The organism is Streptosporangium sp. DT93, from assembly GCF_049844535.1.
Taxonomy (GTDB): Bacteria; Actinomycetota; Actinomycetes; order Streptosporangiales; family Streptosporangiaceae; genus Streptosporangium.
Map to the genome: position 1 here is coordinate 216345 of NZ_JBNCLF010000003.1, position 114153 is coordinate 330497.

The following is a 114153-nucleotide window of genomic DNA, read 5'->3' on the forward strand; positions in this document are numbered from 1 at the left end:
TGGCCATCGGCCGCTGGCTGGCCGCCCGCGGCAACCGCGACCGGATGGTGCTGAGCACCAAGTGCGGCGCCCGGCCGACCGTTCCCGGCGACCGTACCCTCGACTTCGCCGAGGGCCTGTCCGCCCCGGTGATCGCCGCGGCCGCCGAGGGCAGCCTCCGGCGACTGGGCACCGACCACGTCGACGTGTACTGGGCGCACATCGAGGACCGCTCCGTCCCGCTGGAGGAGACCCTGGGCGCCTTCGGCGAGCTGACACGGGCGGGCAAGGTGGGCGAGATCGGCGCGAGCAACGTGCCGGCCTGGCGCCTGGAGCGCGCCCGGAACCTCTCCCGGACCGCGGGCCTGCCGCCCTACACCCACGTGCAGCTCCGCCACACCTATCTGCGGCCCCGGCCCGGGACGAGACTCCCCGAGGGGGGCCACGTCCTGGTCCAGGACGACATGCTCGACTACCTGCGCTCGGAGCGGGACCTGACGCTGTGGGCGTACAACACGCTCATGTTCGGCGCCTACACCCGCGAGGACCGCCCGATCCCGGACGCCTACGACCACCCGGGCACCACCCGCGGGCTCGCCGTGCTGCGGGAGATCGCCGGTGAGCTGGGGGTGAGCGTCAACCAGGTGGTGCTGGCCTGGCTGATCGGCGGCGACGTCCGCACGGTCCCGATCGTCGGCGTGAGCTCCCTGGCCCAGCTGGAGGAGGCCCTGGGCGCCCTGGACGTCACGCTCGACGACGAGCACCGCGCCCGACTGGAGGCCGCCCGCTGACCGGGGCGGGGCCACTCACCGGCCGAGACGAAACCGCCCAAGAAGCAGCCGCCCGAGAAGCAGCCGGCCGAGGCGGAACCGGCCGAGGTGAAGCGGCCCGAGGCGAAACCGGCCGAAGCGAAGCCGACAGGCCGCGCGCCGGCGGCGGGCCCGTCCGTCAGCCGGTGGGCAGGTGCGCCGCGAGGTAGCGCCGTACCAGGTGCTTGCACTCGGCGATCAGCTCGGGATCGCCGTCCGGGTGGGCGCGGAAGGCGAGCTTGAGCACCGCGTCGGCGGCCTCGACCGCGACGAAGAGCACCCGGTCCAGGTCGGGGCCGATCGGGGCGCCCAGCAGCTCGACGGTGATCCGGCGGAGCCGGTCGGCCACGACGACGTTGTTCTCCAGCGCGGCGTCGAGCATCCGTTCGGTGCCCTCGACCACCGAGCCGCCCGGCCGGGCGAGCACCTGCCCGAAGTCGACGACCGCGAAGCCCGGCGTGGAGCGCTTCATCGCGACGAACTCGTCGATCGCGAGGTCGACCATCTCCGTCCAGTCCGACAGGCGCACCCGCGCGAGCCTGGCCGTGATCCGACCCAGGAACGCCTCCAGGTTGCGCATCGCCAGCGCGCGGACCAGCCCCTGCTTGTCCGTGAAGAACTGGTAGAAGGTGCCGATCGGCACCTCGGCGCGCCGGGCCACCTCCTTGGTGGTCAGCACCTCGTAGCCGACCTCGTCCAGCAGTCGCGCGCACTCGTCCAGCATGCGCTCCACCCTCTCCAGGCTGCGACGCTGGGCGGGGCGGCGGCGAAGCGTTCCCCCGGAGACGTTCGTCATCTGTTCATCATGCCTCACGGGAGGGGCCTTCCCTCATGAGCGGGCATGAGGTTAGCGTGATCCGGAATCAGGCGGGCTGGAGGCCGAAATGTTCCTGTGGGGTACGGCGACCGCGTCCTACCAGATCGAGGGTGCCGTCACCGAGGACGGGCGCGGCGCCTCGATCTGGGACACCTTCTCCCACGAGCCCGGCAGGGTCCGGGACGGCGACACCGGTGACGTGGCGTGCGACCACTACCACCGGTGGCGGGAGGACGTCGCGCTGATGTCCGCGCTGGGGGTGAACTCCTACCGCTTCTCCGTCGCCTGGCCGCGCGTCCAGCCGGACGGCAGGGGCGCGATCAACCAGGCGGGGCTGGACTTCTACGACCGGCTGACCGACGCGCTCGTCGAGCGGGGCATCGTCCCGGCGGCCACGCTCTTCCACTGGGACCTGCCCCAGGCGCTGGAGGACGAGGGCGGCTGGCTGAACCGCGACACCGCCTACCGCTTCGCGGAGTACGCCGCGGCCGTGGCCGACCGGCTCGCCGACCGGATCCCCATGTGGATCACCCTGAACGAGCCCTTCGTCCACATGGTCTACGGGTACGCGCTGGGCGTCCACGCCCCCGGCAGGACCCTGGTCGTGGACGCGCTGCCCGTGGCCCACCACCAGCTGCTCGGGCACGGCCTGGCCGTGGGCGAGCTGCGGGCGCGCGGCGCGGAGAAGGTGCTGATCACCAACAACTGCACCCCGGTCCGGCCCGCCTCCGGCGACCCGGCCGACGTGGCCGCCGCCGACGCCTACGACACGCTGCACAACCGCCTGTTCAACGACCCGGTGCTGCTGGGCTCCTACCCGGACCTGTCCGCGTACGGGACGGGCATGGGCGGGGTGCGTGACGGCGACCTGGAGCTGATCTCCGCCCCCCTCGACGGCATCGGCATCAACTACTACAACCCCACCCGGATCGCCGCCCCCGTCGGTGAGGGGCTGCCGTTCCACGACGCGGGCGTCACCGGTCACCCCGTCACCGCCTTCGGCTGGCCCGTCGTCCCCGACGGGCTGCGCGAACTCCTCGTCGGCCTCAGGGCCCGCTACGGCGACGCCCTCCCCCCGGTGTACGTCACCGAGAACGGCTGCTCCCAGCCCGACGAGCCCGGCCCGGACGGGACGGTCGACGACCGGGCCAGGATCGACTTCCTCGACGGCCACATCGACGCCATGGAGCGGGCGCGGGCCGAGGGGGTGGACGTGCGCGGCTACTACGTCTGGTCCCTGCTGGACAACTTCGAGTGGGCCGAGGGCTACAGCCAGCGGTTCGGGCTCGTCCACGTCGACTTCCCCACCGGCGCCCGCACGCCGAAGGCCTCCTACCACTGGCTGCGCGAGCGCATCGCCCGGCGGTGAGCCCCGGCGCCGGGCGGTGAGCCCCCGGCGGCCCCGCCGGACGGCGCGCCGCCGGGAGGCGACTCGGCCGACGAGGCGACTCGGCCGACGAGAGGCTCGGCCCGTCGAGGAGCTCAGCCGTCGAGGGACTCGGCCCGTCGTGGAGGCTCAGCCGTTGAAGGCGTCGGGGTCGGGGCCGGTGCGGGTGCCCGTGTCCAGCTCGGCGATCCGCGCCATGTCCTCGTCGGTGAGGGCGAAGCCGGAGACGTCGAGGTTCTCCCTGATCCTCGACGGGGTGACCGACTTGGGGATCACCACGTTCCCCAGCTCCAGGTGCCAGCGCAGCACGACCTGGGCCGGGGTCCTGCCGTACGTCCCGGCGATGTCGACGATCACCGGGTCGTCCAGCACGCCTCCCTGCGCCAGCGGGCTCCACGCCTCGGTGACGATGCCGTGCCGGGCGTGGAAGGCGCGCAGCTCGGCCTGCTGCAGGGCCGGGTGGAGCTCGACCTGGTTGACCGCCGGGACGAGGCCGGTCTCCTCGATGACGCGCGTCAGGTGGGGCGGCTGGAAGTTGGACACGCCGACGGCGCGGACCCGGCCGTCGGCGTACAGCTTCGCCAATGCCTTCCAGGTCTCCAGGTAGAGGTCCCTGGCCGGGGTGGGCCAGTGGATGAGGTAGAGGTCGAGCCGGTCCAGGCCCAGCCGCTCCATGCTCGCGTCGAAGGCCGCCAGGGCGGAGTCGTGGCCCTGGTCGTCGTTCCACAGCTTGGTGGTGACGAACACCTCGTCGCGCGGCAGGTCCGAGGCGGCCAGCGCCTCGCCCACCTCCCGCTCGTTGCGGTACACCTTCGCGGTGTCGATGCTCCGGTACCCCGTCTCCAGCGCGGTGGTCACCGCCCGCGCGGTCTCGTCCCGGGGGATCTGGAACACGCCGAAGCCGATCCGGGGCATGGACACCCCGTTGTTCAAAGTGATCATCTCTGGTTCTCTCCTCACGAGGTCGCGAACGACCCGGGACCGCCGATGCGACGATCCGTCACGGGTGGGCGCGCGCCGCGGGCGGGCCCCGTCATCGGACCGCGCCACCACGACGGACGCCGCGACAGGTCCATACCCACCCTCACGCCCGTACGCCCCGGCGGGCCGTAGTCCCAAAGGTGTACGGGCGTTCTCGACGTCACGCAGGAGGTCCCGCCCCCCTCCGGGGCGGAGGATCGAACAGGACGATGGCCGCGTCCCTGCCGGGCCCCTCCCGGACATCAACGGACATCGACCGACATCAACGGACACCGACGGAGAAACGACGTTGACCACCACCCTGCTGCTCACCCTGGGCGCCCTGGCCCTCCTCGACAGCATGAGCTTCGGGACGCTGGGCGTCCCCCTGTACCTGCTGCTGTCCACGGACCGGCCGCCCGCGAGCCGCCTGACGGTCTACCTGGCCACGGTCACGGTCTTCTACTTCGGGGTCGGCGTCGCCCTGATGCTCGGGCTGACCGCCGCCCTGGCCACCTTCGACGAGGCCCTGCACAGCCGCACCGCCTACTGGGTGCAGCTCGTCATCGGTGCAGGACTGTTCCTGCTCAGCTTCCGGTTCGACCCCAAGAGGCGGAAGGAGCGCCCGGAGCGCTGGGAGCCCCGCCTGGGCGGCCCCGGGTCGATGATCCTCCTGGGGCTGACCGCCGCCCTGCTGGAGGTCGCGACGATGCTGCCCTACCTGGGCGCGATCGGCTTCATGACCGCCGCGGACCTGCCCGCCGCGCAGTGGGTGCCGCTGCTGGCGGGCTACGTGATCGTCATGATCCTGCCCGCGCTCGCGCTGTTCGGCCTCTGGTCCGTCGCCCGGCGGAGGCTGGAGGCCCCGCTGCGACGGCTGCGCGACTGGATGCGCAGGCACTCGGCCTCCACGATCGGCTGGACGCTGGGCATCGTCGGGTTCCTCCTCGCCCGCGACGCCGCGGCCCACCTGTTCGTCTCCTGACCTCGGCCCACCTCGCGCGAAAGACCCGTCGGGCATCGGCGAGAGGACCCGTACCGCCTCTCGGCCCGCTCCACCGAGCTCTCCCGCTCCACCGAGCTCTCCCGCTCCACCGAGTCCCGCCGCTCCACCGAGTCCTGGTCCACCGCTCCCGCGTCCTCAGCCGAAGGCCGGGATGGCCCGGATGATCCGGGCCACCTCGGCGGGCGCGCTGTAGTTCAGCGTGTGCGCCGCCCCGGGCACCTCCACCAGCCTCCCCTGGGGCAGCAGGCCCGCGAACCGCCGCGACCACTCCCGCGACACGATGAGGTCCCGCTCCCCGCGCACCACCGTGGCCGGGACCCGCACGTCGCCCAGCTTGTCCTCCACCCGGTCGTCGAGGGCGGCGCGAAGCGTGGCGAAGTAGCGGCGCGGGCCGCAGACCAGGTAGTCGCGTCCCAGCAGCGGCACGATCCCGGGCCGCTCGAACGCGGTGTTCCCCGCCAGCCGCGCCGCCAGCCGCCACGCGGACCGCGCGGCGGGGTCCATGGTGGGACCGATGAGGACCATCGGCCCCACCAGCTCGGGGGCGTGCGCCGCCAGGTCGACGACGACCTGGCAGCCGACGGAGTTGGCCACCAGCGGCACGCCGCCGCGCCCGGTGGCGCGCAGCCATCCGGCCAGCGCCAGCGACAGGCCGCAGATGTCAAGCGGCTCGCGCGGGCCGGGTGTGCGGCCGAACCCGGGCAGGTCGACGGCGACCGTCCGCGTCTCCGGCGCGAGGCACCGCGCCAGCGGGAGGAAGTAGCGGTGCGAGCAGCCCAGGCCGTGCACGCACACCGTCTCCGGCGCGGAGGCGGGTCCCAGCACCGCGGCGTGCACGGGCGTGCCCGCCACGGCGGTGACCTCGTGCTCGCTCCAGTGCGTCAACGCGTCAGCAGACGGCGCGCGCCCACGACGGCCCCGGCCAGGGTCGCCGCCAGGGCGATCCCGCGCACCGCGGTCCTGCGACCGCCGTGCCACCCCCCGGTCACCGCGCCCGGCCCGGGCGTCGGCTCGTACAGGTTGCCGGGCGTGTCGGGGATCCCCGCGGCCCGCTTCCTGCGGGACAGGTGGGTGCGGTCGACCTGGGTGGCCATCGCCCGCTCGGTACGCCCCGGGGCCCTCCTGGCCTGCCGCACCATGGCGCGTCCGGCGGGGCCGACGACGACCTCCGCGCGCGGGGACCGCACCACCTTGACGATCGCCTTCGCGACCCGCCGCGGCGTGTACACCGGCGGCATCGCCACCGGCCTGCGCCCGGTGTAGTTGGCCGCGTGGTCGAACAGCGGCGTGTCGACGGTCGCCGGCATCACCGTGCACACGTGGATCTTCCGGGAACGTTCCAGCGCGAGTTCCTGCCGCAGGCTCGTCCCCAGCGCGCGGACCGCGAACTTCGACATGCCGTACGCGTGCGTGTAGGGCTGGGCGACCACGCCGGCGACCGACGCCACGTTCACCAGCACCCCGGCCCCCTGCTCCCGCAGGTAGGGCAGGGCCGCCCTCGCCCCGTGCACGTAGCCCATCACGTTGACGTCCAGCACCCGCCGGAAGTCCTCCAGCGGCACGTCGCCGAACGGCCCGAAGAGCGTCACCGCGGCGCAGTTCACCCAGACGTCGATGCGCCCGAACCGCTCGGCCGCCAGCCGTGCCAGCTCCCGTACGGCGTGCTCGTCGGTCACGTCGGTCGCCACCACGAGGGCCCGCCCGCCGGCGGCCTCGCACTCCCCGGCGACCTCCTTGAGCACCTCCTCGCGCCGCGCGGCCAGCACGACCGACGCCCCCTCGGCCGCGAACGCCAGCGCGGTCGCCCGCCCGATACCGCTCGACGCGCCGGTGACGACGACGACCTTGTCCTTCACCTTCATTCCGACGATTCCCCCTAGAGATCCACGGACCGGTACGGCCCGTGCTCCCCCTCCCCTGTGGTCACCTGCCGAAACAAGCCCGCGAGCCCCGCGGCGCGCCTCGGGCCGCGGGGCTCGGACCGGGCCCGGGGACGAGGGCGGCGCGGGCCAGGAGGGGAAGGAGGGGAGACGCGTGGCGGTCAGGTGTCCGACGTCTGGTTGCCCAGGCCCTGGAACCGGTTCGCGATGAAGTCGCCCCACGTCGCGTCCAGCGTCGTCAGCTCGCCGTCCACCATCTTCCACTGCCGCGCCTTGTGCGGCGGGTAGGCGAACAGCACCGACGACAGGCGCCGGTAGCCCGCCGGCATGGGCTTGACGTGCACGCGGTGCGTCGACGGCCGGAAGCGCTCGTTGGAGGCGCTCCACAGCATCCGGCCGATGTTGCACAGCACCACGTCGGTCTTGGCGATCACCGGCTCGACCCAGGTGCCGTCGTGCAGGATGTACTGCAGGCCCTGGTCGGAGGAGGGAAGCTGGAGGCCGAGCATCTGGATCCCCGAGTGCTCGTGCGCCAGCACCTGGCGGTCGCCCACGTCCCTGTAGTTGATCACCCGCAGGTTGGTCGCGTCACGCGAGAGGTCCAGCTCCGGCGTCCCCTCCGGCATCATGCCGCGGACGACCTCGCCGAAGAGCGAGATCAGGGTGAAGGCGATGTCGAACACCTCGGTGGCGGCGGCGCCGAAATCGGGGAAGGCGCGCAGGACGTCCGCGGAGCCGGGCGGCTGATCGGAGATCATCGCTCCGCTGACGTGAATGAACTCCTTGGGATCGGCCACGCCGTTGGCCAGCCGGGGAATCTCCGAGTTGTACGGGAAGAATCCGTGCGTCCCGCCGTTGGACAACTGCGGGACGGAGGTGTACGGGTAATCGGACAGGCTCGGCTCGGTGGACTCACAGGCCTCCGAGAATTTCCTCATCATGTCCTCGACGCGCTGGCCGAGGCCGGGGACCTCCGCGGCCATGAAGCCCCATCCGGTCAGCTGGGACCGAATGTCCTCGGCGGCGGATCCCATGTCCGCCTGGAGTTCCTGGAGCCTTACGGAGGGAACACGACCACTGAGTTCCATCAGGGGGACTTCCAATGTCGCTCCTTTTATCGTCGGCCGACCTTGTTCGAAGGCTAGCTCTTCGTCCGGCTCAGTCAAGGCATTCACACCGGATTTCGGAGAAATAATCCGACACTTATCTCCGCCGACGCCGGGAAAACACAAATCGAATATTGACGTCGCCGGACGACCGCGCCGACAATGGTCACGCGGTGAATTTCCATTGAAACGAAACGTCACCGCCGGCGCTACCGGCGGGCCGTCACGTCACCTTTCCGCAGCCCCTGTCACGCCTTGTTTGATTCCTGGAACGATTCCATTCCCAGCCGTTCCGCGATCAGGGCCACCTCTGTCCGGTTGGAGCAGTTGAACTTCACCAGCAGGTTCGAGACGTGGCGTTTGACCCCGTGGATGGATATCTCCATGGACCGGGCGATCTGGTGGTTGCTCATTCCCCGCAGCAGCAGGCCGAGCACGGCGCGCTCGCGTCCGGTCAGCCTCCCGACCGGATGCGGGCCCGCGCCGGGCACGCCGTGCTCAACGCCGGCCACCGGCTCGCGCGCCGCCGCGGGCGGGACGGGAACGTCGCCGCGGAGCACCCGCTCGAAGGTGTCGAACAGCCCGGCGACGTCGATCTCGTCGCGCACGAGGTATCCGGCCACGTCGTACCCGCCGACGAGGGCCGGGACGAGTCCGGCCTCCTCCCGTCTGGTCAGGACCACGATCCTCGGGCGCGCCCGCGGCGGGACGCCGTCCAGGACCTGCGGCAACGCGGCGAGCGGTATCACCGCCACGTCGAAGTCCTCGTCCCTCAGCAGCGCCCCGGCCTCGGCCGCGTCACGCCCGACCGCGACCCTGGCCACGTCCGGCACCTTCATGAGCAGCGGCGGGAGCCCGTGGTGGGAGATGTCGTCCTCGGCGAGCCAGAAGACGGACAACCCAGGGCGGGGCAACTCCAGATCCCCCATCCGTAGAACGGAAGGGACGGCCGGAGGCGGATCGGCGATCTCCGCCACGCTGGAGCTCATCACATGACCCTCTCTCCTGGATTTCCGGACGGCGTCCTCCCCGGCCGGGCCGGGAAGAAACTGTCGGGCGTCATCGGGCACGGGACATCTGCCGGCCCGCGTGGCGGCGCTCCGCGTATCGGCCACGAGCGGCGGTCGCGCACCTTTCGCGTTTCCGATTCCCCATCGGATTCCCCGCCGGAGGCCGATACGTAAACCCGGTTACACCCCGTCATAAACAATGCGGATTAACGTGATATATATATACCATTCATCTTTAATCACGCTAGCCAACGGTCGGGGCTCCGTCAACCCGCCGATTTACGGTCTTCCTCGTGATTTCGGTTGTGAATTCCAGCGGGACCTTATCCGGGAGATCGGCGGACCGCCGTTCCCCCGCGGGCGCCGGGACGGCCGGACGCGGGATGTCCGCGCACGGGATGCCCCGGCGTATGACTTCCCGAACCGGAACTTCCCGGTCCGGAACTCCTCGGTCCGAAACTCCCCGGCCCGGGACGGCCGGGCCCCGGGACGGCCGGACCTCAGGACCGCCGGGCCCGGGGACGGGCGGCCCCGGGACGGCCGGGCGCGGCACACCCGCGCACCCCCGGTCACGGCTCCCGGCCGCGCACCGCGTCCAGCGCCTCCCCCAGGGTGAACCTCTCCGCGTACAGCGCCTTGCCCACGACGGCCCCCTCGACGCCCAGCGGCACCAGCGAGGCGAGGGCGCGCAGGTCGTCCAGGCCGGACACTCCCCCGGAGGCCACGACGGGATTCCCGGTGGCGGCGCAGACGTTCCTGAGCAGTTCCAGGTTGGGCCCCTCCAGGGTGCCGTCCCTGGCGATGTCGGTGACGACGTAGCGCGCGCACCCGGCCGCGTCCAGCCTGGCCAGGGTCTCGTAGAGCTCGCCGGCGTCGCGGGTCCAGCCGCGGCTCCGCACGGTGGTGCCCCAGACATCCAGCTCGACGGCGATCCGGTCGCCGTAGCGGGCGATGACGTCCGCGACCCACTCCGGGTTCTCCAGGGCGCCCGTGCCCAGAACCACCCGGACGCAGCCGGTGGCCAGCGCCGCGGCCACGGCGGCGTCGTCGCGGATGCCACCGCACAGCTCGACCTTGACGTCGAGGGTCCCGATCACCTCCGCGATCCGGTCCCGGTTGGTCCCGGTGCCGAAAGCCGCGTCGAGGTCGACCAGGTGCACCCACTCGGCGCCCGCCCGCTGCCAGGCGAGCGCCGCGTCGAGCGGATCGCCGTACCAGGTCTCGGATCCGGACTCGCCGCGCACCAGGCGGACGGCGCGGCCGTCCCTGACGTCGACGGCCGGCAGGAGGGTGAGCGACTGGTCGGGCATTGGGCACCTCGGAAGGCTCGGAAGGCTCGGCGGCGGACTCGGCGGGACTCGTCGGAGGGGACGGCCGCGGCCACCGGGGGAGTCGCGGCTCCCCACGGGCGGCGTCTCCGCGGGGTACGCGGGACCACGGCGCGCACGACGCACGCGGCGTACTCTGCGTACTCTGCGTACACGGCGCACGCGGCGTACTCGGGGCTTCCTTTCCGCGTTTCCGCTGACGAGGGCGGCGCCAATTCGCCGATCACCGGACGAACCATCTCATTATGCGACCGCAGGCGATGATGCGAAGTGAACCATCGGCCACCTCCATGGTTCACTTGCCGCCGCCCGCGCGGCGCGGGGACGCTTACCCAAGCACCGGCCGGGTCACGGTGGACGGGGTGGTTCGCGGTCGTTGCCGGCCGCGCCGGGACCCGGTCCTCCGAGGACGGCGCGGCGCGCACGACGGCCGCCACGGGGCCGTCACGGGGCCGTCGCGAGCGCGTGGTGGAGACCCTTCCGACCGAGAGCGGGCCGGCCGATCCCCCGGCCCGTCACCGACGCCGATCGCCGCCGCACGCCCAGGAGGACCGCATGGTTTCGCTCGCGCTGCCCAAGGGTTCCCCGCTGGAGCGGTGGACCCTGGACCTCTTCGCGGCGGCCGGCCTCGGCGTGCGCAGACCCTCCGACCGCAGCTACCGGGCGGTCGTCGAGTACGACGGCCCGATCCAGGTCGCCTTCTACAAGGCGCGCGAGATACCGCTCGTCGTCGAGAGCGGGGCCTTCGACTTCGGGCTGACCGGCGCCGAGTGGATCGAGGAGACCGGCGCGAAGGTCGAGCCCGTGAAGACGTTCCCCTACCTCACCGCGAACGACCGGCCCTGGCGGGTGGTGCTGGCCGTCCCGCTCGGCCACCCGGCCGAGCGCGCCGGCGACCTGCCCCCCGGGGTGCGCGTCGCGACCGAGTACCCCAACATCGGCCGGCGGTTCTTCCAGAGCCTGGGACTGCCCGCCGAGATGGTCCGCTCCTACGGCGCCACCGAGGCCAAGATCCCCGAGCTCGCCGACGTCGTCATCGACGCCGGCGAGAGCGGCTCCACGCTCTGGGACAACGACCTGAGGATCATCGAGACGCTGAGGACGTGCACGCCGCACCTGGTCGCCGGCCCGCGCGCCTGGCGCGACGCGGAGAAGAGGGCACGGATCCAGCGGGTCGCGCGGCTGCTGGACTCCGTCCACGCGGGGGCGGCACGCGCGCTGCTGACGGTACGCGCCCCCTCGCGCGACCTCGCCCGCGTGACGTCGTCGATGCCGGAACGGTCCTGGCGGGCCGGTACCGGCCTGGCCGGCGACGGCCTGGTCGTCGTCCAGGGGCTCGTGGCACGGCGGGACCTGGCCGAGACCGTGGACGCGATCCTGGCCGCCGGCGCCGTCGACGTCATGGAGTCGTCCCTGGGGAAGATGGCGACGGTCTGGCCGAAGGACCCGCCGTGAGGATCACCGGACGCGCGCCGTCCCCGCGTGACGACTGTGATGACTGTGACGACATGGCGGGGCGAGAGCAGGGAGACGGCACGCCGTGAAACGCCGGATGATCGTGTGCGACCTCGACGGGACGCTGCTGAACTCCTCGGGCCTGGTGTCGGAACGCACCCGCGTCGCGGTACGCCGCGTGCAGGAGGCGGGACACGTGTTCGTCGTCGCGACGGCACGGCCGGTCCGGGACACCCGGCACGTGGCCGTGGCGCTCGGCGGCACGCCCGTCGCGGTGTGCGGGAACGGCTCCATCACCTTCGACTTCGAGCTGGACGAGGTGGTCGACTACCACCCGCTGGCCGAGGAGCACGTCGCCGAGGCCCTGAAGGTCCTGCGTGACCGCTTCCCCGGGGCCCGGCTGGGCGCGGAGTGCCGGCTGGAGCTGCTGCTGGAGGACTCCTTCGGCCTGCCCGAGGCACTGTCGCGGAGCGCGCGGCGGGTGCCGCGCCTGGAGGAGGCGCTCGACCGGCGCAACGTCGGCAAGCTCATGGTGCAGCTGGAGGGCAACGCGCGCCACTACTACGAGAGCGTGCGCCACCTCCTGACCGGATGCGAGGTCACCATCTCGGCGGACGTGTTCTGCGAGGTGATGCGCGCCGGCGTGACCAAGGCGGCCGCCCTGGAGGCGATGGCCGACCGGCTCGGGTTCGATGCCGGCGACGTGATCGCGTTCGGCGACATGCCCAACGACCTGCCCATGCTGACCTGGGCGGGAACGGCGGTGGCCGTCGCGAACGCCCATCCGGCGGTGCTCACCTCGGCCGACGAGGTGACCGCGTCCAACGACGACGACGGGGTCGCCGCGTGGCTGGAGCGCCTGCCCGCCCTGCCCTGAGCGGCCCCGGACGCGGATACGTCTCACTTGTCTGAGAAGTGTTGACGCTTGTCTGACCAGTATCCATCATGAGGTCTCCAGAGCCGAGATCCGACCGGCGATGACTCGGCCCCAGGAGGCAGGCCCCGCGCCGTACAGGCAGGGGTGTTCGATCCGAAAGGTGCACCATGCTCCGACCGTCCGCCGCCCGACTCCTCACCGCCTGCCTTGTGATCTGCTCTCTCGCGGCCTGCTCGACCGCGGGGAACGGCACCGCAGCGAGCCCCGCCGCCGCGAAGGACGGGGCCGCCGCCTCCTCCTCCGCCACGGTCGGGGTGGCCTACAGCCGTGGCGGACGCGGCGACAAGTCCTTCAACGACTCGGTCGGGGCCGGGCTGGACCGGGCCAAGGCCGAACTGGGCGTGAAGGTCAAGGAGCTCAGCCCCAACGCGGCCGGGTCGGACCTGGAGGAGATCCTGCGCCTGCTGGCGGAGACGGGCCACAACCCCGTCCTGGCCGTCGGCTTCTTCTACGCCCAGCCCCTGACGAAGGTCGCCCCCTCCTTCCCCGGCACCCAGTTCGTCATCGTCGACGACACGTCGGTGAAGCTGCCCAACGTCACCAACGTGTCGTTCCGGGAGGAGGAGGCGAGCTACCTGGTCGGGGCGGCCGCGGCCCTGAAGTCGACCACCGGGCGGCTCGGCTTCGTCGGGGGCGTGCAGACACCGCCCCAGGAGAGCTTCATCGCCGGGTACGCGGCCGGCGCCAGGAAGATCAACCCGAAGATCGACATCTCCAGCGTCTTCCTCAGCCAGCCGCCCGACTTCAGCGGCTTCTCCTCCCCCGACAAGGCGCAGGAGGCGGCCCGCGGCATGTACGACGCCGGCGCCGACATCGTCTACCACGCCGCCGGCGCCTCCGGGCTCGGCGTCTTCCAGGCGGCCAAGGCGGCGGGCAAGAAGGCCATCGGGGTCGACGTGGACCAGCGCGAGACGGTGGGCGCGGAACTGGCCGACGTGATCCTCACCAGCGCCACCAAGGAGCTCGACGTCGCGGTGTTCAACACCATCCAGGAGGCCGCGGCGGGCAAGCCCGTCTACGGGGTGCGCGAGTTCGGGCTCAAGGAGAAGGGCGTGTCCTACGCCACCAGCGGCGGCGGCCTCGGCGACATCGAGCCGCGCCTGGAGAAGCTCCGCGAGGAGATCGTCGCGGGCCGGATCGACGTGCCCTCCACCCTCCAGTAGCCGTTCCCCCGCACCCGCGCCATGATCACCGACGCGATCCCCGGAGGCGCGTTGTCCCCCCACACCACGCCCGGCCCCGAGCTGCCCCCGCTCGTCGAGCTCCGCCACATCAGCAAGCACTATCCGGGGGTCGTCGCCAACCGCGACGTGAGCCTCGTCGTCCGTCCCGGCCAGGTCCACGCCGTGGTGGGCGAGAACGGGGCCGGCAAGTCCACCCTCATGAGGATCCTGTACGGGGAGGAGCAGCCCGACGGCGGCGAGCTGCTCCTCGACGGCGAGCCGGCCCGGCTGCGCTCCCCCGCCGACGCCATCGCGGCCGGCATCGGGATGGTCCACCAGCACTTCATGCTCGCCGAGAACCTCACCGTCCTGGAGAACGTGATCCTCGGGGCCGAGACCTCGCGGTGGGGCCTGCTCGACCGCCGTTCGAGCCGGCGGGCCCTGCGGGAGGTGAGCGAGCGCTACGGCCTCGACGTCGACCCCGACACCACCGTCGAGCACCTAGGCGTGGGAGAGCGGCAGCGCGTCGAGATCCTCAAGGTCCTCTACCGGGGCGCCCGCGTCCTGATCTTCGACGAGCCCACCGCGGTGCTCGTGCCCGACGAGGTGCGGGCCCTGTTCGACAGCCTCGCCGGGCTACGGGCGCAGGGCCTGGCCGTCATCTTCATCTCCCACAAGCTCGACGAGGTGCTCGCCGTCTCCGACCACGTCACGGTCATCCGCGCCGGCACCTCGGTGGGGGACTTCGCCACCGCCGACGCCGACCCCCGCCGCCTGTCCAGGCTCATCATCGGAGGCGAGCTGCCCGCGCCCGCGACGCGCGACCGGGCCGGCGGCGGGGCCGTGGCCCTGCGGTTGCGCGGCCTGCGGGCCGGCGCCGTCACCGAGGCGACCCTCGACCTGTCCAGGGGGGAGATCCTGGGCATCGCCGGGGTCCAGGGCAACGGGCAGTCCGAGCTCATCGACGCGATCACCGGGGTCCGGGAGGTCACCGCGGGCTCGGTGCAGATCGCGGGGCAGGACGCGACCGGCCTCGGCACGCGGCAGCGCCGCCGGCTGGGGCTGGCGTGCATCCCCGAGGACCGTCAACGCCAGGCGCTGGCGCTGCCGGCCACGCTGTGGGAGAACGTCATGCTCGGCAGCGAGGACCTCAGGCGCCGCGGCCGGTGGCGGGTCGACCGGAAGGCGGCCAGGGACCTCACCCGCGAGCTCATCTCCCGGCTCGACATCAAGGCGCCCTCGGTCGACGTGCCCGCGGCCGCGCTGTCGGGAGGCAACCAGCAGAAGCTGGTCGTCGGCAGGGAGCTCAGCGGGCGGCCCACGGTGCTGCTGGCCGCCCATCCCACCCGGGGCGTGGACGTCGGCGCCCAGGCCGTCATCTGGGAGTTGCTGCGCGACGCCAGGGACGAGGGCCTGGCGATCCTGCTGGTCAGCGCCGATCTCGACGAGGTGATCGGCCTGTGCGACCGCGTGCAGGTCATGCTGCGCGGACGGCTGAGCGCCGCCGTGCCCACCGGGGAGCTGACCCCGCAGCGTCTCGGCCGGCTGATGACGGGGACCGAACCCGAGCCCGAGCCCGAGCCCGCCGGCCCGGCGGGGACCCGATGAGGCCGGCCTGGGCGCCCGGGCGGGTGCTGGGCACGCTCGCCGCGCCCGCGCTCGCCCTGCTGATCGCGCTCACCGTCACCACGGCGCTGCTCGTCACGGTGGGCGCCTCACCCGGGGCGACCTACCTGACGATGCTGGAGTTCGGGATCCGGCCGGACTCGCTGGTCTCCGCGGTCAACCGGTCGACGATCTACTTCTTCGCCGGTCTCGCCGTGGCCGTCACCTTCCGCATGAACCTGTTCAACATCGGCGTCGAGGGCCAGTGCCGGATCGCGGCGCTGCTCGCCGCGGCGACCGGCGCGTCCCTCGACCTGCCGGGACCGCTGCACCTGGCCGTCATGTGCCTGGTCGCCATGCTCACCGGCGCGGTCTGGGCCGGCATCGCCGCGGTGCTCAAGGTGTGGCGCGGGGTCTCGGAGGTGCTGTCCACGCTCCTGCTGAACTACGTCTCCATCGCCGTCATCGCCTACCTGCTGACCGAGGTCTTCGCCGCCGACGACGTCAACGGGTCGACCGCCGAACTGCCGCCGTCGGCGCGCCTGCCCGTGCTCGACGGCCTGCTGGCCTCGTTCGGGATCTCGCTGCCCCCGGGCGCGCATCTCGGCGGGGCCGTGCTGGGCGCGGTCCTGTTCGGGGTGGCCGTGCACTGGACGCTCACCCGCACGCTGTACGGCCACGACCTGCGGATCAGCGGGCTGAACCCGGCGGCGGCCCGCGCCCACGGCATCGACCCGCGCCGCATGATCCTCGTCACCATGCTCGTCTCGGGCGCGCTCGCCGGGCTGGCCGGGCTGCCCGACCTGCTGGGCAACACCTACCGCTACGGCCTGGACTTCCCCTCGGGGGCGGGCTACACCGGGATCGCCGTGGCCCTGCTCGGCCGCAACACCCCCGTCGGCATCGCGCTGTCCGCCCTGCTCTTCGGCTTCCTGGAGCGATCAGCGCTGATCCTGGACATCCAGGGCATTCCCAAGGAGATCGTCACGATCATGCAGGGTGTCATCGTGATCAGCGTCGTGGTCGCCTACGAGGTGGTGCGCCGCGCGGAACGCAGGCGCACCGCCCGGCTGGTGCGTGAGAGGACCGCCTCGGCAGCCGCCTCCGAGCCGCTGGGCCGGACCTCGTGAGCCTTCAGAGCCTCCTGGGCCGCAAAAACCTCGGAGACCCCGGACGCGTGACGGCCCCGCGGCCCTGGTGGCGCCGGGGCTGGGTGCTCGCCGTGGTCGCCGTCCTGCTGGCGATGTCGCTGGTGCGCACCCTCACCGGGACCGACGCCCTCACCGGGTCGGGCGTCGTGAACGCCGCGCTCCGCCTGGCGGTCCCCATCGGGCTCGCCGCCCTGAGCGGCCTGTGGAGCGAGCGCGGGGGCGTCGCCAACCTCGGCATCGAGGGCATGATGATCATCGGGACCGTGTGCGGGGCCTGGGCGGGCCACGTCCACGGTGTCTGGGCCGGGGTGCTGGCCGGTGCGCTGGGCGGTGTCGCCGCGGGCCTGCTGCACGCCGTCGCCACCGTGACGTTCGGGGTGGACCAGGCGGTCTGCGGCATCGCGATCAACATCCTGGCGCTGGGGGTGGCGCGCTTCCTGTCCGTGATCGCCTTCAGCGGCATGCCCGGGGCGGGGGCCACCCAGTCGCCCCCGGTCAGGGGGGTGATCGGCACCGTCAGCATGCCGTTCCTGGCGGGCGGCGCGGGCACGCCCGATCTCCTGGGCGCCCTCGAACGGACCCGCTGGTTCCTGGTGTCCGACACCGCCGGCGTCCTGCGCGGGCTCCTGTTCGAGGTCTCCTGGTTCACGGTGATCGCCGTCGCGCTGGTCGGGCTCAGCGTCGTGGTGCTCTGGCACACCGCCTTCGGGCTGCGGCTGCGCTCGGCCGGTGAGCATCCCGCCGCCGCGGACTCGCTCGGGGTCCCGGTCCACCTGATGAGGTACTGCGGGGTGCTGGTGTCCGGGGCGCTGGCCGGGCTCGCCGGGTCGTACCTGGTCACCGTCGCCTCCAACGTCTACCGGGAGGGCCAGACCGGCGGCCGGGGCTTCATCGGGCTGGCCGCCATGATCTTCGGCAACTGGCGCCCGGGCGGCGCGGCCGGCGGGGCCCTGCTGTTCGGGTACGCCGACGCCCTGCAGTTGCGCCAGTCCACCGCCGTGCACGTGCTGTTCCTGCTGGCCGCCGTGCTGGCGTGGACGGCCGCCCTCGTCGTGCTGCGCCGGCGCCGCCGGCTGGCCCTGGTCCTGGCGCTGGTCGGCGTGGCCGCCTTCGCGGTCTTCCAGACCACCGACTCGATCCCCACCCAGCTCATCTACGCCACGCCGTACCTGGTCACCCTCCTGGTGCTGGTCACGGTCGCCCAACGACTGCGGATGCCGACCTACGCCGGCCTCCCCTACCGACGAGGAGAGACCTGAACGCATGGCAACGGAGCAGCAACCCCGCCTGATGGCGTACGCCGACAGCTGGTCCGTCCCGCCGGGCCGGCGGGTGGGCGTGCACGCCGGCGGCCCGCGGGGAGTCGCGACCGTCGAGCTGGTGGACCTGGTGGACGAGCGCGTCCTCGTCCCGGCGCGGGAGGTCGGCGTCGAGCCGCGTCCGGTGCGGCCCGGCTCCCACCTTCAGGTGCCGTCCGTGCCGGTGCCGGCCGGCGGGAGCCTCGCGCTGTGGGTCCGTCCCCACCACCTCGACGTCCGCCAGGTCGTGGCGGACCTGGGCGGTGAGGGCTGGCGGCTGCTCCTGGGCCTGGACGGGGAGGGGCGTGCCGAGGCGAGCGTGGACACCCCCGCCGGGCGCGTCCACGGCCACCTGCCCTCCGCGCTCCGGCGGGGGGCGTGGTCCCTGCTCGTGGCGACCTGGGAGACCACGCCGTCCGAGACGATCCTCGACCTGACCGCCGGTGACGGCCCGGCGCGGGAGGGCGGCGTGAGGGGGGTCGGCTCGCGGGGGCGGGACCTGCCCGCGCCGCCCTCCGCGGGGGCCCTGCGGATCGGGGCCGGCCGGGACGGCGAGCATCCCTGGCTGGGGCGCGTCGCCCTGCCCCTGCTGACGCGGAGCCCGCTCGACCCCGCCGGTCGCGCCGCCCTGTTCGGCCTGACCACGGGATCGGGCCTGCTCGAACGCGCCGGCGCGGACGTCGTGGCGCTGTGGGACGTCTCCGCCGACCCCGGCGCCCCCCTCGTCCGCGACATCAGCGGGAACGGCCGTCACGCGCACGCCGTCAACCGGCCGCTCACGGGGCTGGTCGGCCCGGGGGCCGGCGCCGGGGAGACCACCGCCCGCACCGCCGTGCAGTTCTCCCCCGAGGATCTCGACGACGCGGGCTGGCCCCGGACGTGCACGGTGACCGTTCCCGAGGACATCGGCTCCACCGTGCTCGGCATCCGCCTGCGCGCCTCCGGCCAGTCCTTCGTCGTCCCGCTCGTCGTCCGCCCGCCCCACGGGACGGAGCACGAGCAGGAGCGCGATATGGCGCGGGAGCAGGGGCACGGGACGGCGCGGGGGGCCGCGCGACCGGCGGCCCCGCCGCTCGCGGTGATCCTCCCCACCTTCACCTACCTCGCCTACGCCAACCACCGCCAGTCCAGCGAGGCCGAGTACTTCGGGGACTACTCGCGGGTGACCGCCCGCCCGATCACGCTCTCGGAGACCGACGTCTACCTCAACGCCCACCGGGAGCTGGGGCTGTCCCTGTACGACAGCAGGCGCGAGGGCGGCGCGGTCCACCACTCCTCCAGGCTGCGGCCGGTGCTGAACTACACCGCCGACTACGTCTGGTGGATGACCGGGGCGCCCCGGCACTTCTCCGCCGACATCCTGCTCCTGCGCTGGCTGCGCTCGGAGGGGTTCGCCTTCGACGTCCTGGCCGACGAGGACGTGCACGCGGGCGGGGCCGGCCTGCTGGCGGACTACCGCGTCGTCATGACCGGCAGCCACCCCGAGTACGTCAGCGCGCCGGAGCGCGACGCCGTCAGCGGGTACGTCTCCGGCGGCGGGCGGCTGATGTACCTCGGCGGGAACGGGTTCTACTGGGTGACCGGCGTCGACCCCCGCTACCCGCACGCCGTCGAGGTCCGCCGCAAGGGCACCGGCGACTGGTGGGACAACGAGCCGGGCGAGGACGTCCTGACCTCCACCGGCGAGCTCGGCGGGCTCTGGCGCCGCCGGGGCCTCCCCCCGCAGGAGCTGCTCGGCGTCGGCTTCGCCGCCCAGGGGTGGGGCCCGGCCCCCGGGTACACCCGCCTGCCCGACAGTTACCGCGACGAGGCGTCCTGGGTCTTCGCCGGTGTCGGGACCGACACCGTGGGCCGCTACGGGCTCGCGCTCGGCGGCGCCGCCGGGGACGAGATCGACCGGGCCTCGACCGAGCTGGGCACCCCGCCCGGCACCCTGGTGCTGGCGACGTCCGCGGGCGGGCACAGCCACCACTACCAGGCCGCCGCCGAGGACTCCTCCCCGGACGGGACGACCGTCCGCGCCGACATGACGCTGCGGCGGCTCGGCGACGGCGGCGCGGTGTTCTCCACCGGATCCATCAACTGGATCGCCAGCCTCGCCTGCCGGGAGGGCGACGTCAGGGACGTCACCCGCACCGTCCTGTCCCGTTTCCTTCTGCCCGATCCCCTGTGACGCGCCCTGTTGACGCCCCCGTCACGAACCCCCGCGACACGCCCTTCCGACGAGCCCCGCGACGAGGAGTGACATGACCACCGCCGGCGCGCCACGCGACGACTACCCCTATCCCCGTACCTCCGGCGATCTCACCGACGAGCAGTTGTCCATGCCGGTGGAGGACCTGGTGGCGATCGCCCGCCACCCCCTGACGGTGCACCCGGACACCGCCACGCTCTACCACCGTCTGGCCAGGGAGATGGCCGACGAGCTGCGGGAGAACAACCGGCGCGGGGAGCCCACCCGCTGGATCCTCCCCGTCGGCCCCAAGGCGCAGTACCCGATCCTCGCGCGCATCTGCAACGAGGAGCGCATCGGCTGGGGCGACGTGTTCGCCTTCCACATGGACGAGTTCCTCGACTGGCAGGGCCGGCCCGTGGACCCGTCCCATCCCTTCAGCTTCCGCGGCTACTGCGACCGCAACCTCTACCGGCTGCTCGACCCCGAGCTGAGGCCCCGTCCCGAGAACGTCGTCTACCCCGACGTGTTCGACCCCGACGCCTACGCCGAACGCCTGCGGGCGGTGGGAGGGGCCGACACCTGCTTCGCGGGGTTCGGCTACCGGGGGCACCTGGCCTTCAACGAGCCGCCGACGACCCGCTGGCACGAGTACGGCGTCGAGGAGTTCGCCGCCTCCACCACGAGGATCGTCCCGCTGCTCGACGACACGATCGTGGCCCACTCCCACCGGGTCACCGGCGGCTACACCCGGGCCATCCCGCGCATGGCCGTCACCCTGGGGATGGCGGAGATCCTCTCGGCCCGCAGGCTGCACCTCATCACCGACGGGGGCGCCTGGAAGCGCTACATCGTGCGGGTCCTGCTGCTCACCACCGAACCCGAGGTGCTGCTCCCGGTCACCCTGGCCTACCGCCATCCCGACGTGCGCGTCACCGTGGACGCCGACAGCATCGCGCCCTGCGCGCTGGGACTCGACGGATGACCGTGCTCGCCATCGGCGCCTACACCCTGGACCTGTACATGTTCGGGGACCACCTGCCGGCGACCGGGGAGAGCGTCGAGGCCTTCGAGTACGCCACCGCGCACGGCGGCAAGGCGGCGAACGTGGCCGTCGCGTCCGCCCGGCTGGGAGCCCCCACCCGCTTCGTCGGATGCCTGGGGGACGACGCCGACGGGCCGGCGGCGCTGGCCGCGCTGCGGGCCGACGGCGTCGAGGTCGGCGACTGCGCCACGGCCGGCGGCACCGCGACCGGGCGCAGCTTCGTCTACGTCGACGGGGAGGGCCGGCAGATCGTCATGACGTGGCCGGGGGCCGCGAACCTGCTCCCCGCGTCCCGGGCGGCCGCCACGGCCGCCCGCCTGCCGCCCGGTTCCGTGCTCGTGCTCCAGGGCGAGATCCCGGTGGAGACGTCGGCCGCGGCGGCGGCCGCGGCCCCGCCCGGCGTGCGCCTCATGCTCAATCCCAGCCCGGCCGGGCCGTTCCTCGGCCGCGACGGTGAGGAGCTGCTCGGCCGGGCCGACGTGCTGGTGCTCAACGAGGTCGAGCTGTCCGCGCTGGCCGGGGACGGGCGCGACACGGGCACCGGGCGGGACGGCGCCGGGCGCGACGGGCGGGGTACGGGGGGCGGGCGGGCGGGGGCCGCGCGGGAGGCCGCCGGCGACGTCCGGCCCGTGGAGGCGCTGCGCGCCAGGACCAGGGGACGCGCCGTGATCGTCACCCGCGGGGAGAACGGCGCCGAGATGATCGACGATCACGGCACTATGCTGATCGGCGTACCCCACGTGGACGCCGTGGACACGACCGGTGCCGGTGACGCCTTCACCGGTGCCCTGGCGGCCGCCCTGCGCGGCGGCGCGAGCCTGGCGCAGGGGGCCAGGATCGCCTGCCGGGTGGCGGCCGTGTCGGTCACGCGGCGCTTCTGCGCTCCCAGCTACCCGTCCGCCTCGGAGCTCGGCATCGCCCCGTTCCACGGTCCGCCCGGACAGGAGAGACCCACGTGACACGACGGCAGCCCACCCTGGCGATCCAGGTGCGCGACCGGCTCCGCGCCCTGATCGTCGAGCAGGCGTTGCGCCCCGGGGACAGGCTCCCCTCCGAGAACGAGCTCATCGCCCTGTTCGACGTGGGCCGCACCAGCGTCAGGGAGGCGCTCAAGCTCCTGGAGCAGGAGGGGGTCATCCAGGCGCGCCACGGCGACGGCCGCTACCTCACCTCCCAGCCCAGCCTGGACCGTCCGCTGACCCGCCTCGAAGGCGTCACGGAGATGCTGGCGAGCCGGGGGCACGCCGTCGACAACACCGTGCTGGACGTCTTCGCCACGGAGCCGAACCGCCACCAGCGGGAGCTGCTGCAGCTCCCGGCCGGTGAGACCGTCGTGCGGCTGGAGCGGCTGCGCCGGCACCAGGACGACGCGCTGCTGTACTCGGTCGACCTGTTCCCCCGCTCCCTCGTCGGCCGCCCCCTGGACGAGGTGGACTGGACCGGATCCCTGTTCGAGCTGCTCACCGAGTACGGGCACGACGTCGCCTACGCGGTCGCCCAGGTCCGCGCCGTCACCCTCGGCCCGGCGCAGGCGGAGCGCATCGGCGCCACCGAGGCCGGCGGCGCCTGGCTGCTGCTGATCCAGACCCACCACGACGGCGCGGGACGCCCGCTGCTGTACTCGGAGGACTACCACCGGGGGACCGACTTCTCCTTCCATCTGGTGAGGCGCCGTGACTGATCCCTCCCCGCGCCGCCGTCAGGTCGTGTTCGACCACGACGGCGCGCCGGACGACCTGCTCTCCCTGCTTCTGCTGACCCGCTACGACGCCGTCGAGCTGCGCGGGGTCGCCGTGACCCCGGCCGACTGCCTGGCCGAGCCCGCCCTGTCGGTCACCCGTAAGATCCTCGGCCTGGCCGGCCTGGACGTGCCCACGGCCGTGGGCACGCTGCCCGGGCGCAACCCGTTCCCCCTCGCGTGGCGGATCGACGCCCTGCGGGCGGACGCGCTGCCCGTGCTGAACCGCGAGGATCCCGGGGTCGCCGGGGTCGCCGGCGCGGACGCGCTTCCGGCGCACGAGCAGCTCGCCGTCTGGCTCACGCGGGCCCCGGAGCCGGTCACCGTGCTCGCCACCGGCCCGCTGACCAACCTCGCCTGGTGCCTCGACCGTCACCCGTCGATCGCGTCGCGCATCGAGGAGGTGGTGTTCATGGGCGGGGCCCTCGACGTCACCGGCAACGTCCGGCAACCGGGCCACGACGGCAGCGCGGAGTGGAACGTCTTCTGGGACCCCGACGCCGTCAGGCGCGTCTTCGACGCGGACGTGCCGATCACGATGTTCCCCCTGGACGTGACCGACCGGGTGCCGGTGACCCCCGATCTCGCCCGTGCCTTCGGCCGCACCTACGGCGACCCCGTCGGCGACCTCGCCGGGTCGCTGCTCGCGCTGACGTTCGGCACCCTGGAGACCACGGGCCTGCCCTACTGCTGCTGGGACAGCCTCACGACGTCCTACCTGGCCGAGCCCGGCATCTGCACGTTCGAGACCGTGCGCTGCGACGTGATCACCCGGGGGGAGAGCCAGGGACGCGTCGTGCGGCACGCCGGCGGGCGCCCCGTCAGATGCGCCGCCACGGTCGACACCGGACGGTTCTACCGGCACCTCCTCGGGACGCTCGCCCCCGGGGCCGGCTGAACCGGGGCGTGCCACCGGGTGCGCGAAAGGCCCGGAGGCATAGAAAGCACGAAAAACACGAAAAACACGGTCACCGTGGCCGGTCATGACGACCGGCCACGGCCGCCGGTCACGACCCGGGGGCGGGGTCCTCGGGGTCCGGTGTCGCGGAGCCGTCGCGGGAGCGCCCGGCGAGGGCCCGCAGGGCCAGGTCGATCATGCCGGACTCGGCGGAGGACGCGGCCAGGTCCCGCAGCGCGGCCTCGTCCAGCCAGCGCGCCTCGACGAACTTGTCCCGCTCGATCCGGGGCCGGGTCAGGTCCCCCTCGACCGTGGCGAGCACGTCGATCTCACGCTTGCGCTCGCCGTCGCCGCCGTTCCAGTCGAAGACGTCCACCATGCCGTCCACCCGGACCAGGCGCCACCCCGTCTCCTCCTCGATCTCCCTGGCCAGCGCCGCGCACAGCGTCTCGCCCTCCTCGACGTGCCCGCCGACGATGTCCCAGCAGCCGGGGAAGAGCCGCACGTGGGGAGCCCGCCGCTGCAGGAACACCTCGCCGAGCGGGTTGACGAGGACGGCGCCCACCACGCACCGCACGCCCGCCTCCGACGCCTCACTCAGGATCCGCTCGAACTCCGGCGGGTGCGGGACGCAGCCGCCGCCGGGCCCGTTCACGCCGGCTTCTGGTGGGCGTAGTAGGTCGCGTACAGCTCGGCGAACGGGCCGTCGCGGCGCAGCAGCTCGTCGAAGCCGCCGTCCTCGGCGACCTTGCCGTCACGCAGGACCAGCACGCGGTCGGCCCGCTGGATCGTGGCGAGCCGGTGGGCGATCACCAGCACGGTCCTGCCGGTGAACAGCCGGGAGAGCGCGTTCTGGATACCGCGTTCGGTCAGCGGGTCGACGCTGGCCGTCGGCTCGTCCAGGATCACGATGTCGGGCTCCCGCAGGAACATCCTGGCGAGGGCGATGAGCTGCCGCTGCCCGACCGAGACCCCCTGGCCCCCGGCGGCCAGCCGGTCGTGCAGGGACATCGGCATGCTGCGCGACCACACCTGGCGCCCGATCCTGTCGATGGCGCGTTCGACGTCCGCGTGGCCGGCGTCCGGCCTGCCGTAGGCGATGTTCTCCGCGAGCGTGCCCGCGAAGATGAACGGGTGCTGCGGGACGACCCCGACGCGCTCGCGGTACGCCCGCAGGTCGAGCGAGCGGATGTCGCGGCCGTCGATGAGCAGCTCGCCCTCCTGGAAGTCGTAGGCACGGGCGATCAGCTTGGCCAGCGTGGACTTGCCGCCACCGGTGTGCCCGACGATCGCCACGGTCTGCCGCGCCTCGATGCGCAGGTCCAGGCCCTGGAACACGGCCGCCCCCGGCCCGTACCCGAAGCTCAGGCCGCGGGCCTCGATGTCGCCCTCCAGCCTGGTCACCGGCTCGTTCCCGGTCTGGACGACGGCGTGCTCGCTGTCGATCAGCGCGAACACCCGCTCCGCCGCGGCGAGCCCCTGCTGGAAGAGGCTCCAGAAGGACGCCGCCTGGGTGATCGGCTGCCAGAGCATGCCGAACGCCTGCAGGGCGAAGTACCACTCGCCGGGGGAGAGCCTGCCGAGCACCGCGAAGCGCCCGCCCTGGTACAGCACGACGGCCGTCGCCAGGCCGGCCAGCATCGTCAGCACCGGCAGGATGAGCGTGTAGATCAGGCCCTGCCGGACGTAGACCGCGTACGACAGCCGGTTGACCTCGTCGAAGTCGCGGTAGACCGTCTTCTCCCGGCCGAAGCTCTTGGCGACCGAGATGCCCATCATCGACTCGTGCACGTTGGCGTTGACCCTGGCCATCACCCGCCGGGTGGCGGACGCCGCCGCCCTGGCGATCCTGCGGAAGGCCAGGGCGGTGCCGAGCAGCAGCGGCAGCGCCGCCAGGATGATCAGGCCGAGGTCGACGTCGATCCAGAACACGACGCCGCCGAGCAGCACCACCAGGAACAGCTGGCTGAGCAGGTTCAGCGTGAGGGTCATGACCGAGCTGAAGCCCTCGGTGTCGCCGGTGACCCGGCTGAGCACCGTCCCGACCGAGTTCCTGTCGTAGAACGCGATGTCCTTGGCGAGCGCGGCGTCGGCGGCGTCGCGTTGCAGCCGGTACACCACGCCGCCCACCAGCCGGGCGGTGATGGCCTGGCGTGCCCAGTTCATCCCCCAGGCCAGCACCGCGGCGACGACCACGAACACGCTCAGCTGGAGACCCAGCCCCTCCCCGGCCCCGACCTGGTCGATCACCTGGGAGATGACGATCGGCACCGCGGCGGTCAGCAGGGCCGCCCCCACCACGAGGGCCGCGGTGCCGATCATGGCTCCGCGCCGTTCCCGCAGGTAGCGCAGGATGCGGCCGAGAAGCCTGCCGTTGCCGTAGACGCGGTCGTAGTCGTCGGCGTGCAGGCCCGCGAACAGGTCGCTCACGAGGGCCGCCGATCCGCCGCGGCCGGGTCCGCCCGGACGTCATCCACTGTAGATCTCCTGGTACAGCGCGCAGCGCGCGATCAGTTCTTCGTGCGTTCCCTGGTCGACGACCCGCCCGGCGTCCAGCAGCAGGATGATGTCGGCGCGCCGGATCTGGCCGGGCCGGTGCGAGACGAGCACGGTGGTACGGCCCGCGGCCGCGCGCTCGATCGCCTCGGTGATGGCCGTCTCGGTCTGCGCGTCGATCGCGCTGGTCGCGTCGTCGAGGGTGAGGATACGGGGGTCGGTGAGCAGTGCCCTGGCGATGGCCAGCCGCTGCCGCTGCCCGCCCGACAGCGTCGTCCCGCCCTCGTTGAGGATCGTGTCGTAGCCGTTGTCCATCGCCCGTACGAAGTCGTCCGCGCACGCCTGCTTGGCGACGCGCAGGACGTCCTCGTCGTCGGCCCCGCCGGGTGAGCCGAACGCGATGTTGTCCAGCACGCTCTTGGAGAACAGGAAGATCTCCTGGTCCACCTGGCCGATCTGGCGGCGGAGCGCGCCCGGTTCCCACTCGCGCACGTCGCGGCCGTCGATCAGCACCCGGCCCTCGGTGGCGTCGTACATCCGGTTGACCAGCTTGATGAGCATGCTCTTGCCGCTGCCGGTGGGGCCGACGACGGCGAGGGTACGGCCGGCGGGCACGTGGAAGGAGACGTCGCGCAGGATGTCGGTGCCCTCGTGGCGCAGGGACACGCCCTCGAAGGTGATCGCGCCCTGGAGGTCCGCCGTCGTGCCCCGGGTGTCCTCCCGCTCGCTCGCGTCGCCCTCGGTGATCTGCCGCATGCGGGCGGCGGCGACGAACCCCTCCTGGATGACCGGTACGGCCTGCTCGGACAGGGTGACCGGCTGCGAGAACAGCACCAGCCAGCCGAGGTAGGTCACGACCTGGGCGAGGTTCAGCTCGCCCTGCGCGTACAGGTGCAGGGAGTGCAGTGAGCCGATCGCCATCGCGAGCGCGAAGCTCAGCGCGGGCAGGTAGACGGCCTGTGCCCTGCCCCGCCTGACGAACGCGTCCCGGTAGGCGGCCGCGGCCTCGGCGAACGCGCGCCGCTCGTGGTCCTCCTGGGTGAACGCCTTCACCGTGGTGATGCCGCCGAGGGTGGTGGAGAAACGCTCGTTGAGATCGGCGAAGGTCTCCCTGGTCCGCAGCGTCAGCGGGTTCAGCCGCCGTACGTGACGGTAGAGCGCGTACCCGAAGACCACGATCATCACGCCGGGGGCCAGCAGCAACTGGGCGTGCAGCGAGGCGATGAACAGGATCGGGACCAGCAGGGCCAGGACGCCGTTGAAGGCGGTGGCGATCCCCGGGCTGAGCATGTAGTCGACGAGCCTGGCGTCGTTGATGGCACGGGCCAGGATGTCGCCGATGCGCTGCTGGTCGTGGAAGGACAGGCGTTTGGCCAGCAGGCTGCGGTACAGCTCGTCCCGCGCGTCCCGCTTGACGCGCTGGGCGACGATCTCCATCGAGCCGTTGAACAGCAGGTCCGCCACGAAGCGGCCCCCCGCGAGCGCCGCGATCGCGAACGCCGCGGCGGTGACCACGCCGAGGTCCGGACGCGAGCCGGTGGCCTCGGCGAACGCCGTGCCGATCTGGACCGGGACGAGGGTGGAGCAGAGGTTCGCCAGCACCGCGGTGACGCAGAACACCGCCAGCAGTCCCCGGTGCCGCAGGAGGTGGCCGAGGATCCATCCCCGCACGCTGGAGGACGCGGCCGGCCGGTCGCCCTCGGGCTCCCCGGCCGGTCGCGTTCCCTCAGTCACGGGCCCCTCCGCTCACGGCGGTGATTCCCGTGATCACTTATCCGACCCGCGCCCCGGCCTTGAGCGGATCGGTCACGAAGCCGAAGCCGTTCCCGCCGGGGGCGTACAGCTCGTCCATCGTCAGGTCGCACAACGCCGACGCCGCGAGCGCGTCGGCGACCGACGGCACCTCCTGCGCGCCGGACAGGGTGTGCCCCTGGCCGGCCCGCTTGGCGCGGCAGCCGACGACGAAGGCCTCCAGCTCGGGACCGAACCCGCTGCGCCCCCAGCCGTGGTCGAGGTTGCGGGTGCTGTGCAGCTCCTGGCCGAACGGCACGCCGTCGGACAGCTCCAGCGTCACCCGCTCCAGGGACGGCGCGCTGTAGCGGCTGCCGTCCATGCCCTGCACGGTGACGCCCACGATGAAACGCTTGACGTGGTTGCCCATCCGCAACGTCGTCAGGGAGCCGTCGTGGTGACGCAGCACCAGGTTCACCTGGAAGCGGTCGGAGTCGCCGGGGATGACGTGCGCGTTCACCCCGACGACGGGAGAGGGGGTGAACCAGCGGGCCAGGTCCAGGGCGTGCACCCCGTTGTGCCTGATCCACGCCTCGAGGGTCGTGTCCACGCCCCACTGGGGGACCGAGGGATGGCGGCTGTAGAAGTCGATCGTCACCGAGCAGGGCGTCCTGCGGGCGTCCGCGCTCAGCTCGTGCAGCCGCTGGAGGGTCTCGGCGTAGCGGAAGTTGAAGCCCACCTGGACGTGGCGGTCACTGCGGCGCACCACGGCGTCCAGGTCCTGCAGGGTCGTGGTGGAGGGGCCGGCCGGCTTCTCCACGAAGCAGTCGACGCCGCGTTCCACCAGCTGGCGGGTGAGCCGGTAGGAGGGCTCCGGCGGGACGGCGAGCAGTGCCCCGTCCACGGTGTCGAGGTCGAGGGAGTCGACGGAGTCGACGCAGGCCACGTCGCCGATCAGGGAGCGCAGCTCCGCGGCCATGGACAGGTCGGGGTCGACGCAGGCGACGATCCGGTGCCCGCGGATGCGCTGGAGGAAGGGGAAGATGTTCTGCTGCATCTGACGGCCGCAGCCGATCAGGGCCAGGCGCAGGGGCTCGGTCACGACGCGCTCCACTCGTCGAAGGCACGGCGGGCCCTGTCGTGGAGGTCGGTCCAGTCGATGCCCCGGTGCGCGAGGCTCACGAAGGAGGGGTGTCCTTCGAGCAGCAGGATGCCGGATCCGGTGAGCGCGCCGAGCAGCGCCTCGCGCCGGTCCTTGTCCCCCAGGAGGGCGTCGTCGTGGTAGACCAGCTCGAACATCCCCCCGCCGAGCACCGGGCGGGCGCCGACCAGGGAGCCCACCCCGGCCTCGCCGGCGGCGGCGGTGAGCACGGAGGCCACCTCCGTGCCGATCCTGCCGATCTCGGCCCAGCCGTCCGGCGCGTCCCCCGTCGGTTTCTCGAGGATGTCCCGGGTGGCGAGCGCGGCGTACACCGCGATCATCTCCTTGGAGAACGTGCCGCTGAGCCGGGCCCTCTCTGCGTGGGCGAGCAGTTCGGCGTTGCCCACCAGGATGCTCAGCGGCGCCCCGTTGGCCAGCGCCTTGCCGATCACGACCAGGTCGGAGCCGATGGCGTTGTCGTGGTCGTAGCCGAGCGGGGAGATGCGGCCACCGGTCTTGGTCTCGTCGAAGACGGTGAGCATGCCGGCGTCGCGGCACATCGTGACGGCCTCGCGCAGCACCTCGGGTGTGGTGAACGACGCCAGGTAGGCGTCGAAGACGAAGCAGCCCAATTGGCCCCGGTGCCGTTCCAGTAATTCCGCGAGTGATTCCAGGCGCAGGTCGACCCAGTTCAGGGCGACCTCGGATTCGCCGATGCCGCGCATCGCGTCGGTGTACTTGAGCCTTTCCCGAAGGGGGGAGTGCAGCGGCTCGTGCCATTTCAGGGAATTGGCGATCTGCGCGTCGTGCCAGCCCACGTAACCGCTGCGGATGACGCCGAGGCGGCCGGTCTGCATGGCGGCGAGCCGGAAAGCGGCGGTGACGGCCTCGGAGGCGGTCTTGAAGAACGCGCCGCGGTCTCCGGGGCGGGCACCGAGAAGCCGCTCGAGATACTCCTGATGGAAGGTGGTGTAGCCCGGCATCATGACGCCGTTGTCGAGGTAACCGCGGAGGAGCTCGTTGAAAAGGTCATCGGCATGGCCGATTATCACTGGTCCGTAACCCATGACGAAGTCGATGTACGTCATGCCGTTCGCGTCCGAGACCTCGCCTCCCCTGCCCTGTGAGAAGAGGAGTTGACGACCTGAGGACTTGAACTTTTTAGTGATCTTCGAGTGAGCTATCCGCTCGTTCTGCGACAACGATCTGCTCCCGCCCGGTCTTACCAGTTTGATCTAGTGCTTAATCTCAAGGACCGTACAGGCACGTTGTGAGGGCGTCAACTATCCTTATTTCCAGGGCATATGTCGCCTTGACAGGCTCGCGGATCGCATATGAAGGTGTGGGAGGCATTGGTGACAGACCGGCCGACATAGGACATGAACGCCGATATGGAGGCGATGTGGATTACGGATCGCAAGAGGGAATTCCGGTCCTCGATATCGCTGCCACGACAGAGCCGAATATCGTGGGGCGCAGCAAGCGCCTGTGGATCCTGCCCGACGGGCGATGCCTCGTACAGATAATCCCCAGCCTGCGCAGTTTCACGTACCAGCGCGACGAGATCGTCGAGCGCACCGGTCCCCTGCGCCTGGATTTCTACGAGAGGGCCGCGGCCAGGATCACGGCCGCCGGGGTCGCGTGCGCCTTCAGGGAGCGCGTCTCCCCCGACCACTACATCGCCGACTACTGCCCGGCCCCGCCCTTCGAGGTCATCGTGAAGAACAGGGCCACCGGATCGACCACCCGCAAGTACCCGGGCCTGTTCGAGGACGGCGCGCCCCTGCCCCGGCCGGTCGTGAAGTTCGACTACCGGTGCGACCCCGAGGACCAGCCGATCGGCGAGGACTACCTGCGGGCCCTCGGGCTGCCGGTCGAGGAGATGCGCGAGCGCTCCCTCGCCGTCAACGACGTGCTGCGGTCGTGGCTGCACCCGCTCGACGTGTGGGACTTCTGCCTGATCTTCGGCATGACCGAGAGCGGCGAGCTGACCGTCATCTCCGAGATCTCCCAGGACTGCATGCGCGTACGGCACCAGGACGGGTCCCCGCTGGACAAGGACCTGTTCCGGGACGGCGTCGGAGGGGACGAGATCGTGAGCCAGTGGAGCCGCATCCTCGATGTCATCGCCTGACGCCCGGGTCGCCCTGATCACCGGCACCAACCGCGGCAGCGGCCGGGCCATCGCCGAGGAGATGCGCGAACGCGGCTACCGCGTCTTCTCCCTGAACCGCACGCCCTCGGGCGAGGACCTCCCCGGGGAGTACCGGTGCGACCTGGCCGACCCCGCGCAGATCAGGGAGGCCACGGGCCGGGTGCTCGAGGAGGCGGGACGTCTCGACGTCTGCGTGTCCAACGCGGTCGACCGGGTCCTCGACCCGATAGCGGAACTGGACGAGGCCGACTGGGACCGGCTGGTCTCGATCAACCTCAGCGCCGGCTTCCACCTCCTCAAGGCCGTCCTGCCGGCGCTGAGGGCGAGCGGCGGCGTCTTCGTCGCGATGGGCAGCCACGCCGCCACCCGGTACTTCGAGGGCGGCGCCGCCTACAGCGCCACCAAGGCCGGGCTGAAGGCGCTGATCGAGACGTTGCTGCTGGAGGAACGGCGCAACGGGGTCCGCGCCTGCCTCGTCTCGCCCGGCGCCATCGCCAACCTGGACGGCGACGAGTCGCCGAACAAGATGAGCATCCGGTCGATCGCCCGCTGCGTGGGCACCATCGTGGACACCTGGCCGAGCGACCTCGTGGTGGGAGAGATCGAGATACGCCCCTCCGGCCTGCCCGAGCCTCCCATCATCGGCATCGACCGGTTGCTGCACGTGTAGTCGCCGGCCAAGGAGGAATCACATGATCTCCCTCGCCCTGCCGAAGGGCTCGCTGGAGCGGCGGGCCCTGCGCCTCTTCGAGGCCGCGGGACTCGACGTACGACGCTCCTCGGAGCGCTCCTACCGCGGCACGATCGACTACGCCGACACGATCCGGGTGGCGTTCTACAAGCCGCGCGAGATCCCGTCGGTGGTCGGGAACGGGTTGTTCGACCTGGGACTGACCGGCGCCGACTGGGTGGAGGAGAGCGGTGCCCTGGTCGAGGTGGTGACGTCCTTCGACTACTCCAGGCACAGCGAGAGGCCGTGGCGGCTGGTGCTCGCGGTCCCGGCCGACCATCCCGCCACCGCGGTGGGGGACCTCGACGACGGGGTGCGCGTGGCCACCGAGTACCCCAACATCGGCCGCCGGTTCTTCCAGGCCGCGGGAAGGCGGGCCGAGGTGGTCGTCTCCTACGGCGCGACCGAGGCCAAGATCCCGGAGCTGGCCGACGTGATGGTGGACGTCGTGGAGACGGGCGCCTCGCTCCGGCAGAACAACCTGCGCATCATCGAGACCGTCCGGACGTGCGGCGCGCAACTGATCGCCAACCCGGCCGCCCACGCCGACGAGGGCAGGCGCGGCGTGATCCGGAACATCGCCCGGCTGCTGCAGGCCGCCTGGGCCGGTCCCGCCCACGTCCTGCTGACGGTCCGCGCCCCGGCCGAGCACCTCCCCGAGGTGACCCGCGCCATGCCGGGACGGTCGTGGCGCACCGGTCCCGGCCTGACGGACGAGAGCATGGTCGTCCTGCAGGGCGTGCTGCGCAGGGGGGACGTCCCCGGGACGATCGACGTCCTGATGTCGGCGGGAGCCGTCGACGTCACCGAGTCCGACATCGGCATCCTCGCCTCCAACACCTCGCCGGCCTGACCCCGGCCCGCCCGCGCCGACACCTCACCTCGAACGCCTCGCCCGCCTGACCCCGGCCCGCCCGCACCGGCGTCCTCTCCTTGAACACCTCACGGGCCTCCGACCCCGGCTGCCCCGCGCCGGGGTCCTCGTCTGGGACACCTCGCCGACCCGGCCCCGGCCCACCCCGCGAACGCCCCGCCGCTTCCCCGAGCGACCGACCTTTCATGACTAGTTCATTCAAATACGGTTGAAGCGTCATGTCAGGGAAGTGATGATCGAGCCAGGAAAGTGCCCGGAAAAGCGGGCCGGCGTCCGATCGAGTGGACGACGGGCCGGTACCCGGCGTTCCGAGGTCCTGATCGCCTCCCCGACGCCGTGACCGGTGTCCGGCCCGGCCCGCCGTCGCGCGAAGGAGGGTCATGGGATCGCGGTCAATGTCAGACACCTCGGAGCAGGACGAGAGGTCACGGCGACGCTCGCCATGGGGGACGATCGTCGTCGTCTACCTCGGCGGGGTCGTCGCGGCGATGGGTCTCGGCAAGTTCGCCTCGATCGGGCCCGCGGTGGCGGCCGAGCTGTCGCTGTCGCTGTCGCAACTGGGCTGGGTGATGTCGGCGGTCGTCGGTGTGGGGGCGGTCGCCGGCCTGCCCGCCGGATACCTGATCCGCCGCTACGGCGCGAAGAGGTCGCTGGTCACCGGCCTGGGCCTGATCGCGGCCGCGAGCGTGGCCGGCGTGATGACGGGCGACTTCACCTCGTTGCTGGTCACCCGCGGCGTCGAGGGCGTCGGATACCTGCTGGTCAGCATCTCGTGCCCGGCGCTGATCATCCGCCTCGCCGCCGGGCGCGACCTCGGCGCGGCCCTGTCGCTGTGGGCCACGTTCGTCCCGGTGGGCCTCGGGGCGAGCACGCTGGCCGGAGGCGCGCTCGGCTCGGCCCTGGGCTGGCGCGGCTGGATCGCGCTGATCGCGGGCCTGACGTTCGCGATGGCGCTGGTCGTCCGCGCGCGGCTGCCGCACGGGCCCACCGGGCAGGCGGCCACTGGGCCGGTCCCCCGGGCACGGGCGCTGACGTGGCCCGCGGTTCTCGCCTCGTCCTTCTGCCTGAGCGCGCTGACGACCATTCCGGTGATCGTGCTCCTGCCCACGCTCCTCGTCGAGCAGTACGGGCGCTCGGCCGCCGCCGCGGGCGCCCTGACCTCGGCGGTCTCACTGCTCGGCGTACTCGGCGGGCTGGCCGTGGGCGTGCTGCTGCGCCGGGGCGCGCCGGTCGGCGTCCTGGCCCTGTTCGGGCTGCTCGTCGTGCCGGCCGCCTGGCTCGTGTACGGCGGCGGCGCCTCGCAGGCCACCGTGCTGGCCGGCGCCGGGATCATCTCCATCGAGAACGGGTTCCTGGCGGCCCTCGTCTTCGCCGCCCTCCCCCTGGTGCTGGAGCGCCTCGACCACGCCGACGTCGGCAACGGCGTGGTCGCCCAGGCGGGCAGCGCCGGGTCGCTGCTCGGCCCCCCGCTGTTCGGCGCGGTGGCCGCCGGGGCCGGTTTCCCGGCCCTCGTACCGGTCATCGCCGCGGGGATCGTCGTCTCCGTCGGCGCGCTGCTGCTGGCCGGCCGCCGGTGCCGATCCACCGGCGGACCGGCCGGCCGCACGGAGGACGGGGTCTCGGCGGGGCACCGGTAGCGAACGCCCGGCGACGGCGAACGTCCCGGCCGGCCGGTCCGCCGGTGGATCCTCACCCTCGCGACAGTTGCGCGTCCCCCCTCGCCCCGTATCGTCGCCATCGGTGATCCCGTCCGTGCGAGAAAGGATCGGTATGACCGACGACGCGGCACGACGCGTTTTCCAGGTGGTCGACTCGTTCGACCCCGACGAGTTCGTACGGTTGCTGGCCGAGGACGCCACGCTGGTGTTCGGCAACGCCGCGCCGATGGCGGGACGCGAGGCCGTCGCCGCGGGGCTGCGGGAGTTCTACGCCACCATCGGCGGCCTGCGGCACCGGATCGTCCGGAGCTGGCAGGTGGGCGCCGACGTCATCGCCGAGACCGAGGTGACCTACCGCCGGCTCGACGGCGGGGAGTCCGCCGTCGTGGCCGTGTCGATCTGGCGCACCCGCGACGACGGCCTCATCACGGACTACCGCATCTTCGTCGACCTCGCTCCCCTCTACGGCGCCTGACGGGAGGCGCGCACCGCCCCCGATCGGCTACGGGGTCGACGGTGAGGAGGTTCGCGTCCGGGATCAGCCGGATGATCGCCCGGTCGGGAACGGCGAGGGCCACGGGATCACAGGGGGGCGCCGCCGAACCCGATCTCGTTCCCGTCCGGGTCCCGATAGACGGCCTTGCGCACGCCGTTGGAGTAGGTCTCCCGCTCCGCGGGTTCGAGACCCCTCTCGGCGATCCGCGCCACGAGCGCGTCGAAGTCGTCGACGAAGACGGTGTGCATGGCGTGACCGGCGCGCTCGGGCCGCTGCTCGACGAACACGGACCGATGCTCCGCGAGCTCCCACACCGCCTCCGTGTCCCCTGCGACGAACGTCGGCGGGGAGCCCAGCAGCCGCTCGTACCACTTCAGGGCCGCCGCGTACTCGGTGACCGGAATCCCGGCGTACAGGTCGAGAGCCATGCCGCGATCCTAGGGAATCCCCGTTTCCCGTGCGAAACGGCCGTCCCCGCGTCGCGTATGCCCGGCTCGTCCGGCACCCGGGTGACCGGGCGCCCGACACCGTCAGGGGATGCGCCGGAGGCACGAGTGCCGCGCCAGGAACCAGTCGGTGGCGATGTCGCTCTCCGTGAAACGTCCGATCAGCGCCAGTGTCGAGCTGATGCTCTCCACCTCCTCCACGCGAGCGGGTCAGAGGGCCAGCTGGATCACCGCCGAGCCGACCGTCGATCCGATGGAGGCGAGGAGCAGCCAGAAACCCCACCGGATGAGCAGGTACTTCCTGGTGACGAGCACGCTGACCGCCCGGATCTGTTCGGCCAGAACGGTCAGGTCCTCGTCGTCGTGCCTGCGCAGCGCCTTGGCGATCTCCGCGGCGGAGCCGTACCGGCCGATGTCGCCGAAGTAGGTGAAACCGAGCGCGCGCTTCGTGATGCGCGGGTAGACCGCGCCCGCCAGGCAGACCAGTGCGGCGAGCGCGCACACCGCGCCCGTCCACCACAGCCACTGCAGACCCGCGTGCAGCTTCAGCGGTGACCAGTTGCCCGCGATCAGGCCACCGGCGACCGCGCCGATGCCCAGCCCCGCGACACCGAGAAGGACCTGCGCCTTCGTGTCCGCCCGGCTGAGCTCCTCGCGGGCCTCGGTGAACAGCCGGACACCGTGGGCACGCGCCTGCGCGTCACGGTCCTTAGGCGGCGGTACGGACACGGCCGCCCTGGTCATCCACCGGAACACCCGTGCCCCCTGGTGAGCGAACCTTGAATCATCCGGCTGCGAAGATGGCGAAGGGTGTCGGGGACCGATTCATGACCAACGCTCCCGACAGCCTTTGAACGGCACTCTATGTGATCAACGGCCGGTAACGAACAGGTCTGCCGCCGTTCCGGGGAGACGCCGTCCCGATTCCGCGGGGCGGGGCGGGCTGACCGCCGGACGCGTCCCCCGTGCCCGGGGAGGTCTTCTCGCTCCGCCCTGCCCGGGCGGGTCGAGCGGGCGATGTCCCGCCTCGTGCCGTCGCGGCTCGCGCCGAAGGAATCGGCGCTGGAGGGACGAACCCACCGGCCGGTAGGATCGCCCGCGTGGATCTGGACGCCGTCGCCGCCCGGCTCGGGGTGCCCGTCGAGGACGTCGACCGCGTGCACCGGCTCGCCGGGGACCTGCCGTCGGCCCCGCTGCCCGCCAGGGCCGACGCGCCCGCGATCCTCGACCGGCTCGCGGTGCCGCCGGACGACGCCGCCGAGATCATGGCGGGCTGGCCCGACCCCGGCTCCCCCCTGTGGACTCCGGAGCTGCGCTGGCTGCTCGACCGCTCGATCGCCCTGGTCCGCGCCGATCTCGGGGGAAGCGACTGGCTGCCGCCCGGTCCGGAGCTGCCCCGCGAACGGAGCCCCGCCTGGCGGCACCTCTACGTGTACGCGTACCTGGCCCTGGTCGACGTCGTCACGCAGTACCACCGCGACCACGGCATCGCCGACGCCGTGTCGTGGGCGACCCTCGCGGACCTGGGCCGCAACCTCGCCGTCGACCGGCGGATGCGCGGCGAGGGCTGGCCGGTCATGCAGAGCTGGCTGACGCTGCACGCGCGCGGCGCCGTCTACGAGCTGGGCCGGTTGCAGCACCACCGGGGCGGCACCACCGTCGACCTGCACATCCCCGAGTCGGGGCCGATGACCCCGGAGGCGGTCACGGCGTCACTCGACGAGGCCCGCGCGTTCTTCCCGCGCCACTTCCCCGGCGAGCGCCACACGGCGTTCGCCTGTGGCTCGTGGCTGCTGGACCCGCAACTGCTGGAGTACCTGCCCGAGGACTCCAACATCGTCCGGTTCCAGCGAAGGTTCGAGCTGGAGCCGTACGAGGAGCCGGAAGGGCTGGACGCCGACGTCGAGGTGCTGCGGTTCGTGTTCCGTACCCTGACCACGCCGCTCGACCGGCTGCCGCGCCGCACCGTGCTCCAGCGCGCGATCGCCGACCACCTGAAGGCCGGCCGCCACTGGCGGATCCGCCGCGGCCACTTCCCGATGTAGTCCCCGGGTCCCCAGCCAGGTATGAGGTGAATACGTGGATTCGGCGGAGAACGAGGCGTTCGGGGGCCGTTCAGCCGTGTTCGGCGTGCCGGCCGTGGTCGGCGACCTGGGCGTCGAACCACGCGTGCAACGCCGTGACCAGGGACGTGTCGGAGGTGGTGTAGGTGATCTGGGCACCCGCGGGCAGTTCGGCGTAGCGGACGGCGATGCGGTCGTGGCCCTCCTCCAGCTCGCGCAGGCCCGGCATGCCGGCGCCGTGGATGGAGGCGGGGTCGCCGTAGTCGCCCTTGCCGAACCTCGCCGCCTCGGCGGCCAGGTGCTCGCGGATCAGCGTGACCTGCTCGGTGTCGGCCGGATCCTCGGAGGTGACCGTCTGCACGCCGCCGGTGGCCGACCCGGCGAAGCGGTGTGTGGTGCGCTCCAGGTCGAACGGCATCACCGCCCGGCCCCTGGCCGCGATCTCGGCCTGCCGGGCGGCCGGCGTCCGTTGTTCGTCGCGGCCGGTGAGCACGTACGCCGTCGCGGCCACGACGACGAGCGCAACCGCCGCGACGAACGCCTGGACGCGCCGATTTTCACGTTTCATCGACAGCCTCCGTGAGGATGGTCAGGGCGCGCAGCACGTCGGCACGCTCGCCTTGGGGGACACGCTCCAGAACGGCGGAGAACCGCTTCGCCCTGGCCTCGGCCAGCCGGGCCGCGGCCTGCACCCCGTCCGGGGTGAGCCGGACCAGCACGCCGCGCCCGTCGTCGGGCGCGGGGGTCCGTTCGGCCCAGCCACGGTTGATGAGCTGGGTGACCAGCCGGCTGGTGGAGCTCTTCTCCAGCCGGAGCCGGTGCGCCAGCTCGCTCTGCCGCAACGCGCCCTCTCTGCCCAGCTCGCCCAGCGCGTGGGCCTCCGAGGCCGGGAGGGGCTGCCCGCAGGGCGTCCGGTCCGGCCGGTGAAGGCCGAAGGCCCGCACGAAGCGAACTACGGCCTCCTGAAGTTCGCGATCATCCGCCATGGTTCGACCATACAACCAGATGGTTGCATGGAACAACCAGATGACCGCCGGGGATCATCACCACCCGACTCTCCTCCCTGGCCCCTCACCGTCACGTCGAGCCTCAGGATCACCGCTGAGCACCCGGGCCGGTGGAGTGGCAGGTCCGGATCTCGCCCCCGCCTCGCCGGGTGCGAACCTTTCCCCCGAGAGGCGCGTCTTCCTCTTATGGGGATGTTGTTTCGCGGCACGGCTGCGGCCGTCGCCTTCTTCGTCACCGCAGGATCCGCCGACGCGCACGCCGTGGCACCGGCCGGTCGGTGGGGCGTCGTCCACGACCAGTCCCGTGACTCCTACGACGCGGTGACGGTGACGCCGGGCGGGGCGGTCTGGGTCGCCGGGACGAGGCGCCCGGATCGCGGATCGGGTCGCGCCCGGCCGCTCCTGCTCAAGGGCGGCCGGTCCGCCTTCAGGCAGGTCACCGGGCCGGGCTTCCGGGTGAAGCGGCTGACGTCGGCGTCCGACACCAGGGTCTGGGCGTTCGGCGCGTCGCGCTACGCCCGGTGGGACGGCAGGCGCTGGCAGGTGAAGCGATGGCGCCACGGCCGGGTGGATCGGGCGTACGCCATCGGTGAGAACCTGTGGGTCGTCGAGAACGCGAACACGTTCTCCGCGGCCGGTGGCGCCGGGTGGAAGGCGCGGTCCACGCTGCGGCGCCTGACCGGGTCGGTGTGGCGCAAGGTCGACACGCCGATCGTGGTCAAAGGGATCGACGGCAAGTGGGCGTCGGGCTCGGCGCGGGGCAGGGCGGCTCTGGCCCGCTGGAGCGGCACGGCCTGGCGTATGGTCGCGCTTCCCGCGATTCCGTCCGCGCGCCCGGACCAGATCTCGGAGTTGACGGATGTCGCGGTCGACGGCGAGACCGGCCGGGTGACGGCCGTCGGCTGGATCGCCTGGCCGTGCGGCGGTGCGAGGCGCTCCTTCTGCGGCGAGACCCTGCTGCTGTCGGGCTACCTGGGCGGCTTCGGTTTCGAGGTCCGCGGCGAACCGGGCATCCAGCCCCGTGCCCAGGCGGAGCCCGACGGCGGGGGCGGGGCCTGGGTCGTCCACCCCGCCGGGGGCGGCGGCAGCGGGTTCCTGCACATCGGCGCCGACGGCGTCGAGTCCGGCGCCTTTCCGGCTCCGCCGAACCGGCACGCGTCCGTCCGTGACCTCGCCGCTCAGCCGGGGACCCGTTCCGTCTGGGCGGTCGGTGCGACATCTTCCGGCGACAGCGGGGTGATCTGGGCCCACCGCCGCTGAGCCGCCTGCGGCGATCCAGACCATGCCGCGGGTACGCGGATCCGCCGGTGAGCGTCCACCCCGGCCTCCGGGGCGACGTCACGTGACGAGCACGGCGGTGAGCATCGGGAGATACGACTCGTGGGCGAGACGCAGGCCGTCAAGGTCGGGTGTCCCGAACCACGCCACGGCGTCGTGCTCGTCAGGCGCGGCGTTGACGGGTGTTCCGGTCCACCTGTCGACCAACCAGATCCGCATGTCGAACGTCGCGGCCCGGATCTCGCACATCGGCGGGCCGGACGGCTCCGATGCCATGATTCCCAGCTCCTCCCGAAGCTCGCGGACAAGGCCCTCTTTCGGATCCTCCCCCTCCTCGACATGACCGCCCGGCAGGTCCCACACGTCGGGATACCAACGGCGTCCGGCGCTTCGATGACACAGCAACACCCGATCGCCGTCGCGAAGAACGGCCGTCACGATCCGGGCCGGACCGGAGTCGTCAGCGGACATCGTCATCGGCACATTCTGACCCATGGGGATCTGAGGAGTGCGCCGCGTCGCAGCGGGGCCGGCATCCCAGCGAGACGGACAGGACCCTCGGACAACCACCGTGTCTGGGGCCATCGAACTTGGCAGTGGGGTGCCGCTCCCACCTGCGCACTGTCAATTAGATAGCTGTCTAACCAAGGCGACCGAACGTCATTCAAGGTGACAGTACGAGCCGAACTCGGTTCGGTCGCCCCTTCGACTGTTTCTCCGGCATCTCTGCTGAGAGAGGGGAATCGCGGTTGGTGTGTTGCCGCGCGTAGTCGGACGTTTTCGATAGCGGAGAACCAGGGAAGCCCCCTTCGTTATAAGCGCGCCCGGGAGCGGTGGGCGATGAGTTTGCGGGTGAGGTAGCGGGCGTCGCGGCCCGCTCCGCGCAGCCGCCACCTTCCGGGGGCCGAGGCGCGGTCTCACTCCTGGCTGCGCCGGCTGAATCCGGACAGGCGGCGATGCGAGCTGATGATTTCGCACACCTGGTCAGGATCCAGGCCGTTGACGGGCTCGTCCAAGATGAGCAGGTCGGGCCGGCCGATGAGGGCCTTGGCCAGGGTCAGGCGCTGCGGATTGCCCATGGACAGGGTGCGGGCGCGGCGGTCGGCGTAAGGGGTCAGAGCCAGACGGTCGATGACGTCGACAACGTCGCCGACATGGCCGGGCATGCGGCGCAGCCGGGCAACGACCTCCAGGTTCTCCCGGACGGTCAGTTCGGGATAGGCGGCGGGCGCTTCCACCAGGTAGCGGTTCGAGCCCAGGCCGAGCGCTCACCGAGCCCGACCGCGGCGCCCAGGACGCTAACCGTCCCGCCGGTGGGGGTGATCATGCCGAGCAGCATGCGGATCAGGGTCGTCTTGCCCGCGCCGTTGAGCCCCAGCAGGGCGTAGATATCTGCCGGCTCGACCCGCGAGGAGACCTCGCCGACCGCGAGTACCCGGCCGTAGCGTTTGGTCAGGCCGCTCGCCTCGATGCTGGACACCGGCCCACCCTCTCTCGGATCGGCGATCGTTGATAGGGTCCGTCGAAGGTGAGCCGGGAAGTCTGGTCGGCAGTTCTGCCGTCGACCCCGGAAGGGCCCTCATGCGTGCTCGCGACCTGCTCGCCGACTTCCCCACCGTCACCCTCGACACCTCCGTCCTGGACGCCGCCCGGCTGCTGGCCGACCAAGACCTGCCGGGCCTGATCGTGGTGGACCCCGGCGGGCTGCCGCTCAGCATCCTGGCGGGCACCCAGGTGCTGGCCCTGGCGGTGCCCGGCTACTGCCAGGACGACCCCGCGCTGGCCCGGGTGATCGACGAGGCCCACGCCGACGCCTTCCTGCGCGACGTGGCCGACCAGACCGTGCGCCAGGCGCTGCCGCCCACGCCGCGCGAGTTACCGGTCACCGACCCGGACGCCACCGTGCTGGAGATCGCCGCGCTGATGGCCCGTACCCACAGCCCGCTGGTGGCCGTGGTGGACCAGGGCCGCCTGCTCGGCGCGGTGACGCTGCAGGCGCTCATGGACGGGGTGCTGGAGTCGTGACGGCTCTGGCCTGGCTGTCGGTGGCGGTCTTCCTCGGCGCTTATGCGCTGATCGCGACCGAGCGGATCCACCGGGTCGCCTCCGCCCTCGGCGGAGCCGGGATCATGCTGGCCGTCCACGCCAGCGACGCGCAGGCGGCGTTCTTCTCCCCCGAGAGCGGCATCGACTGGAACGTCATCTTCCTGCTGCTGGGCATGATGGTCATCGTCGGGGTGCTGAAGCAGACCGGGGTCTTCGAGTACCTGGCCATCTGGGCGGCCAAGCGGGCCAGGGGACGCCCGTTCCGGCTGATGGTGCTGCTGGTGCTCATCACCGCGCTCGCCTCGGCGCTGCTGGACAACGTCACCACGGTGCTGCTGATCGCGCCGGTGACGTTCCTGGTGTGCCAGCGCCTGGCGCTGCCGGTGGTGCCGTTCCTCATCGCCGAGGCGATGGCCTCCAACATCGGCGGGGCCGCCACCCTGGTCGGCGACCCGCCCAACATCATCATCGCCAGCCGGGGCGGGCTGAGTTTCAACGACTTCCTCGTGCACATGGCACCGATGGTCGTCGTCCTGGTCGTGGTGTTCGTCGGCCTGTGCCGGATCCTGTTCCGCAAGGCGTTCGTCTACGATCCCGAACGCGCCGCCGGCATCATGGCCCTGGACGAGCGCGAGGCCATCGCCGACCGCACCCTGCTGTGGCAGAGCCTGATCGTGCTCGCCGTGGTGATGGCCGCCTTCGTGCTGCACCCGGTGCTGCACTACGAGCCCTCGGTGGTGGCGATCCTCGGCGCCGGGGTCCTGGTGGCGGCCACCAAGGTCACCACCGAGCAGGCCATCGCCGAGGTCGAGTGGCCCACCCTGGTGTTCTTCATGGGACTGTTCGTCATGGTCGGCGGCCTGGTCGAGACCGGTGTCATCGGCCAGATCTCCCAGGCCGCGGTCGGCGCGACCGAGGGCCGGCTGGGGCTGACCGCGATCGGCCTGCTGTGGGCCTCGGGCGGCATCTCGGCGATCGTGGACAACATCCCGTACGTGGCGACGATGAGCCCGATCGTCGCCGACCTGGTGCAGGCCAACGGCGGCAACGACCAGGCGCAGGTGCTGTGGTGGGCGCTGGCCTTCGGCGCCGACCTGGGCGGCAACGCCACCGCCGTCGGCGCCGCCGCCAACGTCGTCATCATCGGCATCGCCGCCCGCAACCGCACCCCGATCAGCTTCTGGGAGTTCACCAGGTACGGCCTCGTCGTCGCCTTCGTCACGGTGGCGCTGGTGACGCCCTACCTGTGGCTGCGCTACCTGATGTGAACCCCCCGGCCGGCCTGGTGTGGGCCGCAGCCGCAGGCCGGGGGCTGGGTGAACGCTCACCTGGTGGCGAGGAGGTCTTTCCGGGAAATGATCGCGGCTGAAAAGGCGGTCTTTGGTACGGGCTCGGGGTGGATGCGCAGGTCGAGGTGATGGGGAACTGCGGGGTGGGCGGTTCAGCCGACGATGATCTTCTCCTCGGGCAGTTCGTAGCGGCGGGTGCGATCGCGTAGCGCCAGCGCGGAGAACAAGGTGGCCGGGCCGACCCGGCCGGCGAACATGAGCGCGGTGATGATGAGTTGCCCGGCTGAGGTGAGGTCGGCGGTGATGCCCGTGGACAGGCCCACCGTGGCGACCGCCGAGACCACTTCGAACAACACCTTGTCCAGACCGTGCGGGGTCAGGGCCAGCAGCGCGTAGGTGGCGATGATGACCAGGCCCAGGCCCAGCAGGGCGATGGCCAGTGCCTGGCGCTGCACGGTGGCGGCCAGGCGGCGGTGGCCGGCGTTGACGTGGGTCTCGCCGCGCAGCTCGGCCCACAATATGTAGGCCAGCACGGCGAAGGTGGTGACCTTGATGCCGCCGGCGGTGCCGGCGCTGCCGCCGCCGATGAACATCAAAACGTCGGTGGCCAGCCAGCTGGTCGGGTACATGGCGGCGATGTCGAGGCTGTTGAATCCGGCGGTGCGCGGCATCGCGCCGGTGAAGAAGCCGGCCAGCAGCTTGGCGCCCACGCCCATCGGGCCGAGGGTCTTGGGGTTGGCCCACTCGGTGATGGTGAAGACCGCAAAGCCCGCGACCAGCAGGACCAAGGTGGTGGTGACGGTGATGCGGGTCAGCACCGACCACCGTTTGGGCCGGCGCCAGGAGCGGCGCAGCTCGAAGATCACCGGATAGCCCAGGCCTCCGACGACGACGGCCGCGGCGATCGGCAGGCAGATCCACGCGTCGGTGGCAAACCGCATCAGGTTGTCGGGCCACAGTCCAAAACCGGCGTTGTTGAACGCCGAGATGGCATGGAAGAGGCCCAGGTAGGCGGCGCGGCCGGGCGGCTCGCCGTAGCCGATGGCAAACCGGGCGGCGAGCGCGATGGCGATCAGTGCCTCGCAAGCCAGGGTGAACAGCACCACATTGCCGATCACCCGGCGCAGATCGCGCGGCTGCGGGGTTTTGGTCTCGGCCTGGGCCCATATCCGGGCGCGCAGGCCGATCCGCCCGGAGATCATCATCGCGAACAAGGTGGCCAGCGTCATGATGCCCAGGCCACCGGCCTGGATCAGCACCATGATGACGACCTCGCCGAAGGCCGACCAGTGGCTGGCGGTGTCCACGGTCACCAACCCGGTCACGCACACCGCCGAGACCGCGGTGAACAACGCGTCGATCAGCCGGGGCTCGACGCCGGACTCGGCCGCCCACGGGGTGGCCAGCAGACCGGTGCCGGCCGCCGCGGCGGCGGCGAACGCAGTCACGATGACCTGGGCCGGGTGCTGGAACCGGTCCAGCAGGGCCTGGGAGGCAAAGCGATGCATCACCCGGTCATCTTGCCGCGCAGGCCATACCCGCTCCTCGCTGGGGTCACCACGTTCGCCTTACTGGGCCTTCGGAGGATCCAGGAGGAACGGAACGGTGAGCCTGGGGTGGTGTCTCATCCGTTGCCATTCGGTTGCGGGGTAGAAGAGTCGCCGCAGATGTTCAGGCCGTGGCGAGGAAATCCTTGATCCTGCGCGCGATCGTCGGGTAGTCGGGGGCGAACCAGATCATGTGACCGTCAGCGCGGCTTTCGGCCAGCTCGGCCCGCGGGATGGTCGCGGCCAGGGACTCGGCGTGGGCGAAGGGGACCGAGCGGTCGGTGCGGCTGGCGATGATCAGGGTCGGCTGGGTGACCTGCCCGGCGCAGTCGGGCACGGGCAGCATGTCGTTGACGAAGCCCTCCCCTGAGCGCATGAGCGTGAACAACGCGACCAGCTCGGCCCGGTCGTGCTCGCTCAGGCCGGCCATGACCTGCCCGACCGGCCGGGTGGACAGATCACGCAGCAACAACCGCAACCCCGCCCGCGGCGCCGCGCGCATCAGCAGCCGTACCGCCGCCCAAGTGGCGGCTTCGGCGCGGGCGCCGAACGCCAGGCGGCCGGCCAGGCGGGTGCGCCGGTCGGGCCAGGGGCCAAAACCGACCGCGCTTTGTAAGATCACCCGGCACACCAGGTCCGGGTGGCGGGCGGCCATGGTCAGGGCGGTGCGCCCGCCCGCCGAGATGCCCACCACCGCGGCGATGCGCTCGATGCCCAGTTCGTCGCACAGGCGCGCGGTGAGGTCGGCGAAGGCGGCGGGCGTGGTGGCGGTGACCAGAGGGGTGCGCCCATATCCCGGGCGGGAGGGGACGAGCACCTGATGGCCCGAGGGGCCCGAGGTGGTGAAGACCTCCTCGCCCAGGGCCAGGGCGGCCCGCATGTGACCACCGTGGAAGATCACGACCGTCTCGGGGCTCTCACCCTTCAGGCGATACTCCACCAGCCCTTCCGCCAGGTAGGCGGTGGCCGTCTCGCGCTCCACGATCGTCATGGATCGCCATGTTCGCATGCCCGTCATCGGCGACATAACCGTCTATCGATGACCCTGATCAGGCGGAGCGGTGGATCGGGTCAGCCGCTCTGCCGATGCCAGCGGTCCAGCAGAGCGGGCAGTTCACCGAGCAGGAACTCGTGGAAGGCGCGCATCTGGGTCAGACGCTGATGGGCGGGGTCGCCCTCCTTGGTGGCGGTGATCCCGGCTGCCGTAGCCTGGAGCATGGTCTGGATGACGGTGTTCTGGCTGGTGAACAGGGTGGCCCAGGCGTCGTCGCGCAGCCGGTAGTGCTCCCGGCGGCTGCCGGGTGAGGGCAGACGTTCGATCAGGCCGACCGTCAGCAGGGATTTGATCGAGCCCGAGACCGAGCCCGCGCTGGCCTTCAGCCGCTCGGCGATCTCGCCGGCGGTGACGCTGTCCTGGTCGGTGAACAGGAAGATCGCCAGGGTGCGTGCGGACATGCGCTGGAGCCCGCCTTCGATCAGGGTCAGCGCCAGCCGTTCGGCCGCCTGCCACTGCTCATGCCTGTCGTTCACATAGCCTCCTCGCAGAAGCAGAATATCGAATATCCGGAGTGTTCAGAAATTTCTGAAAATTCGGTATAGTCCTTTGCGTCGGCCTCTCCCGAGAGGCTCGATGGTGTGCCGGGAAGCCTGGTCGGCGATGTGACAGCTCATCTACGTCGCCAGGAAGGTGACCGGCCATGACTTTGCTCAGCCGCTTGTACGGCGTGCCCCCCTCCCCCCGCGTCACCGGATGCGGGGGCGGCGCGATGGGGAGATCCCGGCCGCCGACGATGTACGGCTGCCGGCCACGCACTACCACCCGGCCGGGCAGCATCGTCCGCCTCTGGTGCTGCTGCGCAGACCGTACGGCCGCGGCAACGCGTTGGACCGGCTCCCTGCGCTGCCGGCCGAGCACGGCTACCAGGTGCTGCACCGGAGCCTGCGCGGCACGGCCGGTTCCGGTGGCCGCTTCGACGGGTTCGTCATCGACCCGGCCGACGCCGACGGCACGCTGAGCTGGCCGCGCGCCCAGCTGTGGCTCGGCGGCGAACTGGCCACCTGAGGCGCCGGCACCGGCAGCCCCTCGCGAGCGGGACAGACCTGAACGCGTCCGACCGCGAGATCTTCCACGACCGCCAGCACCCGCCAGTCCTCTGGCTGCCCCTCACCCCTGGAGCATCATGAAACTGCTCGTCCTCGGCGGCACTCACCATGTGGGCCGCGCCATCGTCGAGGCCGCGCTCGAGCACGGCGACGAGGTGAGCACGCTGAATCGCGGTCTCGGCCGCGACCCCGCACCCGGCGTGCGGGCGCTGCTCGCCGACCGCACCGACCCCGAGGCCGTACGGCAGGCCCTCGCGGGCCAGGAGTGGGACGCGGTCATCGACACCCGGGCCTGGGCACCGCGCGTGGTGCGCGACACCGCCCGACTGCTGGCCGATCGCGCAGGCCACTACGGGTATGTCTCCAGCCGCGGCGTGCACCGCTGGCCCTGGCCCGCGCACGCAGACGAGCACGCCGCGCTCGTCGACGGCGACCCCGCCAGCACCGACGACGCCGACTACGCCGTCGCCAAGCGCGGCGGCGAACTCGCCGTCCTCGAATCCTTCAGCGGACGCGCGTTGCTGGCCAGAGCCGGGATGATCCTCGGCCCATACGAGGACGTCGGCCGCATCCCCTGGTGGCTGCGCCGCCTGGAGAAGGGCGGGCGCGTCCTGGCACCCGCCCCCGCCGGCACACCCCTGCAGTACCTCGACGTCCGGGATCTGGCCACCTGGATGCTCCGATCGGCCGAACGAGGCCTGAGCGGCACCTTCACCGTGACCGGCCCACCTGGCGCGATCACCCTCGGCGACCTGCTCACCACCGCGCTGCAGGTCACCGGTTTCGACACCGAACTGGTGTGGGCCGAGCCGGACCTGCTCGGCGAGTACGGCCTGCCGCTCGGCATGGAGTTCGGGCTGCGCATGCCGGACGGCAGCGTGCCGAGCGGCATGCACGACGCCGACGTCAGCGCCGCCCTGGCCCAAGGACTCACCACGCGCCCGCTCCGGCAGACCCTCGCCGACACCTGGGCCTGGCTGCAGGCCGAAGGCGACCCGGCCCCCCGCGCCGACGCGCCCTCCCCCGACACCTGGCTGGATGCCGCCGCTGAACAGCGGCTGCTCGACCAGCTCTCCCACTAAGGAGGACACGACTTTCATGCGCGCCGTCATCATCGGAGCCGGCATCGCCGGCCTGGCCACCGCCCTGCGCCTGCACCAGACCGGCTGGGAAACCCTCATCGTCGAACGCGCCCCCGCCCGTCGCGGCGGCGGCTACGCCGTCACTTTCGGCGGCATCGGCTACGACGCCGCCGAACACATGGGCATTGTGGAAGACCTGCTCGCCAAGGGCTTCGTCACCGACGAACTCGTCTACCACAAACCCAACGGCGAACGCCGCTTCTCTCTGGATCGCGCCACGATCGCCGCCGTCACCGGCCCCCGCTCCATCACCATCCTGCGCGGCGACCTCGAAGCCGTCCTGTACGAGAGGGTCGAGAGCCACACCGAGATCCGCTTCGGCACCACCCTCACCACCGTCGACCAAGACGAGCGCGCCGTACGCGTGAGCCTGACCGACGGCACCATCGAGGAAGCCGACCTCCTGATCGGCGCCGACGGCCTGCACTCGGCCACCCGCGCCCTGCTGTTCGGCCCGCAGGAGGACTTCCTGCTCGACCTGGAGCACAAGGTGGCCGTCTACATGCTCGACCGGCGCCCTGCCACCATCGCGCCCGGCGCCACCGGCACCCTGTCCTGCGGTGGCCGCACGGTCGCGGTCATCAGCATTCCCGACGGGCGCAACGTCGCCTTCTTCGGCTACCGTACCGCCCACGCCCGGCCAGGCGAGGACGTGGCCACCGAACTGCGGCGCGTCTACGGCGACCTCGGCTGGGTCATCCCCGACGTCCTGACCGGGCTGGCGCGGGCCGATTCGGTCTACTTCGACACCATCAGCCAGGTCGTCGCACCGTCGTGGAGCAAAGGCCGGGTGGTGCTGCTCGGCGACGCCGCCTGGTGCGTCACTCTGTTCGCCGGGTACGGCTCCGCCCTGGCCGTCGGCGGCGCCGATCGCCTCGGCACCGAACTGGCCGCCCGCCCCGGCGACATTCCCGCGGCGCTGGCAGCTTGGGAGGCGGCCCTCCGGCCCGAGGCCGAACGCAAGCAGAAACTCGGCCGCCGCGTCAAAGGCGTCTACGCCCCCACCAACCCGGTGTTGCTGTGGCTGAGCCAGTTGCCGCTGCGGCTGGCCGCCCTGCCCCCTGTCCGCCGGTACATGATCCGCCGCTTCATCAAGGGCTAAGGGTTGGGGGCACCTGGCCGGGCGGGCGGCCAGGTGTTACATTCCAGGCAACAAAGATCGCGCCCTTCCTGTGGGGCGCGGGTGTCGGAGAGCCGGGAAGTCTGGTCGGCCCGCGATCAATGATCGCGGAGCTAGGAGGCCACTGCCCGATGCGCCCGACCACCATCCTGCTCACCTGCGGCATCGCCGTCGGCGTGCTCGTCCCAGCCCTGATCCTTACCGCCGGTGCCACCCGGCCCGGCTACAGCCTGCTGCGCCACGACGCCAGCCAACTCGGCACCGGTGAGCGCGGCTGGCTTCAGACGGTCAACTTCGTGATCGGCGGGCTGCTCGAACACGCCGCCCTGCTGGTCGGCTTCGCCTGGATCATCGCCGCCGGTGCCCGCCTGCGCAGCCCGAACACCGTCGTGGAGGCGTGAGCGATGGAGATCACGTTGAAGATCCTGCTCGGCCTGTACATCCTGCAGGCGCTGATCAAGTTCGCCACCCTGCTCGCCGTGCCGTACGCCACCCGCATCAAGCGCATCGCCGCCGTGCACGACGGCGGCGGCTTCCTGCGCTGGTTCGACGACATCCTGCTGCTGCTCATGATCACCCTGGTCGCACTGCTGGCCGCCGTCGGGCTGGAGCACCTCAGCTTCATCACCGGCCTGCTGGTCGGCCTCACCCTGACCCAGGTGCTCTTCCACCGCTTCACCCGGCCGCTCGCGCCGGACCGGGCGCCAGCGCCGCCCATCACGCCGATCAAGACCATGTCCTACGCCATCCAGGCCGAACCCCGGCTGGCCTGGCGCGACATCATCCTGCAGGGCGCGCTGCTCATCTGGGCGCTGTTCATGCTCATCACCCGGCGATGACGCCGATGAACAGCGCAGGGGCCCCGGTCATCGAGGTGTGCGGCCTGACCAAGCGCTATCCCGGCGTCCTGGCGGTCGACGACGTCGACCTGAGCGTGCACGCGGGCCAGATCTACGCCCTGCTGGGACTCAACGGGGCCGGCAAGACCACACTGATCCGCATTCTGCTCGGCATGATCGCCCCCACCGGCGGATCGGCGAGGGTGCTCGGGGCGGCCGTCTCGGCCGGGCAGCGTTCGGCCTGGGCCCGTACCGGCTACCTGGTCGAAGCCCCGGCCGCCTATCCGGAGCTGACCGTGCGCGAGAACCTGCACCTGTACGCCCGCCTGCGCCGCCTCCAACACCCCGGCCAGCACGTCGAGGACATCATCGAACGGCTGGCCCTGACCGCCTACGCCGCTCGGCGCGCACGCACCCTGTCGATGGGCAACCTGCAGCGCCTGGTCCTGGCCAAAGCCCTCATCCACAGCCCCGACCTGCTCATCCTCGACGAACCCGTCAACGGTCTTGATCCCGCCGGCGTGGTGGAGATCCGCGCCCTGCTGACCGGCCTGGCCCGCGAGCACGGCACCACCGTGCTGATCTCCAGCCACCTGCTGGCCGAAGTCGCCCGCCTCAACGGCCGCATCGCCATCCTGCACCAGGGCCGGCTGCTGGCCGAACACGACGCCACCAGCCTGGACCAGCACCGGCACCGCCACCTACACGTTTGCACCCGCGACGACGCCACAGCCGGCCGGGTGCTGCGCGATCACGGCTACCACCCCGAACCCGGCCTGCTGCTGGCCGACGCGCGCGCCCTGGCCCGGCCCGAGGAGGTGGCCGCCATCCTGATCGAAGCGGGCGTGCCCCTCACCGAACTCCGGCCGGTGGAAGAGGACCTGGAAGCCTACTTCCTGCGCATCGTCGGAGCCGACCATGCGTGAGGCGCTGTGGAGCGAACTGCTCAAAGCGCGACGCAGCCGCCTGCCCGCTCTCACCGTGCTCGCCTTCACCCTCGTCACCCTCGTGTGCGGGCTGTTCATGTTCATTCTGGCCGACCCCGCCCGCGCCCGCGCGCTGGGACTGCTCGGCGACAAGGCCCAGCTGTCCGGCGCCAGCGCCGACTGGCCCGGCTACCTGGCCCTGCTCGCCCAAGCGGTCGCCGTGGGCGGCCTGCTCGTCTACAGCATGATCGCCATCTGGGTGTTCGGCCGCGAGTTCAGCGACCACACCGCCAAGGACCTGCTCGCCCTGCCCACCTCCCGCACCACCATCGTGGCCGCCAAGTTCACCCTCACCGCCGCCTGGGCCCTGCTGCTCGCCGCAGGCACGATCGCCGGCGGCCTGCTGCTCGGCGCGTTGCTGGCCCTGCCCGGCTGGTCGACGCAGGCCATCGCGTCCGGTATCGCGAAGATCCTGGTCGCCACCGCGCTGTCGGCGGTGCTGACCACACCGCTGGCGCTGGCCGCCAGCATCGGCCGCGGCTACCTGGCGGCGGTCGGTGTGCTGTTCGTGCTGGCCTTCGCCGCCCAGATCATCGCCGCGCTCGGCTTCGGCGCCTGGTTCCCCTACTCGGTCCCCGGCCTGTACGCGGGCATCACCGGGCCCGGCCACGACCCGCCAGGCCCGGCCGGCATCCTGCTCGTCCTGGCCACCGGCGCAGCCGGCGTGGCAGCGACCCTCGCGTGGTGGCGCAACGCCGACCACGACCGCTGACCCGAACCGATGCTGCTGTCAGTCATCTGGCCCCAAGGCCCGGGGCAGCCTGCGCCTCACTTGAGACAACCACCTCGCCACCTGTGAAGATGACCCCCGGTCTGAGGGGGGCCGGCCAAGCCTGCCAGGTGTTTGAGGAACTGCTCAATCGGCAAGCCCTGGCCCCGTTCCTGAGAGGTGTTCGTGCTGGACCAGGCCCCGCACGACCGACTGTTTCCGCGCATGGCCGCGATCGTCCACCACGGTGGCAGCGGCACCACCGGTGCGGCGCTGGCCTCAGGACGGCCGCAGGTCATCTGCCCCTTCGTCGCCGACCAGCCGTTCTGGGCCGCCCGCGCCCACGCCGCAGGCGTGGTCCCCGCGCCCCTGCCGCAACGCCACCTCAGCGCGCAGAGGCTCGCCGCCGCGATTCGCCAGGCCACGACCGAGGAGACCATGGCCCGGCGCGCCGACCGGCTCGCTGAGGCCGTCCGCGGCGAAGACGGTACGAAAGCCGCGATCGCCGTCCTGGAGTCACTCACCTGATTGCCCGCCTCCCCGCGGCGGGTGCCCCGGCGAGGTTTTCCATCGCGCCAGGAACAGATGACCTGTCATGGTCTGCACCAGCCTAGGGCGACTGTCGATAGGCGATAGGGCCGGCAGCACCTCGGTGCCGAGGGCTGGGAAGTCCCCTGGCTCATGAGGTGCTGCCGCCGGGGGGCCAGCGGCCGGCCATGGCTTGATCGACCTGCTCGGTCAGTTCGGCCAGCCAGGCCCGTTCGGTGGCGTCGAAGTCCTGTGCGGCGATCGTGGTGCGCAGCCGGGCGAGCTGGCCGGCGACCGTCTGGCGATGCTCACGGCCCGCGCACCAGGCGAGTTCGCGCAGCAGCGATGACAGCCGGGCCAGCACGAAGGGATCGCTCGCGCCGTAACGCCGGGGCTGGGCCACCGCGAGCTCCAGGAGATCACCCAGCTGCGGGCGGCACAGCACGACCCGGACCCGGCCCCGATCGTCGCGCAGTAGCCGAGGGCCGAGGTCACGACCGGCCAGTTCGCACAGCAGCGCCGAGGAGTGGCTCAGCGCGTGGACGGCGGTGGTCGGGTCGTTGATCCCCGGGGACAGGGCCTTGGTGGCCACATCGGTGAGCTGGCGCAGTCCGAAACCGATGTCCTGAGCGCCGGTACGTTCGAAACCGGTGGAGACCGCCGTGGCCACCCGTTGCCTGAGGTGGGCAAGGACGTCGGAGGGGAAGGGACCCGCGCCGTGTGGCCAGCCGAACCCGATCGGCGTACCGGCGACCAGCGAGCTACCAGGATGGTGCTGGATGAGCACGACGGCGTCCGCCTCGAAGGCGGCGGCCAGCAACGACACCTCGTCCACCCCGCTCAGGAAGCCCGAGGCGCCGGCCGGCAGAGGAACCGCGTCCGCGGGAGGTCTCGGCGGTGCGACTACCTGCTCCCGAGGAGAGGGGGGCTCGGGCAGGAGCCGCCGGACGGTCCGGTCGGCGTCGGCATGGACGTTGCGGAGCATCGTCTCAACGCGGATCTCCTGCGCCAGGTGCGACAGGAACAGCACGAGGCTGAGCACACTGGCCACGGTGAGGAGGAAGGCCAGCGTCACCGACGCCTGGGGGACGAACATCTCCTGTGCGTCGCCGGTGGCACGCACGGTACGCAGCACGGTGAGCGCGTAGGTGAACGTCGCCAGGAACAGCGCCAAGGTGGTTTGGACGAACCGGTCACGGGTGAAGGTGCGCAGCAGCCGAGGCGAGAACTGGCTGCTGGCCAGTTGCAGCGTCACCACGGTGAGGGAGAAGGTGAGCGCCGTGACGGTGATCAGCGAACTGGCGATCGCGTCCAGCACCGTGCGGGCCGCTCCCGCCTCTCCGCCGAACAGATAGTTCCTCAGCCATGGCGGCAGGTCGTCGTGGATCCGCGCGTCCAGCTGGGGCAGGCTTATCCCCAAGGCGACGGCAAGTCCGACACCGAGGGTGGGCAGCGGCCACAGCTGGGTGCCCAGGTGCTCGCCCAGAGCGTTCAGCCTGCCTCGCAAGCGTGACAACCTCATCGGTACCCGGCACTCCCTGTGGTCGGCGTAGTCGGCGCCCATGACCTTCAGCGCACCACATCCACGCCGCAGCCGCCCGCTCGACACGCATCGGTGCGACCGGAAGTAACGGCCGATCGCAGCCGGGACCGGAACGTCTTCCAGTGATCTTCACTCATGGGAAGACCGGCCGCGGCCGTGAACCACTGTTTCCTTGGCATGTGGCGGTCATATCGCCCCAGGCGCACCGGCTGTCTCGGCCCGGACCCGTCGGCGTACTCCCGGCACTGCCCGATCCCTTGGCGATGATCTATCGGTTACCGAGACCCTTGAGAACGGCCGGGGCGAGGCTAGGGCGCCTCGTCAGGTTCGTTGTCGCGCATGCCTCTGCCGCCGCGCAGCCGGGTGCGGACCCGGCGGACGGTGTCGTGCCAGGCGGGGGTTTCGCGCTCGTCGTCGAACCAGCGGGCCACCACGACGTCGGTGGAGGAGTGCAGCAGGATCGACAGCACGATGGTCACGGCGACCAGGGTGAACACCTGCTCGGCCGCGGTGATGGCGGAGTTGAGCACGATGAGGGCGTAGACGACCGAGGCGAAGCCCTTGGGGCCGAACCACATCACGGCCGCCACCTCCCGGGTGCCGAGCCCGGAGCGCAGGAAGGACAGCCAGATGGCCAGGGGGCGGGCCAGCACCAGGGCCAGGACCGCGAACAGCCATCCCTGCCAGCCCACCGAGGCCAGCAGGGCCGGGGAGATGAGCACGCCGAAGACCAGCAGCGCGGCCAGTTTGAGCAACTCGGCGACGAGCTCGCCGAACTGCTCGAAGGATTCGCGCTGGCGCTCTCCGAAGGTCGCCACCGTGATACCGGCGGAGAAGGCGGCGAGGAACAGGTTGCCGTGGGTGGCCTTGCCCAGGGCCAGCACCAGCAGGCCGATGGCCACCGCGTTGAGCGGCTCGTAGTGGTGGGAGGCCGAGAACCAGCGGGTGCGCTCCAGCATGATGGCCGCCCACGGCACCGCGACGCCGATCAGCACGCCCAGGCCCAGCTCCAGGGCCAGCTCGCCCAGGTGCAGATCGGCCGAACCGGCCGCGATGGCGAGGAACACCATGACGAACGGCAGCGCAAGGCCGTCGTTGACGCCGGATTCCACGTTCAGCAGCTGGCGCAGCCGAGGGGGCACCCGCTCGTTGCCGACCAGCGCGGCGGCGAACACCGGGTCGGTGGGGGCCAGGATCGCCCCGATGAGCAGTGACTCGATCCAGCCCAGCCCGACGAGGTAGTGCGCCGTCAGGGCGGTGATGATCAGGGTGAGCGGCAGGCCCCAGCCCAGGGCACGGCCGGGCAGCCGCCAGGCATGGCGCAGGTCGGTCCAGCCCACCCGCATGCCGTCGGTGAACAGCACCGCGAACAGCGCCAGCTCGGCCAGCGTGGCCACCACCGGATCGCCCGGGGTCAGCGGGATGAGCCCGCTGACCCCGTCGCCCAGGACGAACCCGGCCAGCAGGAACAGTGCCGCGGTCGACAGGATCGTCCGGTTGGCCAGGTTGGAGACCAGGACCGCGAGCAGCAACAGCGCGGAGTAGGCCAGCAGCAGGTTCATCGGGGCTCCGGTGCGGTAGCGGGACGTGCGTGAAGAACTGCCGACCAGACTTCCCGGCGCACCGCCGCACACCCTAACAACCTCGTCCGGGCACCGGTACACCGACCGCCGGCGAAGGGCACCGTCCTTCCACGGCCTCCGGCGACACGACCCCGCCCCGGCGCCCGGAGGGGATTCTTCAGCGGGGCAGCGGCGGTGGCGTCCAGTCCCATACCGGGGCCAGGGCCTTGGCGGCCAGGGCGGGCCAGCGTGAGGAGGGGACCAGGCGCAGGGCGGTCGTTCGCAGGTGGTAGCCGACGACGTTGCCCGAGGTGGATCCCAGGCCCTTGGTACGTGCCTGCTGGACGATGGTCTGGGTACGGGGGCGTCGTTGCTTGTCGTAGCGGGCCAGCGCCGCAGGGACGTCACCGGTTTCGGCCAGTGCGGCGGCGTCCTCCAGCGCCTGGGCGGCTTCCTGGGCCATGTCGGGATGCATGGCATGGGCGGCGTCGCCGAGCAGGACCACCCTTCCTCGCGCGTACTCCCTCAGGGGGTCCAGGTCGATGATGTCGTGATGCAGGACCTCCCGGGGCGGGGTCGCCTCCAGCAGGTGGGGGATCGGGTCGTGCCAGCCCTGGACGCGGCGGCGCACCTCGGCGAGCTCGTCGTCGTAGCGCACGCCGGGCCGGTCGGCGCGAGCGCCCAGCGCCCAGTACACCCGGCCGCGTCCGACCGGCATGGTCAGGAAGTACTGGCCACGGCCCAGGGTCATGGCGGCGTCGACGCCGCCCGCGTGGGCGATGCCCCGCCAGACGGTGTTGCCCCAGAACCTGGGGCCGGGGGCCTCGGGCCACAACAGATGCCGGACCGTACTGCGCACTCCGTCGGCGGCCACGACCAGGTCGGCCCTCAATTCCTCGGTGCCGTAGCTGACGGTGACCTGATCGGCGTCTTGGCGGACGGCGGTCACGTGCGCACCGGTACGCACCCACCCGGCGGGCACCGCGTCCAGGAGCACCCGGTGCAGGTCGGCGCGGTGAAAGCCGAGCAGCGGGCTGACGGTAGCGGGCAGCGCGCGGGCGATGTGACCGCCGGAGGGAGTACGCAGGTTGAAGATGCCGTGAAACGGCACCCCGGCGGCCCGCGCCGCGTCAGCGACACCCAGCTCGGCCAGGGCGCGCAGGGCGTTGGGCGACTGTCCCGTCGCCACTAACGCAGTCTGCGGAGCCATCCCGAAGCGACCTACCGCCCCCGCCCGATTCCACCGGGATCCTGTGGCTTCTGCGGCTATTGCACGCCGAGCATCCGAAGGCATCGCACCCAGCAGGGGCACAATCGCCGGCACTCCCAGCCGGACCAGCATCGCCACCGCCTTCAAGGCCGCGAACCACTGCCCGGCGGTCACCATCTGACCTGCGATCAGCGCAGGACGGCGGCGCATCGCCACTTCCAACATCAACCGTTGCCCATGGGCGAGATCGTTGCTCACTGCGCTGATCCCGATCCGGGAAATGAGCTGATCACAAACAGCCCCGCTCACGGTCGAGCTGCACTGTAGCGGCGCGGGTACCCCTGTGCGAGAGAGGCCACGTACCCGGCCAGTAGAACCCCGGCGTAGACGGACACGGCATCGCGGGCAGTGATCCACCAGCAGTATCCGATGGACAGGGCAAACGGCGGCCCAGCTCAGTTTCCACCACAGTTGCCATGCTCCCCCTGAGGCAGCCAAGCACTTCGGGCACACCCGGCTACCGAAGAACTGAGCCCACTCACGGGTCTCCGCCCGGCGCACAGACTCCTTGTCGCCAATGCGGACGCCCGCCAGGTCCACAGCGGACCCACTGAACACCTCTAGATGCATAGCGCGCACGACCTCGGCGCCTATCCCGGTAGCGGCTCTGACTCTCTCGTACATCTCCGGGGTCGCGACGACGCCATACGCCAGTGAGCGGACATCGCCAGACAGCCCTCGCACATCGAGCCCCAGCGACTCGACGAGTGTCCACGAGGGACATCCGTTCCGCACCGCCATCCGATCAACCCACGAGGAGAATGACTCATCCGGCTGCGGCTCAACCACCAACGCCAGGCGCCGAGGGGGGAACCCACCTCTCACCTTCGACTCCCTACTCTCAAGTCGACTCTCAAGATCCGCGCCGAACTCTCAAGTTCGACGGCGCCAGACAACAACCGCCGCACCTCGTACGGCCCATTGACATATCAAATGAACGTTCTTTTAATTAGCCCATGGGACGGATCGCGGGCGTCACCGCCGCCGAGACCCGGGAGCGGCTGCTGCAGGCGGCGGCCGAGACCTTCGCCAGGCGCGGCTACGACGGCACGCGGGTGGCCGACATCGCCGCGGCCGCGGGGGTGAGCAACGGCGCCCTGTACGCCCACTTCGGCTCGAAGGCCGAGCTGCTGGTGGCCGCGCTGCGCGCGCACGGGCCGCAACTGCTGGCCAGGCTGTTCGCCGCCGACCCGGACCGGCCGGTCACGGAGATGCTGACGGTCGTCGGCCAGGGGCTCTCGCGGCGGCGCGACGCCCACGGCTACCTCATCGTGGAGGCGCTCGTCGCGGCGCGCCGCGACGAGGACGTCGCCCGGCCGATGCGCGACTACGTCGGCGAACGCGCCGACCGGCTCGCCGGGCTCGTCCGTACCGCCCAGGACGACGGCGAACTGGACGGCACGCTGTCGCCGGACGCGCTGTCGCATTTCTGCCTGCTGCTCTCGATGGGCAGCGCCCTGGTCACACCCGACCTGCACCCGGTCGACGACGGGGAGTGGGCCGCGTTGCTCGCCCGTGTCGTCGCCGCCCTGGCCCCCGCCGGCACCACGGCACAGGACCCCGCCCCTGCCGGTGGTACGGCGGCACGAGCTCCGGTCCCCGACGGCCCCGACGACCCCGCGAGCCCCGGCGGCCCTCCGGGAAAAACACAGACCTCGGCCCCTGCCGGCACCACAGCACAGAGGGGAGCGCCGCAGTGAAGGTAATGATCGACTCCGGGCGATGTCAGGGACACGGTCGCTGCTACGACCTCGCCCCCGGCCTGTTCGGCGAGGACGACGAGGGCTACGGGCAGGTCCTCGGCGACGGCGTCGTGCCGCCGGACGAGGAGCAGGCCGCGCGCCTGGCCGTGGCGAACTGCCCGGAACGAACGATCGAGATCCTCCAGGAGGCCGCGACATGACCGTCGATGACCGCTTCGACCGGCAGGAGTTCGAGGGGAGGATGCGAAACCGCCCCGACGGCGTGCGCAACAAGGTCGTCACCGGGCCCGTCTCCGACTGGACGACCGACTTCTCCCACACCGAACCGGAGTGGGCGGCCGACCCGTACCCGATCCAGGACGACCTGCGGCAGCGCTGCCCGATCGCGCACACCGACCGCTTCGGCGGCGCGTGGCTGCCGACCCGCTACGAGGACGTCGCGGCCATCGCCTACGACACCGAGCGCTTCTCCTCCCGGTCGATCATCGTGAGCAACTTCCGGCCGCCCCGCGAGGTGGCGCCGGTGGGCGGCACGCCGCCGATCTCCTCCGACCCGCCCTTCCACCACGACGCGCGCAAGCTGCTGCTGCCGATGTTCACCAAGTCGGTGGTCGCCAAGCAGGAGCCGGCGACGCGCGCGTTCTGCCACGCGCTCATCGACGGGCTGCAGGGCCAGGACGTCATCGACGCCGCCCGTGACTACGCCCAGCACATCCCGACGCGTGTCATCGCCGACATGCTGGGCTTCCCGCCCGAGGACGGGCCACGGTTCCGCGAGTTCGTCGAGAACGCGCTGGAGGGCGTCAACCTGCCGCCCGAGGAGCGCATCCCCCGGATGGAGAACCTGTTCGGCTACCTGCTGGAGCAGATCCGCGACCACGTCGACAACCCGCGCGACGACCTCACGACCTACCTCGTCAACGCGGAACTGTACGGCCGCAAGCTGGAGCCGTTCCACGTGGCGGGCACGATGGCGCTGCTGCTCATCGCCGGCATCGACACGACGTGGAGCGCGATAGGCGCCTCGCTGTGGCACCTGGCCAGGACCCCGGCCGACCGCGAGCGCCTGGTCGCCGAGCCCGCCCTGCTGCCGACCGCGATGGAGGAGTTCCTCCGGGCCTACGCGCCGGTCACGATGGCGCGGCTGGTCAAGGAGGACATGCACTGGCGCGGCGTCGACATGAAGGCCGACGACTGGGTCCTGCTGTCGTTCCCCGCGGCCAACCGCGACAAGGACCAGTTCGACCGGGCGGACGAGGTCGTCATCGACCGCGAGGTCAACCGGCACGCCGCGTTCGGCCTGGGCATCCACCGCTGCGCGGGCTCGCACCTGGCCCGCATGGAACTGCGGGTCGCCCTGGAGGTCTGGCTGGAACGGTTCCCGGACTTCGGCCTCGACGACCCGGCGGCGGTGACCTGGGCGACGGGTCAGGTCCGCGGTCCGCGCACGCTCCCGCTCCGCATCGGCTGACCGCGCCCGGGCCCGGGGCCAGGAGGACCGGAATCAGGACCAGGGCCGGGATAGGGGCCAAGACCGGCTCCCCCACCCCGGGCGGGGAGCCGGACGGGCCGGGGGCGGATCACCGTCCGGGCGAGAGGCCCGGACGGGCCGGAGGGATCACGGTGTCCAGGCCGGGTCCCGGCCGATGAGGCCGAGCAGGCGGTCGAGGTCGGGGGCGTCGTCCGGTACCGCCACCGGCGGCCCGAAGACGCCGCGCCGCCTGCCCATCTCCACCATCCGCCCGGTGAAGTCCAGCGCCCGCGCGACGGCCTCGGGCTCCGGCTCGTACGGCAGGCCGGTGGCCCTGGCCAGATCCCAGCCGTGCACCACCAGGTCGACGAGGTACATGTGGGCCAGCGTGGTCATCGGCATGTCCATGGCGGGGCTGGTGCCCTCCCACGCCTCGCTCCGCGACCAGACCGCGAGCGTGCGTTCCGCCCGCTCGGGGAAGTCGCCCGCGTACGGTGCCTGCTCGACGCGCGGTCCCCCGCGTCCCAGCGACTCGAACAGCTCCGCCACCCACTCCAGGTGGTTGATCAGCCCCTCGACGTCGAACGCCGCGCACGGCGTCGGCGCCCCGAGCTGCTCCCGCCGTACCGCGCGCACCACGTCCGAGGTGCGTTCGGTGGCGCGCGTCATCAGCGGCATCATGGTGTCCATGGCGGCCATGGTGCCCCGCTCCCCCGGGACGCGGCTTGTAGAAACGCGACAGCGCGGCTGGGTCGATCCGTACGCGGGACTCGACGCCTTCGACTTCGCCCGCCGGGCACCCTCACCCGAGCTCTCCGCCTACGTCGAGCACTTCTGGGTCGTCACCTGGACCGGCCTCGCCGAGCCCTACGAGCAGCGCATCGTCTCCCACCCCACGGTGAACATGACCATCGCCCCCGACTTCCACCGGATCGCGGGCGTGATCAAGGGCGGGTTCTCCTACACGATGCGCGGCAGCGGACGCGTCCTGGGCACGCGCTTCCGTCCCGGCGGCTTCCGGCCGTTCCTGCGCGGCCCGGTCTGCGAGCTGACCGGCCGCTTCGTGGAGATCGGCGAGATGTACGGCACGGCGGGCGCGACCCTGGTCGAGCGGGTCCTGGCCGAACCCGACCCCGTCGCCGCCGTCACGCTCGTCGAGACCTTCCTGCTGGACCGAAAGCCCGAACCGGACCCGCTGACCGAGGAGGTCGCGGCACTCGTCACGATGGCCGAGAACGACACCTCCGTCACCAGGGTCGACGAACTGGCCGCCCGATCGGGACGATCGGTGCGCTCACTGCAGCGGCTGTTCCGCGATCATGTCGGCATCGGCCCCAAATGGGTGATCCGCCGCTTCCGCCTGCACGAGGCCGCCGAACGCGTCCACCGGGGCCTCGACCTCGCCACACTGGCCGCCGAACTCGGCTACACCGACCAGGCCCACCTCACCCGCGACTTCACCGCCGCCGTCGGCATGCCACCCGCCGCCTACGCCCGCCTCAGGAGCGAGCCCCGCCCCGGCACGGGCGGGGAACCGCTCCCTTGATCGTCCCTCATCGTCCCGGGCCGTCGTTTCCGTACAAGACGACCGCGGTGGCGCCTCCTAGCATGGGCGCGGGTGCTCCGCCGCGGCGCGTCGGCGTGGCCCCACCATTCGCCTGTCGACCCACCTGGCGGCCTCGTCGCCCGGCAATGAGGAGAACAGCACATGCGTGATCTCGTATATACCGCGTTCGTTTCGCTCGACGGCGTCGTGGACTCGCCGGGCGGGCCGAGCGAAGGCCACCGCAGCGGTGGCTGGGTGGCCAACGACGTCGAGTTCCTGCCCGAGGCGTTCTCGCTCAAGGGCGAGGAGCTCGAGGACACGACGGCGCTGATGTTCGGCCGCCGCAGCTACGAGGTGTTCGCACCGTTCTGGCGTGACTCGGAGGACCACGCCGCCTACAAGGAACTGCCCAAGTACGTGGTCTCGTCCACGCTGCCCGACGACGCCCTCACCGAGGGGTGGGGCCGGACGACGATCCTGCGCTCGACCGAGGACGTCGCCGAGCTCAAGAAGAGCGAGGGTGGCGCGATCTTCATCCACGGGAGTGCGGAGCTCGCCCGGCGCCTGTCGGACGCGGGCCTGATCGACCGGTACAACCTGCTCGTCTTCCCGGTGCTGCTCGGAGCAGGGAAGAGCCTGTTCAGCAGGGCCGACAGGGACAAGCAGGCGCTGAGCCTGCGGACGTCCGAGGCCTACCCGAACGGTGTCGTCAAGATGATCTACGACGTCGTCGGCTGATCCAGATCCAGGGCGATCGCGCCGCCGGTGCCCTCACGGAGCTGCCGCACCGTACGACCGACGTACCGGCGCAGCGCACGGGCCAGGTGCGGCTCGTCGAAGTACCCGGCCTTGGAGACGACATCGGTGACCGGGGTACCGGCCGCCAGCAGCGCCGAGGCCCCGCGGGCGCGTTCGATCTGCCGTACGGCGCCCTGGGTGAGCCCGGTCGCCGCGCGGAACCGGCGTTCGACGGTGCGTCCCGAGACCACCGGACGCCGGCCTCGGCGGACCTCGGCGACGAGCGGGTCACGGAGCACGACTCCGGCACGCACCAGGCGGTCGACCAGGGCCTCGGCGTCGTCGGGGCCGGGCGTCTCCCAGCGGAGACCGTCCAGCCGGAAGGTCCTGTGCGTGGTGTCGGGGAGCCCGACGCCCCGGTCGACCAGGGCCGGCGCGGGCACGACCCGGGGCCAGGTGCCCACCGCGAACTCGATGCCGACGAAGGTCGCCCCCTCCGGCACCGGCGCCGTGCCGGCCCTGCTCTCAGGACCGGAGATGCCCGCGTACGCCGTGCCCTCGAACTCCCAGAACACCAGCCCCCAGCACACCGCCGCGACCGAGGTCATCTCCGTGACCCGCTCGCTCGTACAGGTCCACACGGTGTCGATCCAGGGCGAGTCGGAGGCGCGATTCTCGAACTTCAGTGTCACGGAAGAAGGATAAGGGCAGTTCATCGCACACCCGATCGAATCACGGCCCAGGCGACGCCGACTTTCCCGGCACGCGGACCCCGGGTGTTCACCTCGCCGACCCGCACGCATCTGATGCCCTCCAGCGAGGACCGCGCGAGACGGGTCGTCGAGGACGGGTGGACGACGGCCCCTGAGAGATACGTACGAGATCACCTCAGGTCAGAAGCCCGGTGGCTCAGAACATCGAGATGTGCACGTGGTCGATGTGGTTGGCCGTGTTGCCGCCGCGGTTGGACATCATGCGCCAGCCGGCGCCGGTGCGGACGTCGTAGTAGCGCTGCTGCCAGATGATGTACATGACCCCGTACTTCTGGCCGTTGTCGATGGCCCACTGGGCGAGGCGGTTGCCGCGGTCCAGGGCGTCGGCGGCGGGGACGCGGCCGCCGGTGCTCATCATGAAGTCGCAGGCCCGGCCGCTGCCGTGGTCGCCGGGGTCGCCGGGGCGCAGGCAGCCGTAGCCGTAGGGCATCGGGAAGTTCTGCAGCACCGTGTTGCGCATGGTGATCGTGCGGGGGGTCAGCCCGCCGCTGCCCGAGGGGGTCTGGAAACCGTACTTGGCCAGCAGTCTCTCGATCCTGATCCGCTGGCTCTTGAGGTCGGCGATGTCCTTCTTGAGCTTGACGATCTTCGCGTCGGCGGTGTCCTCGGCCGTCTTGGCCTTCTTGATGAGTTGCTTGACGCGGTTGAGCTGGTTGGCGCGGTGGCTGGCGAGGTAGGACATGGTCACGGCCCGGTTCAGGGCGTGGGAGGCGTCGCCCTGCATGGCGATCAGGCCGCCCTCGCTCAGGCCGCCGCCCATGTAGCTCGCCTGGGCGAAGCGCACGAGGTCGCTCCTGGCCTCGGTCAGGGCCCGTTTGAGGCCCTTGGCGTTGGAGGTTGCCTTGCTGGCCTGGACGCGGGTCTCCTCCAGGCTCTGCACCTGGCCGCGGTAGCTCTTGTTGATCTGCGCGGCCTCCCGGGTGAGTTTCCTGAGCTCGACCTCGGGGTTGGGGCGCGCGGCGCGGCCGGGGGCGGCACCGGCCGAGACCGGGGTCAGGAACAGTACGGCGAGTACGGCGGCCAGCACGGCTGAGCGAGTCGGCCTCACGCTGCTCACCTCCAGAGCCCCCTCGCGGACGGAGCGAAACTATAGGAGACGATCTTGAAGCTCGCCACCGGAACGGAGGAAGTCACACACCATTGACGAACTATCTACCACTTTAGGGTGATTTAGCCAAAATAAGGCTACATATCAGGCTTCACTCGCGTTAATCCTCGCACAGCGCGCCCCACCACGCGCGGTGATCCAGGATTCCCCCTCTTGCCACCAGCGACAGAACATGATTCGGTCTGAGGGGGCCGGGGGTCTTGTGGCCCCCCTTCCGGCGGATGACACTTGTCCAAGCAAGCATTCGCTCAAACTTTGACTCTGGCCCGCCCACCAGGAGGCTTCACATCATGCGTCAGCACGACACGCTCTTCATCGGGGGCGACTGGGTGGCCCCCGCCGGGACCGGCACCATCGACGTCGTCTCCCCGCACACCGAGGAGATCGTCGGCCGGGTGCCCGACGGCACCGCCGCCGACATGGACCGGGCGGTGGCCGCCGCCCGTCAGGCGTTCGACCACGGCCCGTGGCCGAGGATGACGATGCCCGAGCGCGCGGCCGTCGTCGGCAGGCTCGCCGAGCTCTACGCGGCCCGCCAGGGAGAGATGGCGGAGATCATCACCGAGGAGATGGGCTCCCCCATCACCTTCTCGCAGATGGCGCAGGCCCCCCAGCCGCTGGGCATGCTCCAGTACTACGCCGAGCTCGGCACGACCTTCCCCGTCGAGGAGGAGCGCCCCGGCACGTTCGGCACGGTGACCGTGCGCCGCGAGCCGGTCGGCGTGGTCGCCGCCGTGGTCCCGTGGAACGTCCCGCAGTTCGTCATCATGATCAAGCTGGCCCCGGCCCTGGTCGCGGGCTGCACGGTCGTGGTCAAGCCCGCGCCCGAGACGCCGCTCGACTCCTACCTGCTGGCCGAGATGATCAAGGAGGCGGGCATCCCCGACGGCGTCGTCAACATCGTCGCGGCCGGGCGCGAGGCGGGCGAGCACCTGGTCTCCCACCCCGGGGTGGACAAGGTGGCCTTCACCGGCTCCACCGCCGCCGGGCGCCGCATCGCGTCGATCTGCGGCGAGCAGCTCAAGCGCTGCACCCTGGAGCTGGGCGGCAAGTCCGCGGCGATCATCCTCGACGACTGCGACCTGCCCTCGGCGATGGGCTTCATGTCGATCGCCACGCTGATGAACAACGGCCAGGCCTGCGTCGCCCAGACCCGCATCCTGGCCTCGCGCAACCGCTACGACGAGGTCGTGGACGCGGTCGCGTCGATGGTGCGCGGCATGCAGGTCGGCGACCCGTCCGACCCGGCGACCGGCATCGGCCCGCTGGTGGCCAAGCGCCAGCAGGAGCGGGTCGAGGGCTACATCAAGATCGGTATCGACGAGGGCGCCAAGCCGGTCGTCGGCGGGCTGGACCGGCCGCACGACCGCGGCTGGTACGTGGCCCCGACCGTCTTCGCCGGCGCCACCAACGAGATGCGCATCGCCCGCGAGGAGATCTTCGGCCCGGTCCTGACGGTCATCCCGTACGAGGACGAGGCCGACGCCGTCCGGATCGCCAACGACAGCGACTACGGCCTGGCCGGGACGGTGTGGACCGCCGACACCCAGCACGGCATGGACATCGCCCGCCAGGTGCGCGCGGGCACCTACGGCGTCAACCTCTACATGATCGAGAACAGCTCGCCGTTCGGCGGCTTCAAGGGCAGCGGCCTCGGCCGCGAGCTTGGCCCCGAGGGACTCGCCTCCTACCTGGAGTACAAGTCGATCGCCCACATGTGAGCCGACCGTGAGGCGGCCGCGAGACGGCTGCTAGACGGCTGTGAGACGGCTGTGAGCAGACCGTGAACCGGCTGTGAGACGGCTCCCGGTGTGACGCTCCGGGAGCCGGGCCGCGGGACGTCCCGTGACCCGGCTCCCGGAGTGCTCCCGCGGGAACACCCGCCGGACGGGCGGTCCGGCCCGCCCCCGCGACGCTGGGCGACCGTCCGGTCACAAGAAGTATGTCCCATGACGACCGCCGAGCCATGATCCGTACCCGATAACTTCTCCTGAGGGGTTTCATCCCTCCACTGCGGGTGAACGGGTTTTCACCCGGCGTGGTGGGAGATGACCGACAGTGTCTGCCGGGCGATCTCGTACTCCTCGTCCGTGGGGATCACCGCGACCGTCACCCTCGCGCCGTCGGGCGAGACGACCGTGTCGCCCCGCCCGTTGCGGGCCGGGTCGACCGCGATGCCCAGCGCCTCCAGGCCGGCCAGCGCCCTGGCCCTGACCGGGGCGGAGTTCTCCCCGACGCCGCCGGTGAAGGCGATGACGTCGACCGTGCCCAGGACCGCGTAGTAGGCACCGACGTACTTGCGCAGGCGGTGGCAGTAGACCGACAGGGCCAGCTCGGCGTCCTCGTCGCCCGCCTCCACCCGCCCGGTCACGGCGCGCATGTCGTTGTCCCCGCACAGGCCGAGCATGCCGCTGCGCCGGTTGAGCAGCTCGTCGATCTCGTCGAGGGACATCTCCCCGGTGCGCGCCAGGTACAGGACGGCCGCCGGGTCCAGGTCGCCGCTGCGGGTGCCCATCACCAGGCCCTCCAGCGGCGTCATGCCCATGGAGGTGTCCACGCACCGCCCGGCGGAGACCGCCGAGGCGCTGGCGCCGTTGCCCAGGTGCAGCACGATCACGTTCGCGTCCGGGTCACCGGCCAGACGCGCGGCCTCGCGGGAGACGTAGGCGTGCGAGGTGCCGTGGAAGCCGTAGCGCCGCACGCCCAGCCGCCCGGCGAGCTCGCGGTCGATCGCGTACGTCGAGGCGGCCGGCGGGATCGTCGCGTGGAAGGCGGTGTCGAAGACCGCGACCTGCGGCAGGTCGGGCCGCAACCGCCGGGTGACCTCGATTCCGGCCAGGTTGGCCGGGTTGTGCAGGGGGGCGAGCGGGACGAGCTCGCGGATCCCGGCGACCACCTCGTCGGTGATGGGCGTGGGCTCGGTGAAGGCCGTGCCTCCGTGCACCACCCGGTGGCCGATGGCGGCCAGTTCCGGGGAGTCGAGCCCCAGGCCGTCGGCGGCGAGCCGCTCGGCGACGGTCTCCAGCGCCGCCCCGTGGTCGGGGACGGGCGAGCCGTCCTCGCCGATCCGCTCCACCGTGCCGGAGGCCAGCCGCTCGGTGCCCTCCAGGAGCCGGTACTTCACCGAGGAGGAGCCGGAGTTGAGGACGAGCACCCGCGCGGGGCCGTCCTTCCGGTCGTCACGGCCGGGAGACGCCGAAGACGCGGTCCGGTCGTCGTGGCCGGTGGACGCGACCTGGTTGCCATGACCGGAAGACGCGGGAGACGCCGAAGACGCGGGAGACGCCGAAGACGCGGCCCCGTCGTCGTGGCCGGGGGACGCCGCGGTCCGGTCGTCGTGGTCGTTCACGGGGTGACCTCCTGTGCCTGGACGGCGGTGATGGCGACGGTGCTCACGATGTCGGTGACCAGGGCCCCGCGCGACAGGTCGTTGACCGGCCTGCGCAGCCCCTGCAGGACGGGGCCGACCGCCACCGCCCCGGCCGAGCGTTGCACGGCCTTGTAGGTGTTGTTGCCGGTGTTGAGGTCCGGGAAGATCAGCACGGTCGCCTTCCCGGCGACCCGCGAGCCCGGGAGCTTGGCGGCGGCCACCCGGGCGTCCACCGCCGCGTCGTACTGGATGGGCCCCTCGACCAGCAGGTCGGGCGCGCGCCGGGCGACCAGGGCGGTGGCCTCGCGGACCTTGTCGACGTCGGCGCCCCTGCCGGACTCGCCGGTGGAGTACGAGAGCATCGCGATCGCGGGCTCGACGCCGAACCGCCTCGCCGTGCGGGCCGAGGAGATCGCGATGTCGGCGAGCTGCTCGGCGTCGGGGTCGGGGTTGATCGCGCAGTCGCCGTAGACGAGCACCCGGTCGGCCAGGCACATGAAGAACACCGAGGAGACGATCGAGGTGTCCGGGACCGTCCTGATGATCTGGAAGGCGGGCAGGATCGTGGCGGCCGTGGTGTGGGCGGCGCCGGAGACCATGCCGTGCACCAGGCCCCGGTGCAGCATCATCGTGCCGAAGAAGTTCACGTCGGCGACCACGTCCATGGCCAGCTCGGGGGTGATGCCCTTGTGCGCCCTCAGCTCGGCGTACTCGCGGGCGAAGGACTCCCGCAGCGGGGAGGTCAGCGGGTCGGCGATGTTCACGCCGGACAGGTCCAGGCCGAGGTCGCCGATCCGGCGGCGCACCACGTCCTCGCGGCCCAGCAGGGTGATGTCGACGATGCCGCGCCGCAGCAGGATGTCGGCGGCCCGCAGGATGCGGTCCTCCTCGCCCTCGGGCAGCACGATGTGCCGCCGGTCGGCGCGGGCCCGCTCCAGCAGCGTGTGCTCGAACATCATCGGGGTGACCCGCCGCGAGCGGGTCAGCTCGATCCGGTCGGCCAGGGCCGCCGAGTCCACGTGGGCCTCGAAGTGCCCCAGGGCCGTCTCGATCTTGCGGGGGTTGTCGACGGTGAGCCGTCCCTCCAGCCCGGCCAGGGTGGTCGCGACCGTGAAGCTGTCCTGCCGGGCCGCGAGGACCGGCACGCCGGGCGCCAGGCGGGCGGTGAGCGCCCGGACCGCCTCGGTGGGCCGCTCCCCCAGGGTGAGGACCACCCCGGCGGGCCGCGCCGTACCGGCGGCCTCCACGGCCAGCGAGGCCAGCAGCAGGTCGGCGCGGTCGCCGGGGGTGATCACCAGCGCGCCGTCGGCCAGGTGCTCCAGGAAGACCGGGAGCGTGGCCCCGCCGAAGACGAACCCGAGCACGTCGCGCAGGAGGCCGTCCTCGTCGCCCTGGATCGGCTCCGCGTCCACCGCGCGCATGACCTGCCCGACGGTCGGCGCCGAGAGCGAGGGGCGCTCGGGGATGGCGTAGCAGGGCACCGGCAGGTCGCACTCGATGACCGTGCCCTCCGGCACCCGGTTGGCGATCACCGCCAGCACCGTGCAGCCGAGGTCGGAGAAGACCTGGTGGCCGGTACGCATCTCGGTGGCGATCCCCTCGGCGCCGTCGCCGTGGGCGCCCACCACCACGATCACCGGGGCGCCGAACTCGGAGGCCAGGCGGGCGTTGAAGGCCAGCTCGCGGGGCAGGTCGTCGGTGGCGAAGGAGCTGCCCAGCACCAGCAGGGCGTCGCACTCGCGCTCCAGGGTGTGGAAGCGGGCGACCAGCCGGCCGATGAGCTCCTCGGCGCCCTTCTCGGCGTAGATCTCCGCGGCGTCCTCGGCGCTCACCCCGGTCGCCGAGGCCGCGGGACGGTACCTGTGCCCGAGCAGCTCCAGGATGCGGTCCTCGCCGCCCGCGGTGATGGGGCGGAACACCCCGACGCGGTCGGCCCGCCGGGTGAGCAGCTCCATCAGGCCGAGTTCGACGATCTGCCTGCCGTCTCCCCTGCCGAGACCCGCCACGTAGATGCTCCGCATGAACCCTCTCCCACCTCTGGCACGCCGTCGTGTCCCTGCGGATCGCCGCCCGCCGGGACGCGGCTCGCCGGCCCCTGGTCCCCGGCCGGGCGCCGGGACGCCGATCGTCACATCGTCAAATCGTCAAGAGGAGTAAACACCGTCCCGGGGGCGGGACCGGGCGGCGGCCCACTCCCCGATGCGGCGGACCAGCCCGGGCGTCGCCGCGTTCTCGGCGTGCCCGAACCCGGGCTCGACCCACAGCTCACCGGGCTCGCCCGCGGCCTCGTGGAGCTGGTGGGCGTGCTCCAGCGGGAAGAAGGCGTCCGCGTCGCCGTGCACGATCAGCAGCGGCACCGGCGAGATCATCGCGACCGCCTCGTACGGCGCGAGCGGAAGCGGGTCCCACACCCCCTTCATGATCCGGGTGCGCGTGCCGAGCCGCGCGGCCAGCCGCCCGGCGGGCCGCTCTATGGCCCAGTGCACCTGGCGCATCGGCCGGGTCCCCCGGTAGTACCAGCGCGCGGGCGCGCTGACCGAGACCACCGCGTCCACCCCGCCGAGCATCCCGGCGTGCCGCAGAACGACCGCCCCGCCCATGGAGAACCCGACGGTCACCACCCGGCGGTAGCCGAGCGTCCTGGCGTGCCGTACGGCCGCCTCCACGTCCCAGATCTCCAGGTCTCCCACGGTCGACTCCCCGGCCGAGCGGCCGTGCCCGCGGAAGTCGAACGCCACAACCCCGCCGAATCCGCTCAGCACGTGGGCGATCCGGCGGTTGGGGCGTCCCCGCAGCGAGCCGGTGAAGCCGTGGGCCAGCACGATCCCGAGCTCGCCGTCCCCGCGTGAGGGGGTGTGGGCGGCGTCGATCCGCAGGTCGTCGCGGGTTCTGAGCGTCACGGGGAAGGTCGGCGCGAGAGGCATGCGTCCGAGCTTAGGAGAGATCCGTCACGGCCGGTCACGACTACCCGGGGGTGAACCGCGGGTGAAAAAGGGCGCTCCACCGGGCGAAAAAGGGGACAAGAAGGGCCAACCGGCTCACTTCATGGACGGGAGACGTGAAGAGCGATTGTCCGGATCAACTAAAATGAGAGGGCCGCACGGTCCGCGGCCAGCCTCCACGATCACAGAGTGAGACTCCATCATGCCTTTGAACAGCCGCGACGACCTGCGGAACATCGCGATCATCGCGCACGTCGACCACGGCAAGACCACTCTCGTGGATGCCATGCTCTGGCAGTCCGGCGCCTTCCGCGTCAACCAGGACGTGGACGACCGTGTCATGGACTCCAACGACCTCGAACGCGAGAAGGGCATCACCATTCTCGCGAAGAACACCGCCGTCAAGCACGGCGGCATGACGCTCAACATCATCGACACCCCCGGTCACGCCGACTTCGGCGGTGAGGTCGAGCGCGGCCTGTCGATGGTCGACGGCGTGGTGCTGCTCGTCGACGCCTCCGAGGGCCCGCTCCCGCAGACGCGGTTCGTGCTCCGCAAGGCGTTCGCCGCGAAGATGCCGGTGATCCTGTGCATCAACAAGGTCGACCGTCCCGACGCCCGGATCAAGGAGGTCGTGGACGAGGTCTACGAGCTCTTCATCGACCTGGACGCCACCGAGGAGCAGATCGACTTCCCGATCGTCTACGCCTCGGCCAAGGCCGGCCGCGCCTCGCTCAACCGTCCCGAGGACGCCGGCATGCCGGATTCCGAGGACCTGGAGCCCCTGTTCGACGTCATCAAGAACACGATCCCGGCGCCGGTGTACGACCCGGAGGCCCCGTTCCAGGCGCACGTCACCAACCTGGACGCCTCCTCCTACCTGGGCCGGATCGCGCTCTGCCGCATCCACCAGGGCACCATCAAGAAGGGCCAGCAGGTCGCCTGGTGCCGCACCGACGGCTCCATCCAGCGGGTGAAGATCACCGAGCTGCTGATGACCGACGCGCTGGAGCGCAAGCCCGCCGAGGAGGCGGGCCCCGGTGACATCATCGCGATCGCCGGCATCCCGGACATCATGATCGGCGAGACCCTGGCCGACCCCGAGGACCCGCGCCCGCTGCCCCTGATCACGGTCGACGAGCCCGCGATCTCCATGACCGTCGGCACCAACACCTCGCCCATGGTCGGCCGGGTCAAGGGGTCCAAGGTCACCGCCCGCATGGTCAAGGACAGGCTCGACAAGGAGCTCGTCGGCAACGTGTCGCTGCGGGTCCTGCCGACCGACCGCCCCGACGCCTGGGAGGTCCAGGGCCGTGGCGAGCTGGCGCTGGCCATCCTGGTCGAGCAGATGCGCCGCGAGGGCTACGAGCTGACCGTCGGCAAGCCGCAGGTGGTCACCAAGGTCATCGACGGCAAGGTGCACGAGCCGGTCGAGCGGGTGACCATCGACTGCCCGGAGGAGTACCTCGGGGCGATCACCCAGCTCCTGGCGGTCCGCAAGGGCCGCATGGAGCACATGACCAACCACGGCACCGGCTGGATCCGGATGGAGTTCGTGGTCCCGGCCCGCGGCCTGATCGGCTTCCGTACCGAGTTCCTCACCGAGACCCGCGGCACCGGCATCGTCAACCACGTCTTCGAGGACTACGAGCCCTGGTTCGGCGAGCTGCGCACCCGCAACAACGGCTCGCTGGTGGCCGACCGTCCGGGCCCGGTCACCCCGTTCGCCATGCTGAACCTGCAGGAGCGCGGCGTCCTGTTCGTCCAGCCGACCACCGAGGTGTACGAGGGCATGATCGTCGGTGAGAACTCGCGCTCCGACGACATGGACGTGAACATCACCAAGGAGAAGAAGCTCACGAACATGCGCTCCTCGACGAGCGACACGACCGAGACGCTGATCCCGCCGCGTCAGCTCTCGCTGGAGCAGGCCCTGGAGTTCATCCGCGAGGACGAGTGCGTGGAGATCACCCCGGAGAACGTCCGTATCCGCAAGGTCGTGCTGGACGCCTCGACCCGCGCCCGCACCACCGCCCGCGCCAAGCGCACCAACTAGCCCGGCCGGCCCGGCGGCCGGTGAGCCGGCTTCCGCGCGACCACGAGGCGCCGTCCCTTCCGGGGCGGCGTTTCGCCGTTCCGGCACCGTGACATCGACCCCGGGTAACGGAACGGTGACCCTCCGTCTGATACTCATGAGGGGGAGAACCGCCGCGGTTCCTCGGTGTCGCGGAGGGGCGGCGGAATCAGGAGGGTTACGGGGTTACGGGGGATCTCATGCTTCATGCCGCACACCATCTGGCACTGGCCGTCGCGATCGGCGCGGGTACGGCCACCGTCTCGTCGCCCGCGCCGCCGCCCCCGGCGTCGCCGGGAGCCCCCTCCCCCTCGGGAACGGCGGGTTCCCCCGGAGCGGCAGGACCGGCGGGCGCGGAGGTCAAGGGAGTGAAGGGCCAGACGCTCGGGGCGCTCGTCGTGGAGGAGGCGGGGTCGGGCAGGACCAGGCTCACGGTCACCGTCAGCGGGCTGCCCCCCGGCTACCACGGCTTCCACGTGCACACCAAGGGCGTCTGCGACGCCACGTCCAAGGACCCCGCGACCGGGAGCCCCTTCTTCAGCGCGGGCCCGCACTTCAGCCTCGGCCCCGGCGACCACCCGGGCCACGCGGGCGACCTGCCCGACCTCCTGGTCGGGAAGGACGGCAAGGGCGGGACGGTCGTCATGACCGACCGCTTCACGGTGGCCCAGCTCCTGGACGGCGACGGCAGCGCCGTCATCGTGCACGCCCTGGCCGACAACCAGGCCAACGTCCCCGAGCGCTACGCCCGGGAGGGGCCGGACGCCACCACCCGGGCGACCGGCGACTCGGGGGGCCGTGTCGCCTGCGGCGTGATCACGAGACGTTAGCGGTCCCCGGCCCGGGGCGGTCCTCCGCGACCGGCCGGACGGCTCCGGGCCTCCGCCAGCCGATCACCGTACGCGGGCGGGGCGAGGTCTCCGCCCGGCGCGGGGCGTGAGGAGGCCCCGCCCCGCGCCGGGCGGGTGTCACTTGACGTTCGGGCCGCGCCAGCTGAAGGTCAGCGCGCTCAGCAGCAGGCCCGCCAGGCACCAGGCGCCGAGCACCAGGGCGACCCGGTCGAGCTCCCAGCTGCCCGCCGGTTCGACGCGGGCGAACGCCTCCGGCAGGAAGACCGACCGCAGGCCCTGCGTCATCCACTTCAGCGGGAAGAGCGCGGCGGTGTTCTGCATCCAGAGCGGAAGCTGGTTGAAGGGGAAGAACACCCCCGAGATGAACTGCAGGACCAGGAACGGCGGCGTCACGATGGCCGAGGCCGACCGGCTGTTGGGGATGAGCGCGGTGAAGGCGATCGCCAGCAGCGAGCAGGCCACCGCGCCCAGGAAGAGCACCCAGAACAGGGTCAGCCAGGCGTTGAGGGTGGAGGGCAGCGGGAGTTTGAAGAGCGCGAGCGCGACCCCGAGGAGGATCACCGTCTCGATGACGCCGGTCACCGCGACACGGACGATCTTTCCGATGAAGTACGCGGACTTGGGCATCGGCGAGCAGGCCAGCCGGCGGATCGTCCCGGTGTCCCGCTCGATGGCGATGTTGATGGCCAGCCCGGTGAAGCTGACGCTCATCACGCCACTGGCGATGATCCCGGCGATGAACACCTGCTTGAAGTCGACCGTCGTGCCCTCCACCGTCCCGGAGAAGATCGACCCCAGCACGACCAGCAGCATGATCGGAAAGGCGAGGGTGAAGATCAGCGACTGCCGGTTGCGGAAGAACGACTTGAGCTCGACCTTCGACCGCGCGACCGAGGCACGCCAGAGCCCGGGACGCGCGTACGGCGCGCGGGGCGCGGGAGACGCGCCGGCCGGGGGGACGACCGGGGCCGTCAAAGTCGCGGAGGTCGCGGAGGTGGCGGGGGTAACTGTCGTTTCCGCGGGGATGTCGGCGACGTGCCGTTCCGTCGTCATCGGGTGCCCTCTTCCCGGTTCTTGATGAGCTGGAGATAGACCTCTTCGAGCGTCGGCCGGTGGATGCGCAGCTCGTCGAGTTCCCGTACGCCCGCCGCGTGGGCCCAGGGCAGCAGTGCCGCCAGGGTCTCCGTGGGCTCGTGGGTCTGCACCCTCACCCTCCCGGCCTGCTCGCTCGCCTGTGAGCCGGGGGGCAGCTGGGGAAGGGGGAGGCCGTCGAGCGGGCCCGAGGCGACGAACTCGACCACCGAGCGGTCGGTCTTCCTGCCGCCCAGTTCCGAGATCGGCCCCGTCTCCACGATCTTCCCGGCGACGATGATCGCGGCCCGCTGCGCGAGCGCCTCCACCTCGTCCAGGTAGTGCGTGGTCAGGACGGTGGTCTTGCCCCGGTCGGCGAAGTGCCGCACCAGGTCCCAGGCCTCTCGCCTGGCGACCGGGTCGAGCCCGGTGGTCGGCTCGTCGAGAAAGATGAGGTCGGGGTCGCCGACCACTCCCACGGCCACGTCCAGCCTGCGTAACTGGCCGCCGGAGAGCTGCTGCGCCTGCTTGCGCCGCTGGGACGTCAGCCCCACCATGTCGATGACCTCGTCGGGCGGGAGCGGCGCCGGGTAGAAGGCGGCGAAGTGCTCGACCACCTCGCGTACGGTGAGGTCGAGGTAGGCGCCGGTGGTCTGCGGCACCACGCCGATCCGCGCCCGCCAGGCCGGGGTGTCCTCGGCCGGGTCGCACCCGAGCACCCGGACCTCCCCGCCGGTCCTGCGGCGTACCCCTTCGAGGATCTCGACCGTGGTCGTCTTGCCCGCGCCGTTCGGTCCCAGCAGCGCGAAGACCTCACCGGAACGTACCTCGAAATCGATGTTGTCCACGACGGCCGTCGAGCCGTACTTTTTTTCCAGTGAATGTACGTAAATCGGGCTATCAGCCTCAACAGCAGGCACGGCTTACCTCTCGAACTCGATGCACTTCCGGCGCAACAGCAAGATCGGAACAGCGGAATTCGCCATCGTCGACCTCATGAACGCCACTCCCTGTGAAATCGCTTCTTCCGGGGCGCTCCTCGACGTGAATCCCCGGGGTGCCCTGTTCTCCGTCGCGCGCCGGCCCTGTTTCCGGACATTCCATCCCGTGCCGGGGAGCCGCGTCCGGCACGCCGGACAGAACAGGCGAAATGGGCGGCCCGCCGGGACGACCGGGGCACCCGGGTCCGCGACGGTCGACCGGCCCGCGTCGACCGGCCCGCGTCGACCGGCCCGGGAAGGCGGGCGCGTGCGCGACGCGCCGCCTCCTCCTGAACGTCCCGCGCGAGAACCGGCGTTCCTCGCGAAGGCGGGCGCGGGACCTCGCCGGACGCGGGTCAGTATCGGGGTCTGCGGCTGAGGGCCACCCCCGCCACCAGGAACAGGGCTCCGACGACCCCGGCGATCAGTGCCGCGGTGCTGTTGGCGGGGGTCGCGCTGGCCTGCATGACGGCGGTGACGACGCCCATCAACCCGCTGATATAGCAGAAGATCGTGATGAAGATCTTGACGTTGGTGTTCATGTGCTTCCTTCGGTGGGGTGGCGTCCCTCGGGGAGGGGGCCGGGAGCGGTGCCGGCTGCGGTGAAGCCCAGGAGCATCACCCAGGCGTCTGGGTCTGACCGGAACCTGTTCCAGCGATCGGCGGCCAGAGCCACCTCCTGAAAGGACAGCACACCGGAGGCCAGGAGCGGTTGCAGCCGCCCCGGGCCGAGGTGAGGAGCGAAATCGTCCGTCGGCCGGGTGTCGTTGGTGGTGGCGAAGGGGCGGATGCCGACGTCGGTGAACCCGGCGCCGCGCAGCAGGCGGGTGAGACGGCGGCCGATCGCGCGGTCGCCGCCCGCGGCCTGCTGGGTGGCCGCGATCTTGGCGTGGACGCCCGCCAGCTCCGGGTGGGCCGGGTCGGCCAGCCCCCAGCAGGAGGCGTCCACCTCGGTGATCATGATGCGGCCCCCGGGGCGGAGGATCCGCAGGGCCTCGGCCAGGGCGGGGGCCGGGTCGGAGAGGTGCTGCAGGACGTACCTAAGCAGTACGTATCCCGCGCTCGCCGTCTCCAGGGGCAGGTCGGCGGCGTCGGCGACGATCAGTTCCGCGCCCGCGCCCTCGGCGTGGGCGAGCAGGCCCGGATCGATGTCCACCGCGATCAGCGACAGGTCGGGAAGGGCCTGCCGCAGCCGCCTGGTGATCGCGCCGGAACCCGCGCCGACCTCGACCAGCGGGCCGTCCGACGAGGTCAGCCCGAAGTCGCGGAGCAGGCACAGCTCCTCCTCGAACGAGAGCGCCGCCTGCGCCTCCAGCCGCGCCAGCTCTCCCGACAGGCCGCCCGACGTGGTGGTGGCGGGATCGTAGGAACCGGCGTCCGGCCTCGGGGCGGCGGACGTGGCCGGGGTGGCGGGGGTGGCGGGGGTGGCGGGGGTGTCGATGGTCATCGGGGGCTCACCACCATGCGCATGCCGTGCTTGGGACGCAGCGTCACCAGCGCCTCGGGCTCCACGGGGAAACCGGGTTCCAGCTCCAGCCGTACCGACTGCGAGACCACCGCGAGGACCAGCGTGGCCTCGATGAGCGCCAGGTGCTGGCCGATGCAGATGCGCTCGCCGCCGCCGAACGGCAGGTACAGGTGGCTGGGCAGGTCGGCGTTCTCGAAACGGTCGGGTACGTACTCCTCCGGCCGGTCCCAGTAGCGGGGATGGCGGTGCAGCACCCACTGGCTGACGCAGACCAGCGCGCCGGGCGGTACGTGGTGGCCGTCGATCTCGTCGGCGCCGGTGGCCCGGCGCGAGATCAGCCAGACCGGCGGGTAGAGCCGCATCGCCTCCTGCACGGCGCGCCGGCAGAGCGGCAGGTCGGGCAGGTCCGCGGCCGTCGGCGGGCGTCCGCCCAGCACCCGGTCGACCTCGTCGCGGATCCGCGCGGCCTCCTCGGGGTGGCGGTCCAGCAGGTAGAAGGTCCAGGTCAGGCTCTTGGCGGTGGTCTCGTGGCCCGCCATGATCAGGGTCAGCACCTGGTCGCGCAGGTCGGTGTCGTCGAGCGCGCCGAGCATGCTGTCGAGCAGGGTCCCGGTGGCCTGCGGGCAGGAGCGGCGGGAGGCGATGACGGTGCGCGTGACCATGTCCAGCAGGGCGCGGGCACGTACGTAGCCCTGCCGGCGGCTCTCGGTGTCCGCCGGGTCCGGGTCGGGGCTGGGGACGTAGTGGCCGATGTAGCGGTTGATCGCGTCGACCGCGCGGCCGAACCCGTCGCCCGCCGCGCCGAGGTCCACGTCCAGCACCGCGCGGGTCAGGATCGACAGGGTCAGCGAGGTGAGCTGGTGGTCGAGCGGCTGGGACACGCCCGGCCCGGCGGCGCGCCAGCGCGCCAGCAGGGCCTCGGTCTCCTCGACGATGATCCCGTCGAAGGAGGCGACCTCGCTGCGCCGGAAGGCCGGCGCGCACAGCTTGCGCTGCCGGGCCCACTCCTCACCGTCGCTGGTGAGCAACCCGTTGCCGAGCAGCGGGCGCAGCATGTGGTCGTCGGGCGTGTTCTCCTTCGTGTAGTTCCCCACGTTGTCCTTGAGGACGTACCGGGCGAGGTCCGGGCGGTGGAGCATGAACACGGTCTCGCCGTCCGCGTCGTGGACGCTGACGTCCCCGTGGTCGCGCGCCAGGCCGGTGACGAACCCCAGGGGGTCGTTACGCATGCGTTCCATGTCCACCGGGCCCGACGGCCCGGGGGGTGCTTTCGTGCTGACGGTCGTCACCGACACCTCCGGATGGCGTACGTAAGTATTTTTAAATACGTATTCACAGGTGTCGGATATACGTATTGATCGTCATTGATGGTTCGATCCCGACTATGGGATGCTTGCAATGTAACACCGCATTATGCAGGTATCAATACTTACATTAATTGCCGCACAATTAAGTCTTGGTATGTACGCCGGATCATGCGACAGTTCAATCAGTCGCCGGCACGGAGAGCGCCGGCGAAAACAAAGGAGAATGACATGGCACTTGCCCAGCAGGAGCGCGCGGAATTCATCAACTCCTACACCCGCACCCTGATCAACGCGTGGTCGGACGAGAGCTACTCCGCCAGGCTGAGCGCCAACCCCCGTGAGGCGCTGGCCGAGTCCGGCCTGACGATCCCCACGGGCAGCGAGGTCGTCGTCGTCCGTCACATCCCGGACGGTCACGAGGAGGGCAACATGGACGTCCAGGTCGCCCTCTGGGAGAAGGGCCTGGAGAGCGGCGTCTTCGAGCTCCACATCCCCGAGACCCCCGTCGTCGACGCGACCGAGCTGAGCGAGGGCGACCTCGCGGCCGTCACCGCCGGCGTGCAGGTCGAGTCCTGCTACTACTGCTGCTGCCCCTGCTGCTGCTGCACCTGATCACCGGCGGCACGTGACGGCGGTACATGAAAGAAGCGGTGAAGAGGTACGGGTCCTCGGCCAGAGTCCGGCCAGGGGCCCGCGAGGACGACGGGCGCCGATCGGGCAGTGGTGGCCCGTCGGCGGGCGTGGGCTCCGGTGCCGTCCGTGCATAGCGAAGGAGAGTTCCCCGCGTGACGGCCAGCACCGAGATCCGTTTTCCCGCCGACGTCCCCCATCCCTTCTCCCCGGCGGGACGGCTCGATCCCTACCCGTCCTACGACTGGCTGCGTTCCCGCTCCCCGGTCCACCACGACCCCATGGCACGGCTGTGGCTGGTGACCGGGCACGCCGACTGCGCCGCCGTCCTGCGCGACCGCGCATTCTCCGCGAGCGAGGGCCAGCAGGGACGGGCGCGCGACGAGGACCTGCCGCCGTCGATGCTCACCACCGACCCGCCCGACCACACCAGGTTGCGCACGCCGGGCCTGCTGCTGCTGGGCCCCGCCGCGATCGCCTCGGTGGCCGACGGCATCACCGCCGACGTGGACGACCTCCTCGACGGCCTGGCGGCCGAGCCCGTGGTCGACGCGATCGAGCGGATCGGGAGCCCGCTGGCCACCTCTGTCTTCCTGCGGCTGTTCGGGCTTGCCGAGAGCGACCGCAAGGCCTTCTCCCAGCTCGCCCAGGCGGCCTCGATCAACCTGGACCCGCTGGCCGGGCCGCAGGTGGCGGCCCTGGGCCGATCCGCCATGAAGGAACTGACCCGGTTCCTCCAGGCGCACTGCGCCACCCTGACCTCGGGGCCCTCGGGGCCCTCCGCCGCGTCGAGCCCGCTGGCCCGCCTGGTCGCCGACGACCGGCTGACCGACGCCGAGACGCTGGGCGTGCTCGGCCTGGCCGTCGTGGGCGGATGGCAGCCGCTGGCCGAGGCGATCGGCAACGCGATGTACTGGCTGCTGCCCCGGCCCGAGGCGCTGACCTCGCTCCGCCTGGGCGGTGAGGAACTCGCGCGCACCGCCGTCGACGAGCTGCTGCGGCTGGAGGCGCCGATCCCGTTCACCGCCAGGGTCGCGCTCACGGACGTGAGACTGCCGGGCGGCGAGGTGCCCCGCGGCGCCCGGGTGCTGGCGATCGTGGCCGCGGCCAACCGGGACCCGGCCGTCTTCGAACGGCCCAGCAATCTCGTGCTCGACCGTTCGCCCAACCCGCACCTGGCCTTCGGCGGCGGGCCGCACTTCTGCCTGGCGGCGCAGCTCGTCCGGCAGACCGGAGCGGTGCTGCTGTCCCGCCTGGCCGAGCGGTTCCCCGCCGCGTCGCTGGCCGACCCCCGCCCCGCCTGGGCCTCGACGCTGGTCCCCCGGCGGCTGCGCGCCCTCCCGGTGGCCCTGGGAGGCGGGGATGCGCGCTGACGCCGCCGACGTCCTCGTCATCGGGGCCGGAGTCAGCGGGCTGACCTGCGCCTCCATCCTGCACCGGGCCGGAGTGCGTACGGTGGTGCTCGAAGCCAGATCGCGGATCGGCGGACGGGTACGTACCTTCCGCCCCGCGGACGGCGGGCCGTCGCTGGAGCTGGGCGCGCAGATCGTGCACGGCGACCGCAACCCCGCCCACGCGCTCGTGGGGACCGAGACCGCCCCCCGCCCCGCCGCCGCGCGGGTGATCAGCGGCCGGGTCGGCCGCCCCATGGGGGCGCTGGCCCGTACGCCGTGCCCGCCGTGGACGATGGAGGCCCGGCTGAACGCCGAGGGCGCCGCCGACGGCGTCTCCGTGAACGAATGGCTCCGCGACAACGGCGGGCCCGCGCCGGTGGCGAGCGAGTGGCTGCGCCAGATCTGGGCGGCCGACCCCGACCGGCTCAGCGCCCGGGGCGTGTCCGAGGCCCAGCGGGGCGACACCGCCGGGCACGGCGAGTTCGTCGTCTCCGACGGTTTCGACCGCCTGCCGCGACGGCTGGCGCGGGGCCTGGAGGTGCACGTCGGCCGCCCCGTCGAGGTGCTCGGCTGGTCACCGGGACGGGTCAGCGCGCGGACGGCCACCGGGACGGTCGAGGCCGGCCGGGTGGTGGTGACCGTGCCGCCCGCCGTCGTGGCCGGCGGGACGCTCACCATCGAGGACCTTCCCGAGGACAAGGCCGAGGCCGCGCGGGAACTGACGCCCGGGGACGGCTGCTGCGTGGTCGTGACCCTGTCCGCCCCGGCGCCGGAGACGGCGTCGGTGTTCGACGCCGACGGCGTCAGCGGCTTCGTGAGCTGCCGCGAGGGACGCCCCGAGGTGCTGATCGTGGCCAGGGACGCGGCCGCCGCCTGCGTGCGGGCCGCGGCCGGTCCCGATCTGGCGGCGATGCTCACCGTGGCGCTGCCCTGGAGCGCGGGGACCCGGGTGCTGGACACCGAGATCGCCGACTGGGGAGCCGACCCGTGGAGCCGGGGCGCGTTCACCGCGCCGCGGCTCGGCGCGGAGCGGGCTCCGGCCCGCTGGGCCGAACCGGTCGAGGACACGCTCTTCTTCGCGGGAGAGGCGACGGTCTCGGGAACGCGGCCGCCGTGGGTGCAGGGAGCGATCGTCAGCGGGACGAACGCCGCCGAACGGCTACTGAAGGCGATGGGCAGATGACGGCACCGCATTCCGGCTGGCATCTGCCGGCCTTCGTCTCGGAACTCACCGCGGAGGTGACCCCCCTGGAGCTCGGGACCCGGCGGCTGGTGGCCGTGCGGGACGAGACGGGCATCCGCGTCTTCGACGCCGACTGCCCGCACCGGGGCGCGCACCTGGGCTACGGGGGACGGCTCGCCGACGGCTGCCTGGTCTGCCCGTTCCACGGCCGCCGGATCGGGCTGGGCGACACCTCCAAGCGGCTGTCGGTGGCCGAGCACCACGTGCTCGTCTCCGGCGACGCCGTGTTCGTACGCCTCTCCGACGGCCCCGACGACGACCGCGGGTTCACCCGGGCGATCAAGGAACTGGCCGACAGCCACCCGCTGACCGCGGCCGTGAGCAGGCCGATGAACGCCGACCCCCTGCTGATCGTGGAGAACGCCTTCGACATCGACCACTTCAGCGAGGTGCACAAGGTCCCGAGGGTGCACGCGATGGCGCACCGCGACGGGGACGAGGGCGAGCTGGTCATGGAGGGCGAGTTCATCATGGCCTCCATGCCGACCAAGGGGGGCGGCCCGCCGCGGGTCGTCGGGTCCCGTTTCCTGGCCCGCGCCTACAGCCCCGGCGTGGTCGTCACCCTGTTCGGGCCGCCCGGCCGGGAACAGGTCATCGTCACCGCGGCCGTGCCGTACGAGAAGGGCGGGTGCGCGGTGCGCGTGGCGATCGGGGTGCGCGACGAGCAGCGCGACGAGCTGCCGCTGCTCGTGCAGGGCAGCGAGCGGGCGCTGAACGAGGACGCGGTCATCTGGGAACGGCTGAATCCGCGGACGACACCGCGCCTGGACGCCAGGGACGCGGCCGTCGTGGCCTACCGGGAGTTCTGCGCGACCTTCCCGGAGCGGGCGTGAACGGGCCCCGCGACCTTCCCGTGGCGAACGGCGACGGGCCGCGCGATCTTCCGGGGGCGGGCATGGACGGACTGCGCGTCATCGAGTCGGGGACGGGCCCGGCGGTGCTGTGGGTGCACGGCTACACCATGGACTCCACGCTGTGGGAACCCCTGTGGAACCTGCTGCCGGGCTGGCGCCACCTGGGCGTCGACCTTCCCGGCCACGGCGGGTCCGAGCCGCTGCGGCCCGGCCTGACGCTGCCCGAGCTCGCCCTGCGGCTGGCCGCCTTCGCCGAGGCCGAGGGCGCGCACCGGGTGGTGGGGCTCTCCTTCGGCTCCAGCGTCACGCTGCAGATGGCCCTGGAGGCACCCGAGGTCGTGCACAACCTGGTGCTCGCGGCGCCGACGCTCGGCGGCGCGCCCCCCGACCCCGCGGCCCGGCGGCGCTACATGGAGCTGATGACGCTGCGCCGGGCGCGCGGCGCGCCCGAGCAGATGGCCGAGCTGTGGATGGACTCCCCGCCGGACATCTTCCGCGGCACCGAGGCGCATCCCGAGCTGCGGGCCCGGCTGCGGGAGGTGATCGGCAGGCACTCCTGGGCGGAGCTGGACACCGGGGCGATGGCGATGATCGGCATGCACCGGCATCCGCCCGAGGACCTCGCCCGCGTCAGGGCCAGGACGATGGTGATCGTCGGTGACTCCGACATGCCCGTCTTCACGGCCAACGCCGAGACCCTGCGCCGGAACGTCCCCGGCTGCGAGGTGCGGGTGATCCCCGGTACGGCACATCTTCCCCTACTGGAACGTCCAGAAATAGCATCTGATGCCGTATTTAAGGGGCTGTCACTACCTGAGAAGGTAGGGAAGTAATCTGATCGCACAGGTCGAACGAGACGTGGTAAGGGGAAGCAGATTGTCCCTGTTGTTGGAGTTCTTCGGCCTGACGGTGCTCGCCGTGACGCACATGGACACGTCCGAGCTGGCCTTTCTCTTCGGCCCTCACCTGGTGAAGGCCGGAAAACCGCAGCTGACCGTGACGCTCCACAGCAACGAGGCGTCCGGCGGGGAGCTGCTGGTCCACCGGGAGGACGGGGTGCTGCTGCAGCGCCGCGCGTTCCGGGGGTGGGGAACCATGCCGCCGCCCATCCCGCCGTTCAGCGTGCTGGAGGACCACTTCCTGGTGATGCGCGCCGTCGTCATGGCCAAGGGTGACACGACGGTCGCGCTGATCGGCAGCGCCTGCTCGCCCTGCGCCGAGGTGGCGGTCTCGCTGGCCGCGCAGTCCTGGCGGCCGGTCTCGGGACAGCTCCTCGTGGTCGACCGGGCCACCGGGCACACGCTGCCCTTCCACACCCCGCTGGACCTGCGCGGCGACGCCCTGGACGCGGCGAGGGAGAGCGGCCTGATCGGCATGGAGGCCGCGCCCGGCATCTGGCGCCAGGCCCGGCCGACGCTGGCGGGGCCGTCCGTCCTGGTCCGCCCGGAGCGCCTGGGCACGCCGGTCCCGATCACCGCCAGGCTCGCCCCGCCCACGCTCATCAGGCTCTGCCAGGGAGACAGCGACCGCTGCAGGCTGGAGCTGTCCGACTTCCAGGCGCACGTCTGGCCCCCGGCCGCCACGGACCTGGCCGGCGCCCCCCGCTACCGGCTGCTCATGCCCGAGTCCGGCGGCGCCGAGGCGGCCGCGGTCCTCATCGACGACAGGCTCCAGAAGGAGTTCTCATGCCCCGGCGGCTCTCGTACGGCCCTGGAACGCCCTGCTGGGTCGATCACATCACCGTCGATCCGACCGGCGCGAAACGGTTCTACGGTGACCTCTTCGGCTGGGAGTTCGTCAAGGAGAACGGCCGGGGCTACCACCTGATCACCCTGCGGGGAGAGATCATCGGCGGGCTCGGCCCCAGCCCGATGGGCCCGGCCTTCGGCTCGTCCTGGAACGTCTACCTGGCCTCCAAGGATCTCGCCCGCACCCGGGACGAGGTCGGGCGCCTGGGCGGGCGCGTGGTGATGGGCCCGGTGCCCGCGGGCGGCAACGGGCGCCTCTGCCTGGCCGTCGACCCCGCCGGCGCGGCGGTCGGCTTCTGGGAGGGCGGCACGGACGAGGGCGTGGTCCTGGTCGACGAGCCCGGCGCCCTGTGCGCCGCAGAGCTGCACACCCCCGCCCCGGACACGGCGGCGGAGTTCTACCGGAGCCTGTACGGCGGGACGGACCAGGTGATCCACTCCTCTCCCCGGAACGCCTGGGTGCCCTTCTTCGGTGTCGCGGACCCGGCGGACCTCGCCGGCCCGTCCGGCGGGGCGGTTCCCTCGGTCTCGGCCGACGAGGCCGGCGAGGCCGACCGGACGGACGGGACGGACCGGATGGACCGGGTCGTCAGGGCGGCGCAGGCGGCCGGGGCGCGCCCGCTGGGGGGCGGCCTGTTCGCCGACCCGCTGGGAGCGATCTTCGGCCTCTCCGTGACCGCCTCCTTCACCGTGGATCACCCCGCCGATCACACCACCGACCATCCCACCGGGTCCTCCGGCGGCTCCGCGGCGGATCCCGCTATCAACTCCGCCACCGATCCCCTCGCCGCCCCCGCCCCCCGTGGCTGACGGAAAATGAGCATCAAAATGCGTACAAATGCGTATTAACTAATTTTGTCCCCTCCTGCGAGAATTCGCCGAAGTGGTTACACGTGGGAAGGAACTTCATGGCGCCTGACGTAGTGGTGATAGGCGGGGGTCCCGCCGGATCGATATCCTCGGCCCTGCTGGCGCGGGCCGGTGCCCGGGTCCGCCTGCTGGAAAGGGACACGTTCCCGCGATACCACGTCGGGGAGTCGATCGCCTCCTCGTGCCGCGCCATCATCGACCTCGTCGGCGTACGGGAGAAGATCGAGGCCCGCGGTTACACCGTCAAGGAGGGCCTGCTGCTGCGCTGGGGCGCCGAGAAGGACTGGACCATCAACTGGCCGGACCTCTTCGGCGACCAGGTGCGCTCCTGGCAGGTCGACCGGGCCGACTTCGACGACGTGCTGCTCAAGCACGCCGCCGAGCAGGGCGTCGAGGTGATCCACCAGGCCCAGGCGAAGAAGGTCCGTTTCGACGAGGGCCGCGCGGTGGGCGTGGACTGGGTGCTCGACGGGCAGGAACGCTACAGCGCGGCCGACTACGTGATCGACGCCTCCGGCCGCGCCGGAGTGCTCTCCGCCCGGCACTTCCGCGACCGCACCCAGCTCGACGTGTTCCGCAACGTCGCCATCTGGGGGTACTACCAGGGCGGCGACCTGCTGCCCAGGACCCCCCGGGGCGGCATCAACGTGATCTCCTCCCCGCACGGCTGGTACTGGGTCATCCCGCTCAAGGGCGACGTCTACAGCGTGGGCTTCGTCACCCACCAGGACAACTTCCTGGCCCGCAAGCCGGAGTTCTCCTCCACGACCGAGATGTTCCTGGCCCTGGTCGCGGAGTCGGAGACGGTCGCGGAACTGATCTCCGGCGGCACGTTCCAGGGAAAGGTCCGCGTCGAGCAGGACTTCTCCTACTCGGCCGCCAGTTTCTGCGGCCCCGGCTACTTCCTGGCGGGCGACTCCGCCTGCTTCCTGGACCCGCTGCTGTCCACCGGCGTGCACCTGGCCATGTACAGCGGCACGCTGGCCGCGGCGTCCATCCTGTCCGCGCACGCCGGGGAGGTCACCGAGTCCGAGGCTCTGGGGTTCTACGAGTCCCTGTACCGCAACGCCTACGGCCGGATGTTCTCCATGGTCGCCGGGTTCTACGAGCAGTACCGGGGCAAGGCCGAGTACTTCTGGCTGGCGCAGCGCCTGGCCAGGGGCCAGTACCCGCAGCTCATGCAGAGCAGGGGCGCCGCGGTGGCCCCGGACAGCGCCTTCGCCTCGATCACCTCGGGCCTGACCGACCTGGACGACGCCACCCGCTCCGGCGGCGCGGCCCCGCTGGACGCGATGGTGCTGGCCACCGAGCTGACCGCGCAGAAGACCGTGGCCGCGGGGACCCCCGCCAAGGACCTCGGCGCCCGCTTCGACCCGGCGGCCCCCGAGCTGTACCTGGTCACCGAACCCCGGCTGGGCATCGGGCGCGTCACCGAGCCGGCGACGCCGCGCTGACCCCACGCACCCGGACGGACGAGGACCGCGCCGACCGGCGCGGTCCTCGTCCGTTCGGCGGGTGGCCCGCTCGTCCGGCAGGGCCGGGAAGACGTCCGGCAGGGCCGGGGGTCAGGGCGTCCGGCGGGGAGCCCGGCCGCCTCGCGGGTGGTGCGGACGTCCGGTCAGAGGTCGAGGGCGGCGGCCAGCTGGTGCCGCCCGCGGATGCCGAGCTTGCGGTAGATGCGCCCCAGGTGCGTGTCGATGGTGCGCTTGCTCAGGCAGAGCCGCTCGGCCACCTCCAGGCTGCTCATGCCCTGGCGTACCAGCTCGACGACGCGCTGCTCGGCGGGGGTGAGCAGGATCTGCACCCGGCCCTCCGGCTGCCCGTGCGAAAGACCCTGCGGCAACCCCTGCGGCAACCCCTCCGACAGGGCCTGCGGACCGCCCTGCGCCCGCGAGGCCTCCGGCGCGTGGCCGGCGACCGCCGACGGCTCGGCCGCGATCGTCCGGGCCGCGGCGTGCTCGCCCAGCGCGGTGTACGCCCTGGCCGCGTGCGCGCGCCAGGGCAGGCAGGTGGGGTTGGTGATCCCGCGGGCCGAGAGCCGCTGCCCGCAGTCGAGGAACAGGCTCAGCGCGGTGACGTGATCCTCCGCCGCCGCGGCGACCATCCCCTGGGCCTCCCGGATCAGGCTCTTGATCAGGGGATGGGCGTCCACCGGGATCGTCACCTCGCGGACCAGCGCGGCGGCGTCCGGTACCTCGCCCATCTGGATCAGGGCGCGCGCGCCACAGGCACGGGCCGCCGAGGTCAGCGCGCTCGCGCCGATCCGCTCGGCCCCGGCCCGCGCGTCGATCGCGTCCCGCAGGCCGGCGGCCGCGTCGCCGCGCCGGTAGGCGACGTCCGAGCGGATCAGCAGCCCGATCACGCGCAGCTCCGGCTGGTGCCAGGCGCGGGCGTGCTCCAGGATCCGGGAGCACGTCGCCAGCGCCTCCTCGGGCCGGCCGGTCCAGGCGAACGCCAGCGCGGCGCCCACCAGCCCGCTCCCGTCCGAACGGCCCAGGTGGGCGCCTCCGAGCGCGGCCCGCGCCGCCAGCCGCCCGGCGGTGCCCGGGTGCCGCCCGCCCGCCGCGACCATCGCCGCCAGCGCGCCGGAGAACTCCCTGGAGGCGGCGTCCGGCGGGCCCGTCACGGCCATCCGCGCCGCCTTGCGCAGCCCGGCGCGATGTCCCGCGAGCAGGACCTGCGTGCCCAGGCGGAGCAGCGACTCCCGCGGCGGGTCCGGCGTGGCCGCCAGTTCCTGCACCACGGCGACGAACGGCCTGGCCCCCACCGTGCTGGCGGCCAGCGCGGGGCTGGCCAGGTACAGCAGCGACCTGGCGGGCTCGACGGTGTCGGGGGCGCCGGTGACCAGCGCCTCGGCGTGCCGGGCGCAGGAGTCCAGGTCGTGGTGGAGCTCGGTCCTGGCCAGTTGCAGGGTCAGCTCGTGCACGACGACGGGGTCGTCGGAGCAGGACAGCGCGCGGCGCAGGTAGCGGGCCGCGTCGTCGTACCTGCGCGCAGTGACCGCCTCCGTGGCCGCGGCGCGCAGCACCGGGATCCCCCAGGCCGAGGTGGTGAGCATCAGGTGCTCGGCCGTCTGGGCCGCCGGCGCCCCCGTCCTGGCCAGCAGCGCGGCCACCCGTTCGTGCAGGTCGAGCCGGGTCTGGGTGTCGATGCGCGACAGGGCCGCCGCCCGGACCAGGGTGCTGCGGAAGCGTACGGGCCGCTCCGCGGTGATCAGGCCCGCCTGGACGAGCGTCCGGCGGGCCTGCTGGAGCTCCAGCTCTCCCTGGCCGGAGAGCATCGCCGCCACGTCGACGTCGGTGTCGGGGCCCATGACGGCGAGCTGGGTGAGCAGGTCGGAGGCCACCGCGTCGTCGTCGTGCAGCCATTCGAGCACGGTGTCGGACAGGGCAGCCGCGCCGATCTCCAGCACCCGGTCGAGGTCGGGCAGGCCGGGGCTGACCCTGGCGTGCCGCATCCGGGTGGTCAGCTCGCGCAGCACCCGCGGGTTGCCCTGGGAGATCGTGTGGCAGAACGCGGACAGCTCCTCGTCCGGCGGCGCGCCCAGCGCCTGCCCGACGAAGTCGGCCGTGCAGGTGGCGCAGATCGGCCGGAGCTGGAGGAAGCGTGCGTACGGCAGCCTGGTCAGCTCGGCGAGCGGCCCGGACGGGGCGCTCTCGCGCAACGTCGCGATCATCATGACCGGCAGGTCGTCCAGGCGCCGGGCGATGTGGGAGAACCAGCGCAGCGACGGCAGGTCGGCGAAGGACAGGTCGTCGATCGCGATGACCACGGGCTGCTCGGCGACCAGGTCGCGGGTGATGTGGAACAGGTCCGTCAGCAGATCGTAGGTGGCGGCGCCGTCGTCGGTGGCGGCGCGGTCGAACTGACGGCGGGGACGCCCGCCGGCGGACAGCACCGGGTCGAAGAGCTGGCGGACCATCCCGTAGGCGAAACGGCTCTCGCTGGGATGGCAGCGGGCACGAAGCACCAGACTGCGGGAGGGCAGCAGGTCGGTCACGGCACTGAGCAGGGCGCTCTTGCCGATCCCGTTCTCCCCCAGGATCGTCGCGACGGTCGGCCGGCCGATACGGAGCTCGTCGATAGCCTCGCGAAATACAGCCAGCTCTCTGTCCCTGTGGAGAAGGGGGGCCATGCCTCCATGCTCCATTATCGCGATCCGGATCTCAATGATCTTTTTGTTAATGACAGAAAAGCGTACTCCTTGTTGACAGATCACAGTCGTGGAGGCCGTCCGCGTGCCGGGACCCGTGAGCGGGGCGTGACGGGCCCTCCCCCAGGCCAGGACCGATTTTCCTCCGGAGCCGGGTCCGCGCCACCGCCCCGGGCCCCGGGCCGGGTGGCGCCCGCGTCGCCCCCGCCGCCCCGGAGCCCGGCGCCACCAGCGACAACTCCGGGCACTGCCGCCGGGTGACCCGTCCGGGCCGGCGGAAGGTCCCGGGCGGAACCCGGCGCGCGCCCCGGCGCGAGGGGGCCCGGCGGGGCCGCTCCGGAGCGGCACGGGCCCTTACCGATCGTGTCGATACTGAGGCCGAATCATCGATACCTAAGTACCGGCACGGGGATGCGTATGCTTTTTTTACGCATTCTCCCACCCCCTGCCGCCGTGTTTAAATTCGCGTGAAGCCGGTTGTCCGGAAGCGTTGAAAAAGGGGAATGCCGATGGAGAGCCCGCGATTGAAAGCTCATTTCCATGTGGACGTCGTGGACGGCGAGCGGGTCTTCCTCTTCGCCGAGGGCAAGGATTTCCTCGTCCCGGGAAAGGCCGCCGCGACGGTGCTGCCCTACCTCGACGGCCGCAGGACGGTCAGTGAGATCGTCCAGGAGCTGGCCGGGACCCTGCCGTTCACGACGGTGCTGGCCACGCTGCGCCGCTTCGAGATGGCCGGCCACCTCGCCGAGGGCAGGCCCGACCTGCCGGAGGAGGTGCTGGCCTACTGGGACGCGCTGAACGTCGACCCCGCCGCCGTCGTCGCGGGCGCGCCGGTCACCGTCTCCGCCGCCGAGGGGGTCGACCCCGCCCCCGTCCTGGAGGCCCTGGCCGCGCTGGGACTGACGGTGCACTCGGGCCCGATCGACGAGGTGCCCGCCGAGGGGGTGTCGGTGGTGCTCGTCGACGACTACCTCGACCGCGCCCTGGAGCACCGCAACACCCTGCAGCTCGCGGCCGGGCGGCCCTGGCTGCTGGCCCGGCCGGGCGGCGTCAGCCCCTGGCTCGGCCCCTTCTTCGACCCCGACCACACCGGTTGCTGGTCGTGCCTGGAGCAGCGGCTCGCCGGCAACCGCCAGCTGGAGCGCTACCTGGCCGGCAAGCGCGGCGAGCAGGTGCCCTACAACCCGGTACGGGCGCGGACCGCGGCCGGACCGCTGGCGCTGTCCGGGATGCTCGCGTCCGAGATCGCCCGCATCGTGGCGACCGGCGAGCCCGGAGCGATCTGCGGCACCATGGTCACCCTCGACATGAGCACCCTGGAGACCGCCAGGCACGCCCTCATCCGCCAGCCGCAGTGCCCCTCGTGCGGCGTGCCGGTCGAGCGCAACCCCAAGATCGTGCTCGCCTCCCGTGAGGCGAGCCACACCACCGACGGCGGCTACCGCGTCGACAAGCCGCAGCAGACCCTGGACCGGCTGCAGAAACACATCAGCCCCCTGCTGGGCGCGATCACCAAGCTGATGCCGATCGGCGACGAGGCCAACGGCCTGACCTACAGCTACGCCGCCGGCCACAACTTCGCCATGGTCAACGACAGCATGGACCTGCTCCGCCGCAACCTGCGCGGCCAGAGCGGCGGCAAGGGACGCTCGGAGATCCAGGCCAAGGTCAGCGCGGTCTGCGAGGCGATCGAGCGTTACTCGGGGGTGTGGCGGGGTGACGAGCCGGTCGTCCGGGCCGCCTTCGCCGACCTGGACCCGGCGACGGCCGTGCACCCGGACCGGCTGCTGCTCTTCTCCGACGAGCAGCGGGCCGGGCGCGCGGAGTGGAACGCCGACCCGGCGCACCGGCTTCAGCTGGTTCCCGACCCCTTCGAGGAGAACGTGCCGTTCGACTGGTCGCGGGCCTGGTCGCTGACCAAGGACGAGGAGCGGCTGGTCCCGGCCGCCTACGCCTGGTACGGCCACCCCGACCTCAACGAGCACTTCTTCTGCATCGGCGACTCCAACGGCAGCGCGGCCGGCAACACCCTGGAGGAGGCGATCCTGCAGGGCCTGTGCGAGCTGGTGGAGCGCGACTCCGTGGCGCTGTGGTGGTACAACCGGGCGCGCGTCCGCGGTTTCGACCTCGACTCCCTGAACGACCCCTACGTGGGCGAGCTGCGGGCCTTCTACGACGGCATGGACCGCGACCTGTGGATGCTCGACCTCACCACCGACCTCGGCATGCCCGTGTACGCCGCGCTCTCGCGCCGCCGCCACGAGGTGGAGGACATCATGGTGGGCTTCGGCGCCCACCCCGACTCGCGGATCGCGGCCTTCCGCGCGCTCACCGAGCTCAACCAGTTCCTGCCGACGATCGAGGGGCGCGACGAGCAGGGCAACACGAGGTACCGGGCGGACGACCCGGGGCTGCTGGAGTGGTGCAAGGAGGCCAAGCTCGCCTCCGAACCCTGGCTGCTGCCCCACCCCGACCTCGCGCCGGTCACCGTCGGCGAGCCGGCCCCCAACGAGCTGGCCGCCGTCGTGCGCCGGTGCGTGGACACGATCGCCGAGGCCGGCTCCGAGGTGATCGTCGTCGACCAGACCCGTCCCGACCTCGAACTGAGCGTCGTCAAGGTGATGGCGCCCGGCCTGCGGCACTTCTGGCGCAGGCTCGGCCCCGGCCGCATCTACGACACGCCGGTGAAGCTCGGCTGGGTCGACCGTCCCACGCCCCAGGAGGAGATCAACTCCTGGAACGTGTTCTTCTGAGACGGGCGGCAGGACACATGAACCCCACCATCGTCTCCCGGTTCCGCCGCGGCGTGTCGTTCACCGGCGAGCACCTCGACCTGGGCGGTGCGCCCGTCCAGCTCAAGGCGCTGACACCGGGGCAGGGCGCGGCCCTGAAACTGCTGTCCGACGGCGACCGCGACGACACCGAACTGGCCGCCGCGGTCACCGCCCTGGACGGCGAGACCGGGCTGCTCCGCTGGCACATGCTGTTCCGCGGGCTGAACTCCTCCGGGCTGGTCGAGCACGCCGTGCGCACGGACAGCACGGACAGCACAGACAGCACAGACAGCACGACCGGTGACACCCACGAGGCCGGTCACGACGGCGACACCCGCGAGATCACCGCCAGGCTGCGCCTGGTCGGCCGGGGGACGACGCTGCTCGCCCCGGCCCCGGCCGGTCCCGCGCGGCTGTCGCGCTTCGCCGAGGCCCGGGTCGTGGACGGCACGCTGACCCTGCAGGCCCCGGGCCGCCACCTGGCCGTCGAGCTGGCGCCACGGGCCGCCGGCCTGCTCGGCGAGCTGGCGGGCTGGAGCACCGGCGTCCCCGCCCCTATCCTGCGGCTGCTGGCCACGGCCGGCCTGCTGGCCCCGGGCGGCCCCGAGGACGACATCGAGACCACCGAGCGTTCCCACGCCCAGTGGAACCCCGGCGACCTGGCCTTCCACGCCCGTACCCGCACCCCCGCCTCGGCCTCCGGCTACGGCGGCACCCACCCCCTGGGCGACCGCTTCCCGCCCGAGCCGGTCTCCCCCCCGCCCGCGGGCATCCGGACGGTCGCGTTGCCCGTACCGGACCTGGAGCGGATCGCCGCCGCCGACCCCTCGCTCACCGAGGTGCTGGAGCGGCGCCGCTCGATCCGCGCCCACGACATGGAATCACCGATCACCCTCGACCAGCTCGGCGAGCTGCTCTACCGGTCCCTGCGCAGGCGGGGCACCATGACCGGCAGCGACGGGCAGGAGCTGGCCGACCGGCCCTACCCCAGCGGCGGGGCCGTGCACGAGCTGGAGGTCTACCCGCTGGTGACGGCGTGCGAGGGGGTGCCCGCGGGACTGTGGCACTACGCGACCGACCGCCACGAGCTGGAACTCGTCGCCGAGCCGGGCAAGGCCACCGCGGCGCTCGTCTCCGAGGCGCGCGGCGCGGCCATGCTGGAGGCCGACCCGCAGGTGGTGCTGCTGGTGGCGGCCCGGTTCGGCCGGGTGATGTGGAAGTACGAGACCGTCGCCTACCCCCTGGTGCTCAAGCACGTGGGCGTGCTCTACCAGACCCTCTACCTGGTCGCCACCGCGATGAACCTGGCCGTGTGCGGCCTGGGCGGCGGCGACACCGCGGCCTTCGCCACCGCCTCGGGGCGCGACCCGCTCCTCGAAGGCACCGTCGGGGAGCTCGTGCTCGGCTCCCGCCCCCCCTTGGAAGGGTGAACCGCGTTGCAATTCCGATACAAGGCCCTGCAACGGGCCCGAGAACCCGATGAACTGGACTCCCCCACGCTGCTGGTGACCCCCCGCGGCTGGATCGCGGTGTTCGTGGTGATGATCACCATGGCGGGCGGGTTGTTCTGGTCGTTCGCCGACGAGCTGCGCATCTCGGTCAGCGCGCCGGGTCTTCTCACCCACCCCGGCGGTACGGCCCGTATCCAGAGCCTGCACACCGGCATGGCCCAGCGCGTCCTGGTGAAGCCGGGCGACGCGGTGACCGTCGGCCAGGACGTCGTGGAGCTGGAGGACTCCGAGGGCTACCTGCGGACGGTGACCAGCCCGTTCGCCGGGCGGGTGGTCGACACCACGATCAGCGACGGCCAGGTCGTCCCGGTCGGCACCACGGTCGCCACGGTCGAGCGGACCGACATCGGCGGTGACCGCCTGGTCGCCATGCTGTTCGTCCCCGCGGACCGGACGGCGCTGATCACCCCCGGGCGGCTGGTCGACCTCTCGGTCGCCACCGCGCCCGCCGCCGTCTTCGGGCTGCTGCGCGGCAAGGTCACCTCGGTCAGCCGCTACCCGCTGACCGAGGAGGCGCTGGCCGGAATGGTGGGCGGCCAGCTGGCCGCCAGGAAGTACAGCGCCGGCCACGCCCCCCTGATGATCATCGTGGACCTCATCCCCGACCCGGAGACGCGCTCGGGGTACGCCTGGTCGACCACGCAGGGCCCGCCCGTGCGGCTCGACTCCCAGGTGAGCGTGACGGCCTCCATCCACATGGGCGAGCAGAGGCCGTTCGACCTGCTGCTCGGGCGCTGAGAAGGAGCCACCGATGACGAACACCACCCTGCCCGCCCCGCCGCCTCCCACGCCCGCCCCCACTCCCGCGCCCGAGCGGGGGCGGGGGCGGCGGCCCTCACGCTCACGCGGCAGGCGCCCCCACAGGGTGCCGACCGTGATGCAGATGGAGGCCGTCGAGTGCGGCGCGGCCGCGCTGGCGATGGTCCTGGCCCACTACGGCAGGCACGTGCCGCTGGAGGAACTGCGCGGCCGGTGCGGGGTGTCCAGGGACGGCTCCAAGGCGTCCTCGGTGATGGCGGCGGCACGCTCCTACGGGCTGGTCGCCCGGGGCTTCCAGGTCGAGGCCGACCACGTGCGCAAGCAGACCGGCCCCGTGATCATCTTCTGGGCGTTCAACCACTTCCTGGTGGTCGAGGGCGTCACGACCCGGTTCGGCCGCACCATGGTCGCGGTGAACGACCCCTCCGGGGGACCGCGGCTGATGGAGTGGTCGGACTTCGACTCCGGCTTCACCGGGATCATGCTGACGTTCGAGCGCGGCCCGGACTTCACGCCCGGCGGCGAGCGCAGCAAGCTGGGCAAGGCGCTGATGCGCTGGCGGCTGCCGAGCGGGCGGGCACTGCCGCTGGTGCTGCTGGCCAGCGCGCTGCTGGTGATCCCCGGCATCGCCGGGCCCGCCTACTCCCGGGTCTTCATCGACCAGGTGCTCAGCGGTCACGCGCCGGACTACCTGCCGGCGCTGCTGGTCGCCATGGCGTTCACCGCGCTGGCCATCTTCGTGCTGACGTCCGTGCAGCAGTTCTACCTGTTACGGCTGGAGATCAGGATCGGGCTGGCCGGATCCGCCCGCTTCTTCCGGCATCTGCTCCGGCTGCCCATCGAGTTCTTCCTGCAACGCCGCCCGGCCGAGGTGTCACGGCGCGTCTCCACCAACGACACCGTGGCCGAGGTCCTCTCCCGCGACCTCACGCTGACGGTCATCAACCTGGTGCTGGTGGTGTTCTACGCGGCCCTGCTGGTCCGCTACGACGTGCTGCTCGGCGTCATCGGCGTCGGCATGGCGGCGCTGAACATGCTGGTGCTGCGCTGGGTCTCCCGGGTGCGCAAGGACGCGGTCTCCACGCTCCGCAACGACCGCGGCAACCTCACCGGCACCACCTTCGCCACGCTCAGCATGATCGAGACGGTGAAGGCCACCGGCGGTGAGCCCGACGCCTTCACCCGCTGGGCGGGCTTCCTGGCCAAGGCCGTGACCGCGCAGCAGCGGCTCGGCGTGCCCACCGCGCTGCTGATCGTCGTCCCCCCCATGCTCGCCACCGTGAACACCGGCCTGATGCTGCTGGTCGGCGGGCTGCGGGTGGTGGAGGGCGTGCTCAGCATCGGCATCCTGGTGTCCTTCCAGACCCTGCTGGCCGCGCTCAGCAGGCCGGTCACCCAGCTCACCAACCTCGGCAGCCGCCTGCAGGACCTCACCATCGACATCAAGCGCATCCAGGACGTGGAGCACTACCCGATCGCCCGCTGCTTCGAGCGCTCGGACGGCGCCAAGGACGGCGTCGCGCTCGGCACCCGCCTGGAGGGGCGCCTCGACCTGGAGGACATCACCTTCGGGTACGGTCCGCTGGCCCCCCCGATGATCCACAACCTCTCGCTGACCGTGATGCCGGGCAGCAGGATCGCGATCGTGGGCGGCTCCGGCAGCGGCAAGTCCACCTTGGGCCGCCTGCTGACCGGCCTGTACGAGCCGCGCTCCGGCCGGATCCTGCTGGACGGGCGTCCGGTGGAGGAGATCCCGCGCACCGTGCTCGCGGCCTCGATGGCCTACGTCGACCAGGAGATCGCCCTGTTCTCCGGGACCGTGCGCGACAACCTGACCCTGTGGAACGACGCCGTCCCCGACGAGGTGGTGTTCGCCGCGCTGCGCGACGCCGCCGTCTTCGACACCGTCCAGGCCCGCGCCGGCGGGATCAACTCCTTCGTCCGCGAGGACGGCCGCAACTTCAGCGGCGGTCAGCGGCAGCGACTGGAGCTGGCCCGCGCCCTGGCCGCCGAACCGACCCTGCTGATCCTCGACGAGGCCACCAGCGCCCTGGACCCAGAGACGGAACGTGTCATCATGGACAACCTGCGCCGCCGTGGCTGCGCCTGCCTGCTGATGGCCCATCGGCTGTCCACCGTCCGCGACGCGGACGAGATCATCGTCCTGGACCGCGGCCGGATCGCCGAGCGCGGCACCCACGAGACGCTGCTCGCCGCCGACGGCCGCTACGCGCGGCTGTTCGAGACCGGGGGCGGCGCGTGATCCCCGCCGAGCTCCTGGGGTCCACCACCAGGGTGGACCTGGGCGACAACCGATTCACGACCCTCGACGACCCCCGGCGGCTGCTGCTGGTCGAGGCCGGCGCGGTGGACCTGTTCGCGGTGCGGACGGCCGACGGCGAACTTGAGGGACGCTGGAACTTCCTGGGCCGGGCGGAGACGGGCACGGTACTGGCCTGGGGGGTGCACTCGGGGCCGCGGCACGTGATCGTGGCCCGTCCGGTGCCCGGCGCCGTGCTCTCCGACGTCCCGGTCACGGAGCTGGGCGGGCTGCCCGCCGACGCGGCCGACTGGCTGACGAAGGGGCTCGGCCACGGCGTCGAGCTGCTCGCGGGCGCGCTGCCCGGCGCCCTGCCGCCCCGCCAGTTCGTCCCGCTGCCCGCCGACGGGACGGCGGAGCTGGACGCCGACACCACCGTGCGATCGGTCGACGGCGTCCTGTGCGTGCGCGTCGAGACGGGCGAGCTGGAGATCGGCGACAGCGACGGCGTGCTGCTCGTCGCGGGCGACGAGGTCTGCCTGACCGAGGGAGAGTGGCTGGTCGCCCGTACCGGCACCCGGCTGCGGGCCCGCACGCTGCGCTCGGTCCTCGATGAGGGCGAGGGGGCGCTCGGCGAGCTGCTGACCGTCCACGCCGTCCGCCTGCTGACCCGCATCGACGCGCGCATCGAGCGCCAGCGCGACGAGGAGCGCGCCGCCCTGGCCGCGCTCAGCGAACGTGACGGCACCGTGCTCACGCAGGCCGTGCGGAGCTTCGACGCCGTGCTGCGCGACACCGACTCCCCGGTACGGGTGGCCGACGTGGCCGCCGACCCGCCCTCCCTGGCCTCGGCCCGGCTGGTCGGGGCCCACCTGGGCTTCGAGGTGCGGCCGCCGGTACGCAACGGCGGCCAGGGCCGTACCGTGGACGACCTGCAGGCGATCGCGATGGCATCCGGCGTGCGCAGCCGCGTCGTACGGCTGGAGGGCCCGTGGTGGAAGAAGGACCTGGGGCCGATGGTCGGCACCCACTCCACCGGCCGCCACGTGGCGCTGCTCCCGCTGAGCCACGGCTACGTGATGGTGGACGACGGGGTGGTCACCCCGGTCACCGCCGTCGTCGCCCGCAACGTGACCGAACGGGCGCACGTGCTGTACCGCCCGCTGCCCGCCACGGTCAGGTCGGTCGGCGCGCTGCTTCGCATGGGCCTGTTCAGCGGCAACCGCGGTGACCTGCTGCGGTTCGCGGCCATGGGGGTGCTGGTCGCCCTGCTCGGACTGATCGTCCCGATCATGACGGGCCAGGTGCTCGGCGTGTTCACGGTCCGGGCCGAGGTCGACCTCATCGTGCACGGCTCCCTGGTGGTGATCGCCTCAGGCGTGGTGATCGCGGCCCTGTCGGTGGTGCAGAACATCGCCGTGCTCCGGATCGAGAGCCGCTCCACCTCCGCCATGCAGTCGGGCCTGTGGACCCGGCTGCTGTCCCTGCCGGCCGGGTTCTTCACCCGCTACTCCACCGGTGAGCTGGGCACCACCGTGCTGGGCATCAGCTCGGCGCAGGAGATGCTGTCGGGCATGCTGACCACGGCCACGCTGGGGCTGCTCACCGGTTCGGCCAACCTGATCCTGGTGTTCTTCTACGACGTGCGGCTGGCCCTGATCGCCATGGTGCTCACGCTGTTCGGGGTCGGGTTCGCCCTCGGCGCCGGGCGGGCGCAGCTGCGCTGGCAGCGGCAGGCCTACCAGCACGAGCAGACGCTGTCGGCCCGGGTCTTCCAGATGCTCACCGCGATGCCGAAGCTGCGCGCCGCCGCCGCCGAGGAGCGCGCGTTCGCCGAGTGGACGCGCGAGGTCACCCGGGGCCGCGCGCTAATCGCCTCGGCCCGGCGCGTGCAGAACGTGGTGACCACGTTCAACGCCGGGTTCCCGCTGGTGTGCACGGCGATCGTGTTCGCCGTGGTGGCGGGCCCGCTGAAGGGCCAGGTACCGATCGCCGCGTTCCTGCCGTTCTTCACCGCGTTCAGCCTGCTGCTGGCCTCCAGCCTGCAGTTCACCGCCGCGGCCGTCACCGCGATGGGCGTGGTGCCGATGATGGAGAACATCAAGCCCATCCTGGAGGCCCGGCCGGAGACCGACGGCACCAAGGCCGACCCGGGCGACCTGTCGGGGCGGCTCGCGCTCAGCCGGGTGTCGTTCCGCTACGGCACCGAGGGCCCGCTGACCCTGGACGGCATCGCCCTGTCGATCGAGCCCGGCGAGTTCGTGGCTCTGGTCGGTCCCTCGGGCAGCGGCAAGTCCACGGTGCTGCGCCTGCTGCTGGGCTTCGAGACCCCGCTGTCGGGAACCGTCCTGTACGACGGCCAGGACCTCGCCGAGCTCGACGTCTCCGCCGTCCGCCGCCAGTGCGGGGTGGTGCTGCAGAACGGCGCGCTGCAGGCGGGAAGCATCCAGGCCAACATCATCGGCAGCAGCACCTACACCATCGACGACGCGTGGGCGGCCGCCGACATGGCGGGGCTCTCCGACGACATCAAGGCCATGCCGATGGGGATGCACACCGTGCTCTCGGAGGGCACCACCACGTTCTCCGGCGGCCAGCGCCAGCGCATCATGATCGCTCGCGCGCTGATCGCCCGACCCCGTATCGTGTTCTTCGACGAGGCCACCAGCGCGCTGGACAACCCCACCCAGAACGTGGTCGCCGAGAGCACCCACCGGCTCAACGCCACCCGGGTGGTGATCGCCCACCGGCTCTCCACCGTGGTGGACGCCGACCGCATCGTGGTGATGGACGAGGGGCGGATCGTCCAGCAGGGCACCTACGAGGAGCTGCTGGCCGTACCGGACGGGCTCTTCGCCCGGCTGGCCACCCGCCAGCTCTGCTGACCGGCGGCCGTCCCGTTCCCGGGGGGGGGAGGCCCGCGGCCCGTCGTGGCCGTCAGGGGTTGTGGTAGTACCTCCTTCCCGGCGCGGGGCGCCGCCCGTACAGTTCCGACAGCGTCACGAAGCGGTAGCCCCGGCCCGCCAGGTCGTCCAGGAGGTGCGGGACGGCCCGGACGGTGGTGGGGTGGATGTCGTGCAGCAGCACGACGGAGCCCGGCCCCGCCGCGGCCGCGCGGTGGGCGACGACCGAGACGTCCCGGTCGTGCCAGTCGCGCGTGTCGACGTTCCACAGGATCTGGGCGAGCCCCAGGTGCCGGCTCTCGGCCGCCACCTGGGGGCCGGTCAGCCCGTACGGCGGGCGCATCAGGTTCATCGTCACCCCGGTCACCCGCTTGACCAGCCACTGGGTACGGCCCAGCTCCCGCCGGACCTCCTCATGCGGCAGCCGGGTCAGCTGCGGGTGGTTCCAGGTGTGGTTGCCCAGCTCGTGCCCCTCGGCCACCATCCTGCGCAGGACGGCCTCGTCCTCCTCGGACACCATCCGCCCGACGACGAAGAAGCTCGCCCTGACCCGGCGCTCGGCGAGGATGTCGAGCAGCCCCCCGGTGTAGGGTCCCGGGCCGTCGTCGAAGGTGAGCGCCACGCACCTGACCCGCTCACAGTCGACCCGGCGCGACACGGGCTGCACGGGCAGCACGGGCAGCACGGACGGTTCGGCGTTTGAGCGGGACGTCCAGCCCTGTGCCCGGCGCGTCACGACGTCCCAGAGCGTCCCGGCCCGCGCCGGTCCCGCACCGGGCGGCGGCCCGAGGACCGGCGCGGACCCGCTCGCGAATCCGATCCCCGGCCCGCTCGCGAATCCGATCCCCGGCCCGGACTCGGATCCGGTCCCCGGCCCGGACTCGGATCCGTTCGCGGGCACGGTGGCGGTCACGGCGGCCACGGTGGTCGTCGCCGGTTCCACCGATCCCACCAGGGTGATCGGGGACGTGCTCCCCGTGACCGCGAGCAGCACCACCGTGGGCACCGTCCAGACCCGCATGCTTCCCCCCGAAAGCGGCGCGGAGGCGACGATCGATCCCGGCCGGCTCCCCCGCATGATCATGACCGGGCACGTCACCAGGATGGGACATCGACCGCCCGTTCACCGCGCCGACGCGCCACCACGGCGCCGTGTCCCGCTCGCCCCCGGGCTCAGGGCTCCGGGCTCCGGGCGCACGGCCACTCGGCGGCGACCCGTCAGGGCTCCGCGCGCGGCAGCTCGACGGCGATCGTCAGGCCGCCCTCCTCCCGGGAGCTCGCGGTCACGGTGCCGCCGTGGGCCTCGGCGACGACCCTGACGATCGACAGCCCCAGGCCGCTGCCACGGTCGGAACGCAGCCGGTCCCCGTGCAGCCGCCGGAACGGCTCGAAGATCGCCTCGATCTCGTAGGGCGGGACGGGCAGCCCGGTGTTCGCCACCACCAGTTCCACGCGGTCGACGCGCTGCCGGGTGGACACCCACACCTGGCCGCCCCCGTGGTTGTGCCGGATTGCGTTCTCCACGAGGTTCTGCACGAGCCTCTCGACCAGCACCGGCTCACCGGCGGTCGGCGCCGGGTCCAGCAGCCGGTGGACGACCACCTCGCGCTCGCCGGCCTCCTTGCCCGCCAGGTCGAGCACGTGCTCGACCACGTCGGTCAGGTCGAAGGGGCGGCGGTCGAGGACCGCCTGCTCGCCCTCGGCGAGCGCGAGCAGTCCGTCGATCAGCCGCTCGTGCCGGGCGTTGACCAGCAGCAGGGACTCCCCGAGCCGCCTGACGTCCTCGGTCGCGTCGGGCCGCCGTACCGCCACGTCCACCAGGGTGCGGTTGATGGTGAGCGGGGTGCGCAGCTCGTGGGAGGCGTTGGCGACGAAGCGCCGCTGGCCGTCGAAGGAGCGGGCCAGGCGGGCCAGGACGATGTCGACGGTGTCGGCGAGTTCCTTGACCTCGTCCTGCGGACCGTCGTGGGCGATGCGCCCGCTGAGGTCGTGGCTCTGGGCGATGCTCCGGGCGCTCGCGGCCACCGACCTCACCGGGCGGAGCGTCCAGCCCGCGAACCGCCATCCGGCCGTCGCGGCCGTCGCGGAGGCCAGCAGGAGGGCCAGGCCGCCCACGGTGAGGACGTTACGGACCGTGTCGGCCTGATAGACGCGCCTGACCCGCGCGACCCGCTGCTCCGCCACCCGGTACTCGTGGTCCCACGGCACGTACTGGACGTTCCCGACCTGGATGTACCGGGGATGACGCAGCCCGTCGCGAGGCTCCAGGCTGTGCCGTACGACGAGCGCGACCGCGGCGAGCAACAGGACTCCCGCGAGGAGGAACACCCCGCCGCAGACCAGGGCGAACCTCAGCCGCACGCTCGTCCTCACGGAACCCCCGGAAGTCCTGGAAGTCCTGGAACTCGTGGACCCCGGGGCGCCGGCGGAACTCGTCGCACTCACGGGATGCGGTACCCGGCTCCCGTGACGGTCTCGATGACCGGGGGGTCACCGAGCTTGCGGCGCAGCTTCATCATGGTCGTCCTCACGGTGTTGGTGAACGGGTCGGTGTGCTCGTCCCACACCTTCTCCAGCAGCGTCTCGCTGGAGACCACCGCCCCACCGGCGCGCAGCAGCTCGGCCAGCACGCCGAACTCCTTGCGGGCGAGCGGTACGTAGAGGCCGTCGCGGAACACCTGCCGGTGCGCCCGGTCCAGGCTGATGCCCGCCCGCTTCAGCAACGGCGGATCGGCGGGCCGTGCCCGGCGTCCCAGCGCGTGCACGCGGGCCGTCAGCTCCTCGAACGCGAACGGCTTGGGCAGGTAGTCGTCGGCGCCGAGGGACAGGCCCGCCACCCGCGAGCGGACGTCGCCCGCCGCGGTGAGCATGATGATCCGCACGTGTGCCCCGTCGGCGACCACGGTCCTGCACACCTCGTCACCGTGCACGCCGGGCAGGTCACGGTCGAGGACGAGCACGTCGTAGTCGTGGAGCCGCAGCCGTTCCAGCGCGGCCTCCCCGTCGTAGGCGACGTCGACGGCGAGCGCCTCCCCGCGCAGCCCCTCCGCGATCGAGTCGGCGAGCATCGACTCGTCCTCGACGACCAGTACCCGCACGACACCCCCCGGCTCCGAATCGCGTCAGCGTCTCACGGACGGCATAACGCGGGCATAACCGAACATGGTGACGCCAAGATTATCGGCCGATCGCTGGACTGCTCCCACCGTGCCGGGAATTCCCCGGCCCTGGAACGGGGGACGTCCATGCTCAGCTCACCCGGCGAGGTCCGGCCCGTACCCGCCCCGCCCGGAGGCGACGGCCACCGCGGACGGCCCGGCGCCCTTCGCGGTCTCGGTGCCCTTGATGCCCTTCGCCGCGGTCTCGGTGCCCACCGGCCGTTCGTCGTGGTGGCCGTCCTGGCGGCGGGGCTGCGCGTGCTCGTCATGCTCGGCTACGACACCGCGCAGCTCTACTGGTACGACTCCTTCACCTACCTGGACACGGCCGTCCACCTGGCGCCCTCCGGCGCGTTCCACCCGGCCGGTTACCCCTTCCTGCTGCGGCTGCTGCTGCCCTTCCACAGCGTGGAGCTCATCGCGGGCGTCCAGCACGCGATGGGCCTCGGCACGGGGACGATGATCTACCTGGTGCTGCGCCGTCACGCGCTCCCCTGGTGGGGTGCGACCCTGGCGACCCTGCCCGTGCTGTTCAACCCCGCCTTTCTGCGGCTCGAACACGCCGTGCTCTCCGACACCCAGCTCATCCTCCTCATCACCGCCGCCCTGACGGTCCTGATGTGGCGGGCCAGGCCGTCGGTGCGGGCGGTCGCCGTGGCGGGCCTGCTGCTGGCACTGGCCGGGCTCACCCGTACGGTCGCGGTGCCGCTGCTGGGACTGGTCCTGCTCCACCTGCTCCTGCGGCGCGCCGGCCGGCGGCGGGTGCTGGCGCTGGCCGTCGCCGGGCTGCTCCCGCTGGCCGCGTACGCGGGCTGGTACCACCAGCACCACGGGCGGTTCGCGCTCAGCGGCTCCGACGGCGTGGCGCTGTGGGCGCGCACGATGACGTTCGCCGACTGCTCGGTGATCAGGCCCCCGGCCGCGGAGGCCGTCCTCTGCCCGAACGGCACCGTCGTCGACGCCGCGTCCGAGTACGTATGGGCCGCCGGCGCCTCGCTGAACAGGCTGCCGGGGGGCCGGTTCGCCCACAACGACCTGGCCAGGTCCTTCGCGCTGCGCGCCATCGCCGCCCAGCCGCTGGACTACCTGCGCGAGGTGGCCCGCGACACCGCGCTCACCTTCTCCCCGACCCCGGTCCGCCACCCCCTGCGGGTCTCCCCGGCCCTGACGTTCCCGGTCGGCTCCTGGTCGCTGCCGTCCTTCCCGCTGATCGACCGGGTGCGCGGGGACTACGACGGCGATGTCCGGGGGATGTCGTCGGTCCAGCCGTACGGGGACATCCTGGGCGCGTACGTATATCCCGGCATCCTGCACGGCCCGCTGCTCGGGGCGCTCCTGCTGCTCGGCGGGATCGGAGCGGCCGGGCGACGCCGGGCGGCCCTGCTGCCGTGGGCGACGGCCGTCTTCCTGCTCGTCGCCCCGGTCGCCGCGCTGGACTTCGACCACCGTTACGTACTGCCCTCGATCCCCGCGGCGTGCCTCGCCGCGGCCCTGGCCGGGGCGGCCCTCGCACGACGGGTTCGTGCCCGCCCCACGGCGGGACGGCCGGGCCCGCGCGAACCCTGAGCCGGGCACGCCCTCCCGGCCGCGCGAGCCCCGAGCCGGGCGCGAGCCCCGGGTGGCGGGTCCGGGCAGGGCGTGCCCTCAGCGGTCGGGCGTCTCCCGGGGCTCGGTGACCACCATCATGAACCGCAGCGCGCCGCCGCCCTCGTTGGCGTACCGGTGGGGGCGGTCGGCGCTGAACACGACGGCGTCGCCGGTCTCCACGGTGTGGCTCCTGCCGTACACCGAGAGGGTGAGCGTCCCCTCCAGCACGGTCAGCATCTCGCGGGTGCCCGGCGGGTGGGCGTCGCCGTCGTGGTGGTCGCCGGGGGCCAGCCACCAGTCCCACAGCTCCAGGATGGCGGGGGCGTCGGTGCCGACCAGCAGCCGCGCCGTGCTGGAACGGCCGTGCTGGAACGTGATGACGTCGGCGCCGTTGACCACCCTGACCACGGGGGTGTCGGACACCTCGACCATCCGCGCGACCGTCACCCCGAGCGCGTCGGCGATGCGGGTCAGCGTGCTGATGCTCGGGTTGGTCCTGGCCTGCTCGACCTGGACCAGCATGCCCCGGCTCACCCCCGAGCGCGCGGCGAGCTCGTCGAGGGTCATCTGCCGGTGCGCCCGCTGGGCCCTCACGTTGTTGGCGACCGCCGCGGTGATCGTCTCTGGGTCCATGAGTTCATTGTAGTGAACTCGTTTGGCACTCCATTGCACTTCGTATATTGTCCTGACAGTTCACTGTATTGAACTAGGGGGACGGCATGACGGCAGTGATACTCGCGACGGCCTGCGCGGCGGTGTACGGCACCGCCGACTTCCTCGGCGGCCTGGCGACCCGCCGGGCACGGGTGTTCGCGGTGGTGGTCCTGTCCCAGGCCGCCGGGCTGCTGCTGGCCCTGGCCCTGCTGCCGGTCCTGCCGGGGACGCCCACCCTCGCGACGCTGGCCTGGGGCTCGGCCTCCGGCATCTCCGGCGCGCTGGCCGTGCTGCTGTTCTACCGGGCGCTGGCCACCGGCGTGATGTCGGTGGTGGCGCCGATCACCGCCACGGTCTCGGCGGTGCTGCCGGTGCTGTTCGGGCTCGGCGTCGGCGAGCGCCCGTCGTCGGTGGCGCTCGGCGGGGTGGTCCTGGCGCTGCTGGCGGTGCTGCTGGTGAGCCGCGCCTCCTCGAGCGAGACGTCGAGCGGGGGGTACGGCTCGATCCTGGCCTCGCTGGCCGCGGGGGCGGGGTTCGGCGGGTTCTTCATCCTGCTCGCCCAGGTTCCCGAGGGTGGCGGCATCTGGCCGCTGATCGGCGCCCGCGTCGCCTCGGTCGCCGTGATCGGGCTGCTGGCCCTGGCCACCGGCCGCGCCCTGCGCCCGGAGTCCGGGGCGATGCCCCTCATCCTGGGGGCCGGTCTCCTCGACATGGCGGCGAACGTGCTCTTCATGCTCGCCCAGCAGCGCGGCATGCTGAGCCTCGTCGGCGTCCTGGTCTCGCTGTACCCGGCGAGCACCCTGCTGCTGGCCCGTCAGGTGCTCGGGGAGCGGCTCAACATCGTGCAGGTGGTGGGGGTGGGCTTCACCCTGGGTGCGGTCGCACTGATCGCGGCCGGCTGATCACGTACGATCGGCGCATCCACCTGATCATGTGCGGCCGGCGCGGCCGGTCGATCGCGCACGACGACGAGGACCGGATCGTCGGGGAAGGGCGGGCCGCAGGGCCCGGACCCGTCCGGGTGGCGGGTCAGGCCACCTGGATCTGGGCGGACAGCCGGAAGCCGCCCTCCTCGCGGGCGTACTCCTCGAGCATGCTGCGGAGCTGGCGGCGCCCCCGGTGCAGGCGCGACATGACCGTGCCGATGGGGGTGCCCATCCGCTCGGCGATCTCCTTGTACGCGAAACCCTCGACGTCGGCCAGGTAGACGGCCACCCGGAAGTCCTCCGGCAGAGCGCGCAGGGCGTTCATCACCGCGCTGTCGGGAAGCTGGTCCAGCGCCTCGTTCTCGGCGGACTTCAGCCCGCTGGAGGTGTGGGACTCGGCGGCGGCGAGCTGCCAGTCCTCGATCTCCTCGGTGGCCGAGAGCTTGGGCGAACGCTGCTTCTTGCGGTAGTCGTTGATGAAGTTGTTGGTCAGGATGCGGTGGAGCCACGCCTTGAGGTTGGTCCCCTCGCGGAACTGGTGGTAGGACGTGAACGCCTTGGTGACGGTCTCCTGGACGAGGTCCTCGGCGTCGGCGGTGTTGCGGGTCAGACGCATCGCGGACGCGTAGAGCTGGCTGGTGACCGGCACGACGTCACGCTCGAACCAGTCCTGGCGCTGCTCTTCCGTCATCGTGATCATTCAGTCCCCCTCGCGCTCTTCCCCCCACTACCGCCCGGCACAGTCCTGACGCACCCTTTCCGGCGGCGTACTCGATGCTCGCAGGCACCCCGTAAGGGGGCCGTTAAAAGCTTCACGGGGCCGGGAGGAGTATCGATGACTGCGTCCATGGCGGGTGCGACACGCCCTACAGCCGGATAAGTCTCAATAGAGTAACATCGTTCCCCTGGTTCGGCAGGGGATGTGTCCATCATCACATAAGCCCTGGTAGATCCATCTTTCGGGGCGCGGGAAGAGGCGGGTCGCACCACGGCCGCCCGGCCGGAGCGCGTGATCGCCGGACACGCCACCGGACACGAGGCCGTACGGCCACGAACGCCCGTCAGGCCGCGCCCGGTGTTCACAGAAGCTGCGACACCTGTCTTCACGTCTCCCCGCTTCCCGCGTACCGAGGACTTAATCTCCCCTTCAGAGACGTCGGGCAAAGCCCGCCGGTTCATCCCCGAGCGCCCTTTTCCGATTCTTCGGCGGTACGCCCTCGTGAGATGCCCGTTTTACCCTTTTTCTTATTGGCGCGGGACATTCGCCTCCGCGACCGTGGGACTCCGGTCTCACGGCACGCGTTCCCCGTCCCGCCCGTGATCACGGGCGGGACGGGGGAACCGCCTGAGCACCCGCAAGCGTCCGGAGACACGGCAAGGACACCGAAAGGAGGGAGCGCGGAGACGCCAGAAAGCCTCGGGGAAACGGCGGGGACACACCCGGAAGTGCCCGGGTCAATCGCCCAGGAGCGCGTCCACGAAGACCTCGGGGTCGAAGGGGGCCAGGTCGTCCGGGCCCTCGCCGAGCCCGACCAGCTTGACCGGGACGCCCAGCTCGCGCTGGACGGAGATGATGATCCCGCCCTTGGCGGTGCCGTCGAGCTTGGTCAGCGCGATGCCGGTGATGTTGACCACCTCGGCGAACACGCGGGCCTGGCGCATGCCGTTCTGGCCGGTGGTCGCGTCCAGGACGAGCAGCACCTCGTCCACGGTGGCCTTCTTCTCGATGACGCGCTTGACCTTGCCGAGCTCGTCCATCAGGCCGGTCTTGGTGTGCAGCCGGCCCGCGGTGTCGACGATCACCACGTCGGCCTTCTCCCTGATGCCCTCGGCGACCGCGTCGAAGGCCACCGAGGCGGGGTCGCCGCCCTCGGGACCGCGCACCACCCCGGCCCCGACCCGGTCGCCCCAGGTCTGCAGCTGGTCGGCGGCGGCGGCGCGGAAGGTGTCGGCCGCCCCCAGCACGACCTTGCCGCCGTCGCCGATGAGGACGCGCGCCAGCTTGCCGGTCGTGGTGGTCTTCCCGGTGCCGTTGACCCCGACCACCAGGACCACCGCCGGGCGCTCGCCGTGCGGCGTGACGTGCAGCGTGCGGTCCATGTCGGTGCCGATCTGGGCGAGCAGCTGCTCCCGCAGCAGCGCGCGCGCCTCCTCGGGTGTCCGGCTGCCCAGCACCTTGACGCGGGTGCGCAGCTCGTCGACCATCGCCCTGGTCGGCGCCACGCCGACGTCGGCGGTGATCAGGGTCTCCTCGATCTCGTCCCAGGCGTCGTCGTCGAGACGGTCGCGGGAGAGCAGCTCCAGCAGGCCCTTGCCCAGCGTGCTCTGCGAACGGGCCAGGCGGGCGCGCAGCCGCACCATCCGGCCCGCGGACGGCGGCGGGACCTCGACCGGCGGCAGGACGGTGACGTCCGCGGGCTCGATCGGCCTGGCCGGAGGCGGCACGGTGGTCGTCGCCGCGTCCTCGTCCGTGACCGTGCCGCCCCCCGGGGCCCGCGTCCCTTCGGGGACGGGCGGCGCCACGGGCGGTTCGACCCGCGGCGGCGTCCTGCGCGCCGAACGGAACAGCAGGAGCATGCCGCCGCCCGTCAGCAGGGCGATGACGGCGATGATCGCGATTATGCCGAGATAGGCTTCCACAAGACCACAGTTTTCCAGACGCCCCGGGATGCTCGCTCCCCAGGTCTTCGACCGGGCCCCGCACGCGCTCAGGCGGGCTCGTTCTCCCGCAGGCGCTGGCTGATGACCTGGGTGACGCCGTCCCCGCGCATCGACACCCCGTACAGCGCGTCGGCGATCTCCATCGTGCGCTTCTGGTGGGTGATGATGATGATCTGCGAGGTCTGCCGGAGCTCCTCGAAGAGCGTCAGCAGGCGCTGGGTGTTGGTGTCGTCCAGCGCGGCCTCCACCTCGTCCATCACGTAGAACGGCGAGGGCCTGGCCTTGAAGATGGACACCAGGAACGCCACCGCGGTCAGCGACCGCTCTCCGCCCGACAGCAGCGAGAGCCGCTTGACCTTCTTGCCGGGCGGGCGGGCCTCGACCTCCACGCCGGTCGTCAGCATGTCCTCGGGATCGGTGAGCAGCAGCCTGCCCTCCCCGCCGGGGAACACCCGCGTGAAGATCGTCTCGAACTCGCGGGCCACGTCGGCGAAGGCCGCCCCGAAGACCTGCTCGACCCGCTCGTCGACCTCCTTGACCACCAGCAGCAGGTCGCGGCGGGTCTTCTTGAGATCCTCCAGCTGCGAGGTGAGGAAGGAGTGCCGCTCCTCCAGGGCCGCGAACTCCTCCAGCGCGAGCGGGTTGACCTTCCCGAGCTGGGCCATCTGGCGATCCGCCGCCTTGGCGCGCCTGAGCTGCTCGTCGCGGTCGTAGGGCACGGGGTCGCCCTCGTCCACCGGCACGGGTTCGTCCGGGCCGTACTCGGCGATGAGGGTGTCGGTCTCGACCCCGTACTCCTCCACCGCCCGCGTCTGGAGCTGCTCCAGGCGCAGGCGCTGCTCGGTGCGGGCCATCTCGCTGCCGTGCGCCCGGTTGACCAGCTTGTCCAGCTCCCCGGAGAGCTCGCGTACGCGGACCCGGACGCCCTTGAGCGAGGCGTCGATCTGCCCGCGCGCCAGCTCCGCCTCGTCCCGCTCGGCGGCGGCGGCCGTCAGCGAGGACTCCAGCGCGCGCAGCGTCAGCTCGGTGCCCCGGACGACCGCCTGGGCCGTACGGGCCTGCTCGCGGCGGCGCGTCCGGCGCTCGGCCGCCCGGGCACGCTCCTCGCGTTCGCGCTCGGCGGCGCGCGTCAGCTCCTCGGCCCTGCCCTCGATGCCCCGGACCCGCTCCTCGGCGGTCCGTACGGCGAGACGGGCCTCCATCTCCTCCTGCCGGGCCGTCGCGCAGATCCCGGCGAGCTCGTCCCGCAGGCCGGTGGCGGGCTCGGGCTCGACCTCCTCGGCCCCGACGGCCGCGGCGAGCCGCTCCTCCAGCTCGGCCAGGCCCGCCGCGTCCCGGTCACGCGCCTCCTCGGCGGCCCGTACGCCCTTCGCCAGCCGTTCGCACTCGTCGCGGGCGGCCTTGGCGGCGGCGCCGAGCTGGGCGAGCCGCCTGGCCACCGCGGCCACCTGCTGGTCGGCCTCGCGCTGCCTGGCCCGCAGCCGGTCCAGCGCGGCCTGGGCCGCGTCCAGGACGCGCTGGGCGTTCTGCACACCGGTCTGGGCCTCGGCGACCCCGCCCCGCGCGGTCTCGACCGCCACCTGGGCCTCGGCCTCGGCCTCGGCCGCCTCCTCCAGCCCGTCCGCGGCGAGCTCTGCCGCGGTCCGGGCCCCGGCCAGGTCCGCGGCGGCCTCGTCCAGGGCGGCCCGCATCTGCAGGGCGGAGGTGCCGCCGGGCGAGCCTCCCCTGGCGGCGTGGGCGCCCAGCAGGTCGCCGGAGCGGGTGACGGCGCGCAGGCCGGGGAACTGCTCCACCGCCTTCCTGGCGGTCGCGAGGTCGTCCACCACCAGCACGCCCCCGAGCAGGGCGGCGACGGCCGCGCGCAGCTCGCCGGGGACGACGACCAGGCCGGCGGCCCACTCGGCGCCCTCCAGCGGCACCCGGCCCGCCGGGGCCGCGGCCTCGCCCGAGGCGACGACCAGGGACGCCTGGCCCGCCTCGCGGCTCCTGAGGAACTCCAGCGCGTCGGCCGCGTCCTGCAACGACCCGACCGCGACGGCCTCGGCCGCCGCGCCGAGCACGGCGGCGACGGCCACCTCGGCGCCGGGCCGCACCGAGAGCATGGCGGCCACCGGGCCGAGCACCCCGGTCAGCCCTCCGGCGAGCAGCGCGGCGGCCCCGTCGGCCCCCTGGGCCAGTCCCATCTCCAGCGCCTCGAACCTGGCCTCCAGCGCGGCCACCTGGCGCTGCGCCCGCTGGTCGGCCTCACGGGCCGCCGTCAGGGCGGCCCTGGCCGCGCCGAGCGCCCCGTCCGGGCCCGCGACCGCGGCCCGGGCCGCCTCGACCCCGGCCCTGGCCGTCTCGACCGACTCCCTGGCCTGCTCGACCGTCTCCAGCGCGATCTCCAGCTCCTCGGCGAGGGCGGGATCGGCGGCCGGTTCGGCGCGCTCCTGGCCGTCGTGCTCGGCCTGTGCCGTCCCGGCGCGCTGCTCGGCCTCCTCCAGCGAGCGGCGCAGCCTGCCGATCTCCTCCTCGGCCGCGGTGGCGCGGCTGCGCGCGGCCCCGGCCTGCCCCCTGAGCCTGGCCAGGCCCTCGCGCCGGTCGGCGGCGGCCCTGGCCTCGGCGGCGAGCCGCCGTTCCTCCGCGGCCAGTGCCGCCTCGGTCTCGGTACGCGCGGCCACGGCCGTGGCGAGCGCCTCCTGCTCCCCTTCCAGGTGCTCGGCCAGGACGCGTTCCTGCTCGCGCACCTCCTCGGCCTCGCGCTCCAGGTCCTCCGGGTCGCGCCCGCGCCGCTCCACGGCGGTGTCGGAGGCGTTCCGGTGCCGTTCGGCGGCGAGACCGGCCAGGCCGCGCAGGCGCTCGCGCAGGGAGGAAAGGCGGAAGAAGGTCTCCTGGGCGGCGGCCAGTCGTGGCTGGGCCTGGGCCTCGGCGGCCTCCAGCTCGGCCTCGGCGACCTGGCCCTGTTCGAGCTCGGTCTCCACCGCGGCGCGGCGGGCCAGCACGGCGGCCTCGTCGGCCATCTCCCGCTCCAGCGCGGTACGCAGGGTGAGCACGTCGTCGGCGAGCAGCCGGAGCCTGGCGTCGCGCAGGTCGGCCTGGATGACCGCGGCCTTCCTGGCGATCTCGGCCTGGCGGCCCAGCGGCTTGAGCTGGCGGCGCAGCTCGGTGGTCAGGTCCTGCACCCGGGTCATGTTGGCCTGCATCGCGTCCAGCTTCCGCAGCGCCTTCTCCTTGCGCTTGCGGTGCTTCAGGACCCCCGCGGCCTCCTCGATGAACGCCCGGCGCTCCTCGGGGCCGGCGTGCAGCACCTGGTCGAGCTGGCCCTGGCCGACGATGACGTGCATCTCGCGGCCGATGCCGGAGTCGGAGAGCAGCTCCTGGATGTCGAGCAGGCGGCAGGTGTCGCCGTTGATCGCGTACTCGCTCTGACCGGCCCGGAACATCAGCCTGCTGATCGTCACCTCGGTGTAGTCGATCGGGAGCATGCCGTCGGTGTTGTCGATGGTCAGGGTGACCTCGGCCCGGCCCAGCGGCGCCCGCGAGGAGGTGCCGGCGAAGATGACGTCCTCCATCTTGCCGCCGCGCAGCGACTTCGCGCTGTGCTCGCCCATCACCCAGGCCAGGGCGTCGACCACGTTGGACTTGCCCGACCCGTTGGGGCCGACGACCGCGGTGATGCCCGGCTCGAACCGGAGCGTGGTGGCCGAGGCGAAGGACTTGAACCCGCGCAGGGTGAGGGTCTTCAGGTACACCCCGGCATCCCCTCCCCGGTCCTGCCGCGCCACCCGGCGAGGCGCGTCCTGTGCCCTCGGCCGCTCTCGACCGCCTTCGAGTGCCCTCGGCCGCTCTTGGCCGCCGCCGGCCGCCGCCGGCCGTCGTCGGTCGCCGCCGATCACCCTTGGCCGCCGTCGGTCGTCCTTGGTCGTCCTTGGTCGTCCTTGGCCGCTTCCGCGGCGGCGACGAGCGCGTTCCCCCTCGTCAGCCCGCGGCCGCGTTCACGCGGGAAGACTACCGTTCTTCACCCCCGCCCGCCCGCGCACCGCCTATGGTGCCGTGCATGGACGCGGAACGCGGTGAGAGCGAGGCTCCGTCACACCCTCCGGGACCACACCCGCCGAGGTCGCACCCGCCGGGGTCCCCGCCGTCCGGGCGGGAGGTTCCGGGGTCCCGGCCGCCCGGGCCCGAGGTTCCGGAGCCCCGGCCGCACGGACCCGGGGTTCCGGGGTCCCGGCCGCGCGGGACCCCGGTTCCCGGATCCCGGTCGTTCAGGCCCGAGTCTCCCGGACCCCGCCCGGCCGGTTCGCGGGAGGCGGAGCCCGGGGGCGAGGGGCGGCACCCCGGGCGGCGCGCCTTCCTGGCCGGTGGCGGGCTGACCGCGCTGAGCCTGGGAGCGGCCGCGCTGGCACTCGGGCCCGACGGCATCCGGAGCGCGTACGCCCAGATCGTCTGCGGCCCGCTCCCCCGGCCCCCCGTGACGTCGCCTGGAACGCTCCAGCGCAGCCGCGTGGACCGCCGGAGGGTGATCGTCGGGCTGCCGCCGGGCGCAGGGGACGGACTCCCGGTCGTGATCATGCTTCACGGGGCCGCGGGGGACGCGCGCACGCCGTTCGACGCCTACGCCGTCCACCGCTACCTGGCGGCGGGCGGCGGGCGCTTCGCGGTCGCCTCGATCGACGACTGGCCGTCCGCCGACATCCCGGGCGCGCTGCTGCCGTACCTGACCTCGAACGGGATGGACACGGCGAAGATCGGCCTGATGGGGTGGTCCTCGGGAGGCGCGGGGGCGCTGAGGCTGGCCGCGGAGCTCGGCCCCGAGCAGGTGGGGGCGGTCGTCGCGGCGTCTCCCGCGGTGAGCGCGGCCCAGGCGCCGCTGCGCGAGCTCGTGAGCATCCCGGTCTGGCTGGGCTGCGGTGAGCACGACGCGTGGGCCCGCCAGACCCAGACCATGCTCAAGGCGCTCAAGGCGCTGGGCGCCACGGCCGAGGGAGGGATCGCCGACGGGTGCCAGGACACGGCCTACCGCCGCAGGGTGTTACCCGAGCAGCTCGCCTTCCTGGCACGACATATAGGACGCACATAACCCATAAAAGGTATATGTGGTGTCATATGACAAGGGACGCCCCGACGAGGCGTCCCTGGACAGTTCCTTACGCCCCGGCCCCGTTAGGTGAGAGCCGGCTCGCGATCCTGCAGACGGTTGAACTCCTCGTCGCGACTGCCTGCCGCGAGTTCGTCGTTCTGGGCCTGGAGCCGGGTGAGCTCTCCCTCGAGATCACGGATGCGCTGCTGAAGGCGACGCATTTCCGAGACCATCCGAGGGTCGGGACCGCCGACGTGGCCGAGTAGAGCCTTCGCCATAGTAAAGGGTCCTCCACGCTGAGTGACCAGACTGGTTCGCGCACTTCTTTGCCGCGGGAGGGGTGCGCGTGTTTCTTTATCAAGAGTCGCACCGGTGAGGGAGACGGTCAAGTTGAACGCTCCGTATGGATGCACCGATGGGCACTCTCGACGGTCAAATATACCTTATTTTGGGTGGTTTGGGGAAGTGGTCAGCGCTCCCTGAACCCCTCGGGAGTACCTTTGGGCTCGCTCCAGCGCTCGACGACCCCGTCCACCCTCCCGGGCGTGTCGCCTCCCCGGAGCAGCTCCAGCAGGCTCGCGCACGCCTCCCGCGACCCCTGGGCGACCACCTCGACCCGGCCGTCGGCCGTGTTGCGCGCCCAGCCGGTCAGCCCCAGCTCCAGGGCGCGGGACCGCGTCCACCAGCGGAAGCCCACCCCCTGCACGCGTCCCCGCACCCAGGCCGTGAGCCGCACCCGCGCCGCGTCCACCGTCCCGGCCCCGGCCGGCACGGCCGTGTGCGTCCCGGCCGTACGCGGTCCGGCCCCGCCCGCCGCGGTGTCGTCGGCCGCTCCGGCCCCGGCCACCCCGGCCTCTCCCGGGCCGTCGCCCACCCCCGTCACCGCAGGACCCTTCTCGGCCTGGGCTGGCAGCGGGGGCAGCTGTAGGAGGAGCGGTTCATGAACGCCTCGCGGACGACCGGCGCCCCGCACCGGGGACAGGGCAGGTCGCGCCTGCCGTAGACGGCGAGGGACCGGTCGAAGTAGCCGCTCTCGCCGTTGACGTTCACGTACAGGCTGTCGAAGGAGGTGCCGCCCTCGGACAGCGCCGCGGCCATCACCT

At 72.1% G+C, this 114153-nt stretch carries 101 protein-coding genes and 1 pseudogene (2 of these 102 running past the window's edge); 54 read left to right on the forward strand and 48 right to left on the reverse strand.

Annotated features, from left to right (window positions below):
- Positions 1–770 carry the 3' portion of an aldo/keto reductase gene (locus tag ACLQ2R_RS08815; protein ID WP_425958862.1) on the forward strand. It extends 169 nt beyond the left edge of the window, so only the last 770 of its 939 coding nucleotides appear in the window; its start codon lies off the left edge, out of view; it ends in the stop codon at positions 768–770.
- Positions 771–927: 157 nt separating this feature from the next.
- On the opposite strand, the gene ACLQ2R_RS08820 is transcribed toward ACLQ2R_RS08815, so the two are convergent.
- Positions 928–1584: a TetR family transcriptional regulator gene (locus ACLQ2R_RS08820; protein ID WP_425958863.1), complete on the reverse strand. Its 657-nt coding sequence runs from the start codon at positions 1582–1584 to the stop codon at positions 928–930.
- Between the two features lie 88 nt (positions 1585–1672).
- On the opposite strand from ACLQ2R_RS08820, the gene ACLQ2R_RS08825 reads away from it, so the two are divergent.
- Complete coding sequence (locus ACLQ2R_RS08825; RefSeq protein ID WP_425958864.1) at positions 1673–2974, forward strand: GH1 family beta-glucosidase; 1302 nt, start codon at positions 1673–1675, stop codon at positions 2972–2974.
- Positions 2975–3121: 147 nt separating this feature from the next.
- Here ACLQ2R_RS08825 and ACLQ2R_RS08830 read toward each other — a convergent pair whose 3' ends face one another.
- Positions 3122–3934, reverse strand: coding sequence for an aldo/keto reductase (locus tag ACLQ2R_RS08830; protein WP_425958865.1), 813 nt, complete (start codon positions 3932–3934; stop codon positions 3122–3124).
- A 328-nt stretch (positions 3935–4262) separates the two neighbouring features.
- Between ACLQ2R_RS08830 and ACLQ2R_RS08835 the strand changes: the two genes are divergently transcribed.
- Complete coding sequence (locus ACLQ2R_RS08835) at positions 4263–4937, forward strand: GAP family protein (RefSeq protein WP_425958866.1); 675 nt, start codon at positions 4263–4265, stop codon at positions 4935–4937.
- A 156-nt stretch (positions 4938–5093) separates the two neighbouring features.
- On the opposite strand, the gene ACLQ2R_RS08840 is transcribed toward ACLQ2R_RS08835, so the two are convergent.
- The 5 genes from ACLQ2R_RS08840 to priA form a co-directional block, all read right to left on the reverse strand.
- Entirely contained in the window at positions 5094–5843 is a 750-nt protein-coding gene (locus ACLQ2R_RS08840) for an alpha/beta fold hydrolase (protein ID WP_425958867.1), read from the reverse strand.
- On the reverse strand, positions 5840–6820 hold the full coding sequence (locus tag ACLQ2R_RS08845) for an SDR family oxidoreductase (protein ID WP_425958868.1): 981 nt from the start codon (positions 6818–6820) through the stop codon (positions 5840–5842). The genes ACLQ2R_RS08840 and ACLQ2R_RS08845 overlap by 4 nt, the downstream gene beginning before the upstream one ends.
- Before the next feature lie 179 nt (positions 6821–6999).
- Positions 7000–7941, reverse strand: a complete 942-nt coding sequence (locus ACLQ2R_RS08850) for a hypothetical protein (protein WP_425958869.1) — start codon at positions 7939–7941, stop codon at positions 7000–7002.
- Between the two features lie 251 nt (positions 7942–8192).
- On the reverse strand, positions 8193–8933 hold the full coding sequence (locus tag ACLQ2R_RS08855; RefSeq protein ID WP_425958870.1) for a LuxR C-terminal-related transcriptional regulator: 741 nt from the start codon (positions 8931–8933) through the stop codon (positions 8193–8195).
- Positions 8934–9523: 590 nt separating this feature from the next.
- Entirely contained in the window at positions 9524–10264 is a 741-nt protein-coding gene (gene priA / locus ACLQ2R_RS08860; protein WP_425958872.1) for a bifunctional 1-(5-phosphoribosyl)-5-((5-phosphoribosylamino)methylideneamino)imidazole-4-carboxamide isomerase/phosphoribosylanthranilate isomerase PriA, read from the reverse strand.
- A gap of 573 nt (positions 10265–10837) precedes the next feature.
- Here priA and hisG (ACLQ2R_RS08865) point away from each other — a divergent pair.
- From hisG (ACLQ2R_RS08865) to ACLQ2R_RS08915, 11 genes are all read left to right on the forward strand, one after another.
- A complete protein-coding gene (gene hisG, locus ACLQ2R_RS08865) occupies positions 10838–11737 on the forward strand; it encodes an ATP phosphoribosyltransferase (RefSeq protein WP_425958873.1) in 900 nt (299 codons plus the stop codon).
- Between the two features lie 85 nt (positions 11738–11822).
- Positions 11823–12614, forward strand: a complete 792-nt coding sequence (locus ACLQ2R_RS08870; RefSeq protein WP_425958874.1) for an HAD family hydrolase — start codon at positions 11823–11825, stop codon at positions 12612–12614.
- Between the two features lie 167 nt (positions 12615–12781).
- Complete coding sequence (locus ACLQ2R_RS08875) at positions 12782–13837, forward strand: BMP family lipoprotein (protein WP_425958875.1); 1056 nt, start codon at positions 12782–12784, stop codon at positions 13835–13837.
- A 21-nt stretch (positions 13838–13858) separates the two neighbouring features.
- Positions 13859–15445, forward strand: coding sequence for an ABC transporter ATP-binding protein (locus ACLQ2R_RS08880; protein ID WP_425958876.1), 1587 nt, complete (start codon positions 13859–13861; stop codon positions 15443–15445).
- Positions 15442–16572 (forward strand): ABC transporter permease, encoded by a 1131-nt coding sequence (locus ACLQ2R_RS08885; protein WP_425958877.1) that lies wholly within the window; start codon positions 15442–15444, stop codon positions 16570–16572. The genes ACLQ2R_RS08880 and ACLQ2R_RS08885 overlap by 4 nt, the downstream gene beginning before the upstream one ends.
- 47 nt (positions 16573–16619) lie before the next feature.
- The gene (locus tag ACLQ2R_RS08890) at positions 16620–17852 is read left to right on the forward strand and encodes an ABC transporter permease (protein ID WP_425958878.1); all 1233 of its coding nucleotides are present in this window, start codon (positions 16620–16622) and stop codon (positions 17850–17852) included.
- 4 nt (positions 17853–17856) lie between these two features.
- Complete coding sequence (locus ACLQ2R_RS08895) at positions 17857–20064, forward strand: N,N-dimethylformamidase beta subunit family domain-containing protein (protein ID WP_425958879.1); 2208 nt, start codon at positions 17857–17859, stop codon at positions 20062–20064.
- A gap of 73 nt (positions 20065–20137) precedes the next feature.
- Entirely contained in the window at positions 20138–21049 is a 912-nt protein-coding gene (locus ACLQ2R_RS08900; protein WP_425958880.1) for a 6-phosphogluconolactonase, read from the forward strand.
- Entirely contained in the window at positions 21046–22068 is a 1023-nt protein-coding gene (locus ACLQ2R_RS08905) for a PfkB family carbohydrate kinase (protein ID WP_425958881.1), read from the forward strand. The genes ACLQ2R_RS08900 and ACLQ2R_RS08905 overlap by 4 nt, the downstream gene beginning before the upstream one ends.
- Complete coding sequence (locus ACLQ2R_RS08910) at positions 22065–22790, forward strand: GntR family transcriptional regulator (protein WP_425958882.1); 726 nt, start codon at positions 22065–22067, stop codon at positions 22788–22790. The genes ACLQ2R_RS08905 and ACLQ2R_RS08910 overlap by 4 nt, the downstream gene beginning before the upstream one ends.
- A complete protein-coding gene (locus tag ACLQ2R_RS08915; RefSeq protein WP_425958883.1) occupies positions 22783–23745 on the forward strand; it encodes a nucleoside hydrolase in 963 nt (320 codons plus the stop codon). The genes ACLQ2R_RS08910 and ACLQ2R_RS08915 overlap by 8 nt, the downstream gene beginning before the upstream one ends.
- A 109-nt stretch (positions 23746–23854) precedes the next feature.
- Here the strand turns inward: ACLQ2R_RS08915 and ACLQ2R_RS08920 are convergent, their stop codons facing one another.
- Genes ACLQ2R_RS08920 through ACLQ2R_RS08940 form a run of 5 tightly spaced genes read right to left on the reverse strand, consistent with a single transcriptional unit; the run spans position 23855 to position 30315 of the window.
- Complete coding sequence (locus tag ACLQ2R_RS08920; protein ID WP_425958884.1) at positions 23855–24400, reverse strand: NUDIX domain-containing protein; 546 nt, start codon at positions 24398–24400, stop codon at positions 23855–23857.
- Positions 24397–26175: an ABC transporter ATP-binding protein gene (locus ACLQ2R_RS08925; RefSeq protein ID WP_425958885.1), complete on the reverse strand. Its 1779-nt coding sequence runs from the start codon at positions 26173–26175 to the stop codon at positions 24397–24399. Before ACLQ2R_RS08925 ends, ACLQ2R_RS08920 begins: the two co-directional genes overlap by 4 nt.
- 39 nt (positions 26176–26214) lie before the next feature.
- A complete protein-coding gene (locus ACLQ2R_RS08930; protein WP_425958886.1) occupies positions 26215–27975 on the reverse strand; it encodes an ABC transporter ATP-binding protein in 1761 nt (586 codons plus the stop codon).
- Positions 27976–28012: 37 nt separating this feature from the next.
- Positions 28013–29074: a Gfo/Idh/MocA family protein gene (locus ACLQ2R_RS08935; RefSeq protein WP_425958887.1), complete on the reverse strand. Its 1062-nt coding sequence runs from the start codon at positions 29072–29074 to the stop codon at positions 28013–28015.
- Entirely contained in the window at positions 29071–30315 is a 1245-nt protein-coding gene (locus ACLQ2R_RS08940; RefSeq protein ID WP_425958888.1) for an aminotransferase class III-fold pyridoxal phosphate-dependent enzyme, read from the reverse strand. Before ACLQ2R_RS08940 ends, ACLQ2R_RS08935 begins: the two co-directional genes overlap by 4 nt.
- A gap of 266 nt (positions 30316–30581) precedes the next feature.
- Between ACLQ2R_RS08940 and ACLQ2R_RS08945 the strand changes: the two genes are divergently transcribed.
- The 5 genes from ACLQ2R_RS08945 (at position 30582) to ACLQ2R_RS08965 (ending at position 35005) form a co-directional block, all read left to right on the forward strand.
- On the forward strand, positions 30582–31247 hold the full coding sequence (locus tag ACLQ2R_RS08945) for a phosphoribosylaminoimidazolesuccinocarboxamide synthase (protein WP_425958889.1): 666 nt from the start codon (positions 30582–30584) through the stop codon (positions 31245–31247).
- The gene (locus ACLQ2R_RS08950; RefSeq protein ID WP_425958890.1) at positions 31234–31938 is read left to right on the forward strand and encodes an SDR family oxidoreductase; all 705 of its coding nucleotides are present in this window, start codon (positions 31234–31236) and stop codon (positions 31936–31938) included. The genes ACLQ2R_RS08945 and ACLQ2R_RS08950 overlap by 14 nt, the downstream gene beginning before the upstream one ends.
- Before the next feature lie 22 nt (positions 31939–31960).
- On the forward strand, positions 31961–32851 hold the full coding sequence (gene hisG / locus ACLQ2R_RS08955) for an ATP phosphoribosyltransferase (RefSeq protein WP_425958892.1): 891 nt from the start codon (positions 31961–31963) through the stop codon (positions 32849–32851).
- 416 nt (positions 32852–33267) lie between these two features.
- The gene (locus ACLQ2R_RS08960) at positions 33268–34509 is read left to right on the forward strand and encodes a CynX/NimT family MFS transporter (protein WP_425958894.1); all 1242 of its coding nucleotides are present in this window, start codon (positions 33268–33270) and stop codon (positions 34507–34509) included.
- Positions 34510–34642: 133 nt separating this feature from the next.
- Positions 34643–35005 (forward strand): nuclear transport factor 2 family protein, encoded by a 363-nt coding sequence (locus ACLQ2R_RS08965; protein WP_425958895.1) that lies wholly within the window; start codon positions 34643–34645, stop codon positions 35003–35005.
- A 107-nt stretch (positions 35006–35112) separates the two neighbouring features.
- Here ACLQ2R_RS08965 and ACLQ2R_RS08970 read toward each other — a convergent pair whose 3' ends face one another.
- Together ACLQ2R_RS08970 and ACLQ2R_RS08975 are read right to left on the reverse strand one after the other, a co-directional pair.
- Entirely contained in the window at positions 35113–35454 is a 342-nt protein-coding gene (locus tag ACLQ2R_RS08970) for a VOC family protein (protein WP_425958896.1), read from the reverse strand.
- Positions 35455–35682: 228 nt separating this feature from the next.
- A complete protein-coding gene (locus tag ACLQ2R_RS08975) occupies positions 35683–36216 on the reverse strand; it encodes a Pycsar system effector family protein (RefSeq protein WP_425958897.1) in 534 nt (177 codons plus the stop codon).
- A 356-nt stretch (positions 36217–36572) separates the two neighbouring features.
- Between ACLQ2R_RS08975 and ACLQ2R_RS08980 the strand changes: the two genes are divergently transcribed.
- Complete coding sequence (locus ACLQ2R_RS08980) at positions 36573–37517, forward strand: acyltransferase domain-containing protein (protein WP_425958898.1); 945 nt, start codon at positions 36573–36575, stop codon at positions 37515–37517.
- 70 nt (positions 37518–37587) lie between these two features.
- Here the strand turns inward: ACLQ2R_RS08980 and ACLQ2R_RS08985 are convergent, their stop codons facing one another.
- Entirely contained in the window at positions 37588–38103 is a 516-nt protein-coding gene (locus tag ACLQ2R_RS08985; protein WP_425958899.1) for a hypothetical protein, read from the reverse strand.
- Entirely contained in the window at positions 38093–38521 is a 429-nt protein-coding gene (locus ACLQ2R_RS08990) for a MarR family winged helix-turn-helix transcriptional regulator (protein WP_425958900.1), read from the reverse strand. The genes ACLQ2R_RS08985 and ACLQ2R_RS08990 overlap by 11 nt, the downstream gene beginning before the upstream one ends.
- 213 nt (positions 38522–38734) lie before the next feature.
- Here ACLQ2R_RS08990 and ACLQ2R_RS08995 point away from each other — a divergent pair, with 213 nt between their 5' ends.
- On the forward strand, positions 38735–39802 hold the full coding sequence (locus ACLQ2R_RS08995; protein ID WP_425958901.1) for a hypothetical protein: 1068 nt from the start codon (positions 38735–38737) through the stop codon (positions 39800–39802).
- Positions 39803–39880: 78 nt separating this feature from the next.
- On the opposite strand, the gene ACLQ2R_RS09000 is transcribed toward ACLQ2R_RS08995, so the two are convergent.
- From ACLQ2R_RS09000 to ACLQ2R_RS09010, 3 genes are all read right to left on the reverse strand, one after another.
- Positions 39881–40405: an NUDIX domain-containing protein gene (locus ACLQ2R_RS09000; protein ID WP_425958902.1), complete on the reverse strand. Its 525-nt coding sequence runs from the start codon at positions 40403–40405 to the stop codon at positions 39881–39883.
- Between the two features lie 332 nt (positions 40406–40737).
- Positions 40738–41058, reverse strand: a complete 321-nt coding sequence (locus ACLQ2R_RS09005) for an ATP-binding cassette domain-containing protein (protein ID WP_425958903.1) — start codon at positions 41056–41058, stop codon at positions 40738–40740.
- Entirely contained in the window at positions 41028–41300 is a 273-nt protein-coding gene (locus ACLQ2R_RS09010) for an ATP-binding cassette domain-containing protein (RefSeq protein ID WP_425958904.1), read from the reverse strand. The genes ACLQ2R_RS09005 and ACLQ2R_RS09010 overlap by 31 nt, the downstream gene beginning before the upstream one ends.
- Positions 41301–41401: 101 nt before the next feature.
- Between ACLQ2R_RS09010 and ACLQ2R_RS09015 the strand changes: the two genes are divergently transcribed.
- The gene (locus tag ACLQ2R_RS09015) at positions 41402–41845 is read left to right on the forward strand and encodes a CBS domain-containing protein (protein WP_425958905.1); all 444 of its coding nucleotides are present in this window, start codon (positions 41402–41404) and stop codon (positions 41843–41845) included.
- Entirely contained in the window at positions 41842–43134 is a 1293-nt protein-coding gene (locus ACLQ2R_RS09020) for an ArsB/NhaD family transporter (protein WP_425958906.1), read from the forward strand. Before ACLQ2R_RS09015 ends, ACLQ2R_RS09020 begins: the two co-directional genes overlap by 4 nt.
- 173 nt (positions 43135–43307) lie before the next feature.
- Here the strand turns inward: ACLQ2R_RS09020 and ACLQ2R_RS09025 are convergent, their stop codons facing one another.
- The 3 genes from ACLQ2R_RS09025 to ACLQ2R_RS09035 all read right to left on the reverse strand — a co-directional run bounded on the left by ACLQ2R_RS09025 (position 43308) and on the right by ACLQ2R_RS09035 (position 46232).
- On the reverse strand, positions 43308–44663 hold the full coding sequence (locus tag ACLQ2R_RS09025) for a TrkH family potassium uptake protein (RefSeq protein WP_425958907.1): 1356 nt from the start codon (positions 44661–44663) through the stop codon (positions 43308–43310).
- 163 nt (positions 44664–44826) lie between these two features.
- Positions 44827–45693 (reverse strand): alpha/beta fold hydrolase, encoded by an 867-nt coding sequence (locus ACLQ2R_RS09030; protein ID WP_425958908.1) that lies wholly within the window; start codon positions 45691–45693, stop codon positions 44827–44829.
- Positions 45694–45773: 80 nt separating this feature from the next.
- Complete coding sequence (locus tag ACLQ2R_RS09035) at positions 45774–46232, reverse strand: GbsR/MarR family transcriptional regulator (RefSeq protein ID WP_425958909.1); 459 nt, start codon at positions 46230–46232, stop codon at positions 45774–45776.
- A gap of 220 nt (positions 46233–46452) precedes the next feature.
- Here ACLQ2R_RS09035 and ACLQ2R_RS09040 point away from each other — a divergent pair, with 220 nt between their 5' ends.
- From ACLQ2R_RS09040 to ACLQ2R_RS09075, 8 genes are all read left to right on the forward strand, one after another.
- On the forward strand, positions 46453–46764 hold the full coding sequence (locus ACLQ2R_RS09040; RefSeq protein ID WP_425958910.1) for a CocE/NonD family hydrolase: 312 nt from the start codon (positions 46453–46455) through the stop codon (positions 46762–46764).
- A gap of 118 nt (positions 46765–46882) precedes the next feature.
- Positions 46883–47887, forward strand: coding sequence for an NAD-dependent epimerase/dehydratase family protein (locus ACLQ2R_RS09045; RefSeq protein ID WP_425958911.1), 1005 nt, complete (start codon positions 46883–46885; stop codon positions 47885–47887).
- 16 nt (positions 47888–47903) lie between these two features.
- The gene (locus ACLQ2R_RS09050) at positions 47904–49049 is read left to right on the forward strand and encodes an FAD-dependent monooxygenase (protein ID WP_425958912.1); all 1146 of its coding nucleotides are present in this window, start codon (positions 47904–47906) and stop codon (positions 49047–49049) included.
- A gap of 149 nt (positions 49050–49198) precedes the next feature.
- On the forward strand, positions 49199–49468 hold the full coding sequence (locus tag ACLQ2R_RS09055) for a DUF998 domain-containing protein (protein ID WP_425958913.1): 270 nt from the start codon (positions 49199–49201) through the stop codon (positions 49466–49468).
- A 3-nt stretch (positions 49469–49471) separates the two neighbouring features.
- On the forward strand, positions 49472–49906 hold the full coding sequence (locus ACLQ2R_RS09060; RefSeq protein ID WP_425958914.1) for a hypothetical protein: 435 nt from the start codon (positions 49472–49474) through the stop codon (positions 49904–49906).
- A 5-nt stretch (positions 49907–49911) separates the two neighbouring features.
- Positions 49912–50832 (forward strand): ABC transporter ATP-binding protein, encoded by a 921-nt coding sequence (locus ACLQ2R_RS09065; RefSeq protein ID WP_425958915.1) that lies wholly within the window; start codon positions 49912–49914, stop codon positions 50830–50832.
- Positions 50825–51604, forward strand: coding sequence for an ABC transporter permease (locus ACLQ2R_RS09070; RefSeq protein ID WP_425958916.1), 780 nt, complete (start codon positions 50825–50827; stop codon positions 51602–51604). Before ACLQ2R_RS09065 ends, ACLQ2R_RS09070 begins: the two co-directional genes overlap by 8 nt.
- 183 nt (positions 51605–51787) lie before the next feature.
- Positions 51788–52129, forward strand: coding sequence for a glycosyltransferase (locus ACLQ2R_RS09075; protein WP_425958917.1), 342 nt, complete (start codon positions 51788–51790; stop codon positions 52127–52129).
- A 151-nt stretch (positions 52130–52280) separates the two neighbouring features.
- Here ACLQ2R_RS09075 and ACLQ2R_RS09080 read toward each other — a convergent pair whose 3' ends face one another.
- The 4 genes and pseudogenes from ACLQ2R_RS09080 to ACLQ2R_RS09095 all read right to left on the reverse strand — a co-directional run.
- Positions 52281–53636 (reverse strand): DUF2254 domain-containing protein, encoded by a 1356-nt coding sequence (locus ACLQ2R_RS09080; protein WP_425958918.1) that lies wholly within the window; start codon positions 53634–53636, stop codon positions 52281–52283.
- 344 nt (positions 53637–53980) lie between these two features.
- Positions 53981–55234 (reverse strand): cation:proton antiporter, encoded by a 1254-nt coding sequence (locus ACLQ2R_RS09085; RefSeq protein WP_425958919.1) that lies wholly within the window; start codon positions 55232–55234, stop codon positions 53981–53983.
- A gap of 178 nt (positions 55235–55412) precedes the next feature.
- A complete protein-coding gene (locus tag ACLQ2R_RS09090) occupies positions 55413–56423 on the reverse strand; it encodes an FAD-dependent monooxygenase (protein WP_425959169.1) in 1011 nt (336 codons plus the stop codon).
- A gap of 450 nt (positions 56424–56873) precedes the next feature.
- Positions 56874–57329, reverse strand: a pseudogene (locus ACLQ2R_RS09095) (TniQ family protein); the annotation flags it as partial.
- 131 nt (positions 57330–57460) lie between these two features.
- Between ACLQ2R_RS09095 and ACLQ2R_RS09100 the strand changes: the two are divergent.
- From ACLQ2R_RS09100 to ACLQ2R_RS09110, 3 genes are read left to right on the forward strand one after another with little or no spacing between them, the layout of a single operon-like run.
- On the forward strand, positions 57461–58204 hold the full coding sequence (locus tag ACLQ2R_RS09100) for a TetR/AcrR family transcriptional regulator (RefSeq protein WP_425958920.1): 744 nt from the start codon (positions 57461–57463) through the stop codon (positions 58202–58204).
- 5 nt (positions 58205–58209) lie between these two features.
- On the forward strand, positions 58210–58407 hold the full coding sequence (locus tag ACLQ2R_RS09105) for a ferredoxin (RefSeq protein WP_425959170.1): 198 nt from the start codon (positions 58210–58212) through the stop codon (positions 58405–58407).
- Entirely contained in the window at positions 58404–59678 is a 1275-nt protein-coding gene (locus ACLQ2R_RS09110; RefSeq protein ID WP_425958921.1) for a cytochrome P450, read from the forward strand. Before ACLQ2R_RS09105 ends, ACLQ2R_RS09110 begins: the two co-directional genes overlap by 4 nt.
- A gap of 147 nt (positions 59679–59825) precedes the next feature.
- Here ACLQ2R_RS09110 and ACLQ2R_RS09115 read toward each other — a convergent pair whose 3' ends face one another.
- A complete protein-coding gene (locus ACLQ2R_RS09115; protein ID WP_425958922.1) occupies positions 59826–60368 on the reverse strand; it encodes a TIGR03086 family metal-binding protein in 543 nt (180 codons plus the stop codon).
- Here ACLQ2R_RS09115 and ACLQ2R_RS09120 point away from each other — a divergent pair.
- Both ACLQ2R_RS09120 and ACLQ2R_RS09125 read left to right on the forward strand, forming a co-directional pair.
- The gene (locus ACLQ2R_RS09120; RefSeq protein ID WP_425958923.1) at positions 60334–61224 is read left to right on the forward strand and encodes an AraC family transcriptional regulator; all 891 of its coding nucleotides are present in this window, start codon (positions 60334–60336) and stop codon (positions 61222–61224) included. The genes ACLQ2R_RS09115 and ACLQ2R_RS09120 overlap by 35 nt on opposite strands.
- A gap of 162 nt (positions 61225–61386) precedes the next feature.
- A complete protein-coding gene (locus tag ACLQ2R_RS09125) occupies positions 61387–61962 on the forward strand; it encodes a dihydrofolate reductase family protein (protein WP_425958924.1) in 576 nt (191 codons plus the stop codon).
- On the opposite strand, the gene ACLQ2R_RS09130 is transcribed toward ACLQ2R_RS09125, so the two are convergent.
- On the reverse strand, positions 61944–62654 hold the full coding sequence (locus tag ACLQ2R_RS09130; RefSeq protein ID WP_425958925.1) for a helix-turn-helix domain-containing protein: 711 nt from the start codon (positions 62652–62654) through the stop codon (positions 61944–61946). The genes ACLQ2R_RS09125 and ACLQ2R_RS09130 overlap by 19 nt on opposite strands.
- A 217-nt stretch (positions 62655–62871) precedes the next feature.
- Positions 62872–63783 carry a coiled-coil domain-containing protein gene (locus tag ACLQ2R_RS09135; protein ID WP_425958926.1) on the reverse strand — a complete coding sequence of 304 codons (912 nt, stop codon included), beginning with the start codon at positions 63781–63783 and terminating at the stop codon, positions 62872–62874.
- 350 nt (positions 63784–64133) lie between these two features.
- On the opposite strand from ACLQ2R_RS09135, the gene ACLQ2R_RS09140 reads away from it, so the two are divergent.
- Positions 64134–65564, forward strand: coding sequence for an aldehyde dehydrogenase (locus ACLQ2R_RS09140; protein WP_425958927.1), 1431 nt, complete (start codon positions 64134–64136; stop codon positions 65562–65564).
- Between the two features lie 308 nt (positions 65565–65872).
- On the opposite strand, the gene ACLQ2R_RS09145 is transcribed toward ACLQ2R_RS09140, so the two are convergent.
- The 3 genes from ACLQ2R_RS09145 to ACLQ2R_RS09155 form a co-directional block, all read right to left on the reverse strand.
- Complete coding sequence (locus tag ACLQ2R_RS09145; protein WP_425958928.1) at positions 65873–67192, reverse strand: acetate/propionate family kinase; 1320 nt, start codon at positions 67190–67192, stop codon at positions 65873–65875.
- Positions 67189–69234 (reverse strand): phosphate acetyltransferase, encoded by a 2046-nt coding sequence (gene pta / locus ACLQ2R_RS09150; protein WP_425958929.1) that lies wholly within the window; start codon positions 69232–69234, stop codon positions 67189–67191. The genes ACLQ2R_RS09145 and pta overlap by 4 nt, the downstream gene beginning before the upstream one ends.
- A gap of 123 nt (positions 69235–69357) precedes the next feature.
- Positions 69358–70137 (reverse strand): alpha/beta hydrolase, encoded by a 780-nt coding sequence (locus tag ACLQ2R_RS09155; protein WP_425958930.1) that lies wholly within the window; start codon positions 70135–70137, stop codon positions 69358–69360.
- A gap of 220 nt (positions 70138–70357) precedes the next feature.
- Here ACLQ2R_RS09155 and typA point away from each other — a divergent pair, with 220 nt between their 5' ends.
- Together typA and ACLQ2R_RS09165 are read left to right on the forward strand one after the other, a co-directional pair.
- Positions 70358–72211 (forward strand): translational GTPase TypA, encoded by a 1854-nt coding sequence (gene typA, locus ACLQ2R_RS09160; protein WP_425958931.1) that lies wholly within the window; start codon positions 70358–70360, stop codon positions 72209–72211.
- Positions 72212–72429: 218 nt separating this feature from the next.
- Positions 72430–73059, forward strand: a complete 630-nt coding sequence (locus tag ACLQ2R_RS09165; RefSeq protein ID WP_425958932.1) for a superoxide dismutase family protein — start codon at positions 72430–72432, stop codon at positions 73057–73059.
- Between the two features lie 138 nt (positions 73060–73197).
- Here the strand turns inward: ACLQ2R_RS09165 and ACLQ2R_RS09170 are convergent, their stop codons facing one another.
- From ACLQ2R_RS09170 to ACLQ2R_RS09190, 5 genes are all read right to left on the reverse strand, one after another.
- Positions 73198–74133 (reverse strand): ABC transporter permease, encoded by a 936-nt coding sequence (locus ACLQ2R_RS09170; protein WP_425958933.1) that lies wholly within the window; start codon positions 74131–74133, stop codon positions 73198–73200.
- Entirely contained in the window at positions 74130–74999 is an 870-nt protein-coding gene (locus ACLQ2R_RS09175) for an ABC transporter ATP-binding protein (RefSeq protein ID WP_425958934.1), read from the reverse strand. Before ACLQ2R_RS09175 ends, ACLQ2R_RS09170 begins: the two co-directional genes overlap by 4 nt.
- Positions 75000–75487: 488 nt before the next feature.
- Entirely contained in the window at positions 75488–75673 is a 186-nt protein-coding gene (locus ACLQ2R_RS09180) for a hypothetical protein (protein WP_425958935.1), read from the reverse strand.
- Positions 75670–76578: a class I SAM-dependent methyltransferase gene (locus tag ACLQ2R_RS09185; RefSeq protein ID WP_425958936.1), complete on the reverse strand. Its 909-nt coding sequence runs from the start codon at positions 76576–76578 to the stop codon at positions 75670–75672. Before ACLQ2R_RS09185 ends, ACLQ2R_RS09180 begins: the two co-directional genes overlap by 4 nt.
- On the reverse strand, positions 76575–77828 hold the full coding sequence (locus ACLQ2R_RS09190) for a cytochrome P450 (protein ID WP_425958937.1): 1254 nt from the start codon (positions 77826–77828) through the stop codon (positions 76575–76577). The genes ACLQ2R_RS09185 and ACLQ2R_RS09190 overlap by 4 nt, the downstream gene beginning before the upstream one ends.
- Positions 77829–78134: 306 nt before the next feature.
- Here ACLQ2R_RS09190 and ACLQ2R_RS09195 point away from each other — a divergent pair, with 306 nt between their 5' ends.
- From ACLQ2R_RS09195 to ACLQ2R_RS09225, 7 genes are all read left to right on the forward strand, one after another.
- Positions 78135–78518 (forward strand): hypothetical protein, encoded by a 384-nt coding sequence (locus tag ACLQ2R_RS09195; RefSeq protein ID WP_386242439.1) that lies wholly within the window; start codon positions 78135–78137, stop codon positions 78516–78518.
- 173 nt (positions 78519–78691) lie between these two features.
- The gene (locus ACLQ2R_RS09200) at positions 78692–79909 is read left to right on the forward strand and encodes a cytochrome P450 (protein WP_425958938.1); all 1218 of its coding nucleotides are present in this window, start codon (positions 78692–78694) and stop codon (positions 79907–79909) included.
- On the forward strand, positions 79899–81113 hold the full coding sequence (locus ACLQ2R_RS09205) for a flavin monoamine oxidase family protein (protein ID WP_425958939.1): 1215 nt from the start codon (positions 79899–79901) through the stop codon (positions 81111–81113). Before ACLQ2R_RS09200 ends, ACLQ2R_RS09205 begins: the two co-directional genes overlap by 11 nt.
- A complete protein-coding gene (locus ACLQ2R_RS09210) occupies positions 81110–82006 on the forward strand; it encodes a Rieske 2Fe-2S domain-containing protein (protein WP_425958940.1) in 897 nt (298 codons plus the stop codon). Before ACLQ2R_RS09205 ends, ACLQ2R_RS09210 begins: the two co-directional genes overlap by 4 nt.
- Positions 82003–82860, forward strand: coding sequence for an alpha/beta fold hydrolase (locus ACLQ2R_RS09215; RefSeq protein ID WP_425958941.1), 858 nt, complete (start codon positions 82003–82005; stop codon positions 82858–82860). The genes ACLQ2R_RS09210 and ACLQ2R_RS09215 overlap by 4 nt, the downstream gene beginning before the upstream one ends.
- Before the next feature lie 43 nt (positions 82861–82903).
- Positions 82904–83854, forward strand: coding sequence for a hypothetical protein (locus tag ACLQ2R_RS09220; protein WP_425958942.1), 951 nt, complete (start codon positions 82904–82906; stop codon positions 83852–83854).
- Positions 83855–84683: 829 nt separating this feature from the next.
- The gene (locus ACLQ2R_RS09225) at positions 84684–86099 is read left to right on the forward strand and encodes an NAD(P)/FAD-dependent oxidoreductase (protein WP_425958943.1); all 1416 of its coding nucleotides are present in this window, start codon (positions 84684–84686) and stop codon (positions 86097–86099) included.
- Between the two features lie 164 nt (positions 86100–86263).
- Here the strand turns inward: ACLQ2R_RS09225 and ACLQ2R_RS09230 are convergent, their stop codons facing one another.
- Positions 86264–88780 (reverse strand): AAA family ATPase, encoded by a 2517-nt coding sequence (locus tag ACLQ2R_RS09230; RefSeq protein WP_425958944.1) that lies wholly within the window; start codon positions 88778–88780, stop codon positions 86264–86266.
- A gap of 542 nt (positions 88781–89322) precedes the next feature.
- Between ACLQ2R_RS09230 and ACLQ2R_RS09235 the strand changes: the two genes are divergently transcribed.
- From ACLQ2R_RS09235 to ACLQ2R_RS09255, 5 genes are read left to right on the forward strand one after another with little or no spacing between them, the layout of a single operon-like run.
- On the forward strand, positions 89323–91551 hold the full coding sequence (locus ACLQ2R_RS09235; protein WP_425958945.1) for a TOMM precursor leader peptide-binding protein: 2229 nt from the start codon (positions 89323–89325) through the stop codon (positions 91549–91551).
- Positions 91552–91568: 17 nt separating this feature from the next.
- Positions 91569–93002 carry a SagB family peptide dehydrogenase gene (locus tag ACLQ2R_RS09240; RefSeq protein WP_425958946.1) on the forward strand — a complete coding sequence of 478 codons (1434 nt, stop codon included), beginning with the start codon at positions 91569–91571 and terminating at the stop codon, positions 93000–93002.
- A gap of 6 nt (positions 93003–93008) precedes the next feature.
- Positions 93009–93821 carry an HlyD family efflux transporter periplasmic adaptor subunit gene (locus tag ACLQ2R_RS09245; protein WP_425958947.1) on the forward strand — a complete coding sequence of 271 codons (813 nt, stop codon included), beginning with the start codon at positions 93009–93011 and terminating at the stop codon, positions 93819–93821.
- A 13-nt stretch (positions 93822–93834) separates the two neighbouring features.
- Positions 93835–96105: an NHLP family bacteriocin export ABC transporter peptidase/permease/ATPase subunit gene (locus ACLQ2R_RS09250; protein WP_425958948.1), complete on the forward strand. Its 2271-nt coding sequence runs from the start codon at positions 93835–93837 to the stop codon at positions 96103–96105.
- Positions 96102–98987, forward strand: a complete 2886-nt coding sequence (locus ACLQ2R_RS09255; RefSeq protein WP_425958949.1) for an NHLP bacteriocin export ABC transporter permease/ATPase subunit — start codon at positions 96102–96104, stop codon at positions 98985–98987. Before ACLQ2R_RS09250 ends, ACLQ2R_RS09255 begins: the two co-directional genes overlap by 4 nt.
- A 52-nt stretch (positions 98988–99039) precedes the next feature.
- Here the strand turns inward: ACLQ2R_RS09255 and ACLQ2R_RS09260 are convergent, their stop codons facing one another.
- The 3 genes from ACLQ2R_RS09260 to ACLQ2R_RS09270 form a co-directional block, all read right to left on the reverse strand.
- Positions 99040–100026 (reverse strand): polysaccharide deacetylase family protein, encoded by a 987-nt coding sequence (locus ACLQ2R_RS09260; RefSeq protein ID WP_425958950.1) that lies wholly within the window; start codon positions 100024–100026, stop codon positions 99040–99042.
- 197 nt (positions 100027–100223) lie between these two features.
- Complete coding sequence (locus ACLQ2R_RS09265; RefSeq protein ID WP_425958951.1) at positions 100224–101366, reverse strand: sensor histidine kinase; 1143 nt, start codon at positions 101364–101366, stop codon at positions 100224–100226.
- An 80-nt stretch (positions 101367–101446) separates the two neighbouring features.
- Entirely contained in the window at positions 101447–102103 is a 657-nt protein-coding gene (locus ACLQ2R_RS09270) for a response regulator transcription factor (RefSeq protein WP_425958952.1), read from the reverse strand.
- Positions 102104–102394: 291 nt separating this feature from the next.
- Here ACLQ2R_RS09270 and ACLQ2R_RS09275 point away from each other — a divergent pair, with 291 nt between their 5' ends.
- Entirely contained in the window at positions 102395–103729 is a 1335-nt protein-coding gene (locus ACLQ2R_RS09275; protein WP_425958953.1) for a hypothetical protein, read from the forward strand.
- Positions 103730–103807: 78 nt separating this feature from the next.
- Here ACLQ2R_RS09275 and ACLQ2R_RS09280 read toward each other — a convergent pair whose 3' ends face one another.
- Positions 103808–104383, reverse strand: a complete 576-nt coding sequence (locus ACLQ2R_RS09280; protein WP_425958954.1) for a helix-turn-helix domain-containing protein — start codon at positions 104381–104383, stop codon at positions 103808–103810.
- 86 nt (positions 104384–104469) lie between these two features.
- Here ACLQ2R_RS09280 and ACLQ2R_RS09285 point away from each other — a divergent pair, with 86 nt between their 5' ends.
- On the forward strand, positions 104470–105306 hold the full coding sequence (locus ACLQ2R_RS09285) for an EamA family transporter (RefSeq protein ID WP_425958955.1): 837 nt from the start codon (positions 104470–104472) through the stop codon (positions 105304–105306).
- A gap of 127 nt (positions 105307–105433) precedes the next feature.
- On the opposite strand, the gene ACLQ2R_RS09290 is transcribed toward ACLQ2R_RS09285, so the two are convergent.
- From ACLQ2R_RS09290 to smc, 3 genes are all read right to left on the reverse strand, one after another.
- Positions 105434–106030, reverse strand: a complete 597-nt coding sequence (locus ACLQ2R_RS09290; RefSeq protein ID WP_425958956.1) for a sigma-70 family RNA polymerase sigma factor — start codon at positions 106028–106030, stop codon at positions 105434–105436.
- 755 nt (positions 106031–106785) lie between these two features.
- Entirely contained in the window at positions 106786–107970 is a 1185-nt protein-coding gene (gene ftsY / locus ACLQ2R_RS09295) for a signal recognition particle-docking protein FtsY (RefSeq protein WP_425958957.1), read from the reverse strand.
- 68 nt (positions 107971–108038) lie between these two features.
- Positions 108039–111722, reverse strand: a complete 3684-nt coding sequence (gene smc / locus ACLQ2R_RS09300; RefSeq protein ID WP_425958958.1) for a chromosome segregation protein SMC — start codon at positions 111720–111722, stop codon at positions 108039–108041.
- 818 nt (positions 111723–112540) lie between these two features.
- Between smc and ACLQ2R_RS09305 the strand changes: the two genes are divergently transcribed.
- Entirely contained in the window at positions 112541–113050 is a 510-nt protein-coding gene (locus ACLQ2R_RS09305; protein WP_425959171.1) for an alpha/beta hydrolase-fold protein, read from the forward strand.
- Between the two features lie 83 nt (positions 113051–113133).
- Here ACLQ2R_RS09305 and ACLQ2R_RS09310 read toward each other — a convergent pair whose 3' ends face one another.
- The 3 genes from ACLQ2R_RS09310 to mutM form a co-directional block, all read right to left on the reverse strand.
- Entirely contained in the window at positions 113134–113328 is a 195-nt protein-coding gene (locus ACLQ2R_RS09310; protein WP_344894261.1) for a hypothetical protein, read from the reverse strand.
- Positions 113329–113519: 191 nt separating this feature from the next.
- Positions 113520–113801: an acylphosphatase gene (locus ACLQ2R_RS09315; protein WP_425959172.1), complete on the reverse strand. Its 282-nt coding sequence runs from the start codon at positions 113799–113801 to the stop codon at positions 113520–113522.
- Positions 113802–113929: 128 nt separating this feature from the next.
- A protein-coding gene (gene mutM, locus ACLQ2R_RS09320) for a bifunctional DNA-formamidopyrimidine glycosylase/DNA-(apurinic or apyrimidinic site) lyase (RefSeq protein WP_425958959.1) crosses the window boundary here: on the reverse strand, positions 113930–114153 show its final stretch. The gene runs 643 nt beyond the window's last position; only the last 224 of its 867 coding nucleotides appear in the window; its start codon lies off the right edge, out of view; the stop codon is at positions 113930–113932.

Excerpts from the sequence above, each read along its gene's own strand:
- ACLQ2R_RS08820 (WP_425958863.1), bottom strand. The coding sequence starts at position 1,584 with ATGACGAACGTCTCCGGGGGAACGCTTCGCCGCCGCCCCGCCCAGCGT.
- ACLQ2R_RS08825 (WP_425958864.1), top strand. The coding sequence starts at position 1,673 with ATGTTCCTGTGGGGTACGGCGACCGCGTCCTACCAGATCGAGGGTGCC.
- ACLQ2R_RS08830 (WP_425958865.1), bottom strand. The coding sequence starts at position 3,934 with ATGATCACTTTGAACAACGGGGTGTCCATGCCCCGGATCGGCTTCGGC.
- ACLQ2R_RS08845 (WP_425958868.1), bottom strand. The coding sequence starts at position 6,820 with ATGAAGGTGAAGGACAAGGTCGTCGTCGTCACCGGCGCGTCGAGCGGT.
- ACLQ2R_RS08855 (WP_425958870.1), bottom strand. The coding sequence starts at position 8,933 with ATGAGCTCCAGCGTGGCGGAGATCGCCGATCCGCCTCCGGCCGTCCCT.
- priA (WP_425958872.1), bottom strand. The coding sequence starts at position 10,264 with ATGCCCGACCAGTCGCTCACCCTCCTGCCGGCCGTCGACGTCAGGGAC.
- hisG (WP_425958873.1), top strand. The coding sequence starts at position 10,838 with ATGGTTTCGCTCGCGCTGCCCAAGGGTTCCCCGCTGGAGCGGTGGACC.
- ACLQ2R_RS08875 (WP_425958875.1), top strand. The coding sequence starts at position 12,782 with ATGCTCCGACCGTCCGCCGCCCGACTCCTCACCGCCTGCCTTGTGATC.
- ACLQ2R_RS08880 (WP_425958876.1), top strand. The coding sequence starts at position 13,859 with ATGATCACCGACGCGATCCCCGGAGGCGCGTTGTCCCCCCACACCACG.
- ACLQ2R_RS08885 (WP_425958877.1), top strand. The coding sequence starts at position 15,442 with ATGAGGCCGGCCTGGGCGCCCGGGCGGGTGCTGGGCACGCTCGCCGCG.
- ACLQ2R_RS08895 (WP_425958879.1), top strand. The coding sequence starts at position 17,857 with ATGGCAACGGAGCAGCAACCCCGCCTGATGGCGTACGCCGACAGCTGG.
- ACLQ2R_RS08900 (WP_425958880.1), top strand. The coding sequence starts at position 20,138 with ATGACCACCGCCGGCGCGCCACGCGACGACTACCCCTATCCCCGTACC.
- ACLQ2R_RS08905 (WP_425958881.1), top strand. The coding sequence starts at position 21,046 with ATGACCGTGCTCGCCATCGGCGCCTACACCCTGGACCTGTACATGTTC.
- ACLQ2R_RS08950 (WP_425958890.1), top strand. The coding sequence starts at position 31,234 with ATGTCATCGCCTGACGCCCGGGTCGCCCTGATCACCGGCACCAACCGC.
- hisG (WP_425958892.1), top strand. The coding sequence starts at position 31,961 with ATGATCTCCCTCGCCCTGCCGAAGGGCTCGCTGGAGCGGCGGGCCCTG.
- ACLQ2R_RS08960 (WP_425958894.1), top strand. The coding sequence starts at position 33,268 with ATGTCAGACACCTCGGAGCAGGACGAGAGGTCACGGCGACGCTCGCCA.
- ACLQ2R_RS08965 (WP_425958895.1), top strand. The coding sequence starts at position 34,643 with ATGACCGACGACGCGGCACGACGCGTTTTCCAGGTGGTCGACTCGTTC.
- ACLQ2R_RS08970 (WP_425958896.1), bottom strand. The coding sequence starts at position 35,454 with ATGGCTCTCGACCTGTACGCCGGGATTCCGGTCACCGAGTACGCGGCG.
- ACLQ2R_RS08975 (WP_425958897.1), bottom strand. The coding sequence starts at position 36,216 with ATGACCAGGGCGGCCGTGTCCGTACCGCCGCCTAAGGACCGTGACGCG.
- ACLQ2R_RS08985 (WP_425958899.1), bottom strand. The coding sequence starts at position 38,103 with ATGAAACGTGAAAATCGGCGCGTCCAGGCGTTCGTCGCGGCGGTTGCG.
- ACLQ2R_RS08990 (WP_425958900.1), bottom strand. The coding sequence starts at position 38,521 with ATGGCGGATGATCGCGAACTTCAGGAGGCCGTAGTTCGCTTCGTGCGG.
- ACLQ2R_RS08995 (WP_425958901.1), top strand. The coding sequence starts at position 38,735 with ATGTTGTTTCGCGGCACGGCTGCGGCCGTCGCCTTCTTCGTCACCGCA.
- ACLQ2R_RS09000 (WP_425958902.1), bottom strand. The coding sequence starts at position 40,405 with ATGGCCCCAGACACGGTGGTTGTCCGAGGGTCCTGTCCGTCTCGCTGG.
- ACLQ2R_RS09015 (WP_425958905.1), top strand. The coding sequence starts at position 41,402 with ATGCGTGCTCGCGACCTGCTCGCCGACTTCCCCACCGTCACCCTCGAC.
- ACLQ2R_RS09025 (WP_425958907.1), bottom strand. The coding sequence starts at position 44,663 with ATGCATCGCTTTGCCTCCCAGGCCCTGCTGGACCGGTTCCAGCACCCG.
- ACLQ2R_RS09030 (WP_425958908.1), bottom strand. The coding sequence starts at position 45,693 with ATGACGATCGTGGAGCGCGAGACGGCCACCGCCTACCTGGCGGAAGGG.
- ACLQ2R_RS09040 (WP_425958910.1), top strand. The coding sequence starts at position 46,453 with ATGCGGGGGCGGCGCGATGGGGAGATCCCGGCCGCCGACGATGTACGG.
- ACLQ2R_RS09045 (WP_425958911.1), top strand. The coding sequence starts at position 46,883 with ATGAAACTGCTCGTCCTCGGCGGCACTCACCATGTGGGCCGCGCCATC.
- ACLQ2R_RS09050 (WP_425958912.1), top strand. The coding sequence starts at position 47,904 with ATGCGCGCCGTCATCATCGGAGCCGGCATCGCCGGCCTGGCCACCGCC.
- ACLQ2R_RS09055 (WP_425958913.1), top strand. The coding sequence starts at position 49,199 with ATGCGCCCGACCACCATCCTGCTCACCTGCGGCATCGCCGTCGGCGTG.
- ACLQ2R_RS09060 (WP_425958914.1), top strand. The coding sequence starts at position 49,472 with ATGGAGATCACGTTGAAGATCCTGCTCGGCCTGTACATCCTGCAGGCG.
- ACLQ2R_RS09065 (WP_425958915.1), top strand. The coding sequence starts at position 49,912 with ATGAACAGCGCAGGGGCCCCGGTCATCGAGGTGTGCGGCCTGACCAAG.
- ACLQ2R_RS09070 (WP_425958916.1), top strand. The coding sequence starts at position 50,825 with ATGCGTGAGGCGCTGTGGAGCGAACTGCTCAAAGCGCGACGCAGCCGC.
- ACLQ2R_RS09085 (WP_425958919.1), bottom strand. The coding sequence starts at position 55,234 with ATGAACCTGCTGCTGGCCTACTCCGCGCTGTTGCTGCTCGCGGTCCTG.
- ACLQ2R_RS09100 (WP_425958920.1), top strand. The coding sequence starts at position 57,461 with ATGGGACGGATCGCGGGCGTCACCGCCGCCGAGACCCGGGAGCGGCTG.
- ACLQ2R_RS09105 (WP_425959170.1), top strand. The coding sequence starts at position 58,210 with ATGATCGACTCCGGGCGATGTCAGGGACACGGTCGCTGCTACGACCTC.
- ACLQ2R_RS09110 (WP_425958921.1), top strand. The coding sequence starts at position 58,404 with ATGACCGTCGATGACCGCTTCGACCGGCAGGAGTTCGAGGGGAGGATG.
- ACLQ2R_RS09115 (WP_425958922.1), bottom strand. The coding sequence starts at position 60,368 with ATGGACACCATGATGCCGCTGATGACGCGCGCCACCGAACGCACCTCG.
- ACLQ2R_RS09125 (WP_425958924.1), top strand. The coding sequence starts at position 61,387 with ATGCGTGATCTCGTATATACCGCGTTCGTTTCGCTCGACGGCGTCGTG.
- ACLQ2R_RS09140 (WP_425958927.1), top strand. The coding sequence starts at position 64,134 with ATGCGTCAGCACGACACGCTCTTCATCGGGGGCGACTGGGTGGCCCCC.
- pta (WP_425958929.1), bottom strand. The coding sequence starts at position 69,234 with ATGCGGAGCATCTACGTGGCGGGTCTCGGCAGGGGAGACGGCAGGCAG.
- ACLQ2R_RS09155 (WP_425958930.1), bottom strand. The coding sequence starts at position 70,137 with ATGCCTCTCGCGCCGACCTTCCCCGTGACGCTCAGAACCCGCGACGAC.
- typA (WP_425958931.1), top strand. The coding sequence starts at position 70,358 with ATGCCTTTGAACAGCCGCGACGACCTGCGGAACATCGCGATCATCGCG.
- ACLQ2R_RS09165 (WP_425958932.1), top strand. The coding sequence starts at position 72,430 with ATGCTTCATGCCGCACACCATCTGGCACTGGCCGTCGCGATCGGCGCG.
- ACLQ2R_RS09170 (WP_425958933.1), bottom strand. The coding sequence starts at position 74,133 with ATGACGACGGAACGGCACGTCGCCGACATCCCCGCGGAAACGACAGTT.
- ACLQ2R_RS09180 (WP_425958935.1), bottom strand. The coding sequence starts at position 75,673 with ATGAACACCAACGTCAAGATCTTCATCACGATCTTCTGCTATATCAGC.
- ACLQ2R_RS09185 (WP_425958936.1), bottom strand. The coding sequence starts at position 76,578 with ATGACCATCGACACCCCCGCCACCCCCGCCACCCCCGCCACCCCGGCC.
- ACLQ2R_RS09190 (WP_425958937.1), bottom strand. The coding sequence starts at position 77,828 with ATGCGTAACGACCCCCTGGGGTTCGTCACCGGCCTGGCGCGCGACCAC.
- ACLQ2R_RS09195 (WP_386242439.1), top strand. The coding sequence starts at position 78,135 with ATGGCACTTGCCCAGCAGGAGCGCGCGGAATTCATCAACTCCTACACC.
- ACLQ2R_RS09205 (WP_425958939.1), top strand. The coding sequence starts at position 79,899 with ATGCGCGCTGACGCCGCCGACGTCCTCGTCATCGGGGCCGGAGTCAGC.
- ACLQ2R_RS09210 (WP_425958940.1), top strand. The coding sequence starts at position 81,110 with ATGACGGCACCGCATTCCGGCTGGCATCTGCCGGCCTTCGTCTCGGAA.
- ACLQ2R_RS09225 (WP_425958943.1), top strand. The coding sequence starts at position 84,684 with ATGGCGCCTGACGTAGTGGTGATAGGCGGGGGTCCCGCCGGATCGATA.
- ACLQ2R_RS09230 (WP_425958944.1), bottom strand. The coding sequence starts at position 88,780 with ATGGCCCCCCTTCTCCACAGGGACAGAGAGCTGGCTGTATTTCGCGAG.
- ACLQ2R_RS09240 (WP_425958946.1), top strand. The coding sequence starts at position 91,569 with ATGAACCCCACCATCGTCTCCCGGTTCCGCCGCGGCGTGTCGTTCACC.
- ACLQ2R_RS09250 (WP_425958948.1), top strand. The coding sequence starts at position 93,835 with ATGACGAACACCACCCTGCCCGCCCCGCCGCCTCCCACGCCCGCCCCC.
- ACLQ2R_RS09260 (WP_425958950.1), bottom strand. The coding sequence starts at position 100,026 with ATGCGGGTCTGGACGGTGCCCACGGTGGTGCTGCTCGCGGTCACGGGG.
- ACLQ2R_RS09280 (WP_425958954.1), bottom strand. The coding sequence starts at position 104,383 with ATGGACCCAGAGACGATCACCGCGGCGGTCGCCAACAACGTGAGGGCC.
- ACLQ2R_RS09285 (WP_425958955.1), top strand. The coding sequence starts at position 104,470 with ATGACGGCAGTGATACTCGCGACGGCCTGCGCGGCGGTGTACGGCACC.
- ACLQ2R_RS09290 (WP_425958956.1), bottom strand. The coding sequence starts at position 106,030 with ATGATCACGATGACGGAAGAGCAGCGCCAGGACTGGTTCGAGCGTGAC.
- ACLQ2R_RS09305 (WP_425959171.1), top strand. The coding sequence starts at position 112,541 with ATGCTTCACGGGGCCGCGGGGGACGCGCGCACGCCGTTCGACGCCTAC.
- ACLQ2R_RS09310 (WP_344894261.1), bottom strand. The coding sequence starts at position 113,328 with ATGGCGAAGGCTCTACTCGGCCACGTCGGCGGTCCCGACCCTCGGATG.